This window comes from Mycobacterium sp. GA-1199 (assembly GCF_001500045.1).
GTDB lineage: Bacteria > Actinomycetota > Actinomycetes > Mycobacteriales > Mycobacteriaceae > Mycobacterium.
The window spans coordinates 114715-226131 of the sequence record NZ_LQIX01000054.1 but is presented as its reverse complement, the minus strand read 5'-3'; the positions used below and the strand labels follow the sequence as shown (position 1 = coordinate 226131).

General features: G+C 66.5%; 113 protein-coding genes, 4 tRNA genes and 1 pseudogene (2 of these 118 cut by a window edge). 62 read left to right on the top strand and 56 right to left on the bottom strand.

Annotated features, from left to right (window positions below):
* The 4 genes in view from AU198_RS23325 to AU198_RS23310 are tightly spaced (at most 27 nt apart) and all read right to left on the bottom strand, a layout consistent with a single transcriptional unit that may run on beyond the window.
* On the bottom strand, positions 1-767 hold the 5' portion of the coding sequence (locus AU198_RS23325; protein WP_064350939.1) for an amino acid ABC transporter permease. The gene continues 115 nt to the left of window position 1, outside the view; the window shows 767 of its 882 coding nt (coding positions 1-767); it begins with the start codon at positions 765-767; its stop codon lies off the left edge, out of view.
* Positions 764-1447, bottom strand: coding sequence for an amino acid ABC transporter permease (locus AU198_RS23320; protein WP_064350938.1), 684 nt, complete (start codon positions 1445-1447; stop codon positions 764-766). Before AU198_RS23320 ends, AU198_RS23325 begins: the two co-directional genes overlap by 4 nt.
* Positions 1448-1474: 27 nt before the next feature.
* A complete protein-coding gene (locus AU198_RS23315; protein WP_064350937.1) occupies positions 1475-2287 on the bottom strand; it encodes a glutamate ABC transporter substrate-binding protein in 813 nt (270 codons plus the stop codon).
* Positions 2288-2303: 16 nt separating this feature from the next.
* On the bottom strand, positions 2304-3032 hold the full coding sequence (locus tag AU198_RS23310; protein ID WP_064350992.1) for an amino acid ABC transporter ATP-binding protein: 729 nt from the start codon (positions 3030-3032) through the stop codon (positions 2304-2306).
* A gap of 157 nt (positions 3033-3189) precedes the next feature.
* Here AU198_RS23310 and miaB point away from each other — a divergent pair, with 157 nt between their 5' ends.
* Complete coding sequence (miaB, locus tag AU198_RS23305; RefSeq protein ID WP_064350991.1) at positions 3190-4743, top strand: tRNA (N6-isopentenyl adenosine(37)-C2)-methylthiotransferase MiaB; 1554 nt, start codon at positions 3190-3192, stop codon at positions 4741-4743.
* Positions 4731-5348: an Rv2732c family membrane protein gene (locus AU198_RS23300; protein ID WP_064350936.1), complete on the top strand. Its 618-nt coding sequence runs from the start codon at positions 4731-4733 to the stop codon at positions 5346-5348. Before miaB ends, AU198_RS23300 begins: the two co-directional genes overlap by 13 nt.
* Positions 5349-5450: 102 nt before the next feature.
* Here the strand turns inward: AU198_RS23300 and AU198_RS23295 are convergent, their stop codons facing one another.
* Complete coding sequence (locus AU198_RS23295) at positions 5451-6779, bottom strand: DUF349 domain-containing protein (RefSeq protein WP_064350935.1); 1329 nt, start codon at positions 6777-6779, stop codon at positions 5451-5453.
* A gap of 172 nt (positions 6780-6951) precedes the next feature.
* Here AU198_RS23295 and AU198_RS23290 point away from each other — a divergent pair, with 172 nt between their 5' ends.
* The 5 genes from AU198_RS23290 to hflX are packed head-to-tail and all read left to right on the top strand — an operon-like array spanning position 6952 to position 11799.
* Positions 6952-7827 (top strand): DMT family transporter, encoded by an 876-nt coding sequence (locus AU198_RS23290; RefSeq protein ID WP_064350990.1) that lies wholly within the window; start codon positions 6952-6954, stop codon positions 7825-7827.
* 10 nt (positions 7828-7837) lie between these two features.
* Entirely contained in the window at positions 7838-8524 is a 687-nt protein-coding gene (locus tag AU198_RS23285; protein ID WP_064350989.1) for a class III extradiol ring-cleavage dioxygenase family protein, read from the top strand.
* Between the two features lie 16 nt (positions 8525-8540).
* Positions 8541-9461, top strand: a complete 921-nt coding sequence (gene miaA, locus AU198_RS23280; protein ID WP_064350934.1) for a tRNA (adenosine(37)-N6)-dimethylallyltransferase MiaA — start codon at positions 8541-8543, stop codon at positions 9459-9461.
* A 4-nt stretch (positions 9462-9465) separates the two neighbouring features.
* A complete protein-coding gene (gene dapF, locus AU198_RS23275) occupies positions 9466-10338 on the top strand; it encodes a diaminopimelate epimerase (RefSeq protein ID WP_064350933.1) in 873 nt (290 codons plus the stop codon).
* A gap of 45 nt (positions 10339-10383) precedes the next feature.
* Positions 10384-11799, top strand: a complete 1416-nt coding sequence (hflX, locus tag AU198_RS23270) for a GTPase HflX (RefSeq protein WP_064350932.1) — start codon at positions 10384-10386, stop codon at positions 11797-11799.
* A gap of 72 nt (positions 11800-11871) precedes the next feature.
* Here hflX and mbp1 read toward each other — a convergent pair whose 3' ends face one another.
* Both mbp1 and AU198_RS23260 read right to left on the bottom strand, forming a co-directional pair.
* Positions 11872-12129 (bottom strand): microaggregate-binding protein 1, encoded by a 258-nt coding sequence (gene mbp1, locus AU198_RS23265; RefSeq protein ID WP_064350931.1) that lies wholly within the window; start codon positions 12127-12129, stop codon positions 11872-11874.
* A gap of 93 nt (positions 12130-12222) precedes the next feature.
* On the bottom strand, positions 12223-14508 hold the full coding sequence (locus AU198_RS23260; RefSeq protein ID WP_064350930.1) for a molybdopterin guanine dinucleotide-containing S/N-oxide reductase: 2286 nt from the start codon (positions 14506-14508) through the stop codon (positions 12223-12225).
* Positions 14509-14914: 406 nt separating this feature from the next.
* On the opposite strand from AU198_RS23260, the gene AU198_RS23255 reads away from it, so the two are divergent.
* A complete protein-coding gene (locus AU198_RS23255; RefSeq protein ID WP_064350929.1) occupies positions 14915-17062 on the top strand; it encodes an LGFP repeat-containing protein in 2148 nt (715 codons plus the stop codon).
* Here the strand turns inward: AU198_RS23255 and lexA are convergent.
* Positions 17059-17754, bottom strand: coding sequence for a transcriptional repressor LexA (gene lexA / locus AU198_RS23250; RefSeq protein ID WP_064350928.1), 696 nt, complete (start codon positions 17752-17754; stop codon positions 17059-17061). The genes AU198_RS23255 and lexA overlap by 4 nt on opposite strands.
* A 208-nt stretch (positions 17755-17962) precedes the next feature.
* On the opposite strand from lexA, the gene AU198_RS23245 reads away from it, so the two are divergent.
* On the top strand, positions 17963-18418 hold the full coding sequence (locus AU198_RS23245; protein WP_064350927.1) for a LysM peptidoglycan-binding domain-containing protein: 456 nt from the start codon (positions 17963-17965) through the stop codon (positions 18416-18418).
* 158 nt (positions 18419-18576) lie between these two features.
* Complete coding sequence (gene nrdR, locus AU198_RS23240; RefSeq protein WP_064350988.1) at positions 18577-19047, top strand: transcriptional regulator NrdR; 471 nt, start codon at positions 18577-18579, stop codon at positions 19045-19047.
* A gap of 21 nt (positions 19048-19068) precedes the next feature.
* Here the strand turns inward: nrdR and AU198_RS23235 are convergent, their stop codons facing one another.
* The 4 genes from AU198_RS23235 to sthA all read right to left on the bottom strand — a co-directional run bounded on the left by AU198_RS23235 (position 19069) and on the right by sthA (position 23432).
* The gene (locus AU198_RS23235) at positions 19069-19755 is read right to left on the bottom strand and encodes a PhzF family phenazine biosynthesis protein (RefSeq protein ID WP_064350926.1); all 687 of its coding nucleotides are present in this window, start codon (positions 19753-19755) and stop codon (positions 19069-19071) included.
* A gap of 55 nt (positions 19756-19810) precedes the next feature.
* Positions 19811-20833 (bottom strand): alpha/beta fold hydrolase, encoded by a 1023-nt coding sequence (locus tag AU198_RS23230; protein ID WP_064350925.1) that lies wholly within the window; start codon positions 20831-20833, stop codon positions 19811-19813.
* A 67-nt stretch (positions 20834-20900) separates the two neighbouring features.
* Positions 20901-21890 carry a proteasome assembly chaperone family protein gene (locus AU198_RS23225; RefSeq protein WP_064350924.1) on the bottom strand — a complete coding sequence of 330 codons (990 nt, stop codon included), beginning with the start codon at positions 21888-21890 and terminating at the stop codon, positions 20901-20903.
* A gap of 135 nt (positions 21891-22025) precedes the next feature.
* Positions 22026-23432 carry a Si-specific NAD(P)(+) transhydrogenase gene (sthA, locus tag AU198_RS23220; protein WP_156431731.1) on the bottom strand — a complete coding sequence of 469 codons (1407 nt, stop codon included), beginning with the start codon at positions 23430-23432 and terminating at the stop codon, positions 22026-22028.
* 162 nt (positions 23433-23594) lie between these two features.
* On the opposite strand from sthA, the gene AU198_RS23215 reads away from it, so the two are divergent.
* Positions 23595-24635 carry a DUF4192 domain-containing protein gene (locus AU198_RS23215; RefSeq protein ID WP_064350922.1) on the top strand — a complete coding sequence of 347 codons (1041 nt, stop codon included), beginning with the start codon at positions 23595-23597 and terminating at the stop codon, positions 24633-24635.
* Between the two features lie 23 nt (positions 24636-24658).
* Here the strand turns inward: AU198_RS23215 and AU198_RS23210 are convergent, their stop codons facing one another.
* From AU198_RS23210 to AU198_RS23200, 3 genes are all read right to left on the bottom strand, one after another.
* A complete protein-coding gene (locus AU198_RS23210) occupies positions 24659-25354 on the bottom strand; it encodes an iron-dependent transcriptional repressor DtxR (protein ID WP_064350921.1) in 696 nt (231 codons plus the stop codon).
* A gap of 135 nt (positions 25355-25489) precedes the next feature.
* A complete protein-coding gene (sigB, locus tag AU198_RS23205; protein ID WP_064350920.1) occupies positions 25490-26449 on the bottom strand; it encodes a sigma-70 family RNA polymerase sigma factor SigB in 960 nt (319 codons plus the stop codon).
* A 147-nt stretch (positions 26450-26596) separates the two neighbouring features.
* Positions 26597-26998 carry a DUF3099 domain-containing protein gene (locus tag AU198_RS23200; RefSeq protein ID WP_197416201.1) on the bottom strand — a complete coding sequence of 134 codons (402 nt, stop codon included), beginning with the start codon at positions 26996-26998 and terminating at the stop codon, positions 26597-26599.
* A gap of 66 nt (positions 26999-27064) precedes the next feature.
* Between AU198_RS23200 and AU198_RS23195 the strand changes: the two genes are divergently transcribed.
* Positions 27065-27301 (top strand): DUF3039 domain-containing protein, encoded by a 237-nt coding sequence (locus tag AU198_RS23195; protein WP_064350987.1) that lies wholly within the window; start codon positions 27065-27067, stop codon positions 27299-27301.
* Here the strand turns inward: AU198_RS23195 and AU198_RS23190 are convergent.
* On the bottom strand, positions 27291-28298 hold the full coding sequence (locus tag AU198_RS23190) for a YihY/virulence factor BrkB family protein (protein ID WP_064350918.1): 1008 nt from the start codon (positions 28296-28298) through the stop codon (positions 27291-27293). The two genes, AU198_RS23195 and AU198_RS23190, sit on opposite strands and share 11 nt — an antisense overlap.
* A gap of 64 nt (positions 28299-28362) precedes the next feature.
* Entirely contained in the window at positions 28363-28557 is a 195-nt protein-coding gene (locus AU198_RS23185) for a DUF7455 domain-containing protein (RefSeq protein ID WP_064350917.1), read from the bottom strand.
* 130 nt (positions 28558-28687) lie between these two features.
* Here AU198_RS23185 and AU198_RS23180 point away from each other — a divergent pair, with 130 nt between their 5' ends.
* Together AU198_RS23180 and AU198_RS23175 are read left to right on the top strand one after the other, a co-directional pair.
* Positions 28688-29047: a DUF952 domain-containing protein gene (locus AU198_RS23180; protein ID WP_064350916.1), complete on the top strand. Its 360-nt coding sequence runs from the start codon at positions 28688-28690 to the stop codon at positions 29045-29047.
* 93 nt (positions 29048-29140) lie between these two features.
* A complete protein-coding gene (locus tag AU198_RS23175) occupies positions 29141-29923 on the top strand; it encodes a hypothetical protein (RefSeq protein WP_064350915.1) in 783 nt (260 codons plus the stop codon).
* Positions 29924-29933: 10 nt separating this feature from the next.
* Here AU198_RS23175 and AU198_RS23170 read toward each other — a convergent pair whose 3' ends face one another.
* Positions 29934-31040, bottom strand: a complete 1107-nt coding sequence (locus AU198_RS23170) for a methyltransferase (protein ID WP_064350914.1) — start codon at positions 31038-31040, stop codon at positions 29934-29936.
* 194 nt (positions 31041-31234) lie between these two features.
* On the opposite strand from AU198_RS23170, the gene AU198_RS23165 reads away from it, so the two are divergent.
* Positions 31235-31717, top strand: coding sequence for a hypothetical protein (locus tag AU198_RS23165; RefSeq protein WP_156431726.1), 483 nt, complete (start codon positions 31235-31237; stop codon positions 31715-31717).
* Between the two features lie 290 nt (positions 31718-32007).
* Complete coding sequence (locus tag AU198_RS23160; RefSeq protein WP_064350912.1) at positions 32008-32673, top strand: hypothetical protein; 666 nt, start codon at positions 32008-32010, stop codon at positions 32671-32673.
* Between the two features lie 176 nt (positions 32674-32849).
* Here AU198_RS23160 and AU198_RS23155 read toward each other — a convergent pair whose 3' ends face one another.
* Positions 32850-34328: an RNA polymerase sigma factor gene (locus tag AU198_RS23155; RefSeq protein WP_082691176.1), complete on the bottom strand. Its 1479-nt coding sequence runs from the start codon at positions 34326-34328 to the stop codon at positions 32850-32852.
* A gap of 171 nt (positions 34329-34499) precedes the next feature.
* Positions 34500-35306 carry a polyphosphate--glucose phosphotransferase gene (ppgK, locus tag AU198_RS23150; protein WP_064350910.1) on the bottom strand — a complete coding sequence of 269 codons (807 nt, stop codon included), beginning with the start codon at positions 35304-35306 and terminating at the stop codon, positions 34500-34502.
* Between the two features lie 135 nt (positions 35307-35441).
* Here ppgK and AU198_RS23145 point away from each other — a divergent pair, with 135 nt between their 5' ends.
* The gene (locus AU198_RS23145) at positions 35442-36290 is read left to right on the top strand and encodes an inositol monophosphatase family protein (protein WP_064350909.1); all 849 of its coding nucleotides are present in this window, start codon (positions 35442-35444) and stop codon (positions 36288-36290) included.
* 36 nt (positions 36291-36326) lie between these two features.
* Here AU198_RS23145 and cei read toward each other — a convergent pair whose 3' ends face one another.
* Complete coding sequence (gene cei / locus AU198_RS23140; protein ID WP_064350908.1) at positions 36327-36983, bottom strand: envelope integrity protein Cei; 657 nt, start codon at positions 36981-36983, stop codon at positions 36327-36329.
* Positions 36984-37149: 166 nt separating this feature from the next.
* On the opposite strand from cei, the gene AU198_RS23135 reads away from it, so the two are divergent.
* Entirely contained in the window at positions 37150-37452 is a 303-nt protein-coding gene (locus tag AU198_RS23135; protein WP_064350907.1) for a DUF4193 domain-containing protein, read from the top strand.
* Between the two features lie 82 nt (positions 37453-37534).
* Here the strand turns inward: AU198_RS23135 and AU198_RS23130 are convergent, their stop codons facing one another.
* A complete protein-coding gene (locus tag AU198_RS23130; RefSeq protein WP_064350906.1) occupies positions 37535-38011 on the bottom strand; it encodes a DUF3093 domain-containing protein in 477 nt (158 codons plus the stop codon).
* A gap of 25 nt (positions 38012-38036) precedes the next feature.
* Between AU198_RS23130 and dut the strand changes: the two genes are divergently transcribed.
* Both dut and AU198_RS23120 read left to right on the top strand, forming a co-directional pair.
* Complete coding sequence (gene dut, locus AU198_RS23125; RefSeq protein WP_064350905.1) at positions 38037-38501, top strand: dUTP diphosphatase; 465 nt, start codon at positions 38037-38039, stop codon at positions 38499-38501.
* 1 nt (position 38502) lies between these two features.
* Complete coding sequence (locus AU198_RS23120; protein WP_064350904.1) at positions 38503-39282, top strand: DUF3710 domain-containing protein; 780 nt, start codon at positions 38503-38505, stop codon at positions 39280-39282.
* A gap of 87 nt (positions 39283-39369) precedes the next feature.
* Here the strand turns inward: AU198_RS23120 and AU198_RS23115 are convergent, their stop codons facing one another.
* Complete coding sequence (locus tag AU198_RS23115) at positions 39370-40068, bottom strand: hypothetical protein (RefSeq protein WP_064350903.1); 699 nt, start codon at positions 40066-40068, stop codon at positions 39370-39372.
* Between the two features lie 135 nt (positions 40069-40203).
* On the opposite strand from AU198_RS23115, the gene AU198_RS23110 reads away from it, so the two are divergent.
* Positions 40204-40575 carry an OB-fold nucleic acid binding domain-containing protein gene (locus tag AU198_RS23110; protein WP_064350902.1) on the top strand — a complete coding sequence of 124 codons (372 nt, stop codon included), beginning with the start codon at positions 40204-40206 and terminating at the stop codon, positions 40573-40575.
* Positions 40572-41255, top strand: a complete 684-nt coding sequence (locus AU198_RS23105; RefSeq protein ID WP_064350901.1) for a DUF3159 domain-containing protein — start codon at positions 40572-40574, stop codon at positions 41253-41255. Before AU198_RS23110 ends, AU198_RS23105 begins: the two co-directional genes overlap by 4 nt.
* Before the next feature lie 2 nt (positions 41256-41257).
* On the opposite strand, the gene AU198_RS23100 is transcribed toward AU198_RS23105, so the two are convergent.
* Entirely contained in the window at positions 41258-41923 is a 666-nt protein-coding gene (locus tag AU198_RS23100) for a potassium channel family protein (protein WP_064350900.1), read from the bottom strand.
* Positions 41920-42591, bottom strand: coding sequence for a potassium channel family protein (locus AU198_RS23095; RefSeq protein WP_082691170.1), 672 nt, complete (start codon positions 42589-42591; stop codon positions 41920-41922). Before AU198_RS23095 ends, AU198_RS23100 begins: the two co-directional genes overlap by 4 nt.
* Before the next feature lie 85 nt (positions 42592-42676).
* Between AU198_RS23095 and AU198_RS23090 the strand changes: the two genes are divergently transcribed.
* The 5 genes from AU198_RS23090 to dxs all read left to right on the top strand — a co-directional run bounded on the left by AU198_RS23090 (position 42677) and on the right by dxs (position 49777).
* Positions 42677-44671, top strand: a complete 1995-nt coding sequence (locus AU198_RS23090; RefSeq protein WP_064350985.1) for an APC family permease — start codon at positions 42677-42679, stop codon at positions 44669-44671.
* A complete protein-coding gene (locus AU198_RS23085) occupies positions 44668-45888 on the top strand; it encodes a class I SAM-dependent RNA methyltransferase (protein WP_064350899.1) in 1221 nt (406 codons plus the stop codon). The genes AU198_RS23090 and AU198_RS23085 overlap by 4 nt, the downstream gene beginning before the upstream one ends.
* A gap of 18 nt (positions 45889-45906) precedes the next feature.
* On the top strand, positions 45907-46386 hold the full coding sequence (locus AU198_RS23080; protein ID WP_064350898.1) for an MSMEG_6728 family protein: 480 nt from the start codon (positions 45907-45909) through the stop codon (positions 46384-46386).
* A 120-nt stretch (positions 46387-46506) separates the two neighbouring features.
* The gene (nhaA, locus tag AU198_RS23075; protein WP_064350897.1) at positions 46507-47835 is read left to right on the top strand and encodes a Na+/H+ antiporter NhaA; all 1329 of its coding nucleotides are present in this window, start codon (positions 46507-46509) and stop codon (positions 47833-47835) included.
* Between the two features lie 28 nt (positions 47836-47863).
* Positions 47864-49777, top strand: a complete 1914-nt coding sequence (gene dxs, locus AU198_RS23070; RefSeq protein WP_064350896.1) for a 1-deoxy-D-xylulose-5-phosphate synthase — start codon at positions 47864-47866, stop codon at positions 49775-49777.
* A gap of 92 nt (positions 49778-49869) precedes the next feature.
* Here the strand turns inward: dxs and AU198_RS23065 are convergent, their stop codons facing one another.
* Positions 49870-50376 carry a phosphate-starvation-inducible PsiE family protein gene (locus tag AU198_RS23065; RefSeq protein WP_064350895.1) on the bottom strand — a complete coding sequence of 169 codons (507 nt, stop codon included), beginning with the start codon at positions 50374-50376 and terminating at the stop codon, positions 49870-49872.
* A 65-nt stretch (positions 50377-50441) separates the two neighbouring features.
* On the opposite strand from AU198_RS23065, the gene AU198_RS23060 reads away from it, so the two are divergent.
* A complete protein-coding gene (locus tag AU198_RS23060) occupies positions 50442-51356 on the top strand; it encodes an alpha/beta fold hydrolase (RefSeq protein ID WP_064350894.1) in 915 nt (304 codons plus the stop codon).
* Here the strand turns inward: AU198_RS23060 and AU198_RS23055 are convergent.
* On the bottom strand, positions 51353-52651 hold the full coding sequence (locus AU198_RS23055; RefSeq protein ID WP_064350893.1) for an HRDC domain-containing protein: 1299 nt from the start codon (positions 52649-52651) through the stop codon (positions 51353-51355). The two genes, AU198_RS23060 and AU198_RS23055, sit on opposite strands and share 4 nt — an antisense overlap.
* 2 nt (positions 52652-52653) lie before the next feature.
* Entirely contained in the window at positions 52654-53190 is a 537-nt protein-coding gene (locus AU198_RS23050; protein ID WP_231744765.1) for a DUF3000 domain-containing protein, read from the bottom strand.
* Positions 53191-53351: 161 nt separating this feature from the next.
* Between AU198_RS23050 and hemE the strand changes: the two genes are divergently transcribed.
* The 4 genes from hemE to AU198_RS23030 are packed head-to-tail and all read left to right on the top strand — an operon-like array spanning position 53352 to position 56804.
* Complete coding sequence (hemE, locus tag AU198_RS23045; RefSeq protein WP_064350891.1) at positions 53352-54416, top strand: uroporphyrinogen decarboxylase; 1065 nt, start codon at positions 53352-53354, stop codon at positions 54414-54416.
* Positions 54413-55768: a protoporphyrinogen oxidase gene (locus AU198_RS23040; RefSeq protein ID WP_064350890.1), complete on the top strand. Its 1356-nt coding sequence runs from the start codon at positions 54413-54415 to the stop codon at positions 55766-55768. The genes hemE and AU198_RS23040 overlap by 4 nt, the downstream gene beginning before the upstream one ends.
* Before the next feature lie 4 nt (positions 55769-55772).
* A complete protein-coding gene (gene hemQ / locus AU198_RS23035) occupies positions 55773-56468 on the top strand; it encodes a hydrogen peroxide-dependent heme synthase (RefSeq protein ID WP_064350889.1) in 696 nt (231 codons plus the stop codon).
* A 27-nt stretch (positions 56469-56495) separates the two neighbouring features.
* Positions 56496-56804: a hypothetical protein gene (locus AU198_RS23030; protein ID WP_231744760.1), complete on the top strand. Its 309-nt coding sequence runs from the start codon at positions 56496-56498 to the stop codon at positions 56802-56804.
* Positions 56805-56882: 78 nt separating this feature from the next.
* On the opposite strand, the gene msrB is transcribed toward AU198_RS23030, so the two are convergent.
* From msrB to AU198_RS23000, 6 genes are all read right to left on the bottom strand, one after another.
* Positions 56883-57296, bottom strand: a complete 414-nt coding sequence (gene msrB / locus AU198_RS23025) for a peptide-methionine (R)-S-oxide reductase MsrB (RefSeq protein WP_064350888.1) — start codon at positions 57294-57296, stop codon at positions 56883-56885.
* Positions 57293-66292 (bottom strand): adenylate/guanylate cyclase domain-containing protein, encoded by a 9000-nt coding sequence (locus tag AU198_RS23020; protein WP_064350887.1) that lies wholly within the window; start codon positions 66290-66292, stop codon positions 57293-57295. Before AU198_RS23020 ends, msrB begins: the two co-directional genes overlap by 4 nt.
* A 2-nt stretch (positions 66293-66294) precedes the next feature.
* Complete coding sequence (locus tag AU198_RS23015) at positions 66295-67362, bottom strand: phosphotransferase (RefSeq protein WP_064350886.1); 1068 nt, start codon at positions 67360-67362, stop codon at positions 66295-66297.
* Between the two features lie 133 nt (positions 67363-67495).
* Positions 67496-68803: an arabinofuranan 3-O-arabinosyltransferase gene (gene aftC, locus AU198_RS23010; protein ID WP_082691169.1), complete on the bottom strand. Its 1308-nt coding sequence runs from the start codon at positions 68801-68803 to the stop codon at positions 67496-67498.
* A 36-nt stretch (positions 68804-68839) separates the two neighbouring features.
* Positions 68840-70405: an alpha/beta fold hydrolase gene (locus AU198_RS23005; RefSeq protein ID WP_064350885.1), complete on the bottom strand. Its 1566-nt coding sequence runs from the start codon at positions 70403-70405 to the stop codon at positions 68840-68842.
* Positions 70406-70430: 25 nt separating this feature from the next.
* Entirely contained in the window at positions 70431-71213 is a 783-nt protein-coding gene (locus AU198_RS23000) for a pyrimidine reductase family protein (protein ID WP_064350982.1), read from the bottom strand.
* 34 nt (positions 71214-71247) lie between these two features.
* On the opposite strand from AU198_RS23000, the gene zapE reads away from it, so the two are divergent.
* Positions 71248-72267 carry a cell division protein ZapE gene (gene zapE / locus AU198_RS22995; RefSeq protein ID WP_064350884.1) on the top strand — a complete coding sequence of 340 codons (1020 nt, stop codon included), beginning with the start codon at positions 71248-71250 and terminating at the stop codon, positions 72265-72267.
* 68 nt (positions 72268-72335) lie between these two features.
* Here the strand turns inward: zapE and AU198_RS22990 are convergent, their stop codons facing one another.
* The 6 genes from AU198_RS22990 to AU198_RS22965 all read right to left on the bottom strand — a co-directional run bounded on the left by AU198_RS22990 (position 72336) and on the right by AU198_RS22965 (position 75796).
* A complete protein-coding gene (locus tag AU198_RS22990) occupies positions 72336-72866 on the bottom strand; it encodes a GNAT family N-acetyltransferase (protein WP_064350883.1) in 531 nt (176 codons plus the stop codon).
* A gap of 6 nt (positions 72867-72872) precedes the next feature.
* A complete protein-coding gene (locus tag AU198_RS22985; RefSeq protein WP_064350882.1) occupies positions 72873-73364 on the bottom strand; it encodes a hypothetical protein in 492 nt (163 codons plus the stop codon).
* Positions 73365-73441: 77 nt separating this feature from the next.
* Complete coding sequence (locus tag AU198_RS22980; RefSeq protein WP_064350881.1) at positions 73442-74035, bottom strand: methylated-DNA--[protein]-cysteine S-methyltransferase; 594 nt, start codon at positions 74033-74035, stop codon at positions 73442-73444.
* On the bottom strand, positions 74032-74508 hold the full coding sequence (locus AU198_RS22975; protein WP_064350880.1) for an RNA polymerase sigma factor: 477 nt from the start codon (positions 74506-74508) through the stop codon (positions 74032-74034). Before AU198_RS22975 ends, AU198_RS22980 begins: the two co-directional genes overlap by 4 nt.
* 41 nt (positions 74509-74549) lie before the next feature.
* Positions 74550-75218 (bottom strand): Clp protease N-terminal domain-containing protein, encoded by a 669-nt coding sequence (locus AU198_RS22970; RefSeq protein ID WP_231744764.1) that lies wholly within the window; start codon positions 75216-75218, stop codon positions 74550-74552.
* A gap of 89 nt (positions 75219-75307) precedes the next feature.
* Positions 75308-75796, bottom strand: coding sequence for an SRPBCC family protein (locus AU198_RS22965; protein ID WP_064350878.1), 489 nt, complete (start codon positions 75794-75796; stop codon positions 75308-75310).
* Positions 75797-75872: 76 nt separating this feature from the next.
* Here AU198_RS22965 and AU198_RS22960 point away from each other — a divergent pair, with 76 nt between their 5' ends.
* Positions 75873-76226 (top strand): helix-turn-helix transcriptional regulator, encoded by a 354-nt coding sequence (locus tag AU198_RS22960; protein WP_064350877.1) that lies wholly within the window; start codon positions 75873-75875, stop codon positions 76224-76226.
* A 19-nt stretch (positions 76227-76245) separates the two neighbouring features.
* On the opposite strand, the gene AU198_RS22955 is transcribed toward AU198_RS22960, so the two are convergent.
* Positions 76246-76671 carry a hypothetical protein gene (locus tag AU198_RS22955; RefSeq protein ID WP_064350876.1) on the bottom strand — a complete coding sequence of 142 codons (426 nt, stop codon included), beginning with the start codon at positions 76669-76671 and terminating at the stop codon, positions 76246-76248.
* Positions 76672-76993: 322 nt separating this feature from the next.
* On the opposite strand from AU198_RS22955, the gene AU198_RS22945 reads away from it, so the two are divergent.
* The gene (locus AU198_RS22945; protein WP_064350874.1) at positions 76994-77302 is read left to right on the top strand and encodes a hypothetical protein; all 309 of its coding nucleotides are present in this window, start codon (positions 76994-76996) and stop codon (positions 77300-77302) included.
* Positions 77303-77457: 155 nt separating this feature from the next.
* Positions 77458-78120, top strand: coding sequence for a hypothetical protein (locus AU198_RS22940; protein WP_064350873.1), 663 nt, complete (start codon positions 77458-77460; stop codon positions 78118-78120).
* A gap of 135 nt (positions 78121-78255) precedes the next feature.
* Here the strand turns inward: AU198_RS22940 and AU198_RS22935 are convergent, their stop codons facing one another.
* Both AU198_RS22935 and AU198_RS22930 read right to left on the bottom strand, forming a co-directional pair.
* Positions 78256-78528: a WGxxGxxG family protein gene (locus AU198_RS22935; protein WP_064350872.1), complete on the bottom strand. Its 273-nt coding sequence runs from the start codon at positions 78526-78528 to the stop codon at positions 78256-78258.
* Positions 78529-79901: 1373 nt separating this feature from the next.
* The gene (locus AU198_RS22930) at positions 79902-80372 is read right to left on the bottom strand and encodes a DUF6197 family protein (RefSeq protein ID WP_064350871.1); all 471 of its coding nucleotides are present in this window, start codon (positions 80370-80372) and stop codon (positions 79902-79904) included.
* Between the two features lie 1255 nt (positions 80373-81627).
* Here AU198_RS22930 and AU198_RS26340 point away from each other — a divergent pair.
* From AU198_RS26340 to AU198_RS26335, 3 genes are all read left to right on the top strand, one after another.
* Entirely contained in the window at positions 81628-81792 is a 165-nt protein-coding gene (locus AU198_RS26340) for a hypothetical protein (RefSeq protein WP_156431725.1), read from the top strand.
* Positions 81793-81940: 148 nt separating this feature from the next.
* Entirely contained in the window at positions 81941-82222 is a 282-nt protein-coding gene (locus AU198_RS22920) for a hypothetical protein (protein WP_064350869.1), read from the top strand.
* A gap of 119 nt (positions 82223-82341) precedes the next feature.
* A complete protein-coding gene (locus AU198_RS26335) occupies positions 82342-82701 on the top strand; it encodes a hypothetical protein (protein WP_156431724.1) in 360 nt (119 codons plus the stop codon).
* Positions 82702-82977: 276 nt separating this feature from the next.
* Here AU198_RS26335 and AU198_RS26330 read toward each other — a convergent pair whose 3' ends face one another.
* The 4 genes from AU198_RS26330 to AU198_RS22900 form a co-directional block, all read right to left on the bottom strand.
* On the bottom strand, positions 82978-83481 hold the full coding sequence (locus AU198_RS26330; protein ID WP_156431723.1) for a hypothetical protein: 504 nt from the start codon (positions 83479-83481) through the stop codon (positions 82978-82980).
* Between the two features lie 869 nt (positions 83482-84350).
* Positions 84351-84425, bottom strand: a tRNA-Val gene (locus AU198_RS22910).
* A gap of 14 nt (positions 84426-84439) precedes the next feature.
* Positions 84440-84510: transfer RNA gene (locus tag AU198_RS22905), tRNA-Cys, on the bottom strand.
* 27 nt (positions 84511-84537) lie between these two features.
* Positions 84538-84610: transfer RNA gene (locus tag AU198_RS22900), tRNA-Gly, on the bottom strand.
* 303 nt (positions 84611-84913) lie between these two features.
* Between AU198_RS22900 and AU198_RS22895 the strand changes: the two genes are divergently transcribed.
* Positions 84914-84988: transfer RNA gene (locus AU198_RS22895), tRNA-Val, on the top strand.
* A 245-nt stretch (positions 84989-85233) separates the two neighbouring features.
* The gene (locus AU198_RS22890) at positions 85234-87963 is read left to right on the top strand and encodes a helix-turn-helix transcriptional regulator (RefSeq protein WP_064350867.1); all 2730 of its coding nucleotides are present in this window, start codon (positions 85234-85236) and stop codon (positions 87961-87963) included.
* A 53-nt stretch (positions 87964-88016) separates the two neighbouring features.
* On the opposite strand, the gene AU198_RS22885 is transcribed toward AU198_RS22890, so the two are convergent.
* Complete coding sequence (locus AU198_RS22885) at positions 88017-88310, bottom strand: hypothetical protein (RefSeq protein ID WP_064350866.1); 294 nt, start codon at positions 88308-88310, stop codon at positions 88017-88019.
* A gap of 177 nt (positions 88311-88487) precedes the next feature.
* Here AU198_RS22885 and AU198_RS22880 point away from each other — a divergent pair, with 177 nt between their 5' ends.
* The gene (locus tag AU198_RS22880) at positions 88488-88895 is read left to right on the top strand and encodes a pyridoxamine 5'-phosphate oxidase family protein (protein ID WP_064350865.1); all 408 of its coding nucleotides are present in this window, start codon (positions 88488-88490) and stop codon (positions 88893-88895) included.
* Between the two features lie 12 nt (positions 88896-88907).
* On the opposite strand, the gene AU198_RS22875 is transcribed toward AU198_RS22880, so the two are convergent.
* Both AU198_RS22875 and AU198_RS22870 read right to left on the bottom strand, forming a co-directional pair.
* Positions 88908-89237, bottom strand: coding sequence for a DUF3618 domain-containing protein (locus tag AU198_RS22875; protein ID WP_064350864.1), 330 nt, complete (start codon positions 89235-89237; stop codon positions 88908-88910).
* Complete coding sequence (locus AU198_RS22870; RefSeq protein WP_197416200.1) at positions 89234-89635, bottom strand: phage holin family protein; 402 nt, start codon at positions 89633-89635, stop codon at positions 89234-89236. The genes AU198_RS22875 and AU198_RS22870 overlap by 4 nt, the downstream gene beginning before the upstream one ends.
* 352 nt (positions 89636-89987) lie before the next feature.
* On the opposite strand from AU198_RS22870, the gene AU198_RS25970 reads away from it, so the two are divergent.
* Positions 89988-90479, top strand: a complete 492-nt coding sequence (locus tag AU198_RS25970; RefSeq protein WP_082691166.1) for a hypothetical protein — start codon at positions 89988-89990, stop codon at positions 90477-90479.
* 228 nt (positions 90480-90707) lie between these two features.
* Complete coding sequence (locus AU198_RS22865) at positions 90708-91574, top strand: L,D-transpeptidase (protein ID WP_064350862.1); 867 nt, start codon at positions 90708-90710, stop codon at positions 91572-91574.
* Between the two features lie 12 nt (positions 91575-91586).
* On the opposite strand, the gene AU198_RS22860 is transcribed toward AU198_RS22865, so the two are convergent.
* Together AU198_RS22860 and AU198_RS22855 are read right to left on the bottom strand one after the other, a co-directional pair.
* A complete protein-coding gene (locus AU198_RS22860) occupies positions 91587-92288 on the bottom strand; it encodes a GAF and ANTAR domain-containing protein (protein WP_064350861.1) in 702 nt (233 codons plus the stop codon).
* Positions 92289-92416: 128 nt separating this feature from the next.
* The gene (locus AU198_RS22855; protein WP_064350860.1) at positions 92417-92914 is read right to left on the bottom strand and encodes a DUF1990 domain-containing protein; all 498 of its coding nucleotides are present in this window, start codon (positions 92912-92914) and stop codon (positions 92417-92419) included.
* Positions 92915-92952: 38 nt separating this feature from the next.
* Between AU198_RS22855 and AU198_RS22850 the strand changes: the two genes are divergently transcribed.
* The 9 genes and pseudogenes from AU198_RS22850 (at position 92953) to AU198_RS22810 (ending at position 101392) form a co-directional block, all read left to right on the top strand.
* A complete protein-coding gene (locus AU198_RS22850) occupies positions 92953-93819 on the top strand; it encodes an aldo/keto reductase (protein ID WP_064350859.1) in 867 nt (288 codons plus the stop codon).
* A gap of 21 nt (positions 93820-93840) precedes the next feature.
* Positions 93841-94458: a PaaI family thioesterase gene (locus AU198_RS26325; protein ID WP_064350858.1), complete on the top strand. Its 618-nt coding sequence runs from the start codon at positions 93841-93843 to the stop codon at positions 94456-94458.
* A complete protein-coding gene (locus tag AU198_RS26320) occupies positions 94455-94874 on the top strand; it encodes a TIGR02611 family protein (RefSeq protein WP_064350857.1) in 420 nt (139 codons plus the stop codon). The genes AU198_RS26325 and AU198_RS26320 overlap by 4 nt, the downstream gene beginning before the upstream one ends.
* 77 nt (positions 94875-94951) lie before the next feature.
* On the top strand, positions 94952-97006 hold the full coding sequence (thrS, locus tag AU198_RS22835) for a threonine--tRNA ligase (RefSeq protein WP_064350856.1): 2055 nt from the start codon (positions 94952-94954) through the stop codon (positions 97004-97006).
* On the top strand, positions 97003-97593 hold the full coding sequence (locus AU198_RS22830) for an ATP adenylyltransferase (protein WP_064350855.1): 591 nt from the start codon (positions 97003-97005) through the stop codon (positions 97591-97593). Before thrS ends, AU198_RS22830 begins: the two co-directional genes overlap by 4 nt.
* Positions 97590-98267 (top strand): phosphatidylinositol phosphate synthase, encoded by a 678-nt coding sequence (gene pgsA / locus AU198_RS22825; RefSeq protein ID WP_064350854.1) that lies wholly within the window; start codon positions 97590-97592, stop codon positions 98265-98267. Before AU198_RS22830 ends, pgsA begins: the two co-directional genes overlap by 4 nt.
* The gene (locus AU198_RS22820) at positions 98264-99202 is read left to right on the top strand and encodes a phosphatidylinositol mannoside acyltransferase (RefSeq protein WP_064350853.1); all 939 of its coding nucleotides are present in this window, start codon (positions 98264-98266) and stop codon (positions 99200-99202) included. Before pgsA ends, AU198_RS22820 begins: the two co-directional genes overlap by 4 nt.
* A complete protein-coding gene (locus tag AU198_RS22815) occupies positions 99199-100368 on the top strand; it encodes a glycosyltransferase family 4 protein (protein ID WP_064350852.1) in 1170 nt (389 codons plus the stop codon). Before AU198_RS22820 ends, AU198_RS22815 begins: the two co-directional genes overlap by 4 nt.
* Positions 100365-101392 (top strand): annotated as a pseudogene (locus AU198_RS22810) (NUDIX hydrolase). The gene AU198_RS22815 and the pseudogene AU198_RS22810 overlap by 4 nt, the downstream one beginning before the upstream one ends.
* A gap of 7 nt (positions 101393-101399) precedes the next feature.
* Here AU198_RS22810 and AU198_RS22805 read toward each other — a convergent pair.
* Positions 101400-102119, bottom strand: a complete 720-nt coding sequence (locus tag AU198_RS22805; RefSeq protein WP_064350851.1) for a C39 family peptidase — start codon at positions 102117-102119, stop codon at positions 101400-101402.
* A gap of 334 nt (positions 102120-102453) precedes the next feature.
* On the opposite strand from AU198_RS22805, the gene pdxS reads away from it, so the two are divergent.
* Genes pdxS through pdxT form a run of 3 tightly spaced genes read left to right on the top strand, consistent with a single transcriptional unit; the run spans position 102454 to position 104800 of the window.
* Positions 102454-103374 carry a pyridoxal 5'-phosphate synthase lyase subunit PdxS gene (gene pdxS / locus AU198_RS22800; protein ID WP_064350850.1) on the top strand — a complete coding sequence of 307 codons (921 nt, stop codon included), beginning with the start codon at positions 102454-102456 and terminating at the stop codon, positions 103372-103374.
* Between the two features lie 8 nt (positions 103375-103382).
* Positions 103383-104219, top strand: a complete 837-nt coding sequence (gene tesB / locus AU198_RS22795; protein WP_064350849.1) for an acyl-CoA thioesterase II — start codon at positions 103383-103385, stop codon at positions 104217-104219.
* Positions 104216-104800, top strand: a complete 585-nt coding sequence (gene pdxT / locus AU198_RS22790; RefSeq protein ID WP_064350848.1) for a pyridoxal 5'-phosphate synthase glutaminase subunit PdxT — start codon at positions 104216-104218, stop codon at positions 104798-104800. The genes tesB and pdxT overlap by 4 nt, the downstream gene beginning before the upstream one ends.
* Before the next feature lie 69 nt (positions 104801-104869).
* Here pdxT and AU198_RS22785 read toward each other — a convergent pair whose 3' ends face one another.
* The gene (locus AU198_RS22785) at positions 104870-106081 is read right to left on the bottom strand and encodes an acyl-CoA dehydrogenase family protein (RefSeq protein ID WP_064350847.1); all 1212 of its coding nucleotides are present in this window, start codon (positions 106079-106081) and stop codon (positions 104870-104872) included.
* A gap of 79 nt (positions 106082-106160) precedes the next feature.
* On the opposite strand from AU198_RS22785, the gene AU198_RS22780 reads away from it, so the two are divergent.
* Positions 106161-106595 (top strand): hypothetical protein, encoded by a 435-nt coding sequence (locus AU198_RS22780; RefSeq protein WP_064350846.1) that lies wholly within the window; start codon positions 106161-106163, stop codon positions 106593-106595.
* An 84-nt stretch (positions 106596-106679) separates the two neighbouring features.
* Positions 106680-107438: a YebC/PmpR family DNA-binding transcriptional regulator gene (locus AU198_RS22775; protein ID WP_064350845.1), complete on the top strand. Its 759-nt coding sequence runs from the start codon at positions 106680-106682 to the stop codon at positions 107436-107438.
* 3 nt (positions 107439-107441) lie between these two features.
* On the opposite strand, the gene AU198_RS22770 is transcribed toward AU198_RS22775, so the two are convergent.
* Positions 107442-107843, bottom strand: a complete 402-nt coding sequence (locus AU198_RS22770) for a YybH family protein (protein ID WP_064350844.1) — start codon at positions 107841-107843, stop codon at positions 107442-107444.
* 44 nt (positions 107844-107887) lie between these two features.
* Between AU198_RS22770 and AU198_RS22765 the strand changes: the two genes are divergently transcribed.
* Positions 107888-108220: a hypothetical protein gene (locus AU198_RS22765; RefSeq protein ID WP_064350843.1), complete on the top strand. Its 333-nt coding sequence runs from the start codon at positions 107888-107890 to the stop codon at positions 108218-108220.
* A 6-nt stretch (positions 108221-108226) separates the two neighbouring features.
* Here AU198_RS22765 and AU198_RS22760 read toward each other — a convergent pair whose 3' ends face one another.
* Positions 108227-109456 (bottom strand): mechanosensitive ion channel family protein, encoded by a 1230-nt coding sequence (locus AU198_RS22760; RefSeq protein ID WP_064350842.1) that lies wholly within the window; start codon positions 109454-109456, stop codon positions 108227-108229.
* Positions 109457-109800: 344 nt separating this feature from the next.
* Here AU198_RS22760 and ruvC point away from each other — a divergent pair, with 344 nt between their 5' ends.
* The 3 genes in view from ruvC to ruvB are tightly spaced (each overlapping or abutting the next) and all read left to right on the top strand, a layout consistent with a single transcriptional unit that may run on beyond the window.
* The gene (gene ruvC / locus AU198_RS22755; RefSeq protein ID WP_064350981.1) at positions 109801-110367 is read left to right on the top strand and encodes a crossover junction endodeoxyribonuclease RuvC; all 567 of its coding nucleotides are present in this window, start codon (positions 109801-109803) and stop codon (positions 110365-110367) included.
* Entirely contained in the window at positions 110364-110951 is a 588-nt protein-coding gene (ruvA, locus tag AU198_RS22750) for a Holliday junction branch migration protein RuvA (RefSeq protein ID WP_064350841.1), read from the top strand. The genes ruvC and ruvA overlap by 4 nt, the downstream gene beginning before the upstream one ends.
* Positions 110948-111417, top strand: partial view of a Holliday junction branch migration DNA helicase RuvB gene (gene ruvB / locus AU198_RS22745; RefSeq protein WP_064350840.1) — the 5' portion only. 595 nt of this gene lie beyond the right edge of the window; the window shows 470 of its 1065 coding nt (coding positions 1-470); it begins with the start codon at positions 110948-110950; its stop codon lies off the right edge, out of view. Before ruvA ends, ruvB begins: the two co-directional genes overlap by 4 nt.

Genomic DNA, 111417 nt, shown 5'->3' with positions numbered 1-111417 from the left:
AGCGTGAAGTTCACGGTGATGATCAACAACGCGACCACGATCAGCGCGGGCAGCAGATTGCTGTAGGCGGTACCCATCTGCACGCCCTGGCGCACGAGTTCGAGGAACGTGATGATGTAGCCGATCGCTGTGTCTTTGAGGACGACGACGAGTTGCGAGATCAGCACCGGCAGCATCGACGTGATCGCTTGCGGCAACAGGATTGAGCGCATCGTCTGGCCCCACGTCATACCGAGGGCGTAGGCCGCCTCCGACTGGCCGCGGGGCAGGGCGTGAACGCCGGCGCGCACGATCTCGGCGATGACTGCCCCGTTGTAGAGCGTCAGCCCGGTGATGACCGCGGCGAGCGCCAGATGCCTGGACGGGAACATGTCGTAGGCGGCGTACAGCGCGAACGCGAACAGCATCATGATCAGAACCGGTACGGCACGGAAGAATTCGACGACCACCGCGCACGGCCACCGAAGCAGGCCGTGTGTCGAGAGTCGGCCCACACCGAGCAGCAGACCGAGTATCAGCGCCAGCACGATCGACACCGCGGCGGCGGTCAACGTGCCTTGCACGCCGGGCAGGACGTAGGTCCTCCACAGGTCGGCCGTCAGAAACGGCTCCCATTTGGCGGCCGTGAGCTGATCCTTGGCCGCCATCTGCACTAAAACCGCGAGCAGGACGAGCGCGGTGACCACGATGACGATCGCCGACACGATCCAGTTACGGACCCGCGCCCGCGGTCCCGGCGCGTCGAAGAGGACAGAAGCCGAACTCATCGGTTGACCGCCAATCGCTTGCCGAGCCAGCCGAAGAACAGCCCCGTCGGCAGTGTGAGGACGACGAAGCCGGCCGCGAAGATCGCGCCGATGGTGAGGATCGCCGCGGTGTTCTCGATCATCTCCTTCATCAGCAACGCGGCCTCGGCCACGCCGATCGCCGAGGCGATCGTGGTGTTCTTGGTCAAGGCGATCAACACCGACCCGAGCGGGATGATCACGGCTCGAAATGCCTGTGGCATCAGGATGAGTCGCAGATTCTGCCCGAACGTCAACCCCAGCGACCGGGCCGCCTCGGCCTGGCCCAGCGGCACGGTGTTCACCCCGGAGCGCACCGTCTCACATACGAACGCCGCGGTGTACAGCGCCAAGCCGAGCACGGCCAGACGAAAGTTGCTGTCCTCGATGGACGTTGGCGAGTTCGGGTCGACCAGCGTAATCCCCATGGTCCCGGCCAGCCCGAACGAGCAGAACAGGATGATCAGCGTCAGGGGCGTATTGCGCACCACGTTGACGTATGTCGTTCCGAGCCAACGAAGCACGGGCACCGGTGCCAGCCGCATCGCGGCCAGCACCGTGCCGAGCACCAGCGCGCCGATGCCGGAGTAGACCGTCAGCTGAATCGTCGTCCAGAACGCCTCGACGATCTGGCCGACGGTGTAGCCGGGGAGAACCTCCACATGACCTCCTAGCGCGGGGGAGGTCCGTCAGCTCTGGTTGATCTGCGGGGGCTCGGGCGCGGGAATCCCCGCCGCCCCGAGGTTGTCGTCCCAGGCCTTCTTCCACGCGCCTTCCTGAATCATCTTCGCGAGCGCGTCGTTGATCTTCGTCAGGAGCTCGGAATCGCCCTTCTTCAGACCGATCCCGTAGCGCTCCTCGGAGAAGGTGCCGCCGACGACCTTGAACGCACCGGGGTTCTGCGCGGCATAGCCGGCAAGGATCACCTCGTCGGTCGTCACCGCGTCGATGCCGCCGTTCTTCAGCGCCTCGACGCACGCCGAGTACGTGTCGTACTGCTGCAGCTGTACGCGGGGGTACTTGTCCTTGATGCGTTGCGCGGGTGTAGATCCCGAGACCGAACATAGCTTCTTGTTGTTCTCCAGCGATGCCTCGCCGGTGATGTCGGTGTTGTCGGCGCGCACCAACAAGCTCTGGCCGGTGATCAGATACGGTCCGGCGAAATCGACCTTCTTCTCCCGCGCCTCGGTGATCGAGTACGTCGCGACGATGTACTTCACCTGCCCGTTCTGGATCAGCGTCTCGCGCTGACCGGACGGCGCTTCCTTCCACTCGATCTTGTCCTCGGGATAGCCGAGCTGATGGGCGACATACTTCGCCACGTCGACGTCGAAGCCGCTCATGCTGCCGTTGGGATTCTTCATTCCGAGTCCGGGCTGGTCGAACTTGGTGCCGATGACGATCGTGTCGCCGTCGCTCCCACCACCGCAGGCGGTGGCGGACAGAGGCAGCGCGACGGCGAGCGCGAGCGCTCCCAGAACGCGTCTGGAGATCGATGGCATTGGAGATTCCTTTCGACTAGTGGTGAAGGATCTTGCCGAGAAAGTCTTTGGCGCGGTCGCTTTGGGGGTTGGTGAAGAACTGATCGGGTTCGGCCGCCTCGACTATCGCGCCGTCGGCCATGAACACCACCCGGTTGGCGGCGCCGCGGGCAAAGCCCATCTCGTGCGTCACGACCAACATCGTCATCCCGTCTTTAGCCAGCGACGTCATGACGTTGAGCACTTCGTTGATCATTTCGGGGTCCAGTGCGCTGGTCGGTTCGTCGAAAAGCATTACCTTCGGGTTCATCGCCAAAGATCGCGCGATCGCCACCCGCTGCTGCTGGCCACCGGACAACTGCGCCGGGTATTTGTCGGCCTGATTCGCAATGCCCACCCGCTCGAGCAGCTGCATCGCCTTCTCGCGGGCCTCGTTCTTCGATTTCTTGCGCACCTTCATCGGAGCCAGGGTGACGTTGTCGAGGATCGTCTTGTGGGCGAACAGGTTGAAGGACTGGAACACCATGCCCACGTCGGATCGCAACTCGGCGAGCTTGCGTCCCTCCTCGGGAAGCACTTCACCGTCGATCGTGATGGTGCCCGAATCGATCGGTTCGAGCCGATTGATGGTGCGGCACAACGTCGACTTGCCCGAGCCTGACGGACCGAGCACCACGATCACCTCGCCGCGCTCCACGTCGAGGTTGATGTCCTTGAGCACATGCAGGCTGCCGAAGTGTTTGTTGACATCCGAGATCGAGATCATGGGCACGCTTGACTGAGTCGGATCGACCTCTTTTCCGTCCGACTCGCTGGTCTTCATGGGTGCAGACCTTACCGAGGGAAGGGCATGCGTGCCCGGGACTCGTCAATCCGCCCGGGTCGGCGCACCGCCGGGTCCGTACCATGGGGCCGTGACTTCGATGGTGACGCGACAGGGAGCGGCCGACGTGGCCGTTCGCCCGCACGCGACCGACGAATCCTCACATGCGCCGGCGACGATCCGCACGTACCAGGTCCGCACCTATGGCTGCCAGATGAACGTGCACGACTCCGAGCGACTCGCGGGATTGCTCGAAGGCGCCGGGTACCAACGCGCCGCCGAGGACGAGGACGCCGACGTCGTCGTGTTCAACACCTGCGCCGTGCGCGAGAACGCCGACAACAAGCTCTACGGCAACATCAGCCACCTCGCGCCGCGCAAGCAGGCCAATCCCGATATGCAGATCGCCGTCGGCGGCTGCCTGGCGCAGAAGGACCGGGCCGCCGTGCTGCGCCGGGCACCATGGGTGGACGTGGTGTTCGGCACACACAACATCGGGTCCCTGCCCACGCTGCTCGAACGGACCAGGCACAACAAGGCGGCCCAGGTCGAGATCGTCGAGGCGCTGCAGGAGTTCCCGTCCGCGCTGCCCGCCGCCCGCGAATCCGCATATGCCGCTTGGGTGTCGGTGTCGGTGGGTTGCAACAACACCTGCACGTTCTGCATCGTGCCCGCGCTGCGCGGCAAGGAGGTCGACCGCCGGCCCGGCGACGTGCTCGCCGAGGTGCAGACGCTCGTCGAACAAGGCGTGCTCGAGATCACGCTGCTCGGCCAGAACGTCAACGCCTACGGCGTCTCCTTCGTCGACCCCGAAGAACCGCGGGACCGCGGCGCGTTCGCCAAACTCTTGCGCGCCTGCGGCCGCATCGACGGACTGGAACGGGTGCGGTTCACCTCACCGCACCCTGCGGAGTTCACCGACGACGTCATCGCCGCGATGGCCGAGACGCCGAATGTGTGCCCGACTCTGCACATGCCGCTGCAGTCGGGGTCCGACCGCATCCTGCGCGCGATGCGGCGGTCCTACCGCGCCGAGCGCTACCTCGGCATCATCAACCGGGTCCGCGCCGCGATACCGCATGCGGCGATCACGACCGACCTCATCGTCGGCTTTCCGGGTGAGACCGAGGAGGACTTCCAGGCGACGCTCGACGTCGTCGAGCAGGCGAGGTTTGCCAGCGCGTTCACCTTCCAGTACTCCAAGCGGCCCGGCACCCCCGCCGCCGAGTTGCCCGATCAGATTCCCAAAGCCGTTGTGAGCGAACGCTATCAGCGTTTGATCGACCTCCAGGAGAGAATCTCGCTCGAGGAGAACCGCGCGCTGGTCGGCCGCACCGTCGAAGTCCTGGTGGCCGCCGGCGAAGGCCGCAAGGACGCCTCAACGGCCAGAATGTCGGGCCGGGCCCGAGACGGCCGCCTGGTGCACTTCAACCCGGACCGACTCGACATCCGCCCCGGCGACGTCGTGACCACGACCGTGACCGGCGCCGCACCGCATCACCTGATCGCCGATTCGGCCGTGCACAGCCATCGGCGCACCCCGGCGGGCGACGCCCACGCCGAAGGCCGGCGCCCACGCACCGGGGTGGGCCTGGGTATGCCGGGCATCGGCGCACCGACGACACCCGCTACCGCGACGGGATGCACACGGTGACGACGCCCGACGACAACGGTTTCGAGGAGTTCAAGGGCGACATCGAGGCCGCCGAGCGGCGCGTCGCGGGCGAGATCGACCCCGGCGCACGAGCCCTGGTGATCGCCGTCGGGGTGTTCGTACTGCTGGTGTCGTTCATCCTGCCGCACACCGGCGACGCGCGCGGTCTGGATGTGCTCGTCGGCGGCGAAACCGCGCTCCGCGAGGGAATCACCCTGCCGTTACGTGTATTCGCTTGGCTGGTACTGGTATTCGGCGTCGGTTTCTCGATGCTCGCGCTGCTCACCCGGCGCTGGGCGTTGGCGTGGATCGCGCTGGCGGGTTCGACCGTGGCGACGCTTCTCGGTTTGTTGGCGGTGTGGTCGCGCCAGACCGCGCCCGACCGCTACCCGGGCCCCGGGATCGGACTCATCATCGCCTGGATCGCGGTCGCGGTGGTGACCTTCCACTGGGCCAGGGCAGTGTGGGCGCGCACCGCGCTGCAGCTGGCCGCCGAGGAGGAACGGCGCAGGGCCGCCGCGGAACAACAGAAAAAGGGTCTGCTCGACAACCTCGGGAATCCCGACGACCTCGAGAACCCCGACGACCCGGACAAGCCGAGCTGAGCCGGTCCGCACCTGCTCTGCAGTTCGCGAGATGTACACCAGGGTCGTGATCTCGGTGATTTCACAGCCCTGGTGTAGATCTCGCGAAATAACAGCCGGACGCTAGCGGGTTTTGCCGAGCGCCTCGGCGGCCGCGTCCGCCCACTGCCGCCACTGCTCGGCGCTGGCGCGCGCCTCCGCGGCGTCCTTGTCCCGACCGGCGGCCGCGGCCTTCTCCGCTTGACGCTCGTATTGCTCTGCGCGGACCCGGAATTGGTCGGCCCGCGCCTGGGCCTCGGGATCGACACCGTGCGTCGGCGCCTCGCGGACCTTCTTCTCGATCGCGCGCAGGCGCCGTTCCAAATCGGCACCACGCTCGCGGGGCACCTTGCCGATGGCATCCCACTTATCGCCGATCACCCGCAGCGCAGCGCGCGCCGCGTCCAGATCGGAGGTGTCGATCTTCTCCGCCTCGGCCAGCAGCGCCTCCTTGGCCTCCGCGTTGGCACGAAACTCCGCGTCGCGCTCGGCGGTGGCCGCATTGCGCGCCCCGAAGAACTTGTCCTGCGCCGCCTTGAATCGCTGCCACAACGCGTCGTCGACATCCTTGGCCGCGCGGCCCGCGGCCTTCCACTCGTTCAGCAGTTCGCGGAACGCCGCGCTGGTGGGACCCCAGTCCGTCGAGTCGGCCAACCCCTCGGCGCGCTCGCACAGTGCCTCCTTGGCCTGCCGGGCGCCGGCGCGTTCACGGTCGAGTTCGGCGAAATGCGATCCGCGCCTGCGGTTGAACTGTTCGCGCGCCGCCGAATACCGCTTCCACAGGGCGTCGTCGGTTTTGCGGTCCAGCCCGGTGATCGTGCGCCACTCGTCGAGGATTTCTCGCAGCCGGTCGCCTGCGGCCTTCCACTGGGTGGAGTTGGCGGCGATGTCCTCCGCCTCGGCGGCCAGGGTCTCCTTGCGGGCGGTCTGCGCGGCGCGCAACTCCTCGCGCCGGGCCTTTTCGGCCTGAGCGGTCTCGTCGGCGTGGTCGATAATCGCCTGCAGGCGCTCGGCGATCGCGTCGACGTCGCCGAGCACGTGCGCGGTCGGCAGGGTCTCGGCCAGCGACTGCGCGGCCGCTTTGATCTTGCGGGCGTCGCCGGTACCGGACTCGAGCCGGCTCTCCATCAGCACGACCTCGGTCTGGAGGTCATCGAAGCGCCTGCCGAAGTGCGCGTAGGCGGCCTCGGTGTCGCCGGCCTGCCACGAGCCGATGATCCGTTCGCCCGAGCCGGTGATCAGCCACACGGTGCCGTCGGGGTCGACGCGGCCGAAACGGTGCGGATCGCTCGTCGGGGGCGCGACCACCGTCGGTGCTGGTCGGCCCGGCCGGGGCGCGGGTCCGGGACGCGGTCCGGGCCGGGGAGCGGGTTTCGGCGAGGAGGACTGGCCCCCTGGCTGGCTGGTCGTCATGTCGGTAATCCTCGTGCCCTCCGCGGCGTACCGCGTACCTGCCGCGCAACGCGGCGCCTGATCGCTGTCCGAACGCTATTCAAACAGGTCGTCGGGGCGCGTGCGCACGGCTTTCCCCGATGGCCTATCTAGGCTCGTCGCGACAACCTACGAAAGGACGGCGATGGCGGGCATGAGCGCGCAGGTGGATCTGGCCGTCGTCCTGGCCCTCGGCGCCGCTGTGTTCGTGGCGATCGGCGATGTGATCCACCAGCGGCAGGCCCACGAGGTCGCCGACGAGCCGGTCGGGCATCTGGAGCTGTTCACCCGGCTGCTGCGCGACCGGCAGTGGTGGCTGGGCAGCTTCGTGGCCGCCGCCGGGTTCGCGTTGCAGGCCGCGGCGCTCGGCGTCGGGTCGGTGCTCCTTGTCCAGGCGATTCTGGTGACATCGCTGCTGTTCGCCCTGCCGATCCACGCCCGGCTCTCGCATCAGCGGGTGACGCCGTGGCAGTGGACGTGGGCCGCGCTGTTGGCGGCGTCGGTCGCGGTGATCGTGACGGTCGGAAACCCGACCGAGGGCGACTCGCGGGCCTCGTGGGAGACCTGGACGGCGGTGCTGATGGTGCTGGTTCCGGCGCTGGTGTTGTGCGTGATCGGTGCCAACATCTGGAAGGGACCCGTCAGCGCCGTGCTTCTGGCGCTGGTGTCCGGGGCGTTGTGGGGGCTGTTCGCGGTGTTGACCAAGGGTGTGGTCGACCGTCTCGGCGACGGGCTCGAGGCCCTGTTGCGCACACCCGAGCTGTACGTCTGGGCGGTCGTGGCGGTCGCGGGCACGGCGTGGCAGCAGGCCTCGTTCCGCGCCGGGGCGCTGACCGCGTCGCTGCCGACGATGACTGTGACCGAACCGGTGGTCGCCTCGATATTAGGCGTCGTCGTGCTGGGGGAGACGCTGCGGCCCGGTGAGGAGGGCTGGCTGACGCTGATCGTCGCGGTGACGGTGATGGTGGTGTCGACGGCCGCGCTGGCCCGTGGCGAAGCCGCCACCGCCGATCAAGCCGCATCGCATTAGCGTGGACGACGTGCTCAGCGCCATCGCGATCGTCCCGTCGGCACCGGTGATGGTGCCCGAACTCGCCGCAGGTGCCGCGCCGGAGCTGGCCGACCTGCGCGAGGCGGTGTTCACCGCGGTGGCCGGACTTCCCTCGCACTGGGTCGCGGTCGGGGTGGGGGAATGCGATCAGGTCGTCGGCCACCATCAGGCCGGCACGTTCGCCGGCTACGGCGTCGACGTCAGGGTCGCGTTGTCCCCGGGTGTCGACAGCGATCCGGTCGCGCTGCCGCTGTGCGCCCTGATCACCGGCTGGTTGCGCGGAGCGGCCCGCGCCGACGCCTCCGCCGAGGTGCGGGTCTACGCGCACGGCTACGGCGTCGACGCGGCGCTGGCTCACGGCGAGCGGTTGCGCACCGAGATCGACGAGGCCGGCGACCCGATCGGCGTGCTCGTGGTCGCCGACGGTGCCAACACGCTGACGCCTTCGGCGCCGGGTGGTTTTGCCCCCGACTCGATCGCCGCGCAAGCCGCGTTGGACGATGCGCTGGCCGGCGGCGAGACCGCCCCGCTGACCCGGTCGCCCGAGGCGGTGGTGGGGCGGGTCGCCTTCGGGGTGCTGGCCGGGCTGGTCGGCGCCGGACCCCGCTCGGCCAAGGAGCTGTACCGCGGCGCCCCGTACGGCGTCGGCTATTTCGCCGGATTGTGGCAGCCGTGATGAGCGCTCCGACACGATGACGCGGCCGATCGCGATCATCGGCCCGACGGGCACCGGTAAGTCGGCGCTGGCGTTGGATGTGGCCGAGAGATTGAGCGGCGAGATCGACGTCGAGATTGTGAATGCCGATGCGATGCAGATGTACCGCGGCATGGACATCGGGACCGCGAAGCTGACGGTTCACGAGCGTCGCGGGATCCCGCACCATCAGCTCGATGTGCTCGAGGTGACGCAGACCGCGAGCGTGGCCCGCTACCAGCAGTCGGCCGCCGCCGATGTCGAGGCCATTCTCGAACGCGGCGCGGTGCCCGTCATCGTGGGCGGGTCGATGATGTACATCCAGTCGCTGCTCGACAACTGGACGTTCCCGGCCACCGACCCGGCGGTGCGCGCACGCTGGGAGCAGCGGCTCGCCGATATCGGGGCGGCCGCCCTGCACCAGGAACTGGCCGGCGTCGACGCCGACGCCGCGGCGTCCATTCAGCCCACTGACGGGCGGCGCATCGTGCGTGCGCTCGAGGTGGTGGAACTGACCGGCCGGCCGTTCGCCGCGTCGTTCCCCGCGATAGGTACACCGCGCTGGGATACCGTCATCATCGGACTTGATTGGCCCACAACGCTTCTCGACGATCGGTTGGCTCAGCGGACCGACAAGATGTTCGCCGACGGACTCATAGACGAGGTGCGCGCGCTACTGAAGTGCGGGCTGCGCGAGGGTGTCACCGCGTCGCGGGCCTTGGGTTACGCACAGGTCCTCACCGACCTCGATGCCGGCGGCGACGGCTCGGCGGCACGTGAGCCGACCTTCGTCGGCACCCGCCGCTACGTACGTCGGCAGCGGTCCTGGTTCCGTCGCGACCACCGCATCGTCTGGCTGGACGGCGCCGGCCCGGACCTCGCGCAGGAGACGCTGCGGGTGTGGCGGGACGTACCCTGAACACGTGAGGTTCGCCAAGGGACACGGCACGCAGAACGATTTCGTGCTGCTGCCCGACCTCGATTTCGAGCTGACGTTGTCGCCGGCGGCGGTGGCGGCGCTGTGCGACCGTCGTCGCGGGCTGGGCGCTGACGGTGTGCTGCGGGTGACCACCGCGCACGCGGCACAGCGCGCCGGATTGTTCGAACAGTTGCCGGAGGGCGTCGCCGGCGAGAACTGGTACATGGACTACCGCAACGCCGACGGGTCGATCGCGCAGATGTGCGGCAACGGGGTGCGGGTGTTCGCGCACTATCTGCGCGCCAGCGGCCTGGAGACCCGCGACGAGTTCGTGGTGGGGTCGCTGGCGGGTCCGCGTCCGGTGGTGTTGCACCACTGGGACGGCACGAACGCCGACGTCACCGTCGAGATGGGCAAGGTGAACCAGTTGGGCACCGCGGAGGCGGTCGTCGGGGGCAGGCCCTTCGCCGGCCTCGCCGTCGACGTCGGCAACCCCCACCTGGCCTGCGTCGACCCCGACCTGACATCCGAGGAGCTGTCCGCGCTCGACGTGGGGGCGCCGGTGTCCTTCGACACCGCGCTGTTTCCCGAGGGCGTCAACGTCGAGGTGCTGACCGCACCTGTGGATGGGGCCGTGACGATGCGTGTGCACGAACGAGGTGTCGGCGAGACGCGGTCGTGCGGAACCGGGACCGTCGCCGCCGCCGTCGCCGCGTTGGCGTACTCCGGCGCTGTCACCGGCAGCCTCGAGGTCCGCATTCCGGGCGGCGAAGTCTCGGTCACCGTCACCGAGGCCAGCAGTTTTCTGCGCGGCCCGTCGGTTCTGGTGGCGCACGGGGAACTGTCCGAGGAATGGTGGGACGTTGCGCAACGTTAATTGGGGTGCATGAAAAGTGATCTCCGTGCGAATCTCTATTCGCCTATGACGTATCCCGATCCTTCTACTCACAGCGCCCCGAGCGCGGGCGAGCTGGCGCTCGAAGACCGCACGGCGCTGCGCCGCGTGGCCGGTCTGTCCACCGAACTGACCGACGTCTCCGAGGTCGAGTACCGCCAGCTCCGCCTGGAACGGGTGGTGCTGGTCGGTGTCTGGACCGAAGGCAGTGCCGCCGACGCCGAGGCCAGCCTGGCCGAACTGGCCGCGCTCGCCGAAACCGCGGGTTCGGAAGTGCTCGAGGGTGTCATCCAGCGCCGCGACAAGCCGGACGCCTCCACCTACATCGGCTCGGGCAAGGCCGCCGAACTACGCGAGATCGTGCTCGCGACGGGTGCCGACACCGTCATCTGCGACGGCGAACTCAGCCCCGCCCAGCTGACAGCCCTGGAGAAGGCGGTCAAGGTCAAGGTCATCGACCGCACGGCCCTCATCCTCGACATCTTCGCCCAGCACGCGACCAGTCGGGAGGGCAAGGCGCAGGTCACCCTGGCGCAGATGGAGTACATGCTGCCCAGGTTGCGCGGTTGGGGCGAGTCGATGTCCCGCCAGGCCGGCGGCCGTGCCGGCGGCGCGGGTGGCGGTGTGGGCCTGCGCGGTCCGGGTGAAACCAAAATCGAGACCGACCGCCGGCGGATCCGCGAGCGGATGGCCAAGCTGCGCCGCGACATCAAGGACATGAAGAAGATCCGCGACACCCAGCGCAGCGGCAGGCGGCGCAGCGAGGTGCCGTCGGTCGCGATCGTGGGCTACACGAACGCCGGAAAATCCAGTCTGCTCAACGCGCTCACCGGTGCGGGCGTGCTGGTGGAGAACGCGTTGTTCGCGACCCTCGAACCGACAACGCGCCGAGGCGAATTCGCCGACGGCAGGCCATTTGTGCTGACCGACACTGTCGGGTTCGTTCGCCACCTGCCCACCCAGCTGGTGGAGGCCTTCCGCTCCACGCTGGAGGAGGTCGTCGACGCCGACCTGCTGGTGCACGTCGTCGACGGATCGGATGCGAACCCGCTCGCTCAGATCAACGCCGTGCGCACGGTGGTCAACGAGGTCATTGCCGACCACGATGGGGCCAGGGCACCGGAACTGTTGGTGGTCAACAAAATCGACGCCGCCGACGCTTTGACGTTGGCGCAGCTGCGTCGTGCCCTGCCCGATGCGGTGTTCGTCTCAGCGCGCACCGGTGACGGGTTGCAGCGCTTGCAGCAGCGGATGGCCGAGCTGATCACACCCACCGACGCGGTGGTCGACGTGACCATCCCCTATGAGCGTGGCGATCTGGTCAACCGCGTGCACGCCGAGGGGCGTGTCGATGCCACCGAGCACACCGCAGACGGAACGAGGATCAAGGCCCGGGTACCGGTTCCACTGGCGGCGGCGCTACGCGAGTACGCGACGTTCTGACAGGTCCGGAGGCCTGGGCGCACAGCAAAGAGGCGCAGGGGGTTGGATCCCTCCGCGCCTCTCGCTGAATGACTACCGGTCGTCGGAGGGCCGCTGCTCGGACTCCTGCCGCTTCTCGGCGGTCTTGGCCGCCGCACGCGCGCTTTCGGCCTCGGCTTCCTTCTGCGCGGCGTCGCGCTGAGCGTCGGCCTTGTCCTGCTGCGCCTTACCCTCGCGGTACAGGTCGTCGCGACCGGCGACGGCGCCTAGCACCTCTTTGGCCTTGCCCTTGGCGCCCTCGACGACACCCTTGATGGCCTCTTCGGGCCCACTGTTCTTGTTGTCGGACACTTGCGGCTTCCTCCTTGCCGATCGGGTCGGTGTGACCGTCCAATACCCGAAACGCGGTTTCGCTAATCGGACAACTTCTGGCGGTGAGGAGGCTCACAGCCGCTCGATCACCGGCGGCTCATGTGCGCGCACCGGGGGCAGGTCGCCGGTGTACTTCTGAACCTGCACCAGCACGTGCGCACCGGTGCAACCGCGCGCGAGCGAGGAGGTACCCACGTCGTCGGTCAGCACGTTCGGATTTCCGTGCGCGCACATCGAATCCGGATCGGCTGGATCGACGGGGTCGAACCAGGCGCCGGTCGACAATTGCACGACGTCGGGTCGCAGGCGATCGTCGATCACCAGTCCGGCCAGACACGCCCCGCGGTCGTTGAACACCCGCACCACGTCACCGTCGACGAGGCCGCGGTCGGCGGCGTCCCGCGGATGCATCCGGATGGGCTCGCGCCCTTGGACTTTCGACTTCTGGCTGACCGCTCCACCGTCCAGTTGACCGTGCAGCCGAGACGCCGGCTGGTTGGCCAGCAGGTGCAGCGGATAGTCGACCGCCCGTGGGCCGCCCAGCCATTCGGAGGGCTCATACCATTTCGGGTGCCCGGCACAGTCGGCGTAGTCGAAGCCGTCGATGTCGGTGGAAAGGATCTCGATCAAGCCACTCGGAGTGCCGAGTCGGTGGGTCACGGGATCGGCGCGGAAGTCGGCCAGCAGGGTGAGGCCGTCCTCGACAGGTAATCGCAGTCGCCCACGCCGCCAGAACTCGTCGAATGTGGGAACGGTGAAATCCAGTTCGGCTGCCCACTTGTCGTACAGATGGGCCAGCCACTGTCGCGGCGTACGATCCTCGGTGAACTGGTCGCCGAAGCCCAGCCGGTCGGCCAGCGCGGTGAAAGTCGCGTAGTCGTCGCGCGATTGGGCGAACGGTTCGGCGAGTTTGGGCATCGCCATCAGCATCGGGTCGTTGCGGGACCCTGAGTAGTCGTCGCGTTCGAACGACGTCGTCGACGGCACGACGATATCGGCGTGTTTGGCCATTGCGGTCCAATAGGGTTCGTGCACGACCAGGGTGTCGACACGACCGAGCGCCCGCCGCAACCGGGGGATGTTCTGGTGGTGGTGAAACGCGTTACCGCCCGCCCAGTACACCAATCTGATGTCGGGGAAGACAAGCCGTTGGCCGTTGTAGTCGAACGGGTCGCCGGGCCGCAACAGCAGATCGCTGATGGCGGCCACCGGAATGAATGTCCGCACCGGGTTGATCCCCTGTGGCAGCCTTGGCAATCCGCACTTCAGCGGTGCCAGGCCGGGTTCGTTCATCGAGCCGTAGCCGTGCCCGAATCCACCGCCCGCAACGCCGATCTGCCCGAGCATGGCGGCCAGCGTCAAGCCCATCCACGGCGCCTGTTCACCGTGTCGCGTTCGTTGCAACGACCAGCTGACCGTGACGATCGTGCGGTGCTGCGACATTCGCCGGGCCAAGCCGATCAGGTCGTCGGCGGGTATGCCGGAGATCGCCGACGCCCACCGAGGGTTTTTCGGCACCCCGTCCTCGGCTCCGAGGAGATAGCGCTCGAAGCGTTCAAAGCCGGTGCAGTATGTGCTCAGGAAGTTTCGGTCGGCGAGTCCCTCTGTGGCGAGCACATAGGCGAGCGCGAGCATGATCGCCACATCGGTGCCGGGCACCGGCGCGAACCATTCGCAGTCACCGTCGACGTCGTCGCGCAGAGGGGAGAACGACACGATCTGTCCGCCGCGCGCTCGATAACGGCGCAGCGCATCTCGGGCCGGATGCGCGGTGGTCCCACCGTGATTGATCGCGGTGTTCTTCAGCGCCAGCCCACCGAAGCACACGAGAAGTTCGGTGTGCTCGACGATGACCTCCCATGAGGTGGACCGCTTGAACAGGTCGTCGTGGGTTCCGACGACGCGCGGCATGATCACTCCCGTTGCGCCGAGGCTGTAGGAGTGACGGGAAAAGGTGTAGCCGCCAAGGAGATTCAGAAAGCGGTGCACCTGGCTCTGGGCGTGATGGAAACGCCCTGCGCTCGACCAGCCGTAGGAACCGCCGAAAATGGCCGAGTTACCGTGCGCGTCGACGACACGACGCAGCTCGTCGGCGAGCAGGTCGGTCAACTGGTCCCATGTCACGGCAATGAATTCGTCGTTACCGCGCCGGGTGGTCGGCCCCGGCCCGTCGCGCAACCAGCCGCGGCGTACGACGGGCGTCGCTATCCGTGACCGGTGTCGAAGGGATCCCGGCAGATTGCCGAGCAGCGGTGACGGGTCCGCGTCGCCTTCGAACGGGCTGACCGCGACGATGTCACCGTCTTGCATGTCGGCGGCGAAAGCCCCCCAGTGCGTCAGGCTGACCGGGCCGGGCATGGCGTCAGTCTAGGTGTGGACGCAGCCGGCCCGGTCGGGCCAACCGCCCCGGCCGCCCTCGGATAGCGAATGGCAATTCGGCCACATTCGCGAGCACGGGCCGTTGATCACACAAGACATTGCCTGGTAGCTACCAATATTTGTGCAAATGCGTCGTGTATGGCCGCCATTCCCCACTCACGCGTGCAAACTCATTGCTGTGCTGCCAACGGGACCGCGATGGCAAATAGCGGGGAGGCGGTCACGATTAATCGAGCGGCACGGCGGGGTTATCCACAGCGAATGGAGTATCGGAAGGTATTTTCATCCGAAGATCGGCGTGTTCGTTGGTTATTGGCGTCTGACGACAGATAGAGGACGGGTGCGAAAAACTCGAGCGAAATTTCGTACCGACCCGGGAGGTCGAATGATCGGGCAGAACAGCCGGGGCACCACGGTGTTGGGCCGGATGGCGATCGGCCTGCTCGTGGGCGCCGTCGCCCTACTACTACCGCCGGTGGCCAGCGCCTCCCCGGAATCCGATGCCGCCAATGCCGCGATCAGCGCGGCCTGGGACGGCAGCGGCGGTGACGGCGGCCCATTGGGCCCCAGGCAGGGCGATGTGTACCCGGTGGGGGACGGCTTCGCGCAGAACTTCGCCGGCGGCAAGATCTTCTTCACGCCCGATACCGGGGCTCACATCATGCGGGGCGCGATCCTGGAGAAGTACGAATCGCTCGGTGGCCCGGCCGACAGTGACCTCGGATTCCCGACCATGGACGACGGACCCGGGCGGGCGCCGGGCAGCTTCAACGTCACGTTCAGCGCCAACGACAAGCCGGTGATCTTCTGGACGCAGGACACCGGCGCGCGCGTGGTCCGGGGAGCGATCAACGCGGCATGGGACAAGTTGGGCGGCTCCACCGGATCCCTCGGTGTGCCCTCCGACGACGAAACCTACCGCGGCGATCTGATCACGCAGAAGTTCACCGGCGGCGAGATCACCTACAACACCCGCGACAAGCAGTTCACCACCGTGCCGCCCGATCTGGCCGGGCAGTTGGCGGACTTGCAGATCCCTGGCGATGCGACCTCGGCGATCAACGGGGCGCGCCGCGCCGCCGGAGGCCCGCTGGGTCCCCTCGGCGCCGCCGAAGGGCCGCCGTACCCGATAGGAAAAGACGGCCTCGCCCAGAACTTCGCCGGAGGCAAGATCTTCTACAGCCCCGCCACAGGCGCGCGGGTGGTCACCGGTCAGGTCTTGGCCAAGTACGAAAGTCTCGGCGGGCCCGAGGGCGATCTCGGGTTCCCGATTGCCAGCGAGACGGACGGCGGGCTGCCCACCGCGAGCCGGATGTCGCGCTTTGCCGCCGACGACAAACCGGTGATCTTCTGGACGCCGGACCACGGCGCGGTGCTGGTTCGCGGCGCGATGAGCGCGGCGTGGGACAAGCTCGACGGCGCCGAGGGCACGCTCGGCGCACCGATGGCCGACCAGTCCGAAAAGGGTGACGTCACCACGCAGCGATTCACCGGCGGCGTGGTCAACTGGAATCGGTCAACCGGTGAGTTCAGCACCGAGCCGCCCAATCTCGCGACCGAGTTGGCCGGTCTTGAGGTGCCTGCCGAGCAGAGCCCCGATACGCCCGGCACCCCGGGCGCCTCGGACTCGGGTGGTGACGGCAGCTGGTTCACCTTCAGCTGGTGGTGGTTGCTCGCGATCGTGCCGGTGCTCATCCTGGTGGGTCTGGTGGCGTTCGCGGCCCTGCGCAACCGGCGTCGGAGCGACGTCGATCGTCCCGGCCCCGTCGATGACCATTACGACGACTCGTACGGCGCCGAGGCCGAACAGGCCTACAGCACCCTCGGTTCGGGTGCACAGGCATCGAGCGGCGGCGATCCCTCAGCGGCGATGTTCGGCGACCGGTACGCCACTGAGGGTTTGGGCGCGCTGTCTACGACGGGGGAGCCGGGGTCGACGTCATCGGCCAATCCGTGGGAGGCGCCTTCATCGGGCTTCGCCGACGCCTCCGACACATCGGCATTCGGTGTGGCCGAGGAGAATCCGGACAATGTCGACACCGCACCGACACGGATACCGAGCTCTACAGAGGCCGGGATCGCCGCGGGGCGTCTGGCCGCCGGCGCCGGTGAGACGGCCGACGAGCAAGACAGCGCGCTCGAGGAGCACGACGCGCTGCTCGAGGAGCGTGACGCCGACGAGCCCTGGACGCCCGACGAGCGCGACGCGACGTTCGAGGAACCTGACGCGGCGTTCGAGGAACGCCACGTACCCGCCGAGCCGGCGGAACACGAACCCCCGCAACGGGATCCGCTGACCGACACGGGCCGGCACGCCAAGATCGTCATCGACGAGCCGGAAGTGCCCAGCCCCGCATTCCGCCTACCGTTCGGCGACTCCGCGCAGGCACCCGAGGGCTACCCGATCAAGGCCGACACCCAGTCAGGCCTCTATTGGCTTCCCACCTCGGCCGACTACCACGAGGTGCAAGCCGAAATCTGGTTCTCCAGTGAGGAATTCGCTCGAACGAACGGATTCGTCCGGGCCGATTAGATCTTCCGTATGACGGTGACGACCTTGCCCAGCACTGCGGCGTCGTTACCGGGGATCGGATCGAAGGCCGGGTTGTGCGGCATCAACCACACCTGTCCGCGCGTCCGTTTGAACGTTTTCACTGTGGCTTCGCCATCGATCATCGCGGCCACGATGTCACCGTTGTCGGCGACGTTCTGCTGACGCACGACCACCCAGTCGCCATCGCAGATCGCGGCGTCGACCATCGAGTCACCGACGACCTTGAGCAGGAACAGCGAGCCCTCGCCGACCAGTTCGCGCGGCAGCGGGAAGACGTCCTCGACGGCCTCCTCGGCAAGGATCGGCCCGCCGGCGGCGATGCGCCCGAGCACGGGCACGAATGTCGGCTCCGGTAGGGCATCGGAGCCGGCTACATCGGTGGCGACGATGGGAGTCACGTGGTCGTCGGCGCCGCGTACGTCCACCGCGCGCGGCCGGTTGGGGTCACGCCGCAGGTAGCCCTTGCGCTCCAGCGTGCGCAGTTGGTGCGCGACCGAGGAGGTGGAGGTCAAACCGACCGCATCGCCGATCTCCCTGATGCTCGGCGGATAGCCACGATTGGTGACCGATGCGCGGATCACGTCGAGGATGGTGCGCTGACGTTCGGTGAGACCGGAGTCCACGGATCTGGCCCCGCCTGTGCTGTCTGGAATGTCGCTGCTGGAGTCCATGCCGCCGAATGTAACCCGCGGCACACGATTAATCAAACATGTGTTCGAGGGCGTGTCGTGGCGAGCTGCTCCGAAATCGCGCATCGATTTTCTGTCGGTGCCCTGTCCTATCGTTTCACAACAGTTCGATCACACGTTCTATCTTTCGAACACCTGATCGACTATCTTCGAACACAAGAGCGAAAGCAGCGGATCGGAAGGCAGGCAGATGACCGTTCTCGACACCCACGAATTCCAGGCCTCGCGCGTGGTCAGGACCGATATCCGGCCTGCGGCCACCCGCCGGCGGCACCCCGCGGCGACCCGTCCGGGCGGGGCGGCGGTGCGTTACCGCGGAAGCGGGGTGCTGATGTCGCGCGCATCGCACCGGCGGCGACCGATCACACCCGCCACCACTGTGCTCCTGTCCTTGGTCGCGGCGGGAATCACGATGTGGCTCGGCCTGGTCGCGCAGTTCGGCGGCGTCGTGGGCACCACCTCCACCGCGGTGCCGGACCGCCTCGCGGTGGTCCAGGTTCAGTCCGGCGAAAGCCTGCAACAGGTGGCCATGCGGGTGGCCCCCGATGCGCCCGTGGGCCAGGTGATGGATCGAATCAGCGAGCTCAACCAGCTGGACTCGGCGGCCCTGGACGCCGGGCAGACGCTGATCGCGCCGGTCGGCTGACGCCCACCAGCGACCAAACAGATTGCTACGCAGAGATGTTCACCGACAGGTCTGCGGACTATGTGCCGTTCAGCCCGGTGCTGGGCTTTCGCAACCCGCCGCGGGTACGCTCGGAGGGGTTCGAGTTGGTCATCTGTTGGCGCGGCAAAGGAGCGGTGATGCATTGTCCGTTCTGCCGTCACCCGGATTCGCGTGTGGTCGACTCGCGTGAGACCGACGAGGGCCAGGCGATCCGGCGACGGCGTTCATGCCCGGAGTGTGGGCGTCGGTTCACCACGGTCGAGACCGCCATCCTGGCCGTCGTCAAGCGCAGCGGTGTCACCGAGCCGTTCAGCCGCGAAAAGGTCATCAAGGGAGTGCGGCGGGCGTGCCAAGGCAGCCAGGTCGACGAGGATGCGCTGAACCTGCTGGCCCAGCAGGTCGAGGACACCGTCCGCGCCGCCGGATCGCCCGAGATCCCCAGCCACGAAGTGGGACTCGCTATCCTGGGGCCGCTACGCGATCTCGACGAGGTGGCCTACCTGCGCTTCGCCTCGGTGTATCGCGGATTCACCTCCGCCGAGGATTTCGAGCGGGAGATCGAGGCGCTGCGGGCGCATCGGAATTCGCCGCAACCGACCGCCAGCTGACCGGCCGGTTGAAGGTCTCATTCAGTCGATCTGCTTGATGCCGTCGTTGACGACGCGGCCGGCGACACGCACCCAGCCCTCGGCGCTCCACTCGGTGTAGATGTGCGAGCCCTTGCCCTGCACGATTGTCAGGTCCCGGCTGAGGTAGTCGGTGATCCGCACGGCGGCGGCGCCGGTGGCCTCGTCTTCGGGCACACCGAGATCGGTGGCGAACATCCGTGACCGCACTTCGCCCTTGTCCCGGTCGATCCACGTCCACAGGTAGTGATTGATGTCGTCGGGGTAATCCGACGGGTCGAGCGCCAGGAGTTCGTCGACGGAGCCGATGTCGTGGATGGCGAATTCGGGTGCCCACTCCGCGCGGGCCCGAACGGAGGTCAGGCCGTCGTCGTGGCCGATCTGCACGATGCCTGCGGGAACCCGCAACGTGTGGACGGGAGCGCCCTGCTCGCGAAGCCACCACGCGGCGCCGACGGTGGGGTGTCCCGCGAAGGGCAGCTCGACGACCGGAGTATGGATACGCGCCAGCGCCGTGCTCGTACCGGGGGCGGGGAGATCGACGAAAATGGTTTCGCTGTAACCCAATTGGGCGGCTATCCGTTGGCGATCGTCGGGGTCCACGGTGCTGGCGTCGACAACACCGAGGGGGTTTCCGTGATTGCCGTCAGGGTCGGCGAAGACTCGCAACACCGTCACATCGATGGCCATGGGCCCGATGCTACTTCGTATTCGCGTGCCGTTGGCCGGGTCGCGTGCCCTAAACTCAGGTGGCGCTGCGCTCGTCGGTTCCCATCGCGTCGAGCACTGCAACCCGGGTGTCGGCCGATCCGGAGATCGTGCCTTCGGTGATCCCCGCCCGCAGCAGTCCGCGCAGGTATTCCTGGTCGTAGACCGCCGGTTCGGTGCTGTCGATGAACTTCTCCACCACTTCGACGAAACGCTCCGGGTCGTCGTGGAACGGGAAATGACCGGAGCCGTCGAAGATTTCCAACTGCGATCCCGGCATCGCGGCGTGGGCCATCCGGGCGTGGCTGGCGGGGATCACGGCGTCGCAGCTACCCCAGATCAGCTGAACCGGAACCGACTGCGTCAGATAGCAGCGGTCCAGCATGGTGACCACCTGACCGCGCCAATCGACGACAGCGCGCAGCGTACGGGCGAACGCCGACGACGCGGTCGGTTCGGGCAGGTCGTTGAGGATGCGCAACACCTGTGGCAGGTCGCGACCGAGGCCGGTCGAGCCGAACACGCCGCCGGCGACACGTCCCACCGCCTGCACCGTCGGCAGCACGAACGGCAACCGCAGCAGCACCAGCGCCTCACTGCCCATCGGCAGGGAGGCGAAGCGCAGCGCGATGTTGACGTCCTTGGTGACCCCGCCGGCGCCGACCAGGATGAGCCGGTCGACCAACTGCGGGAATTGATACGCGAACTGCATGGCCACCCCGCCGCCGAGCGAATGACCGATCACCGTGACGTGGTCGATGTCCAGGACGCTGAGCAGATCGCGCATGCCATTGGCATAGGCGGCGACCGAATAGTCGGCACGGGGTTTGTCGGATTTGCCGTGGCCCAACAGGTCCGGTGCGATCACGGTGAATCGCTGCGCGAGTTTCGACTGAACTGTTTCCCACGTGGTGGAGTTGTCGCCGATTCCGTGGATCAGCAGGATCGCAGGACCCGAGCCGGCCACCCGGTATGCGCGCCGGTAACCGTGGATGGTGCGGAACTGCAGGACGGGTGTCAGGTCCCGTACGGGGCGAAGGTTCGGCTTTCGCGGCGGCATTGCGTCAACTTAGCGGCCCGTCGGGCACCGCGCCCCTCGAGTCGCCCGCTGACCGGGCGACTCACCGTCATCCGGCGTCGTCGCCGTCGTCGAATCGGTCCTTCGACTTCTTCTCGGCCTGCTGGGCCAGGAACCGCTCGAACTCGGCGCCGAGTTCCTCGCCGCTGGGCAGGTCCTCGTCGCTGGCGAGTAGGGACCGGTTCTCCTGGGCCGCCATGTAGGCGTCGTACTGGCGTTCCAGCGCCGCGACCACCTGCGCCACCTCGGGGCTCTGCTCGACCTGCTCGTTGATCTTGGTCAACACCTCGGCACCGGCCGTGACCAGCGCCTCGAGCGGGATCTCCAGAGAAGCGTTCCGGGCCACCTCGGCCAACAACGCCTCAGCCGCCGCGGGATAGTCGGTTTGGGCCAGATAGTGCGGGACGTGGACGGTGAAGCCGACCACCTCGTGTCCGTGCTGCGACATCCGGAACTCCAGCAGGTTCGACGCGCTTGCGGGAACCTGAACCTCGCCGATCCACGGTTGGTGTTCGGCGATGAGTTCCTTGTCGCTCGAGTGCGCAGTCATCGTGATGGGCCGCGTGTGCGGCACCGCCATGGGGATGGTGCCCAGCCCCACCACGCGGCGTACGTCGAGCCGTTCGGCCAGAAGCCGGACCGCGGTGATGAACCGCTCCCAGCGCAGATCTGGTTCCAGGCCCGCGAGAAGCAGGAACGGGGTGCCGACACTGTCGCGCATCGCGTACAGGCTGAGCTCTGGATCCTCGTAGTGGGTGAAATGGTCGGTCTTGAACGTCATCAACGGGCGCCGGGACCGGTAGTCCAGCAGCTCGTCGATCGCGAACGACGCCACCAACTCGGTGTCCAGCGTGTCCTTCAGATGCTGGGCGGCCAACCGAATCGCGTGGCCGGCGTCGGAGAAGCCTTGGAGGGCGTGGATCAGCACCGGACCCCGGCCGTCCTTGGACGACAGTTGGGGCGCGGGGAACTCCAACTCGTACATGCCTGAGTGTTCCGGCTGGTAGTGCTGTTCCGGATTACCGGCGTTGTCAGCCATGAGCCTCGCCTCCTTGCGGTGGTGCCAGACCGTTAACGTCTTCGTACAGTGACAACTAGTCTCGCGCACGTTGCGTTCCCGCTGGCGGGCATCCCATGCGCAACGCCTTGATAACGCTTGCCGGGGCCCGGTCGGCTAGGCGCGAAACTGGTTGAGCGCCCGCAGCTTGTTCATCACGTCCAGCGCCGCGACCTTGTAGGCCTCCGAGAAGGTGGGGTAGTTGAACACGGCGTCGACAAGGTAGTCGATCGTTCCCCCGCAGCCCATCACGGCCTGGCCGATGTGCACCATCTCGGTCGCGCTGGTGCCGAAGATGTGCACGCCCAGCAAGCGCAGATCGTCGGTCGACACCAGCAGTTTGAGCATGCCGTACGAGTCCCCGGCGATCTGGCCCCTGGCCAACTCGCGATAGCGCGAGACCCCGACCTCGTAGGGGACCGCGTCGCGGGTCAACTCGACCTCCGTGGCGCCGACGTAGGACACCTCCGGGATCGAGTAGATGCCGATCGGCTGAATCTCGGTGATGCCCTGGGTCGGCTCCCCGAAGGCGTAGTAGGCCGCCAGCCGGCCCTGTTCCATCGAGGTGGCCGCCAGTGCCGGAAATCCGATCACGTCGCCGACGGCGTAGATGTGGTCGACCTTGGTCTGGAACTGGTCGTCAACGAAGATGCGGCCACGGCTGTCGGTCTCCAGCCCCGCGTTCGCCAAATCGAGGTGGTCGGTCTGTCCCTGCCGCCCGGCGGAGTACATGACCGTCTCGGCGGGGATCTGCTTACCGCTGGCCAGTGTGGTCACCGTGCCTGCGGACCCGACGTCGACCGCGGTCACCTCCTCGCCGAACCGGAACGTCACGGCAAGGTCGCGCAGGTGGAACTTCAACGACTCGACGATCTCCGGATCGCAAAAGTCCAACATCGTGTCGCGCTTCTCGACGACGGTGACCTTCGTGCCGAGTGCCGCGAACATCGAGGCATATTCGATCCCGATCACCCCAGCGCCCACCACGACCATCGACGAGGGCAGCGACTTGAGATCGAGGATCCCGTCGGAGTCGAGCACGCGCTCCTCGTCGAACTCGACACCCGCGGGGCGGGCCGGTTTGGTGCCCGTGGCGATCACGATGTAGTCGCCGCTGACCATGGTGCGCTCACCCCGGGTGGGCTCCTCGACCAGCACGGTGTGCGCGTCGATGAACCTGCCGTGGCCCTGGATGAGGTCGATGCGGTTGCGCATCAACTGAGAGCGGACGACGTCCTGCTCCTTGCCGATGACGTGGCTCGTGCGCGCCAGCAGGTCGGCGGGCGTGATTTTTTCCTTGACCCGGTAGCTGGCGCCGTAAAGCTCGCGCTGGCTCATGCCGGTGAGGTAGACGACCGCCTCCCGCAGCGTCTTGGAGGGGATGGTCCCGGTGTTCACGCAAACGCCACCGAGCATGCGTCCCCGCTCGACGACCGCGACCGTCTTCCCGAGCTTCGCCGCGGCGATCGCCGCTTTCTGCCCGCCTGGTCCCGAACCGATGACCACGAGGTCGTACTCGAGCATGGAAGCCATGGCAACAAGATGTACGCCGGTTGGGCGAGTTCCGCACGCCGACTGGCTTATCCGAAGCTGAATTCATCCCCAAGCCGGAATTCATCCACAGCGGCGGGGGTCGCGACCGACGACAGGCGACCGCCGTCCGAGTCGACGGGAAGGGTCGGCCCCATGACGACCTCACCTTCACCCGATTTCCGCCTCGACCGTCCGGCGGTGCTGATCGCCGCCCTGCCCGCCGTTCTGGGCTTCGTTCCGGAGAAATCCCTCGTGCTCGTGACTGTGGACCGCGGCGCGATGGGATGCGTTATGCGGGTGGACCTCTCCGACGAGCTGACCGACTCGGTCGAGCACGTCGCCGACGTCGCCGCGGCGGCGCGACCGGACTCGGCGATCGCCGTCGTCGTCGACGAGGACGGTGCGGGCTGTCGTCTGTGCAACGACGAATACCGCGAGCTGGCCGCCATGCTGGCGTCGGCCCTGGCCGACCGGGGGATCGAACTGCTTGCCGCCCATGTCGTCGACCGGATCGTGGCCGGCGGGCGGTGGCATTGCGCCGATGGGTGCGGCGCCTCGGGGACCGTGGACGACCCGTCGGCGTCGCCGCTCGCGATGGCCGCCGTGCTGGACGGGCGCCGGCTCTATGCCCGGCGCACCGAACTCCAGGACGTCATCGCGGTCACCGATCCCGTCCGCGCGCAAGCGTTGGCCGGCCTCATTGAGGACGCGCAGGCAGGTCGCTCGGAGGCCGAGGCGCGCAGTGAGATCGAGGCCGTGATCGCGGCGGCCGCGCGGGCGTCTGCGGGTGAGGACCTGCCCGATGAGACGGTGACCGGGATCGCGGCGGCACTGACCGATCTGCAGGTGCGCGACACGCTGTACGCGCTCGCGGTGGGTGAGTGCGCGGCAGACGCCGAGTCGTTGTGGGCGGAGTTGTCGCGGCGGCTCCCGGAGCCGTGGCGGGCCGAAGCGCTGGTGTTGTTGGCGTTCTCGGCCTATGCCCGCGGCGACGGTCCGCTGGCCGGGGTGTCACTGGAAGCAGCGCTGCGCTGCGACGCTACCCATCGGATGGCCCGCATGCTCGACACCGCGCTGCAGTCGGGTCTGCGGCCGGAGCAGATTCGGGAGCTGGCCGCGACGGGCTACCGGTTGGCCGACCAGTTGGGAGTCCGGCTACCGCCCAGGCAGGCCTTCGGACGGCGGGCCGGTTGAGGGCCCCGCACCGGCTCGGGCGGTCATACCTTCTCGACCTTCACGGCGTGCGCCATCTGGTGGGGCAGTTCGACCTGTTCGTGGCCGGGGATCACGATCATCACCCCGCCGTGGTCGTTGATCTGCACGGTCACACGGGCGTTGGGCACCACACCAGCATCCTTGAGCCTGCTGATCAGGTCGGCGTCACCCTGCACGTGCTCGGTCAGCTGCCGCACCACCACGGCGACGGGCATTCCGGCGGGTAGTTCGGTCAGCCGAACGAGGTTCAACCGGTCGCCTTCCGACGACGTGCTGATCAGGCCCAGCTCCGAGAGGCCGGGGATCGGGTTCCCGAACGGCGAGGTGGTCGGGTTGTTCAGCACCTGGACAAGCCGGCGCTCGACGTCCTCGCTCATCACGTGTTCCCAGCGGCAGGCCTCGGCGTGCACTTCCTCCCAGGGCAGGCCGATGACGTCGACGAGCAGCCTTTCGGCGAGGCGGTGCTTGCGCATGACGGCGACGGCGAGGGCGCGGCCCTTCTCGGTCAGCTCGAGGTGGCGATCGCCTGCGACATGGAGCAGGCCGTCGCGCTCCATCCGGGACACCGTCTGGCTGACGGTGGGACCGCTTTGATCGAGACGCTCTGCGATGCGGGCACGCAAGGGCACCACGCCCTCTTCCTCGAGGTCGTAGATCGTCCGCAGGTACATCTCCGTGGTGTCGACCAGATCATTCATTGCGCTAACCCTCCGTCAAAGGCCGAGTCTACCGGCTGAAGGGCCTGAACTGCGTTGTTACGTCTGCGACACCGGCACACCGTGATACGACACGATCCCCGCCGGTCGAAGCGGCGGGGATCGTCGTCGGGGCAATCAGCTGGCGTACGAGCGGAGGCGATCGGCACGTTCGCCGTTGCGGAGCTTGGCCATGACCTCGCGCTCGATCTGGCGCACCCGCTCGCGGGAGAGCCCGAACAGCTTGCCGATCTGGTCGAGGGTGCGGGGCTGACCGTCGTCGAGGCCGAACCGCAACCGGATCACCTGCTGTTCGCGCTCGTCGAGCGTGGCGAGCACGTGCCGGATGTCGGTGTGCAGCAGTTCGGAGATCACCGCGTTCTCGGCCGACATCGCCTCGGCGTCCTCGATGAAGTCGCCCAGCGGCGCTTCCTCGTCGCTACCCACCGGCATGTCGAGGCTCACCGGGTCGCGGCTGTGCTCGAGCAGATCGGTGATCTTCTCCACCGGGATTCCGGACTCGGCCGCCAGTTCATCATCGGTGGCTTCACGGCCGAGGTTCTGGTGCATCTCACGCTTGATCCGAGCCAGCTTGTTGACCTGCTCGACGAGGTGCACCGGAAGCCGGATCGTGCGGCTCTGGTCGGCCATGCCGCGGGTGATCGCCTGGCGGATCCACCACGTGGCGTACGTCGAGAACTTGAATCCCTTGGCGTAGTCGAACTTTTCCATCGCCCGGATCAGGCCGAGGTTGCCTTCCTGGATCAGGTCGAGCAGTGGCATCCCGCGGCCGGTGTAGCGCTTCGCCAGCGAGACGACCAGGCGCAGGTTGGCTTCGAGAAGGTGGCGCCGCGCGGCTTCACCGTCGCGGACCACGGCGGCAAGATCACGTTTGCGGTTCTCGCCCAAGCGCTTCCGCGTCTCGAGCAGGTGCTTGGCGTATAGCCCGGCCTCGATGCGCTTTGCGAGTTCCACCTCATCGGCGGCGTTGAGCAAGGCAGTCTTGCCAATACCATTGAGATACACGCGTACGAGGTCAGCCGCTGGACTCTGGGCGTCCAGGTCCTGGTCGACGCGGATGGTGCTGGCATTTGCCATGACGGCCTCCTGATCAAGTCGAACTGTCATGAGCTACAACGCCCACGAGGTCCAAAGAGTTCCCAGCCATTGACTGGTTCACACCTTCTGATCAGCGGTTTCTCGGAGCCGACCTGAGAATGTCCTTAGAAAAGGGATAGAAGCGTCTCAGCTGGGAACATCACCGTTCGAGCCTCGCTCTCCGGGTTGCGGCGGTGCCACCGTGCGGCGCTCGAGCGCCGGCCGTTCGGCGGTCGGGACCTCGGAGGAGTGACGGCGGTTGTCGTAGCGACGCGGCTCTTCCGGACGCCGCGGCGGGCGGTCGTTGGCGATGAGCACGGCGATCCACGGCAACGGAATCGAGCCGACGAGAATCGCCAATGAGATCAGGCCGTTGTGCCAGATGCCGTAAGCGATCGCGGCCAGTACGAGGGCCGGAATACGAAACGACATGAGCGTCAAGTACTTGCGAACCCGTTGGCGGTGCTGTTCCTCGTAGGCGGGGGCGGCGCGAGTGATCAGGACGGGCCGGCCGTCGTCGTCGAAACTCAGCTCGGGGCTTTGTTTCATACTTTCACTGTCCCACATTGTGGCTCCGCTGTACGGGTCGGTTTTCTTACGGGCAAAATGGGTGTCATGCAAACCCAGACGATCGAGCGCACCGACACCGACGAACGCGTCGACGACGGGACTGACAGCGATACCCCGAAGTTCTTCCACTATGTCAAGAAGGACAAGATTGCCGAGAGCGCGGTGATGGGCACCCACGTCGTCGCGCTGTGCGGCGAGGTGTTCCCGGTGACGAAGTCGGCCAAGCCCGGATCGCCGGTGTGCCCGGAGTGCAAGCGCATCTACGAGAAGCTCAAGAAGTAGCCCGGTCGGTCGCCGCTCCCGCCGGGGACGCCGGAGCGGCTGCCGGTGCTCCCTCGGCAACGACGCCGTTGATTGAGTCGGCTTTTCCCCTCAACCACCACTGGAAACGCTTGGCGTGTGTGTCGGCCGCCGGCCATTCCTCCTGAATCGCGGCGTTGAGTTCGGCGCCGATCATGATCGCGAAGCCGAGGAAGAACGCGAACAGCAAGAAGGCGATCGGCGTCGCCAACGCGCCGTAGGTGTAGCCGGTTGCGGTGATCCACGTCAGGTAGAAGCGCAGCCCGAACGTCGCCAACAGGAACACCAGAGTGGCCAGGATCGAGCCCAGCAGCAACCGGTGCGACGGCAATGGCTTGGGCAGCGAGACCCGGTAGAGCAGGTTGACGGACACGATCAGCGCCAGAATCAGCACCGGGTAGTAGCCGAACCGCAGAACGTGGTCCCAGCTGTCCGGTATGTACGTCGCGATCTTTCGCGGCCCCAACGCGATGAACGGCGCCGCGAGGATCGCACCGATCAACATCACCACGTAGAGGCCGAGCGCGTAGAACCGCTGACGGACCGGGTGGCGCAGCGGGGTCTGGCCGTGCGCCTCGGTGATCGAATCCACGAACGCCGAGATGGCCGATGACCCGGCCCACAGCGAGATCACGAACCCCAGCGAGACGACTTCACCGCGGGCGCCCTTGACGATGTCGCGGACCGTCGGCTCGATGATCTCGCTCACCACGTTCGTGGAGAAGAACCTCGCGGCGGTGTCGATGATCTGGTTCTCGATCATCGGAAGCGTGTCGGGGCCGAACAGCGGCGCGATGTAGGCCAGGCTGCCGAGCATCCCCAACAGCAGGGGCGGAAGCGACAACGCCGACCAGAACGCCGCCTGCGCGGACTCCGAGAAGATCGAGTCGTCCCAGCTCTTGGACAACGTGCGCCCCACGATGTGGCGAATGTGGTGGCGCGACGGCTTCGTCGGCAGCGGCCGGGGCTGGTCACTCATGACCAGTCCAGCATTACTGACGCAAGGTGCTCGTGCCCAGAGCGGCTGTCCGCCGTGTCGGGTGCTATGCCTCCACCGGGCTCACTTCGAGCACGGCCGCCAGCTCGATCAGCTTGGCCTCGTGCTCATTGGCGTGGTGCTGGCAGAAGAGCAACTCCGCTCCCGACGGGAGCTTCGCGCGAACTCGTGCCGCGGCGCCGCAACGATCGCAGCGGTCAGCCCGGGTCAATGGGGGACTGGTGAGCGTTGCGTTCGTCATTGCGGACCTCCGTACTGTCGCGTGCATCTACTGTCTCAGACGTTTTGGGTTTCGGCGTTGTTCCCAAAGGCTCTACCGGTGTGTCGTGTCTCACCGTTACCTCGAGTTGCCGGCGCGGCAGGCTGGCTATATGAGCCCGCCGCCCACCGTACTGGTCCACCTGTGTAGCAAAGACGATTGGAAGTCTGCTCAAGCACGCGGCGAGCATCGCCCCGCTTCGTTGATCGCGAGCGGCTTCGTGCATCTGTCGACACCCGAGCAGGTGCACCTACCGGCCAACCGGCTGTACGCCGGTCGTACCGACCTGGTACTGCTCCACATCGACGCCGCACGACTGTCCTCTCCGGTTCGCTGGGAACCCGGGCTGCCCGCTGATCCCGTGGGGATGGAGTTCCCACATCTCTACGGCCCTTTGCCAGTCGAAGCTGTGATCCGCGTCACGTCTTACCGGCCGGGCTCCGAGGGTCGGTTCGCTCCGTTGGCGCCCTGACCCTCGCCTCGGAGGCCACGTTGCGCCGCTCTCGCATCGCATCAAACTAGATCGCTTCCACCGGCCGGAGGGGCCTACGTACACTTACAAATCGTGGGCATTTTGTTAGGTCTCGCACCGTGGATCGTCTACTGGGTGCTCGTCGGCAACGTTGCGTTCACCATCGCGGCGCTGATCGCTCTTGCGGTCGCGCTTGCCGCATTCGCACTGGGGCAGGTTCGCGGCGGGCCCGGGCGCATACTCGAAATAGGCGCGCTGGCAACGTTTCTGGTTTTGGCGGTGCTCACATTCGCGCTTGACGAAACGTTCTCGGCACGGTGGATGCTGCCACTGAGCAACGCAGGCATCTTCCTCGTTGCACTCGCCGGCGCGATGATCGGCAAGCCGTTCGTGCGGGAGTTCGCCGAAGCCGGCCAGCAACCCCACGTCGTCAAGAGCGATCTGTTCGCGCGCGTCACCTCACAGCTGACGTGGATCTGGGTGGCGGTGTTCGGCGGTACGACGCTGTCGTCGGTGATCCCGCCGATCGTCGACCGCGACGCGACGATTCGTGACACCGAGTCGCCACTGTCGTTCATCTGCTACTGGGTCATCCCGTCCGTGTTGTTGGCGGGCGCGGCGTTCGCCACGCGGGTGCTGCCGGACCGCATCGCAGCCGGAGCGGATGACATCGTGCGCAAGACGTCGTTCGTCGCATTCGCCGAAGCCGAGATCGACCAGTTGATGTACCTGGCCACCGAGCACGCCAACCGAGAGGTCGGCCCGGGCAAGGAGGCCTACGACATCAAGATCGGAAGCAAGGGCATTCCGTTGACCGGCGACGAGACGCGCGAATCGTGGCCTTCGACGTACAAGGTGCGCGACAAGAAGCGGTGACCTGCCCGGCCTAGATTGGCGAGGCTTCCACGATCGAGATCGGGGTGACGGTGTCGATGACGCGGTCGAGGCGGAAGCCCGCGTTGCGCAGCAGTTTCGTGTAATCGGCGCGGGTACGTTCCCTGCCGCCCACCGTGACGAGCATCTCCAGGTCGAGCTGGAAGCCGATGAACTGCGTAGCCCGTTGCGGCAGAACCATTTCCAACAGGAGCAGCTTGCCGTGAGGTGCGATCGCGGTGCGGATGTTGCGCAGAATCGTCAACGACGTGGCGTCGTCCCAGTCGTGAATGATGTTCTTCATCACATAGGCGTCACCGCCTTCGGGCACCCTGTCCAGGAATGAACCGCCTTCGGCCGTGCAGCGTTCTGCCACTCCCGCGGCCGTGGACGTGAACGCGGCGTCCGTGATGACCGACGGCAGGTCGTAGACGATGCCACGGGCATCCGGCGCGCGCTTCAGAATCGTCGAGAGCAGCAGGCCGTGCCCGCCTCCGACGTCGACGATCAGCTTGAAGGTGCTGAAATCGTATTGACTGAGCGCGATTTCGTTGGTGATACCACTCGTCGCGGTCATCGCTTTGTTGAACACCTGGGCCAGCTCGGGGTCGGTCTCCAGGTAGTCGAAGTACGGCATGCCGCGCAGCTTGATGACCGACGGTTCACCGGTCTGCACCGAGTGCAGCAGGTTGCCCCAGTCCTCCCAGCGGGCCGGGTGCCCGATGAACAGCACCATGTCGCGCATCGACTCCGGGTGGTCGGCGCGCAAGGTTTGGCCGACCTTCGTCAGGCTGAAGGTGTCGTCGCGCTGATGCTCGAGAAGGCCCTTGGACGTCAGTGCCCGCATCAGCCGGTACAGGGCGTCCGCGTCGGCCCCTACCCGGTCGGCGATGTCGGCGGCGCACGCCGGTCCCTTCGCGAGTTCGTCGGCGACGCCGAGTTTCGCGGCGACGTACATCGTCTGCGTCGTCCATGCGCCGGTGGCCGTCTCGAGAATCGCGACGCTTGGGGGCACCGTCGAGCGAAGGACATGTTGCAGGGCCGCGCGCAGTCGGTCGAGAACGCGGACCACGGGCATCGGCGGCACCTTCGCGGGCTTGTTCGGCACGGCGCGGAACATTACAGGCGATATCGCCTGTTTGCCGCCCAGCGGCTGGACGGCGGCGCGGCGTGTCTCCGACAGTCGTCTTTGTACACGCTCGCCGCGAATCACGCCGGACAGCACGACGCGCGGCGTTGCTTGAAAATCGAGTCGGCAGTGGTCCCTCGCGAGGCATACTGCCTAAGACGCGAGCCGGACACGAAGGAGCGCCAATGGGAAGCAGGGGGGTGACCGCGGCGGCGTCTGTCCTCGCGGCAGGCATGGTCGCGGTGGGATTCGCGGCTCCCGCGAAAGGCACGGATCAAATCACGGCGAATGCGCTCGGCACCTACGAAGCCGCCTACGAATGGGGCCCGACGACGTGGGTCGTCACGCCTTGTGAAGGCGATGCGTTTCAGTGCGTGCGCGTCACCGAATACGGCGCGGGTGACGCCGAGCGAAAGTCGCCAGGATGGAGCGCGAACGCCTATTGGCAGGTCGGCTGGTGGATCATGCGGGACGTCCCAACACCCGATGCGATCACGTGCGAGGACGGCTCGCAGCACGATCTGCCCATGAATTACGCCTGGGATGCCGCAAACGGCAAGGGCGTGCGCTCCTACTACGAACCAGGGATATGCGGTGACGTCTACAACGGCGCCAACGAGTTCGAGCTGAGCAGGGTTGGGCCGCCGCCGCCACCGCCACCGCTGTAGGCGCTTATCGGGACAGCCGCGCACCAGAGGGCGGTAAGCGCTGTGCCCATGGTGGGGTCAACGCACATCGCCGTGAGCATCGGATGCTCTGATTTCCCTGACTGACAAGATGTTTCGCCACCGCCGCGTCCTGCCCGGTGTTTGGTCCGTCACCATGTGCCGGTGACGGGCCGAACCCGTCTTCGTGCGGTCGCGACACATCTGCGGGCGCATTGAGAATCCGTTGAGTACGTCGACCGATTCTCTATCTCGACCACAGACACGCTGTGGCTCCGAGAGAAGGAAGTCCAATGACCAATACCCTGTCCACCAAGCCCGCCACGACCATCACCACCGTCGGCGCGATCAAGAAGCTCGCCACCGCTGCCGTCATCGCGGGGGCCCTGGGTCTTGCCGCGCTCGGCGTGGCAGGTGCCGCGTCCGCAGCACCTGCCGATCACTCTGGGTCGACGAACTCCACATCGGCCTCTGAGCAGCACGCCGAGTCGACACCGTCGGCGCAGCACGCCGAGACCGTGCCTTCGGCGCAGCACGCCGAGACCGTGCCGCCGGTGCAGCACGCGGAGACATCAGCCCCTGAGCAGAACGGCGTACCGGCTCCTTCGAGTGGCGACGCCGAGGTTCATGCCCACTTGATTCCGGGTGTGACGTTGGTACCGCCGGCCGCTGATAACACCGAGGTCCACGGTCACCTCATTCCCGGTGTCGAGCTGGAGCCGCCGCTCGCTGATGACTCCCAGGTCGTCAACGCTCACTTGATTCCCGGTGTCAAGCTCGAGCCGCCGGCCGCTGGCGACAACCATGTCCAGGGCAACATGGTTCCGGAGTTGCTGCAGAGTCCGTCCCAAACCGCCACGTCCCACCCGGCTCTGGGCGAGTACGTCCCCTTCCCCGGTCCTTCCCCCGATATGGACCCCAACTGCGGCCCGGGCTGCCAGGAGGTGATTCACGAATGACGGTTGGCGTTTAGGAAGTTGGTTGGGTGAGGGCAGGTGTTCCACAGGGAACACCTGCCCTTTCCTTGATCTCAGCTCGGACACCGAGGCCGCATGGATTACCGCGGGCAGTCGGCTCCGACTGCTGATTCCGAAGTTCCCCAACGCGATGACCGCAAGGCCAATCGGCGTGTTGCCTAGTCCAGGTAGTCGCGCAGAACTTGAGAACGGCTTGGGTGGCGCAACTTTGACATGGTCTTCGATTCGATCTGGCGGATGCGCTCGCGCGTCACTCCGTACACCTGACCGATCTCGTCGAGCGTGCGCGGCTGACCATCGGTGAGCCCGAACCGCAGCCGCACCACGCCGGCTTCACGCTCGGACAGCGTTTCCAGTACCGACTGCAGCTGATCCTGCAGCAGCGTGAACGACACCGCGTCCACGGCCACCACGGCCTCGGAATCCTCGATGAAGTCGCCCAGCTGCGAATCGCCCTCGTCGCCGATGGTCTGGTCCAGCGAGATCGGTTCGCGCGCGTACTGCTGGATCTCCAGCACCTTCTCCGGCGTGATGTCCATCTCCTTGGCCAGCTCCTCCGGAGTGGGCTCGCGACCCAAGTCCTGGAGCAGCTCACGCTGGATACGGCCGAGCTTGTTGATCACCTCGACCATGTGCACGGGGATGCGGATGGTGCGGGCCTGGTCGGCCATCGCGCGGGTGATCGCCTGGCGGATCCACCAGGTGGCATAGGTGGAGAACTTGTAGCCCTTGGTGTAATCGAACTTCTCGACGGCGCGGATCAGACCCAGGTTGCCTTCCTGGATGAGGTCCAAAAACGCCATGCCGCGACCCGTGTAGCGCTTGGCCAGCGACACCACCAGACGCAAGTTCGCTTCCAGCAGATGGTTTTTCGCACGGTCGCCGTCACGACAGATCCACATCATGTCGCGGCGTTGCGCGGCGGGCAGCTTCTCGCCCTTCTCGGCGAGCTCGGCCATCAACTGGGTCGCGTACAACCCGGCCTCGATGCGCTTGGCGAGCTCGACCTCTTCTTCGGCGTTGAGCAGGGCTACCTTGCCGATCTGCTTGAGGTAGGCACGCACCGAGTCGGCCGACGCGGTCAGTTCGGCGTCCTTGCGGGCCTGTCGAAGCGCCTCGGATTCCTCTTCGTCCCAGACGAAGTCGCCGGATGCCTTGTCCTTCTCCGACGGCTCGGCGATCTCGTCGTCCTCCGTGGCGGCGTCGGCTTCCGCGGCGGGCGCGTCGCCTTCGGCGGCTTCCGCACTGTCCTCGGTGGCTTCGTCGTCGACCTCGAGATCCTCCAGGTCGATGTCGGCTTCCTCTACCGCGAGATCCTCGCCGGGCTCGGCTTCGATGTCGTCGCTCTCGAGGTCGTCGGCCTCGGCGTCGACCTTGGTGGTTTCGGGCTCAGCCGCGGTGGCCTTCTTGGCGCGACCGCGGGGCGCGGCGGTCTTGGCGGCCTTCGACGCCTTCGCTGGTGCCTTGCCTGCGGTGCTCGCCTTGGCGGCGGCCTTGGTGGTGCGGGACTTGGCCGCCTTCTTGGCCGGTGCCGTCCCGTTGGCCGACTTCGCCGCGGTCTTCTTGGCGGGGGCGGTCTTGGTAGCGGTGCGCTTCACCGGCTCATCGGTTGCCGGGCTTGCTTTTGTCGCTGCCACGTACACCCTTTCCTTGTGCTACCTCATCACGGGCAGGGTAAGCCCCATCGATGAGCGTCGGCTGTCGAATATTGGCGGTTGATAATCGTCGCTATCCAGGCTGCGGCCGCCGTCGACCATTGTAACGACAGTGTGGGATAACGCCGCCTCCAGCGGCAAATCCGGGCGTGGCTACTTGGCGGTAGCTGTGACGTCCACTTCAGCGGCCATCGCGGCGCCCACGATGCCCGCGGTGTTCTGCAGAGCCGCGGCCACCACCGGCGTACGGTTCTTGAGCAGGGGAATCCACTTCTCGGCCTTGCGGCTGATGCCGCCGCCGGCGATGAACAGGTCCGGCCAGATCGCGTTCTCCACCGCTACCAGCACCTTCGTGACTTCGACGGTCCAGCGCTCGTAGCTCCAGCCCTTGCGTTCCTTCACCGATGACGCGGCGCGGTGCTCGGCTTCCTTGCCGCCGACCTCGAGGTGGCCGAACTCGGTGTTGGGTAGGAGCGCCCCGTTGTGGATCACCGCCGAACCGATTCCGGTGCCGAAGGTCAACAGCACGATGACCCCGGTGTTGTCCCGGCCCGCGCCGAACTTTTCCTCGGCCAATCCGGCGGCGTCGGCGTCGTTCAGGACTGTGACCGGTTGTCCGTCGAGCGCATTGCTGTAGAACTCGGCGGCATTGCTGCCGATCCAACGCTTGTCGACGTTGGCCGCGGTGCGCACGATCCCGTCGGTGACCACGCCGGGGTAGGTGACACCCACCTTCTCGGTCCAGCCGAACTCACGGACGACGGCCGCGACCGTCTTGCTGACCGCCTCGGGGGTCGCGGGCTGCGGGGTCGCCAGCTTGAACCGCTCGCCGATCAGTTGGCCGGTGTTCAGGTCGACGATGCCGCCCTTGACGCCGCTGCCACCGACGTCGATCCCGAATCCGCGCCGCTGACTGCCGTTGACACTCTGGGCGACGGCGGGCGAATTGGTCGCTGTCATGAGCGCTCCTCTACTTCGGTCAGGCGTGCCGCAGCCACCTCGTGGGCCCCCACCTTAGTGGGTCGAAAGTGGCTGCGCGGGCCTGTCGGACAGACAGTCGGCGACAACGGCGACCGAACGTGCTGCGATGAATGTATGCCCGACAACGACGCCGATCCCGTTCTGCTGCGCTCGGTCGCCGAGCAACTAGCCACCGAAGCGGCCGCGTTCGTGCGGCAACGCCGCGCCGAGGTCTTCGGCGGCCCCGGCTCGTCGACGGACGATTCGGGGCTGCGGACCAAGAGCTCGCCCACCGACCCCGTCACGGTCGTCGACACCGAGACCGAGCGGCTGATCCGCGACAGGCTGGCAGAGCTGCGGCCCGGTGAGCATGTGCTCGGTGAAGAGGAGGGCGGGACCCCCGCGCACGGGGACGACCTCACCTGGGTGCTCGATCCGATCGACGGCACGGTCAACTTCGTCTACGGGCTGGAGGCTTACGCGGTGTCGGTGGCCGTGCGGCGCGGCGGGAGATCGGTAGCGGGTGCGGTCGCGAACGTGCCTGCCGGCGCGGTGTACTCGGCTGCGCTCGGCCACGGCGCCTATCTGCGCGACGGCGAAGCCACCGCACCACTGCACACCAGCGCCGCCGACGACCTGTCAATGTCGTTGCTGGGCACGGGATTCTCCTACGACCGCGAACAGCGGGCACGGCAGGCCGCGGTGTTGACGCGGGTCCTGCCCGAGGTGCGCGACGTACGTCGCATCGGATCGTGCGCGCTGGACCTGTGCATGGTGGCCGCGGGTCAACTCGACGCCTACTACGAGGACGGCGTCCACCTGTGGGACTGGGCCGCCGGAGCGCTGATCGCCGCGGAGGCCGGTGCCACGCTGCACTTGCCGCAGGGAAGCGGGGCGACCGGCGGGCCGGGGTTCATCACGGCCGCCGCACCGGGCATCGCGGCCGCCCTGGACGACGTGCTGCGCCGCGCAGGCGCGCCGTAGACCCCGAAACCCGCTGCCGAACGAGGTGATCGAGGCTCAGCAGGTTCCCGAGTGGATCTTCGACAGCAGCGACGAGTCGGCCGCCTGGGTGGCGTCGGGCCGCAGGCTGGCCAACACCGCCTCGATGTCATCGCTGCTGCTCAACTCGGTGAAATCGGTGCCGAGAGCCAGATCAACGCTGTCGTCGCCGCGCTCGTCCTGGAAGAGTTCGGTGCACGGGGCCACCAACCACACCGCGGCGGCCGCGGCCTGTCCGGCTTCGCCGAACCGGATTTGGCCCTGGCATTCCAGCCGCGAGGTCGAGTAGATCGGATCGTTTGCCGCGGTCGGCTCGGCGAATCCGAGATCTTTCAGCGCGCTGGCGACCTCGGCGGCCTGACCACCCTGACCGCTGGCGTTGAGCACCCTGATCTTCGTGTCGGCGAGGCGGGCGGGGCTCACGTCGACCATGTCGGCACTGGATACCTGTTCACCCAGCGTCGGGGCGGGCGCGTTGGGGTCGCTGGGCGCAGGCGGCGGATTGCAGATGGCTGCTTCCGGCACGTCGGCGGGGCGGTTCAGGGCGATGACCCACACCATCAACGTCACCACCGAGAGAGCGACGAACAACAGGATGCCCGGGAGGAAGTTCCGCCGCCGGAAGGGGCGACCGTGTTCGTCGAACGCGGTTCCCTCTGTGATTTGCGCGACCACGCATGCACTCTAAAGCCCCTGTTCCCGCCATCCCCGAACGGGAGGAGGTCGCATGTGACATAAATCACAGTGCAACGGGTACCCATACGGGCACGAATCGTTTGGCGGATGCGTTCGACGCTGGTACAAAGCTCTGCTGCACAAGGTTTATTCGGAGGGGACCACGATGGCTACCGATTACGACGCCCCACGGCGCACCGAGACCGATGATGTCTCGGAAGATTCGCTCGAAGAGTTGAAGGCGCGGCGTAACGAGGCCCAGTCCGCGGTTGTCGACGTCGACGAGTCGGAGTCCGCGGAGTCCTTCGAATTGCCCGGCGCCGACCTGTCCGGTGAAGAACTGTCGGTGCGGGTGGTCCCCAAGCAGGCCGACGAATTCACCTGCTCGAGCTGCTTTCTTGTGCATCACCGCAGCCGTCTGGCCAGCGAGAAGAACGGCATGATGATCTGTTCGGACTGCGCTGCCTAGCAGTTCAACTGCTCCAGCTTGATTCGCAGTTCAACTGCTCCAGTTCGATTCGCAGTTCAACTGCTCCAGTTCGATTCGCAGTTCAACTGCGGAGCGCCGCCAGCACCCTCTCCGGCTGACGGCAACTGACCAGCCAATACGGCGTCGGATCGTCCGGATCGTCGAGCACCACGAGAACCATCGGGCCCACCCATGCCCGATGAACGACGTAGGCGGCCGGATCCAGTTGGCGCCCCAGGGCCGCGGACTTGGCGGTGCGCGGCACCTCGGCTGACCTGGTGATCACATCGGCGGGCAGGTGCGCCGGACCCGCCCACAGCTCGGTTCCGCCGGGGCCGCCGACGACCCGCACCTCCGTGCGGCCCAGCCACAGCAGGACGACGACGGCGACAGGCAGCAGCAGTGCGTACGGCAACCATCCAGGTATGCCGGGAACGCCCATATCGATCTCGAGCGCGATGAGCGCCGCGAGGCCCAGGCCCGGGGGCCACCACCACCATGGCACCCAGAGCCGCTCGCGGTAGCGAACGGTTTGCGTCGTGGCGCGCGTGTCGGACACGCGGCCAAGAGTAATCTCTGACGTCGTGCCCACTTCTCTGGCGGTCGTGCGCCTCGATCCTGATCTGCCGATGCCCAGCCGCGCCCATGACGGCGATGCGGGCGTCGACCTTTTCAGCGCGATCGACGTCGAACTGACGCCCGGTGAACGTGCGCTGGTTCCGACGGGTATCGCGGTGGCGATCCCGTACGGGATGGTCGGACTGGTGCATCCCCGCTCGGGTTTGGCTGCCCGCGTGGGGCTTTCGATCGTCAACAGCCCGGGCACCATCGACGCCGGATACCGCGGCGAGATCAAGGTTTCGCTGATCAACCTCGATCCGCAGGTGCCGATCGTCGTCAACCGCGGGGACCGCATCGCTCAGTTGCTGGTCCAGCGGGTCGAACTGCCCGAGCTGGTGGAGGTCACGTCTTTCGACGAGGCTGGGCTCGGTGAAAGTACCCGTGGCGAAGGTGGCCACGGTTCCTCCGGCGGACATGCGAGTTTGTGAGATGGCATTCGGAAAACGCAAAGACAACGAGATCGGTGACGTCGAAGATGTCGCCGGGCAAGAGACAGGCGACGCGGCCGACGACGAGCTGGAAGGCCCGTTCGACATCGACGACTTCGACGATGCCGAGACGGCTGCCGCTGGCCGGCTGGATCTGGGCTCGGTCCTGATCCCCTTGCCCGCAGGCGGCCAGGTGCAGGTCGAGCTCACCCCGCAGGGAGTGCCGAGCGCGGTATGGGTCGTGACTCCGCACGGCCGGTTCACCGTCGCCGCGTACGCCGCCCCCAAGAGCAGCGGGCTGTGGCGCGAGATCGCCGGGGAACTCGCCGACTCGCTGCGCAAGGACGGCGCCCAGGTGTCGATAAAGGACGGGCCGTGGGGGCGCGAGGTCGTCGGCGTGGCCGCCGCACAGCAGGCCCAGGCGGGGCAGCAGGGGCAACCGGGCGTGGTGCGCTTCATCGGCGTCGACGGGTACCGGTGGATGATCCGCTGCGTCGTCAACGGTCCGCAGGAACACATAGACGCACTCGCGGCTGAAGCGCGAGAAGCGTTGGCCGACACCGTGGTTCGCCGCGGCGACACCCCGCTGCCGGTGCGCACGCCGCTGGCGGTCGAGCTGCCGGAGCCGATGGCAAACCAACTGCGTGAGGCCGCCGCGGCCCAGCAGGCCGCCACCGAGCAGGCGCAACACGCTCAGCAGGCCGGCCAGCAGGAACCCGCCGCGCGCCGCAGCGCCCAGGGATCGGCGATGCAGCAGTTGCGGACGATCACCGGCGGCTGACTCTCGAGAATCCGCCTTAACCGGTGGATCCCACGCACCGGGTGCGTGCGATCCACCCGTTAAGGCCCCGGACCGGCCGGCTGACCGTCACGCCTCCAGCAGGGCGGCCACGCATGCGGCCCCCAACACCGACGGGTCGGCGCCCAGTTCGTCCAGCGTGACCGTGCGCAACGCCGCCCGCGGTGCCGCCGTCGCCCACTCGACGGCCACCTCGATCGGATGCACGGGATCGTCGCCGGCGGCGGCCACGCCCAGCGGCACAGCCAACCGCTCCAACTCGGCGCGGGTGGGAGCGACGTAGTTCGCCGCCTCCTCCATCGCCTCCGGCAGGGACGGCCACTGGCCGAGCCAAGACCGGGTCAGCTCGTCGCCCAGCCATTGCGGGCTCGTGGCCCGCATCGCCGCGCTGGTGACCGCGAGCCCGTCGCGGCGCAGCAGTTCGGCGGAGTGACGCGCCGCGGCCGCCGCGGGCGCGTGCTGCGGGGAGCCGGTCCACGCCGGAAGTGCGGCGAGCACCGCCACCGTCCGGTCCGGACGGGCCAGCGCCCACGCCGTGGCGACGGCGGCGCCGATCGACACGCCCCCCACGGCGATGCGACCGCCGCGCGCCGCGTCGTCGAGTGCGTCGTGGTAGCCGGCGACGAGCCGGTGCGGCTGGGGCGCCGGCGTGACGAGCGTCGCACCCTGGGTGTGCAGCGCCGCCGAAAACGCCCGGTAGACGAAGTCGTCGTCGGAGCCGGTGCCCGGTAGCAGGACCGTCGTGACGCCGCGGAGAGTGACCGTCATGACTTGATCGTGCCTTGGCTGAAATGGGCTCGGCGTGGCGAGGTGACCCCGCGTGGCATGTCGTAACTCACAGGGTTAACGTGGCGATTACTTGGGTAGGTCCAAGGTGCATCTGCGGATAGGTCAGGAGAGGCCATGGCAACGGCCGAAGGGTATCTGCGCCGGCTCACGCGACGGTTGACGGAGGACCCCGAGCAACTCGACGTCGAAGAGCTCAGCGACGAAGCCGCCTCGACCGGCGCCCAGAAAGCGATCGACTGCGAACGCGGCCAGGAAGTGACGATGATCGGCACCCTGCGCAGCGTCGAATGCAACGGCAAGGCATGCGCCGGCGGCGTGAAGGCCGAGCTGTTCGACGGCACCGATTCGGTGATGCTGGTCTGGCTCGGCCAACGTCGCATCCCCGGCATCGAGTCGGGCCGCACCCTCAAGGTGCACGGCCGCGTCGGCAAGCTCGACAACGGAGCCAAGGCCATTTACAACCCGCACTACGAGATTCAGAAGTGAGCGACCCCGGAACCGAACCGGGGCAGCCGAGAACCCAGCAGCCGACGAAGGCCAACGCCGTCCTCGACCAGATGGGCGGGGTCAGCGGCCTGATCTACTCGACGTTGCCGGTCGTGGCGTTCGTTCCGATCTCGCAGACGCTCGGGCTCATCCCGGCCATCGTCGCCGCCCTCGGTGTGGCCGGCATCGTCCTCGCGTGGCGGCTCGCTCGGCGGGAGTCGGCGCAGCCTGCGATCTCCGGCTTCTTCGGTGTCGGCATCTGCGCATTGATCGCTTACGTGATGGGGGAGTCGAAAGGCTACTTCCTGCTTGGCATTTGGACGTCGTTGTTCTGGGCCGCGGTGTTCACCGTTTCAGTGGTGATCCGCCGACCCGTCGTCGGTTACGTCTGGGGCTGGGTCAACGGGCACGGCCGCGACTGGCGCCGGGTACGCAGAGCGGTGACGGCTTTCGACGTGGCGACGCTGTTCTGGGTGGCGGTATTCGCCTCGCGTTTCATCGTCCAGCGCCATCTCTACGACGCCGACCAGACGGGGTGGTTGGGTGTCGCACGGATCTCCATGGGCTGGCCGTTGACCGCGATCGCCGCGGTCGTGACCTATCTGGCGATCCGGGCCGCACAGAAGGCCATCAAGGCAAGCGAGTCCTCCGACGACGTCAGCGCCCCGACAGGAGGCTGACTTCAGCGTTGTTGCGGGTGCAGCAGCAGGTCCTGCAACTGTTCTTCGGCCTCGGCGACGGCCACGAACAACAATTCGTCGCCACCCTCGAGCGGTTCATCCGACTCGGGCACGATCACGCGTGGGCCACGCAGGATCGCCACCAGCGTGCAGTCGCGGGGCAGTTCGAGGCGCTTGACCGGCTTGCCGCCCCACGGAGTGTCGTCGGGCAGCGTGATCTCCACGAGGTTGGCCTGACCCTTGCGGAACTCCATCAGCCGCACCAGGTCGCCGACCGCGACCGCCTCCTCCACGAGCGAGGCCAACATCCGCGGCGTGGACACCGCCACGTCGACGCCCCAGCTCTCGTCGAACAACCACTCGTTGCGCGGGTCGTTGACACGCGCGACCACCCGCTGCACGGCGAACTCGGTCTTGGCCAGGAGGCTGACGACGACGTTGACCTTGTCGTCGCCGGTGGCCGCGATCACCACGTCGAACTGCTCGAGCTGGACGGATTCGAGCAGGGTCAACTCGCACGCGTCGCCCAGCCGCCACTGCGCCGACGGGATCGCGTCGACGTCGATGTGGTCGGGATTGCGTTCCAGCAGCGTCACCTCGTGGGTGTCGACGAGTTCACGGGCAATGGACCGGCCGACTGCGCCGGCCCCGGCGATGGCGACTTTCATCCCTCGAGGTCCTCGCTGGGCGGCAGGGCAGCGATGGCCAGGGCCTCGGCGATGTGGCCGGCGATCGCGGCTATGAACACCTGGTCGCTGGCCTGGATGACGGTCTTCGCATCGGGTAGCAAGCCGGCCCCGAATCGAATCAGGAACGCCACCCGGCCGCCGGTCGCCGTCTCCAGGTCGGTGATGCGACGGCCCACCCACGCCTCGTGCAGTGCCAGTTCGGTGACGCCGACATTGCCTGTGGGGTCACGCCACTTGGTGGTCTCGGTCTCGCGGGTCAGGACGTTGAGCAGACGGTCGGTCGTCCACGGCACAGTGGCCACCGTCGGGATGCCCAACCGTTCGTAGACCGCGGCGCGCTTGGCGTCGTAGATCCGGGCGACGACACGCTCGACACCGAAGGTCTCGCGGGCCACCCGCGCCGAGATGATGTTCGAGTTGTCACCCGAGGACACCGCGGCGAACGCTCCGGCTTCCTCGATGCCCGCCCGCAACAGCACGTCGCGGTCGAAGCCCATGCCGAGCACCCGCTCCCCGGAGAACTCCGGTGAGAGCCGGTGAAATGCCGTGCCGTCGCGATCGATGACCGCGACGTCGTGGCCGATCCGGGACAGGCTGTCGGAGAGCGACGCGCCGACCCGGCCGCAGCCCATCACCACTACACGCACTCCGCGGTCCTTCCTGTCGAACCCGTGCAGTCGAACGCTACAGCTTTCCGACGGGCAATTGCTGCTGGGCTTACTCTTGGCACTCGTGTCCAAGCTATCCAGGTTCGCGCGGCGGGTGGTCCTCGGCAGGCCGTTTCGCAGCGACAGGATTTCGCACACTCTGCTGCCGAAGCGGATAGCCCTTCCCGTCTTCGCCTCCGACGCCCTGTCGTCGGTGGCCTACGCGCCCGAAGAGATCTTTCTGGTGCTGTCGGTCGCCGGCCTGGCCGCGTATTCGATGGCGCCGTGGATCGGCCTGGCCGTGGCCGGGGTCATGGTGATCGTCATCGCCAGCTACCGCCAGAACGTGCATGCCTACCCGTCCGGGGGCGGGGATTACGAGGTGGTCACCACCAACCTCGGGCCCACGGCCGGCCTGACCGTGGCGAGCGCGCTGCTGGTCGACTACGTGCTCACGGTCGCGGTGTCGATGTCCTCGGCGATGTCGAACATCGGTTCGGCCATACCTTTCGTCAACCATCACAAGGTGCTGTTCGCGGTGATCGCGATTCTGTTGGTGGCGGCGATCAACCTGCGCGGCATCCGGGAGTCCGGAACCGCTTTCGCAATCCCGACGTACGCGTTCATGGTCGGGATGTTCGTCATGCTCGGCTGGGGCTTCTTCCAGATCTATGCGCTGGGCGAACCGTTACAGGCCGAATCGGCGGATTTCGAAATGCATTCCGAACACGGGGAAATTCTCGGCTTCGCCCTGGTATTCCTTGTCGCGCGGGCGTTCTCGTCGGGAAGCGCGGCGCTGACCGGTGTGGAGGCGGTCAGCAACGGGGTGCCGGCGTTCCGTAAACCGAAGTCGCGCAACGCCGCAACCACCTTGGCGTTACTCGGCCTGCTCGCAGTCACCCTGTTCATGGGCATCATCATGTTGGCCAAGGAAACGGGCGTGCAGATCGCCGAGCGACCGCACGAACAACTCGTCGGCGCCCCAGCGGACTACCACCAGAAGACGCTGATCGCGCAGTTGGCCGACGCGGTGTTCCACGACTTCAGCATCGGGCTCTTTCTCATCGCCGGTGTCACGGCGCTGATCCTGCTGCTGGCCGCCAACACCGCGTTCAACGGGTTTCCCGTACTCGGGGACATCCTGGCGCAGGACCGTTACCTACCGCGCCAACTACACACTCGCGGAGACAGGCTCGCGTTCTCCAACGGCATCTTGTTCCTGGCGTTCGCCGCGATCGCGTTCGTCGTGGCTTTCAGCGCCGAGGTCACCGCGCTGATCCAGCTCTACATCGTCGGGGTCTTCGTGGCGTTCACGCTCAGCCAGATCGGCATGGTGCGGCACTGGACGCGGCTGCTACGCACGGAAACCGAGCCGATGTTCCGGCGCAAGATGATGCGTTCTCGCGTGATCAACGCGATCGGTTGCGCCTGCACCGCCACGGTGTTGGTGATCGTCGTTGTGTCGAAATTCGTTGCCGGAGCCTGGATCGCGATTCTGGCGATGGCGCTGATCTTCGGGATGATGAAGCTGATCCATCGGCACTACGACACGGTGGCGCGTGAGCTCGAGGAACAGGCCGCTGCGGCCGGCGACATGGTGCTGCCCAGCCGCAACCACGCGATCGTGTTGGTGTCCAAACTGCATCTGCCCACGATGCGCGCGCTGGCCTATGCCAGGGCCATCCGCCCGGACACGCTCGAAGCCATCACGGTCAGCGTCGACGAGGGTGAAACGCGTGCCCTGATGGACAAGTGGGAGGACAGCGACATCAGCGTTCCGCTGAAGGTCATCGCCTCGCCGTACCGCGAGGTCACCCGGCCGGTCCTCGACTACGTCAAGCGGATCAGCAGGGAATCACCGCGCACCGTCGTCACCGTGTTCATCCCCGAGTACGTCGTGGGCCACTGGTGGGAACAGTTGTTACACAACCAGAGTGCGTTGCGGCTCAAAGGTCGCCTGCTGTTCGAGCCGAATGTGATGGTGACATCGGTGCCGTGGCAACTGAGTTCCTCGGAGCGGCTCAAGACGCTTCAGCCGCAGTCGGCCCCCGGCGACGCACGCAGGGGATTCCTGGAGTGACCGGCGTCGAGGCTGTTCCGGCGGAACTGACGGTGACCGCCGGGCCGCCCGCCAACGGCGGCAGCTGTGTGGCGCGCGATGACGGCCGGGTCGTGTTCGTCCGCTATGCGCTGCCCGGTGAGCGGGTCAGGGTCCGGGTGGTGGCGGATCGCGGGAAGTATCTGCACGCCGACACCGTCGAGGTCATCGAACCGTCCGCGGACCGCGTCGAATCGATCTGCCCCATCGCGGGTGCGGATGGTGCCGGCTGTTGTGACATGGCATTCGCCGAGCCGGCGGCGGTCCGCAGGCTCAAGGGCGCCGTCGTCGCCAACCAGTTGACGCGGTTGGGCGGTTACCAGTGGCGCGACGAAGCCGATGCCGCCGCGGACCCGGTCGGTGACGGGGGTGCGACCGGGTGGCGGACGCGGGTGCGCTTGGACACCACCGCCGCAGGGGAACCCGGGTTCCACCGGTTCCACAGTGCCGAACTGATCACCGACTTGAACTGCGCGCAGCTGCCCGACGGCATGGTCGACGGGCTGGCCGATAAGACCTGGCCGCCGGGCGCGCATCTGCACGTCGCCGTCGACGACGAGGGTGCGCGTCACGTCGTGCAGTCCGGACCCAGGTCGGGCCCCAAAGGCAAGGTCGCCACGCAGGTCATCGAGGGCGATTACGAGGCCGTTCAGCGGGTCGCTGGGCGGACGTGGCGGGTGCCCGTGACCGCCTTCTGGCAGTCGCACCGGGACGCGGCGCGGCTCTACAGCCAGTTGGTGGCGGGCTGGGCGCAGCTGAGCCCCGGGATGACCGCGTGGGATCTGTACGGCGGGGCAGGGGTATTCGCGGCCGTGCTCGCCGAAGCGGTCGGGGAGACCGGGAAGGTCGTCACGGTGGACACATCGCGAGGGGCATCGCGAGCCGCGCGGGCCGCCCTGGGCGACATGAGGTGGGTGTCGGTGGTCACCGACTCGGTGCGCCGCGCGCTCGCTGCGCAGCGCAAGCGCGCCGATGTCGCGGTGCTCGATCCGCCGCGCACCGGAGCCGGTCGCGAGGTGATCGACCTTCTGGCGGCCGCCGGGGTGCCGCGGGTCATCCACATCGGTTGCGAGGCAGCGTCGTTCGCGAGGGATGTCGGTCTCTACCGCGGGCACGGATACGCGGTCGAGGAGTTACGGGTCTTCGACTCGTTCCCGCTCACGCACCACGTGGAGTGTGTCGCGGTCCTGAGTCGCTAAACGGGGTATGCCGGGGAGGTGCAGACGTTCCTGCCCTGCCCGGGTTTCGGCGACACCGCCCGCGTCCTCGACACGAAGCGGCTCGGCAAGCAGCGGGTGGAGGCCATCCAGGTGGTTCGCGCGCTGACCGTGCCGGGTTATGGCTGGCGTCATCACCCCGCAGCGGCGATGTGGGCCGGTTACGAAGAAGCCCTGGTCCGCTATGGGCTCGACGTCTGCGCCGCATGGTGCCGGTTGGGCCACGCCGACACCTGCGCGACGACCATGGTCACCGACCTGACCCGCACGACCGGCATCGGCACCCCGCGCAGCCAGGACGCGTTGGCCGCGGCGGGGGAGGTGCCGCCGTGGCTGGGCGATCCGGCGTTTCACCGCAGCCATCAGTCGGTGCTGGTGCGCAAAGACCCGCAGCACTATCGCAGATTCTTCCCCGACGTTCCCGACGACCTGGAGTACGTCTGGCCCGCCTCTGACCGTCCGCGACGGATCGCGATCTGACGTCAGCGGCTACGTCTGCCGGTGCGGTGTGTACATCGCGTTGATACGTTGAGCGACAGGGTGTGCCGGGAAGTCTGGTCGGCAATTCTCTTGTCGACCCCTAACAGATCGGGACCCACCGTGACCGCCAACCCGCTCGGCCGCTTCGCACGGCGGACGCTGTTCTCCCGCGGATCGTGGTCCGAGACGAGCCGGGTGTCCTCGATTCTGCGCAGGGAGACCGTCGGAGGTGCGATCCTGCTGGTGGCGGCTGCCGTCGCGCTCGTGTGGGCGAACTCGCCGTGGTCGGAAAGCTACTTCGCCCTGCGCGATATGAGGGTCGGCGGTGAGCCGTTCGGCCTGCACCTGGACCTCACGGTCGGCACCTGGGCGGCCGACGGGTTGTTGGCGCTGTTCTTCTTCGTGGTCGGGTTGGAGCTCAAACGCGAGTTCGTCGCCGGCGACCTGCGCGACCCCGCCCGCGCGGCGCTGCCCATCGCCGCCGCCGTCGGCGGAATGGTCGTGCCGGCCCTGATTTTCGTCGCGGTGACCGCACCCGTGGGCGACGGCGCCCTGCGCGGCTGGGCCATCCCCACTGCCACGGACATCGCGTTCGCCGTCGCGGTGCTCGCGGTCATCTCCACGCACCTGCCGTCCGCGCTGCGGATCTTTCTGCTGACTCTGGCCGTGGTCGACGATCTGCTCGCGGTGGCGGTTATCGCCGTCTTCTACACCGAGGACATCAACGTGGTCGCATTGGCGGCGACGTTGATTCCGCTGGCACTGTTCACGCTGTGCGTGCAGCGCCGGATCCGGTTTTGGTGGGTGCTGGTTCCGCTCGCGGTGGCCACCTGGGTGATGATGCACGAATCGGGCGTCCACGCGACGGTGGCGGGGGTCCTGCTCGGTTTCGCCGTGCCGGTGGTGCGTTCCCAGGCCGCAGGCGGGCCGGACGCCGGGCCCGGGCTGGCCGAGCACTTCGAACACCGCATACGCCCGCTGTCGGCGGGTGTCGCGATTCCGGTGTTCGCCTTCTTCGCCGCGGGGGTGAGCATCGGCGGCTACGCCGGGTTCGCCGAGGCGATGACCGATCCCATCACGCTCGGCATCGTCCTGGGTCTGGTGGTCGGCAAACCGGTCGGCATCTTTTTGACCACGCGGGTGCTCGCGGCGGTCACCCGAGCCGACCTCGACTCCGCGATCCGGTGGATCGACGTGCTCGGCATCGCGATGCTGGCCGGCATCGGGTTCACCGTGTCGCTGCTCATCGGCGATCTCGCCTACGGCATCGAATCCGAACGTGACGAATTCGTGAAGATCGGGGTGCTGACCGGATCGCTGACTTCGGCGGCCATGGCCGCGGTGCTGTTACGGCTGCGGAACAGGCATTATCGGGCGATTCACGAACAGGAGACCGCCGATTCCGACCACGACGGTGTGCCCGACATCTACCAAGCTCGACAGGACTGACTACGACGGCCGTGCGTAGACTGAGCGAATGCTTGAACAGATCCGCGGGCCCGCAGATCTGCAGCACCTGACGCAGTCGCAACTGGGCGATCTAGCACGTGAGATCCGCGAATTTCTGATCCACAAGGTGGCTGCCACCGGTGGGCATCTCGGCCCGAACCTCGGCGTCGTCGAGCTGACGCTCGCGCTGCATCGGGTGTTCGATTCGCCACACGATCCGATCATCTTCGACACCGGACACCAGTCCTACGTGCACAAGATGCTGACGGGCCGCTGCCACGAGTTCGACAGCCTGCGCAAGAAGGGCGGCCTGTCCGGCTATCCCTCGCGCGAGGAGAGCGAACACGACTGGGTGGAATCCAGCCACGCCAGTTCCGCGCTGTCCTACGCCGACGGGCTGGCCAAGGCGTTCGAGCTGTCCGGACACCGCAATCGCCACGTGGTGGCCGTGGTCGGCGATGGCGCGCTGACCGGCGGTATGTGCTGGGAGGCGCTCAACAACATCGCCGGGGCGCGACGGCCGGTGGTCATCGTCGTCAACGACAACGGCCGCAGCTACGCACCGACGATCGGCGGGTTCGCCGAACATCTGGCGGGCCTGCGGCTGCAGCCCGGCTACGAACGTGTCCTCGAGGAGGGCCGCAAGGCGGTGCGCGGCGTCCCGGTCATCGGTGAGGTGTGCTACCAGTGCATGCACTCCATCAAGGCCGGGATCAAGGACGCGTTGGCGCCGCAGGTGATGTTCACCGACCTGGGGCTGAAGTATGTCGGGCCCATCGACGGCCATGACGAGCACGCCGTTGAGGTCGCGCTGCGTCGGGCGCGCGGTTTCAACATGCCCGTGATCGTGCACGTCGTGACCCGCAAGGGCATGGGCTACGCGCCGGCGGAGAATGACGAGGCCGACCAGATGCATGCGTGCGGCGTCATCGACCCCGAGACCGGATTGGCGACGTCGGTTCCCGGTCCCGGGTGGACGTCGACGTTCTCCGAGGCGCTGATCGGCTATGCAGCCCGCCGACGCGACGTGGTCGCGATCACCGCGGCGATGCCCGGCCCGACGGGTTTGACCGCTTTCCGCCAGCGCTTCCCGGACCGGTTCTTCGATGTGGGCATCGCCGAACAGCATGCGATGACGTCGGCGGCCGGGCTGGCGATGGGCGGCCTGCATCCCGTCGTCGCGGTCTACTCGACCTTCCTGAACCGCGCGTTCGACCAGGTCATGATGGATGTGGCGTTGCACAAGCTGCCGGTGACGATGGTGTTGGACCGCTCGGGCATCACCGGCCCCGACGGCGCCAGCCACAACGGCATGTGGGACCTGTCGATGCTGGGCATCGTGCCCGGCATGCGGGTGGCCGCACCGCGGGACGGAGTCCGGCTACGCGAGGAACTCGGCGAAGCGCTCGACGTCAACGACGGTCCCACCGCGATCCGGTTCCCGAAAGGCGATGTCGGCGAGGACATTCCGGCTCTCGAACGGCGTGACGGCGTCGATGTGCTGGCCGTGCCGGCCGACGGGCTCACCGGCGACGTGCTGCTGGTCGCGGTCGGGCCGTTCGCGTCGATGGCGTTGGCGGTCGCCGAACTCCTGCGCAACCAGGGCATCGGTGTGACGGTCGTCGACCCGCGCTGGGTGCTGCCGGTGCCCGAGACGATCACCGCCCTGGCCCGCGAACACAAGCTCGTCGTCACGCTCGAGGACAACGGCGTCAACGGCGGCGTCGGGTCTGCGGTGTCGGCGGCGTTGCGCCGCGCCGAGATCGACGTACCGTGTCGCGATGTCGGGCTGCCGCAGGAGTTCTTCGCGCACGCCTCCCGCGGCGAGGTGTTCGCCGAGGTCGGCCTGACCGATCGCACGGTGGCCCGCCAGATCACCGGCTGGGTCGCGGCGCAGGGTGCCTCCGTCAGCGAAGCCGAGGTCAGCGAGCGACTCGACTAGCGGTCGCCCCCGCCTGCCCCGCCTCGCCGATCGTGCGGTTTCATCCGCGACGCGCCGGTCGGACGTATGAAACCGCACAGCCGCGGCGATAGCTAGTCCTTGTCGGCCAGCTCGGCGGCTTCGTCGGAGACGCCGTGGCGTTGCACCCGCAGCACGAAGATCGCCAGCGACAACACCAGCACCAAGCCGCCGAGCACGCCCACCTGGACGATCGCGCGGGCGAACTCGGGGCCGTTGGACAGCAGCTTCGCCGCCTCGACGGAGAGCACGACGATCTCCTTGATGCACGCCAGGATGCCGACGATCAGGAACGGCTCGGCGACGATCTCGTGCGAGCGCAGCGACGTCCGTACCGCATAGAGCAGTTCGACGAAGATGAAAATCAGCAACAGGCCGTCGAGCACCTCGAGCATGATCGTGCTGGCGGGTGTATTGCGCAGGCGCAGCAGCACATTGACCTGGGAGACCAACAGCGCCACCGACCCGGCGAGCAGGACGGTCGCGATGGCCCAGTAGACCGCGTCCTCGGCGAAGCTCAGCACCCGGTCGGCGAAACGCTGCCGGTCCTCTTCGTTCTCGGTCTCTTCCTGCTCCGCCATCCGCCAACGCTAAGCCGTCTCGAGCGCCACCGACGCAAAATGCTCGACACGCTTAGGCTTCGGTCATGGATGCCGAGCTGGAGCGCTGGAAGGCCGCGGGCCGCTACTTCGATTACCTGGGATTCGAGATCTTCTACCGGATCGACGGCCCGCCGCTGGGGGAGGCCCCGACGCTGCTGGCCATTCACGGCTATCCGTTCAACTCGTGGGACTGGTCGCTGATCTGGCCGACGCTGACCGATCGATTCACCGTCATAGCCCCGGACATGATCGGAATGGGCTTCTCGGCGAAACCGGTGGCTTACGAATACTCGGTGGGCGACCACGCTGACGTCCACGAGGCGCTACTGGAACACCTGAACGTCAAGCGGTGCCACGTGCTGGCGCACGACCTCGGTGACTCGGTCGGCCAGGAACTGTTGGCCCGCAGCGAATTCGGTCAGCAGTCGTACGGGTCGGTGCGCTATCAGTCGATCACCTGGCTGAACGGCGGGCTGTTCAACGAGGCCTACACGCCGCGCACCATGCAGAAGCTCATGTCGGGAACGCCGTTGGGCGACTTGATGAGTCCTCTGCAGGGGCGCAGTTCGCTGTCACGCAAGATGCTCGAGCGCACGCTCGACGAAATGTTCGGGCCGAACACGAAGCCCTCACGCGAGCTGATGGAACGCTTCCACGAGATTCTGGAATACAACGACGGTAAACGCGTGCTGCACAAGGTCGGTCGATTCCTGGGCGACCGGTACACGCACCGCAACCGATGGGTGCGCGCCATGCGCCGAACCGCGGTGCCCATGCGGCTGATCGACGGACCCGTCGATCCGAACTCCGGCGCACACATGGCGCGCCGCTACGCCGAAGTGATCCCCGATGCCGACGTGGTGATGCTCGCCGCCGACATCGGACACTGGCCGCAACTCGAGGCGCCCGAGGAAGTGCTGCGGCACTTCCTGGTTCACGTCGAGAAGGTGACCACCTAGCTCTCGGCGGACTGCCGCTCGGCAAGCTGAGCGTCGGCCTTGGTCAGCGCCTCGGCCAGCGCAGGCACCGTCAGCTCACGTTGCCATGGCCGCGCGCCCGCGTCGCGCAGAAACGCCTCGATCATGCCCGCCCTGTCGTCGACGGGCTCCCAATCCCAACACAACCGGCGCACGGTATCGGGGGAGAGCAGATTCTCGGTCGGCACGGAAATCCGTTGTGACACTTCGGTGAGCGCGGCGCGCACCGCATCGAGTCGGGCGGCGGCTTCGGGTTTGCGCCTGGCCCACCGGGACGCGGGCGGAGGGCCGTTCGCCGGCTCCTGCGAGGACGGCAGGTCCCGCGTGGTGCGGGCGCGGGCGAGCGCGTCGAGCCACACCTTGGCGCTGCGGCGCTGCCGGTTACCGCCGAAGATCGGCAGCGCCGTTAACTTCTCGACGGTGTCGGGATCGGCGGTGGCGGCGTTGATGATGGCCGAGTCCGGCAGGATCCGGCCGGGCGCGATGTCGCGGCGCTGGGCGATGTGGTCGCGGGTGGTCCACAGTTCGCGCACGGCGGCGAGGGTGCGGGCGTCGCGAATCTTGTGGATTCCCGATGTGCGTCGCCAGCGGTCCCGACGGGTCGGTGTCGCCTCGTACTTCCTGAGGTGCTCGAATTCCTGTGCCGCCCACTCGGTTTTACCTTGGTCCTCAAGGACCGCAGCGATGGCATCGCGGAGGTCGACGAGCACCTCGACATCGAGTGCGGCGTAGTTGAGCCACTCGTCGGGCAGCGGCCGCTTGGACCAGTCGGCTGCGCCGTGCCCCTTCATCAGCTGCAGACCGAGCAGCCGCTGCACCATCGCGGCGAGGTTGACCTTGTCGTAGCCGGCGAGTCGGCCCGCCAACTCGGTGTCGTACACGCTGACCGGCCGGATGCCTAGTTCGGCCAGACACGGCAGATCCTGGTCGGCGGCGTGCAGCACCCACTCGTCGGTGGCCAGCACCTCGGCCACTGGTGCCAGCGCCTCGACGGGGTCGGCGCCGTGACTTACCGGATCGATCAACACGGTGCCGGCGCCTTCGCGTCGAATCTGCACGAGGTAAGCACGGTTGGAGTAGCGAAACCCGGAGGCCCGTTCGGCGTCGACGGCGAAGGGGCCGTGGCCGGAGGCCAATAGCACGGCGGCCCTGCGAATTTCACTGACACTGGTCGACAGCGCGGGCACGCCGTCGCGGGGGGCCAGCAACGGCGTCGCCTCCGGCTCGGCCTGCTCGGGCGCGGCCGCCTCGGGGACGGCCTCGTCGGGGTCGGGCATCGTCAAGCGCGGGTACGGGAGCCGAGGTCGGTGACGCCCTGCGGCGGCAGCCCGGCGGCGTGCTCGAGCACCTCACAGAACGCCTCGACGTGGGGACCCAACTCGAGCGTCGTCGCCGTCCATGAGGCACGCAGCTCCAACTGGTGGGCCCGGGGCGGGCCGGAGATGTCGCCGTAGCGCACCGAGGTGGTGGCGGTGACGGTGCCGCCCAGGGCGGTGACGTGCTCGTCGCGTTCCCCAAGGGCGTCGACGAGCCAACTCCACGCGACCTCGGGCAGTAGCGGGTCGACGGCTTCGCTGGAGTCCAGATCGGCCTGAATGTAGGCGACCAGCCGCATGGTGCCGTCCCAGGCGTCGGCGCCCTCGGGGTCGTGCAGCAGGATCAGGCGGCCGAATGCGTCACCGTCGGAGCGTTCCGGCACGATCGCCGTCTCGGGATGGCGGACCTCGGCGCCCAGCGCATAGCTGAACGGCGCCAGCCGCTGCGGCGGGCGGATCGGGCCGAGCTCGATCTCCGGTCGGACGGTGGTGGCATTCATCGCCGCCACCGCTTCGCGGAACTGAGCCGGTTCGGCGGTGGTCACGACGTGACGCTAGCCCATTCGGGCAGGTCTGTGCGCGTGGCGCGCCGATCTTGGCGGGCGCCGGTCCGGTCGAGGCCAGGCGGGGGTCGCGCGGTCGCATGGCAGCATTGAGAGCGATGAACACGCGCCGTGAGCTGCCCGACTCGCCCTATTTGGCCGCCGCCAGCGGCCGCAAACCCGGCCGCGCGCCGGTGTGGTTCATGCGGCAGGCGGGCCGTTCGCTGCCCGAGTACCGCGCGTTGCGGGCGAAGAACACGATGATGCAGGCCTGCTTCGACGCCGAGCTGATCACCGAGATCACCCTGCAGCCGATCCGCAGGCACGGCGTCGACGCCGCGATCCTGTTCTCCGACATCGTGGTGCCGTTGCGGGCCTCGGGCATCGCCCTTGACATCGTTCCCGACGTCGGCCCGGTGATCGAACACCCGATTCGCACCGTCGCCGACGTCGCCGCCATGAGACCGCTCGAGCGTGGCCAGGTGGCGCCGGTCGCCGAGGCCGTCGGGTCGTTGGTGTCCGAGCTCGGCGACGTGCCGCTGATCGGCTTCGCGGGCGCGCCGTTCACGCTGGCGTCCTACTTGGTCGAGGGCGGGCCGAGCCGTAACCACGAGCGGACCAAGGCGATGATGCTCGGCGAGCCCAACACCTGGCACGCGTTGATGACCGCGCTGACCGACGTGACGATCGCGTTCCTGCAGGTTCAGGTGGACGCCGGTGTTGATGCGATTCAGGTGTTCGACTCGTGGGCCGGGACGCTGTCGCTGGCCGATTACCGCAGCTACGTACTGCCGCACAGCACCCGGGTGTTCGCGACGCTGGCCGCCGCCGGAGTGCCGATGACCCACTTCGGCGTCGGGACCGCCGAGTTGCTGGGCGCGATGTCACAGGCGGCGTCCGGGCATGGCGCCCCGGCCGTGGTCGGGGTCGACTGGCGCACGTCGCTGTCCGACGCCGCCGCCCGGGTGGTCCCGGGGACGGCGTTGCAGGGCAACCTGGACCCGGTGGTGTTGCTGGCCGGCCTGCCGGTGGCCGAACGCGCGGCGCGGGCGGTCGTCGACGACGGCAGGCGGGCTATAGACGCGGGTGCCGCCGGGCATGTGTTCAACCTCGGGCACGGCGTGCTCCCGGCCACCGATCCCGAGGTCATCACCGAAGTGGTGGCATTGGTGCATTCGCTGTGAGCGCATCGTATTGCGTTGTCGGCGGAGGGATTTCGGGTCTCGTCGCCGCGTATCGGCTGCGTGTCGCGGCGGGTCCCGACGCGACGATCACGCTGTTCGACCCCGCCGACCGGCTCGGTGGCGTGCTGCGCACCGAGCGGATCGGTGGCCAACCGATGGACGTCGGCGCCGAGGCGTTCGTCGCGCGACGACCCGAAGTCCCCGCGTTGCTGGCAGAGGTGGGCCTGGCGAACCGACAGATCGGCACGACCGGCGCGCGCCCGCTGATCTACAGCCAGGCCAGGCTGCATCCGCTTCCCGCGGGCACGCTGCAGGGGATACCGGCGCAGCCGTCGGCGCTGGCCGGGCTGGTGGACGACGCGACGATCGCCTGGATGCACGGCGAACCCAACCGCCCGTTCGCGTGGCGCCCGGGTGCTGACCCGTCCGTTGCCGAGCTGGTCGGCGACCGGTTCGGTGAGCAGGTGGTCACCCGCTCGGTCGAACCACTACTGGCCGGCGTCTACGCGGGCAACGCGGCGACGATCGGGGTCCGTTCGGCGGTGCCGACGCTGGCTGTCGCCCTCGACCGCGGCGCGAGAAACCTCACCGAGGCCGTCCGCGACGCCGCGCCGCCGCCGGTCACCGGGTCGGTGTTCGGCGCCGTAGACGGCGGCTACCGGGTGCTGGTCGACGAGGTCGTTCGGCGCGCCGGCGCGCAGTGGAGGCAGGTCACGATCGAAGGGCTGCACCGCGGCGCGCGAGGCTGGGAACTCGTCGACGACGAAGGTGTCCGCCACCACGCCGACGCGGCGGTGCTCGCGGTGCCGGCACCTCGGTTGGCGCGGCTGGTCGCGGAAGTGGCTCCCCGGAGCGCCGCCGCGGCCCGGCGGATCCCGGTGGCGTCGACGGCGTTGGTCGCGTTGGCGCTGCCGGGCGGTACGCCGCTGCCGCAGCAGTCCGGGGTGTTGGTGGCCGGCGGCGAACGCCTGTGGTCGAAAGCGGTCACGCTGACGTCGCGCAAGTGGGGTCAGCGCGGCAGCGTCGAGTTGGTCCGGCTCTCGTTCGGGAGGTTCGGCGACAACCTGGCCCGCAGCGTAGGCGACGATCAGCTGCTCGACTGGGCGGCCGAGGATCTCGCCACCCTCTTCGGGGTCAGGACGGAGCCGGTCGACTACCACGTGCAGCGGTGGATCGACGCGATGCCGCAATACGGACCCGGTCACGGCGCGCTAGTGGCCGAACTGCGCTCGGGGCTGCCGCCGACGATAGCGGTGGCGGGTGGGTTCCTCGACGGCATCGGTGTTCCGGCGTGTGTGTCGGCTGCCACCAGGGCGGTCGCGTCGCTGGTCACCACGCGCGTGGCACGATAGAGCCATGGCCAAGCTCGACTACGACGCGCTCAACTCCACCCTCCGCTACCTGATGTTCTCGGTGTTCGCCGTGCGGCCCGGGGAACTGGGAGAGGAGCGCGGCGCGGTCGTCGACGAGACCGCGACGTTCCTCAAGCAGCAGGAGGAGCGCGGCGTCGTGGTGCGCGGTCTGTACGACATCGCCGGGATGCGCGCCGATGCCGACTTCATGATCTGGACCCACGCCGACAACGTCGAGGCGCTGCAGGCCACCTACGCCGACTTCCGTCGCACCACCGCGCTGGGTCGCGCCAGCAATCCGGTGTGGAGCAACGTCGCGTTGCACCGCCCCGCGGAGTTCAACAAGAGCCACATCCCGGCGTTCCTGGCGGGCGAGGAGCCGGGGAACTACATCTGCGTGTATCCGTTCGTGCGGTCGCTGGACTGGTATCTGCTGCCCGACGAGGAGCGCCGTCGCATGCTCTCCGAACACGGCATGGCGGCGCGCGGCTACAAGGACGTGCGGGCCAACACCGTTCCGGCGTTCGCGCTGGGCGACTACGAGTGGATCCTGGCGTTCGAGGCGCCGGAACTGCACCGCATCGTCGACCTGATGCGGGACCTGCGCGCCACGGATGCGCGGCGGCATGTGCGCGAGGAGACGCCGTTCTTCACCGGCCCGCGTATCAGCGCGGAGCAGTTGATCGATCGCCTGCCGTAACCGGCGTCGCTCGGTCATCATTGACCGATGAGGACTGTACTGCTCGCTGCTGCTCTGTGGATCGGTGCTCTCGTCGCGGCTCCCCCCGGCTTCGCGCAGGCCCCGGACAGCGAGCGGTGCGCACCGCGCTTCGGTCAGGTCATCGAAATCACGGCCGGTGACATCGACTGCATCACGGCGTCTGACTACGCCGTCCAGTACAACCTGAACGGCGACAAGTACCAGGTCATCGGCCCGTTCACGTGTTACTCGGGTAACGCGATGACGGCGCCGCTGCTGTTCCAATGCGTCGCCGACACCGAAGACCGCGCCGAGTTCGCCGTCTACCCGGCATAGCTTCTCTGCGCCTGCGCGCCGAAATGGCATTCCAGCAGAACTTTTTCGAGTGAAGCCCTGCTGGAATGCAATTTCGCGTCAGGAGGTCGGCTTGAGCCGCAGCGAGATCGAGTTGATGCAGTAGCGCTGATCGGTCGGAGTGGGGTAGCCCTCGCCCTCGAACACGTGGCCGAGGTGGCTGTGGCAGTTGGCGCAGAGCACCTCGACACGATGCATACCCAGCGAGTCGTCAGACCGCAGGATGACGGCGTCGGAGTCGGCCGGATCGAAGAACGACGGCCAGCCGCAGTGCGACTCGAACTTCTCGGTGCTGCGGAACAGCTCGGCGCCGCAGGCGCGGCACTCGTAGATGCCCTCGGTTTTGGTGTCGGTGTACTCGCCGGTGAAGGGGCGCTCGGTGCCGGCCTCGCGCAGGACGTGGAACTCCTCCGGGGTCAGCTTCTTGCGCCACTCGTCATCGGTCAGCTGCAGTTTGGGAGCCGGTGTGGTCATGTCTCCACGCTACTAGTGCCTGGACGACGAACCAGCTGGTCTGCGTAGGCGAAGGCGGCGTCCTCGTCGTCGACGTCGAACTCGCACAGATGGGTGGTCCGACCGTCGCGTTGCTCGCCCACGATGATCCGGGTCCACGTATATCGCTCGCCGTCGCGCCCTGTGGCCTCGCGTTCGTGGCGGATAACCGCGATCGAAGGCGACAACCAATACTCCGCCGAGTGCCAAGAACGAACCCGATCGACCATCGCACACAGATCCTCGTAGCTGGCGCGCAACTCAGCGACCGAGCGGTCCGGGAAACCGGAACGTGATCGGCTCACGGCATACATATCCGGATCAGTGAACTCGTTGAAGGCCCGGTCCCAGGCACGTCGGTTGATGCTGATCAAAAACTCCGCGTTGTGCGCTGCCCCGTCAGCGACGGCCGCACCCTCGCCTGCACAGTACCGGCGCGTGAGTTCTCGGTAGGCGCTTTCGAAGTCGTCTTCGTCGAAGCGGCCCTCGTAGGTGAAATGTCCAGTGTGGTCGACCTCGTAGACATGTAGATAGGACGTTTCGTTGCCGGAGTCGTCCGACCAGACGCTGGAGTGCATGCTCAGCAGATTCCCCCGAACCGCAAGAGTGCGCCATTCGAAGTGGTTGTACTGGGCCAAGATCCGTTCACCCGCAAGCCGCAACCCTGCGGCACTCCGAACGCGATCTCCGCCGAGCCGGCGCCGATCGTCGTACTCACACGGGTATGCGTAGCAGCCGGTACCACCCTCAACATCTCGGGCGCACAGGGCGTTCTGCAGGGCGGTGACCGTGTCGCAAGATCTGTTGGTCAGCGCGAGTCGGCTGTGAACGGTATGAGCGCGCTCCTCCGCGTAGGCGAACGCGGCTTCCTCGTCGTCGACGTCGAACTCACACTCCGACGTCATGCGTCCGCCCCGGAACTCCACAACGCTGAGGCGGGACCACGCATACGGTTCGCCGTCGAGACCGACGGCCTCGCGCTCATTGCGGCAGACACAACACGTCGGTGAAACCCAGCACATCTGGGAGTGCCATGTACGCGATGAAGAGACGGATGCCGTGAAATCCTCGATCGCGGCGCGAGCGCTGGCGGTTGAAGGCTCCGGGAATGGTGAGCTGGAGCGCATCTCAAATCGCAAATCGGGTGCGGTCAATTCGCCGAACAACCGATCGAGATCGCCGCGATTCAGGGCGACCAGCCACTCCGTCTGAGTGTCACCCGCGTCTGCGAACGCCGCACCCTCGTTCGCGTAATAGCGCCGGTCGAGTTCGCGGTAGGCGCCTTGGAAGTCGTCCTCATCGAAGCGGCCGTGATAGATGATGCATCCAGCATGGTCGACCTCGTGGACCATTAGATAGCGAACCTCGAAACCCTCCTCATTCGACCAATGCAACAGGCCGAGATTCAAAGATTCACCGCGCACCGCCAGGGTGCGGCACTCGAATGACGAGTAATCCTCGAGGAGTCGTTCAAGCGCAGCACGGGTATCTCCGAGGGGATTTCCGCTCAGGCGCCGGTGATCATCGTAGACAAACGAATCCGCGAAAAGTGCGACAGCGGCGTCGATCTCCCGCGCATGCAATGCCCGCCAGAGACGCTCAGAGGTCCTGGCTGCCCGATTCGTCACCGCCAACCGACTGGCTGTCGCACGAACCAGCTCCTCTGCGTAGGCGAAGGCCGCCTCCTCGTCTTCGACCTCGAACATGCAAGCGGCCGCAATCCGCCCATCGCGGATCACGAAGACTTCGAGGTCGCTCCATGCATAGCGCTCACCGTCTCGTCCGATGGCCTCGCGCTCATTTCGGCCGACGGCACAGGTCGGGGACAGCCAGCACACCGCCGAATTCCACGTGCGCGCCGACTCGACCATCGTCATCAGCTGCTCGACACCGTCCCGAAACTCTGCTGCCGAACGATCAGTGAGGGCGGAGCGCGACCGGTTCTCGACGTGGAAGTCGGGCGTGATGAGGTCACCGAACAAGCGATCGAGATCGCCCTGGCTAACTGTGATCGCGAACTCTGTTGTCACGCGACCCGCACCGGCGAACGCCGAGCCCTCGCCAGCGTAAAACCGTCGCTCAAGTTCGCGGTAGGCGCCTTCGAAATCGTTCTCGCCGAAGCGACCGTAGTAACCGATGCGTCCGTCGTCGTCGACTTCGAGCACATGCAGATAGCGAGTTTCGTAGCCTGCATCGTTGGACCAACGAGTGCGCGAAAGCTGCAGTGAGTCGCCGCGCACCGCCAAGGTATTACCCTCAAAGGCCGTGTATTGCTGAAGGATTCGCTCGCATGCCGTGCGGACGCTGTCGGGCGGATCGCCTCCGATCGCCCATTGATCGTCGTAGATGTAGTCCTCAGTGAATAGACGTGCGGCGCACTCGGCGTCGCCTGCGCGCAATGCCTCTCCCAACGCGTAGCGCGTTCGGGTGGCCCTGTTGTCGACAGATAGCCGGCTCGCGGTGGCCCGCATCGTCTCCTCCGCGTAGGCGAATGCCGAGTCCTCGTCGTCAACGTCGAAAGTGCAGATCGATGACACTTGACCTTCGCGGATCTCGGTCACGCTCAGCCATGTCCAGGCATAGTACTCACCGTCTGGCCCTGCGGCGTCGCGATCGGTGCGGAGCACCAACAGCGTCGGCGACAGCCAGCACACAACGGAGACCAACAGGCGCACGGATGCGACCTCAGTGGTCAAACTCTCGAATGCCGCGCGAGCCTCCGCTGCTGAGCGGTTGGGAAATGGGGCCCGAGAACGATTTTCGATGTGCAGCCGCGGAGAGACCAGCTCGCCGAATGCGCGGTCGAATTCTTTGAGGTTCACCGCGGCAACCCAGTCGGTCAGGACCGACCCAGACTCAGCGAAGGCAGCGCCTTCGAAGGCGTAATATCGCCTTTCGAGCTCGAGGTATGCGTTCTCAAAATCGCCTTCATCGAAGCGGCCTTCGTAGGCTTGGCGGCCGTCATTGTCAATCTCCACCACGTGCAAGTAGGCCGTCTCATTTCCGGCGTTGTCGGACCAACGAGTCCAGTGGAGATTGAGGCGGTCGCCTCTGACCGCCAGAATACGCATCTCAAATATGCTGTATCGCGCGAGGATTCGTTCGAATGCGGTTCGGAATCCGGCAACACTACTAATGAGAGCACCGCTGAGTTGTCGACGGTCGTCGTACACGAGCGCATCAGACATCCACCGCATGATTCCGTCGACATCATGTATGCGCAGCGCCGCGTGGACGGCGTGCACTGTCTGACACGAACGATTCGTCACCGCGAGTCGGCTGGTAATCGCTCGCATCCGCTCCTCGGCATACGCGAATGCCGCGTTCTCGTCGTCGACATCGAACTCACACACATGCGCCATTCGGCCGTCGTGGATTTCGCAAACCATGAGCCGCGTCCACGCATAGCTTTCCCCGTCTCGCCCCACCGCCTCGCGCTCCTGGCGAAAGACGGTCAGAGTGGGCGCCAGCCAGCACATCGCGGAGTTCCACGTCCGAGCCGAGGCGACCAGTTCGTTCAATTCCTCGAGACTGGCGCGAAATTGCGTGATCGAACGATCAGGTAACGCGGAGCGAGATCGGTTCTCGAGTTGCATCCCGGGATCTGTGAGCTCGCTGAACAGCCGGTCGATGTTGCCCTGATTCAACGCCGCCACATATTCTGCTCCCAGGGAACCCGCCTCGGCGAACTCCGCGGCTTCTCCCGCGTAGTAGCGCCTTTCGAGCTCGCGGTAGGCGATCTCGAAGTCGTCCTCGTCAAAGCGGCCGTGATACTCGATCCGCCCGTCGTCACTGACCTCGATGACCGAGAGGTGCGTTGTCTCGAAACCCGCATCATTGGCCCATCGGCCCCAGCCCAGCACCAAGTTTTCGCCACGCACCGCCAGGGTGCCCGTCTCGAACTTCGTGTACTGCGCAAAGACCCGCTCGAAGGCTGCGCGGACGCCGGCACCTGCGTAGAGCGGGTCACCGGTGAGGTGCCGCCGGTCGTCGTACACGAACCGATCCGAATGCAGCGCAGCGGCGGCGTCGACATCGTGATCCTGCATCGCCCGCCGTACGGCTTCGCCGACTTCGCTGGCCCGGTTGCTGACCGCAAGCCGGCTTGTCGGCCGCACCCGTTCCTCGGCGTAGGCGAATGCTGGTTCTTCGTCGTCGAACTCGTACATCGACGTAATCCGCCCGTTGCGCACCTCGAGCACGATGACATAGGACCACGCGAAGTGCTCGCCGTCTCTTCCCAACGCATCCCGTTCACAGCGAAGTACGGCGTAAGTCGGCGACAACCACTGCACGGCCGCGACCCACGATCGTGCCGACTCCACCCTGGCAGCGAGTTCCTCCAGAGTGGTGCGATATTCACGCGCAGAACGATCTGGGAAGGCTGACCGCGATCGATTCACGACGCGGAGGTCTGGGGCGAGAATCTCGTCGAACAATGTGTCGAGATCGGCCCGGGTCAAGGCGAGCGCCCACTCGGTAACTGTGGTGCCCGCCTGAGCATATGCCGAGCCTTCGCCTGCGTAGTAGCGCCTTTCGAGCTCGCGGTACGCGCCCTCGAAGTCGTCCTCGTCGAAGCGGCCGTGATACGCGATCAGTTTCTGCTCATCGATTTGGAAGACGTGAAGGTGTGATGTCTCGTTCCCCGCCTCGTCCGAGACCCGACTCCAGCGCAACTCCAGCCGCTCACCTCGAACGGCCAGGGTGCGCCACACGACGTGGGGATACTGCTCGAGTAGGCGCACAGAAGCTGCCTGTAAGGCAGCCGCGCCCTCGATCGGGTCCCCGGTCAGCCGCCGGCGATCGTCATAGACGAACTGATCCGCGTAGGAGTTGGCGATGTTGTCGATATTTTGTGTTTGCAGTGCCCGCCAGCCGATTTCAACTCTCTCGCAGGCCTGGTTGGTGACCGCGAGTCGGCTGGTGGCCGCCCGCACGCGCTTGTCTGCGTAGGCGAACGCCGCGTCCTCGTCCTCAAGGTCGAACTCGCACATCGATGCAATTCGCCCGTCGCGGTGTGCGGCCACAATGACGCGTGTCCACGTATACAACTCGCCGTCTTGGCCGATCCCCTCGCGTTCCAGGCGGGTGATGCTCCAAGCCGGCGACAACCAGCACACCGCTGACATCCACGTGCGGGACGAGGCGAGCAGTGAATCCAATTCACCGAAGGTGGCGCGTAGGTCGCCCGCCGAACGATGAGGGAATGCAGAACGCGACCTGTTCTCGACCTGCATGTCCGCGACGCATAGCTCGCCGATCAACCGGTCAAAAGCGCCTTGGTTCAGGGCAATCGGTGCTTCGCTGGCTGCAAGACCATGTTCGGCGAATGCCGAGCCCTCTCCGGTGTAATAGCGGCGTTCGAGTTCGCGGTAGGCGCTTTCGAAGTCGTCTTCGTCGAAGCGGCCGTGGTACTCGATGCGTCCGTCGTCGTCGGTCTGGTTCACGTAGAGAGTGGTCGTCTCGTTTCCGTCGTGGTCAGACCAGCGACTCCACAAGAGGTTCAATCGCTGACCACGAACCGCTAGGACACGAAACTCGAATCGGTTGTACTGGCCGAAAATGCGCTCGATCGCACGACGCATCGCGTAGAGGCCGAGGATGGGGTCGCCGCCGAGCCGTCGACGATCGTCGTAGACGAACCGATCCGAGAATGCCGCGACCGCGCCGTCGACATCCTGGGCGTGCAGGGCACCGATGAATGCTGGTAGGAACTCGCACGACTGATTAGTGACCGCCAGCCGTGATGGTACCGGGGTTGACGCGGGATGACCCGGAGGTGCCGCGGAAGTCGGACCCGCCCGGACAGTTGCTCTTGCCACCTCTTTCGCGGCGTACAGCGACTCGGCGTCAGCCCGAGCAGCGTTCGCCCCGTTGATATCTCCAGAAGCATTAAGAACCCTGCTCAACGCAAGGCACGCCTCGGCGTGATCGAGTACGAGGTCCGTCTCGGCGGCAACTGCGACCGCGTCGCTTGCCATCGCGGCAGCCTCGGGATGCCGGCCCAGGGTTGACAGGATCTCGGCCCGCACCGCGCGCCAGGCGACGGCCGTCTTCAGATTGCGCCCGGCAAGCTGCTCACTCTCGCTGGCGTACCGATCGGCGTCATCGATCCGTCCCTGCGCGAGGACCGATCTCGTGAGCAACGCCGCTGCCTGCCCCGCGTCGGCACCGGCGCCGAGCGCGTCCAACCCCTCTACTGCGGTGCGGAAATGCGGCTCAGCAGCGACCGGGTCGCCTTCCATCAGTTCGATGAACCCAGCGAACAGCTCAGTCTCCATCAGCCCATGGCGCAAGCCGAGGTCTTCTACGATCTGGCGAGCGTCGGCAAGCATCGTGCGCGCTTTGTCAGGTCGTCCTCGCAGCAGTTCCAACACCGCCAAATGCCGAAGCGACGTCGCCTCCAGTGAGGGCGCGGCTGTCGTCATCCGCTGCATCCGGACCACATCGAGGCACCGGCCGCCGGCCTTGGGCACGGGGCTCGGCCCCCAGAGCGCTGCACCTGGCGCCGCGCCCAGCGCCGCGGTGATCTGCCGGTGGTCCCCGCTATGCCGTGCCGCGATGAGCGCCTCGAACAGGTCGACTTCACCGTCGCCGACTCGGCCGAGCCGGAACCTCGCGGATGCACGCACCCGGTGCGCCTTGGCCAGTCCTGCGGGATCTGCGCGGCGGGTAAATTCGTCGATGGCGTCCTGAAGCCGGGCCTCGATCTCCAGCAATCGCTCGGGGTCGGTGTAGATCACGAACTGACTCCGGTAGCAGGTCGCCCACGGCGCCAGCGTGTCGCCGGCGATGCGGTCGAGGTCGTCGACAAGTGGCGCACCGGCTGCGACGTCTCCCGCGGAGAGGAAGGCTTCGCAACCGATGAGCAGTAGCTCGGCGCGTACCGCTGCATCCGCAACCCCCAGCGCCGCGCCGCGAGCTGCCTGGGCACCTGCGGAGACCAGCTCATCACGGTCGAGCGCACGGCGGGCCGACGCTGCGTAGTGACGAGCCGCCTTCACCGCAAGGTCGCCCGTGCGCTCGTCGAGCAGACCTAGTTCTTGTCGATACATGTGTGCGGCTTCCAGATGCCGGGCAACCATCTCGTCCGGGTCGAACGCCACGCTCGAGCCGCCGGCTTGCATCCACTCCGCGAGACGCTCATGCAACTCGGCACGGTCGGACTTCAACAGGCGACGGTAAGCGACGTCCCGAATCAGCACGTGATGGAAACGCCAGACCGGCTCATCGCCGACATACGTGCCGCTCGGCTGCACGAGTTCGAGTCGACGAAGTCGATTGCAAGACAAGATGATTGCCTTATCTCCGTCGGCGAGTGCCTGTACAGCGCCGAGCGAAAAGTCGCCACCGATCACCGATGCGATTTCAAGGACACGCCGATCGGCAGGTTCCAGTCGTTCCAACCTCGAGGCGAGTAGCGCGTGAATCGTCGGCGGGATGGCGATGGCGTCGACATCGATCGTCAATCGCCACTCACCCGGCTGCTCAACCAGAACTCCGTCGTACGCAAGCATTCCGATCAGTTCCCGCACGAACAGGGGATTGCCTCCAGTGGACGCGGGCAGGCGCCGCAGAAGCTCGTTCGGCAGCGCGCTGGCGCCGAGCACCTTCGCGGCGAGCTCTGCCGTCGCTTCAGCGTCGAGACCATCGAGGTGGACCGCCTCAGATACCCACCGGCTGACGGTCACCAGGTCGGGCCTGATCTCCCGCAGCTCGGGCCGGGCGAGTGCCAGGATTACAACCGGCGCCTCCTGTGCCCACTCCACCATGTGCTCGATGAAATCCAGCAACAAGGTGTCGGCCCATTGAATGTCGTCGAGTACCAGGACAACTGGACCGTCCCACGCCAGCACTTCGACGAATCGGCGCAACGCCCAAAAGTTCTCTTCTACAGAGCCCGGGACGCCCGCCGTCAGGCCGTTGAGGTCACGAAGAAGGCGGTCCCGCTCCGCCACCCCTGCGGGAAGCTCAGTTTCGAGATCACGGGCGCGCAAGAGTTCAACGAGCGGTGCGAGAGCGACGGTCACCTCGACAGTGCATCGAGCGTAGAGAACTGGGGTATCCTCTTGGCTCGCCATAAATTCCGTCGCCAGCCGACTCTTGCCGACCCCAGGGTCGCCGATGACGGTCACCAGTCTTGCTGCTCGCGACGCCTGGGCCTCGTCAAGAACTGCCTGCAGCCGTCGGATCTCGTCAGACCGGCCGACGAACGGCGCGGAGTCTGCGGATTCCGACTCGCGACCCAGCCACTGGTACACCGCCACGGGAGCGGTTCGGCCCTTGACCTGAACCTGCCCCCGGGATTCGTAGGCGTACCGACCGCGCGTGGCCCGCCAGGTTTCCTCACCCACCACGACGCGTCCCCGTGGGCACTCGGATTCCAGGCGGGCACCGACGTTGAGCGCGTCGCCGACGATGTCTGCGTCATCGGCCCCGACGACCACCTCACCCGTGTTCACGGCGACTCGCAGGGCAAGCTCCACGCCGTGGGCTTCGGCGACCCCGGCGGCGAGTTCGACGAAGCGCTCCTGCAGCTCGACCGCGGTGTCGACGGCGTGTGCGGCGTCGTCGGCACCGATCTCGGGAACGCCCCATACGGCCATGAACCCGTCGCCGATGTACTTGGTGACGCCCGCCCGATGGCGCTCCACCGTCGAGCGCAGGAGGCCGTGATAGCGGCGGATCACCTCGCGTGCCGTTTCGGCGTCGACCCGCTCCTCGAAGGTGGTCGAGCCGGCTAGGTCGGCGAACATCACCGTTACCGTCTTGCGCACCGGAGCTGTGACCGGAATATCCTGCGCCACAGTGACATCGAGCGGCGTACCGCACCCGCGGCAGAACCGCGCGGTCGCGCTAGCCCCCAGTCCACAGGCCGCACAAACTCGGGTCAGTGAAGCGCCGCAGCCTTCGCAGAAGCGGGCGTCCTCCTCGTTCGCCGACCCGCAGGAAGCGCAGGTGCGGCCGCTCTCGGCCATGGTCAGTCGGGCCTCAGAGCCAAGCAGCCGTGGTCCTCGATCGCAGCGGCGGCACGGTTGAACATGGTGCGCGCCAGTTCCAGTTGGCGGTCGTTCGCAACGTTGACCCGTCCGGCGACCATGACGGGGTAGAGGAAACACCACGCGGTGGTGAGTCGGTAGTCGTACCAGAATTCGTCTGTGGAGTAGTCAATTCCGTGTGCCGCCAGTCGAGTGGCATACTTTTCGACCAACTGGTTCTCGCAACCGCGCCGAGTGTCTGGAGTCAAGCTCTGACTGAGGAAGTAAGCCACGTCGTAGGCGGCTCGGCCTTGCGACGCGACTTGCCAATCCAATGCCTTCAGTGGCGGATCATCGGGACCGACGGCGAAGAACAACTGGTCCAGTCGCAGGTCGCCGTGCAAGAAGGTGTGCGGCGGGCGCGAGATCTCGTGCGCAAACCAGGGGATCAGCGTCTGAAATCGGTCACCGTAAGCACGCATTACTGCGGAGACCTCCGCGCCTAAGTAATCGAGAAACTTCGGCCATGCGGCCTCGTAGTTGTCGGCAAGAACTGCGGGATACGGGGGAGTCGTGTAGGTCTTCAGCCAGGGCAGCGACCCAAGTCGAGCGCTCTCCCACCAATGCATGTGATGGCGGGCGATAGCTTCGACGACGATCTCGGCGTCCGCGGCGGTACACCCCACGGTCTGATCTGCGTTGCGGAGTCGACCCAGGTCTTCCAAGACGAGGACGAAATCGTGGGTCGACTCGTTGATGGCGGCATAGTACGGGTGCGCTGGCGGCAACGGATTGTCGACGCCGATCTCCTGGTAGAACCGGACTTCGCTCAGGTAGAGATCGAGATCTTCGCACAAGTTCGTCCGGGTCGTGCTGTCCAGCGTCGGGAGCTTCACGACTACAGATTCCGGGACGCCAGGTCCCCCGATGAGACGGGCACGGTACAGCCGGCCGAGCACCCCGTAGCCGATGCCAATCTGCTCGAGCTTGCAGACCCGCACGTCAGCGTCGAGAACCTCGCTCAACCATTCCGCCGTGATGGACTGCGGATCTACCGGGATTCTCGGCATTTTTGCCTCCCCTGTAGACCACCCCCGTGAGCGAATCAATCGTACGAGATCAGAGGCGCGTCAGCACTGGTATAGGGCCTCAAACCGGAGCCAGGACCTTGCGTTGGCAAATACTGTCGGAGCCGTAAACGCGTCAGCTGATCGGCGGCGCGACAGGCCGCGCCGGTTCCGTCGAAGCGTCCGGGTCCGACGGCTTCTTCAGCCACGTCGGGTCGATCCCGTCATCGAGTCGGCCCTCCGCCTTGGCGTCCAGATAGCGGAAGTACAGCACGGAGAAGACGACCACGAGCATCAGACCCCACCCGTAGGTGAACTTCATGTACTCGAGGAACCGCCCCGTCGTCGGCCAGTGTCCGAGCAGCCAGCGGTCGGCGCTCATGAATCCGTAGATCGCCAGCCACGCAGGCCAATTGCGCAGCACCGAGTTCGGCAGCACCACCGTCATCAGGAACGGGAACAACATCATCGAGTAGTAGCCCTGCCCCAGCGACAGCACCAGGAACGAGGTGATCAGCAGCACGCCCGAGGACGTCGCCATCCAGAACAGCGGGTCGCGGGTCCGGTAGTACTTGTACAGCAGCCACAGCGAAATCACCGCGATCACCGCAAAGGCGATGCGCAACAACAGAATCAGCCACGTCGGCAGACCGTAGTAGATGCCGTTACCGGCGATCGAGCTGTTGAAGTAGTCGCGTGTGGTGAGGATGTAGGGCACCGTCCGGGTGACGAAGTTCATCGGGTCGCTGATCAACGGCCATGCGGCGGCGTTGAAAACCACCGGCACCGCGATCGCGGCCACCACCGCGCGCCACTGGCGATTCAGCAGCGGCAGCAACAACAGTGGCGCCAGAAGCGGTTTGACCACCAACGTCAACCCGATCGCGACACCCGCCAACCATTGATGGTTGCGCTTACCGTCAAGCAGCCAGCGGAAGAACAGCACCTCCGCCAGCAGGATGCAGCCGTTGATGTTGCCGAAAACCAGTGTGTTGATCACGCTTTCGGTGCAGAACATCGCTGCCAGCAGGGCGGGCAGTGCGACCGAGCGGAAGCCGTAACCGAAGAGCCGCACCAGAAAATAGGCGGCCAACACGATCGCCACCGTGTTGAAGAAGATGAACCAGTACCGCGATGCGTCGACGGGAAGGTAGCCGAACGGCGCCATCAACAACGTCCCGCCCGGCGGATACAGATAGTGCGGGTCGACGTGGTTGAAGTGCTCGTTGTAGATGTCCCAGCCCATCTTGAAATTGACGACCGCCCGGTAGACGGGTCCGTAGTCGTCGGTGATGTAGCCGTTGGTCGCCAGCACGTAGCTGCGATGAATGATGAACAGGATCGCCAGCGGCCACAGGATCACCTTCAACACCGACGCAACGCTGGGCGGGGAGGTTCGGGGCCGGAAGGGCGTCGTCAACGAACTGGCCACAAGATCGCGCACGACCGCACGGTACCCGACCGCAGTCGAGGTCAGGCGTCAGGCAGGGCAGAACGTATCGGTGTCCGGCAGGTCGCCGCTGTCGAGGTAACCCAGGACCGGCGGCAGCGCACACGGTGAGTAGATCGAGGCCCCGTGCCCGATGCCCTGCCACATCACCCGCCTGTTGGCCGACCCGGCGTTGATCACCGTGGCCGCGACCGCGGCCACGCCCTCGTTGCCGACGATCGGATCGTTCTGGGTGCCCAACAGCAGCACGGGGATCTTGAGGTTCTCCGGCTGCTGGGGGGTCGAACCGCTCGGCCAGTTCAGACAGTCGACCAGGTTCAGCGCGCCCACCGTGCCGAACTGCGGATACAGCTTGTTCCAGGCGACGACCAGTTCGCGCACCCGGTCGGGGGTGGGCCGGTTCAGCGAGTCGCTGCAACCGTTGACGAACTGGCCGTCGGTGTTACGCAGGCTCTCGGCCCGCGTGATCAGCTCGGTGAACGGCGCGGGGTCCCCCGATTGCGCGGCCGCGATCGCGGCTGCCAGCGCATTACTCGAGTCGATGCGGTCGCCGCGGGGGTAGGCCAGCGCGGTCGAGATCGCGTTGGCCACGGTCGCGACGGCAGCGCCGTTGGGTCCGCGACCCTGACGTGCGGCCGACAGCAGCGCGTCGACCGCTCCCTTCGGATCCGGGCCCAACGCGCAGTTGGTCGCGGCGCACTGCGCGGCCCAGGCGTCCAAGGCGGCCTGCTCGCCCTTGACCCGTTGCTCCATCGCCGCTTCGGCGGCGATACCCAGCGGCAGCGGGGAATCGAGCACCAGGCGCGCGACCTTGTTGGGGTGCGACCCGGCGTACGCGAGTGCCACCTGCGCGCCGTTGCCGACGCCCAGCAGTGCGAGGGTGGGCACGTCCCAGGTGCTGCGCAGCCGCTCGAGGTCCTCCGCGGCGTGAGAGTTGTCGTAAGCCGAATCGCCGGGGGCGATGGTGTCTGTGCAGCTGGTTGTCGCGGTCTGCACGATGGCCCCCAGGTTCGCCACCGGGTCGTCGCCGGACTGGAACTGTGCCTGGTCGAGCATCTCCTGGCGGTCGAACAGGTCGCGGCAGTCCAGTGCGCCGGACATGCCCATGCCGCGGCGGTCGACGGCGACGATCGGGTGACTGTTGAGCACGTCGGTGCCCGCGCGCGACAACCACACCGGCAACTGCAGTGACGACGGCAGGTCCGAACCGGTGGTCATCACCAGGGGCCCGGCGTCCTGAGGAGTCTGTGAGCCGCGGGCGCGCACCACGCCGATGCTGAGCGAACCCGATGCGCCGTTGATCGGGTCGAGGTCGGCGTCGTAGGTGGCGCAGTCCAGCGTCACACCCGCGACGGCGGGCACGGCGGCGTCGCTGAACACCCGCGAGGTGCAGTCCCGCCAAGCCAGGTCGTTCTTCGGTGCCTCGATGGCCGGCGGGCCCTCGGCGGGGTTGGTCGTTTGGGGCTCGCCCTGAGGACCCGCCCCGGAGTCGGTGGCGAAGCGGGGATTGGCGGCAAGGCCCGGTGAACACGCCGCGACGAACGCCACGACGGTCGCCAGACTGACAAGCCGAACCAGCTGACCACGCCGATGCATGCCGACCACAGTACTGATGTGTGACTCAGCTCAGCCGCACGTAGCGGGTGTAGAGATAGCCGTCGTCGTCGGTCAGCACATGCGCCGGGCGCATGCGCGTCAGCACCTCGCCGGGACCGGATGCGATGCGCGGCGCCTTGCCGCCGACCAGGAACGGAGCCACCGTCAGACACAGCTCGTCGAGTAGATCGCTCTCGATCAGGAGGCTCAGGATCAGCGGGCCGCCCTCGGTGAGAACCCGCAACAGCTTGCGTTCGGCCAGCGCGTGCAGCGCGGTCACCGCATCGACCTCGTCGGGCCGAGGTCCCGACGCGTCGATCACCTCAGCCACCCCGCCGAGGCGTTTGCGGGTGGCGTCGCAGGCGGCGGTGCAGGTCAGAATCAGCGGCGGCACGTCGGTGCGGGTGAAGAACCGGGCCTCGGGGTCGAGGTCGCCGGATCGGGTGACGACGGCGATCGGCGGCACCTCCGCCTGCCCGCGCGCTTGCCGGGCGCCGCGCTGCGGGACGGGCACCTGCGCGCCGGAGTAGTTCTCGGTGCGCACGGTTTCGGCGCCGACGAGAATAACGTCGGCGGCGTAGCGCATCTGCTCGAAGACGCTGCGGTCGCCGGCCCCTCCGAGCGCCGCGGTCTTGCCGCCGGCCGTCGCACCGCCGTCGACGCTGGCAATCATGTTGCCGCGCACCCAACACCTGCCCAGGTCGGCGGGGTAGGCGTAGAAGTCGGCCAGCCGCCCGTCGGTGCCGTCGATCCGTGCGCCGTCGGGTCCGAGCACTGTGAAGTGCGCCGCAGCGGCGGTATCGGACATGAAGATGATTGCAGCACGTCGATAGGGTGCGTGCATGGACGGGTCCGGCACGGTGCAGCATCTGGTCGACCGCCACCCCGACGTCACTCCGGACCGGCTGATCGCCCAACTCGTGCCGCCGCCCACGTTCTCCGACGTCAGCTTCGACACCTACATCCCCGATCCCGCCGAACCTTCGCAGGCCGCGGCCGTCGACAAGTGTTCGCGGTTCTGCGATCAGGCTCAGCAGCGTCGCGCGGGCAAGAAGAAGTTGTTCGGTCGCCGCGAGGCGCTGCCCGGTGTCGGCCTGTATCTCGACGGGGGCTTCGGCGTCGGCAAGACACACTTGCTGGCCTCGTCGTACTACCGGCTGCCGGAACCGAAGGCGTTCGCCACTTTCGGCGAATTGACCCAGCTGGCAAGCGTTTTCGGGTTCGTCGAGTGCATCGAATTGCTGGCCGACTACGTGGTGGTGTGCATCGACGAGTTCGAGCTCGACGACCCGGGCAACACGACGCTGATCTCGCGGCTGCTCTCGCAGCTTGTCGAGCGCGGGGTGTCGGTGGCCGCCACGTCGAACACATTGCCCGAGCAACTGGGGGAGGGCCGGTTCGCAGCGCAGGACTTCTTGCGTGAGATCCACACTCTGGCAGCGATTTTCGAGACGGTGCGCATCGACGGGCCGGACTATCGCCACCGTGACCTTCCGCCGGCTCCCGAGCCGCTGCCGGACACCGAGGTCCGCGAGCGTGCCGCGCGATCGCCGGGCGCGACGCTCGACGATTTCGACGCGCTGTGCGCGCATCTGGCCACCATGCACCCTTCGCGCTACCTCACGTTGATCGAAGGTGTCGCGGCGGTCTACCTCACCGGGGTGCACACGGTCGACGACCAGAATGTGGCGCTGCGGCTGGTGTCGCTGACCGACCGGCTGTATGACGCGGGGATCCCGGTCGTGGCGTCCGGCGCCAAGCTCGACACGCTCTTCAGCGACGAGATGCTGGCGGGCGGATTCCGCAAGAAGTACCTGCGCGCGACGTCCCGGTTGCTCGCGTTGTCGCGCCACCCCCTTTGATCGCGAACGTGGGTTACCCGCACGTATTTCGCGCCCGACACGTGCGTCGAGCCCACACTCGGCCCCCGCTAAGGCGTCCGCACCATTACGTAGTCGTTCTCGACAGCGGCGCCCAACCGGAACGTCTTCGTGCCGCTGACCGCGAATCCGTGCTTGGCATAGAACCGCTGCGCGCGCCGGTTCTGCTGGTTGACGCCCAGCCACACCACCGCCGCACCTGCTTCCTCGGCCTCCTGTAGCGCCGCGTGCATCAACGCCGCCGCCACACCGCTGCCGTGGTGCTCGGGCAGCACATAGATCTTCGACACCTCGATCGCCGGACGGGGCTCGACCGCGCGCTGGACGTCGGGATCATCAGGCACACCGTGAATCAGCATGGCGTAGCCGGTGATTGAAGCAGCGGTGCGCGCGACGAGCACCACGCGCTCGGGGTCGACGAGGTAGTCGCGGAAGCGCGATTCCGACAGGTTCTCTTCGATGAACGCCGCGACGTTGTCGGGGGTCACCGCCGGGGGACAGGCGAGCGGAAACGTGCGGGCGGCGACGTCGGCGAGTTCGGGCAGGTCGGCTTCGACAGCCGCGGTGACCTCAATGCCCAACGGCGACTACACGTTCCACTGCGCCAGGTGCTCGCCGGTGATCTTGTCGAGCAGCACCACATTGGACACCAGGTCGCGGTAGCAGTCCCAGAACACTGCACCGCTGACCGTGGAGCCGGCGGGTGCGTTGGTCAGCTGAGCCTGCAGCGCGTCGGGAGCGTCGGTGTTTCGCGGTTCGTAGCTGTCGCCCGTCGGCGTCACGCCGCGGAAGCTGTAGGTGATCGACTGGGCGTACGGCGTGGGCACCTGGACGGAATGCACGGTCACCCAGGCCCGCCAGACCTGCTGACGCGGGGGGCGCGGGGCATAGCCGAAGCCGGGCGGGATCGGTGACGGATCGACGCTGTGCACGGTGATGTCGGCGACCAAGCCCTTGAACTTCACCTGCAACGTCTCGCCGAGCCTGCCGATCGGGGCGGTCACCGCCGACGCGGGCGCAGCGACGATCCCGGCGGCAGTCGCCATGGCGACCACGAGGAGCACGAACCAGCGACGCATCCCCGAATGATCGCACAAACTGAAACCTGTTACAGACGCTTCCAGGTCAGATGCCCAGAGCCCTGCGGCGCCGTCCCTCAGGCGGCCTCGAGGCTCAGCAGCGTCGACTTGGCCTGCGGGCCGCCGACGTACTGACCAGGCGAGCCGTCCGAGCGCACGACGCGATGGCAGGGAATCACCACGGGCAGGGGATTGTGAGCGCACGCGCTTCCCACCGCCCGCACCGCGTGGGGGTTGCCGACGGCGGCGGCGACGCTCGCGTAGCTCGCGCGCTGTCCATAGCCGATGTCGCGGAGGTGTTCGATCACGCTGCGCCGGAAACCCGCGGCCAGCCGTAGGTCGACTGGCACGTCGAACGCGGTGCGTTGCTTGGCGAAGTACTCGCCGAGTTGGCGTGCGACGGTGTCGAGTCGGGCGGGAGCTTCGAGGATGCGCGGACTGACGGCCTCCGCCAGGCGGGTGAGCACCGCGTCGTGGCCCTCGATGTTGAACGCGATGCGGACCAGCCCGACCGGCGTAGCGGCCAGCAGAAGAGGGCCGACGGGGCTGTCGATTCTGCGGTAGGCGATGTCGAGCACGCCCTGATCGTCGGCGGTGTGTTCCAGTCGTCGGTGCAACCGGGCCAGAGTTTCGCTGTCGGGGGTCAGTTCATCAAACATCTTGATGATCATCGGCTTTGGTCCTCACGGTAGATCTTGCGCAGGGTCTTGATGCCGTCGGCCGCGGCGCGGCGGGCAGCGTCGGGGGAGTTGCCGAGCAGCCCGGCGATCTCGGTGAACGGCAGGCCTGCGATGTGGTGGTAGGCGACGGCTTGGCGTTGCTTGGCGGGCAGTCGCGCCAGGGCGTCCCACAGGTCGGAGTCGCGCGACGCGGGGTCTGCCCGCGGTGACGGCCGGTCCGGCATCGAGTCGGTGGGCGTGGGTCTGCGGGAGCGGGCCCGGCCGACGTCGAGGGCGCGCCGGTGCGCGATCGTGACGAGCCACGCCTCGACATTGGCGTCGGCCGGCAACTGCGGATAGGCGCGCAGTGCGGACAGGAAGGTCTCCGACCAGGCGTCCTCGGCGTCGACGGGTCCGACGACCGCGCGGCAGACCCGCAGCACGGTCGGACCGTGCTCGGCTACCACCTCTTCGAACGGTCGCACCCTCACATCATGAAGACGTCGGAGGGCAGACGGGTGTGAGATCAGTCCGTGGTGAACGCCCGCAGCGCGTCGAGGAGTTCGGTTTCGAAGCGGTCCTTGTCGACACCGGCGCGGTGCAGGGGGCCGTCGTCGGACTCGGCCTCCCACAGCGCCAGCAGGATGTGCTCGGTCCCGACGTAGTTGTGCCCCAGGCGAAGTGCTTGACGAAACGTCAGCTCGAGCACCTTCTTCGCGGCGCCGTCGAACGGGATGAGCGCGGGAAGCTCCCCGTTGGCCCGCGGCGGCAGGGACACCACCTTCGACACCGCATCCGAGTCGACGCCCTGCCCGACGAGCAGCTTGGCGGCCAGGCCGTCGGGATCCTTGAACAGCGCCAGCAGCAGGTGATCGGATCCGATCTCGGAATTGCCGGCGGCGTGCGCGAGGTTCTGGGCCTCGACGACGACATTGCGGGCGCGGGGGGTGAACCGGCCGAAGCCCGCGTTGGGGTCGAGCAGGTCGGCGTCGGTGGGAGTCTTGGGGACAAAGCGCTTCTGCGCGGCCTGCTTGGTGACGCCCATGCACTTGCCGATGTCGGTCCACGATGCCCCCGAGCGGCGGGCTTGATCGACGAAGTGGCCGATCAGGTGGTCGGCGATCTCGCCGAGTGACTCCGCCGCCAGCACCGCGTCGGTGAGCTGGTCGAGGGGTTCGGAGTGCACGGTCCTGATGACGTCGATGAGGTCGTCGAGCCGGACCGGGTTGGTGATCTTGGCGGGCTGCGTCCTGCGTCAACCCTAGGTTGACGAAACCAAAGACGTCAACTGGTGGTTGACGCTCGTGGATATCCACGTTTCACGGTGCGGTCGAGGATGCCCAGTGTCGCGCGCAGCGCGCTCTCGGAAATGACGGGGAAGATGCCCGCGTCGCGCCAGTGCTGGTCGATGTCCGACCAGTCGTAGAACGACGTCACCAGCGTGCCGTCGGCGGCGGGTTCGAGGCGATAGCCGTAGACGTGGCCGATCTGCGGGCGGATGCGGCCCAGAATCGTCCACGAGATCAAGGCGTCCTGCTCGAAGTCACGGATCGAGACGGTGACGTCGTACTTGCCCATGGGGAAGTCGTTGAGTGCTTCGCGATCCATGTGCACGACGAAGCTGTCCCCGGCGGCGCGAACCGGTTCCCCCTCGGCGTCCTGCAGCATCCCTGTCGCGTCGATCGCGACATGACCCTGGGGGTCGGTCAGCACGGCGAAGATGTCGGCTGCGGGTGCGGCGATGGTCCGCTGGACTTCGATGCGATCAGTCATCAGCAAATCATGCCCCGGGTGCGAAAGGTGTCGGAAGCAGTTTCGGTCATCACGGTCGGGGTATTCGCCAATTGCTATGCGCAACCATGTGGACCCGGCTCGTGTTCAGTCCGCCTTGCTGCGGCGCGCGATCACGTTCATCAACGAGAACGCCCACAGGGAAATAACACTCAGAGATATTGCCACTGCCGTCAATGTGACGCCGCGCTCGGTGCAGTACGCGTTTCGCCGGCATCTGGGCACCACCCCGTTGGAGTATCTCCGGGGCGTGCGACTCGATCGAGCCCACCGTGAGCTGCAAACAGCCGACCCGCGCAGCGACACCGTGATGGCGATCGCGGGGCGGTGGGGATTCACTCACGCCGGCCGATTCAGCGGTGTGTACAAGCGCACCTACGGCACCCCGCCGAGTGAGACGTTGCGGGCCTGACGATCTTTCCGGCGTGTGGCTATCTCGGGAAGAAGCCTTCACGAGTGAAGAAGCCGGGCTGCCATCCGCGCGCGCCGAGGCACAGCATGGGGCGGCCGTCGGGCGATTGGGCGGCGGCTTGAGGCTTGGGGCAGGGCGCGCCGACGTCCTGGACGCCGAACAGTTCGTACGAGGCTTGCCAGAAGCCCTGATTGGTCGGGATGGGTGGCCACTGGTTCTCGATCCAGCGGCACTGCAGGACTTCGCCGCCGGGGCCGCGTCCGAAGGTGAACCGCTCGAGGTTGAAGCACGGCCCGGTGAGGTGGGCGTCGTAGTTCATGCCCGGTACGTCGGAGGCGTAGCGGCCCGGAGTGTCGGGGTAGTCGGTGTCATCAGCTGAAGCCAGCGGGGCCGCGCAGATGGCGGCGCCGGCGATCGCGGCGGCGGCGAGTAGTTGGCGAATCATGTCCCACCCTCGATGTCAGGACCGGTCGGTCTTCGCAAAGCGTAGTAGGTGCGACAAGCTCGCCGAGCCTTTTCCCGTCACCGGACGGCAGAGCGCCCCCGGACTCGTAACCCAGCGGCGGGCGGACGTCGGCTTCATGCTGGCCTTGATCGCGGCGGGCGCGGATGTTCCCCGCCGGGACAGTGCGGTGCAGGGCGTGAGGTCGCGGATTCAACTTCGCGATCACCGGGAAGCCTTACTCATAACCGACCACAGGTGACTTCGCGTCACGGCACGTGTCGGCGCGGATGAGAGATTTTCGATTCAGTGAGGAACGCGGCAATTGATTGCGATCGCGGTGGTGCTTCTGATGTCGGCGGCTGTTTTCATCGTGTTCGGCCTGGTGCTTTACGGCAACGGCGTCGGCGCGGTTCCCGACGAGCCTGGTCGCGAGCCGGCGGCCACTCGAGAGGGCCTGGGGCGTATCTCATGGAGAGACCTGTTCGCGCGGATGAAAACGTCAGTCAGAGACATCCTGAACGATGACGCAGAGCGGCCCGAGAAGTTGACCGCGACCGGCGCGTTCTGCGTCCTGGTCGGAATAATCATCCTGCTACTCGCGCTGCTGTCATTCGTTGCCGCCATGGTGTAGTCAGGCCGCTGAGCTGCTGTCCGGATAGCAGCGATAGGTCGAAAACTTGCTTGTGCTCAAGCGAAGTCGGGCAGACTGACCGGCGTGGGAAATCGCCACTTCGACGTGCACACCTGGGGCGCCTCTGTGCAGGTTCGACGACGACGCTCGATGCGATGAGTTGGGCGACCACGGTGACGAGCACACTGGTGCCGTTCGCGTCTGTCACATCGACTGCGGCCGTAGCGATCTGGACCAAGCGCATCGACGCGAGAACCAAGAAAGAGGAACGAGATCACGCTCTGGTCCTGGACTACGAGAAGCGGGCTGGTGAGGACAAGAAGGCGGCGTTGAAGCGGCTGATCTCAGCGACTCTGCACCTCAAGCGCGGGGCCGAGCAGCTCGCTGGAGCCGAACAAAGCGTCAGCCAACGGCGGGCCGAGGCCATCCGACAACTGTATGAATTTCGTGTTCGGCTGGGCATGGACGACGGAATAGCTGAGCTGATGATCTATGCCGCGGAGCCGGTCCGCGACCTCACGGAGTTGATGCTCGACGAGTGGGACCGCCAGTTCCGGGAGCACGGCTACTCGCTGGCACAACTGGATGCATGTAAGAGGCGCCTCATCCAGACCGCAGGCGACCTCGCGCCGACCGACGAACAAGCGATCTATGCGGAGCGCCAGTGGGATGAGCTCAAACAAGAAGAAGGGTCATGGCTCAAGAGGCTCGGCGATGAGTCGGAACTTGACGTCGAGGCGTTGGTGGAACTCTGCAAGCAACTCTTGAAAGCCGCACACAAGGATCTCCGTGGTGGCTACGGCGTCGAAACGGACTAACGCTGCGGTCGTGGCGGAACCCACGGCGGTCTGCGCGTTCTGGGTCGTGTTCATGCAAGGTGATTCGCATATTCCTGAAAAGGAGGAGACCCCGTCAGTTTGGTGCTGACGGGGTCCTCTCTGCGTGTGTCTGGGCTATGCGCGCGGATTGTTCGTGATGGTTCCGCCACCGCGGTTGGCCGGATAATCGGCGTCCTTGCGGCGCTTCAGACCGGCCAAGCCAAGCAGACCAAGCAGCCCGGCCAGACCCCAAAGGCCGTGGTCGCCGCTGTCGTCGTCGGCTTGCTGCTCTTGGGCGAGAGTGGTCGTGGTTGTCGCCGGGGCTTCAACCGTGTCCGCGCTGGCGATACCACCTCCGCCAAGCAGGAGCGTCAAGGTCGTAGCTCCGATGACAAGTGGCTTCTGCATCTGTCTCTCCTAAGTAGGTGGTCGGCCCCGGGAGACCGCCACGTGCGAAATGGGACCAGGGTGCTCTAGTCACCGGTCAGCAGGTTTGCTGACGTGCTCATTGCGGAGGCTTGTTTTGCCAAAACCCAGAAGTGAAACCTCTTTGAGCAGCTAAGTGATGGGTGTGGCTCTGATTTGCCGAGTTCACGGTATGTGTGTGATGTACGGCACTAGCGTTCTGCTCTCGTGTGGTCCGTTTCTGCACCGGCCACGAAGGGCACAGGATTCCGCAGTGGGCGACGGCGGAGAGGATGACTCTTTCCTCTCCTGCAAGGCGGCCAGCGGGGTTCATCCCCTTTCGTTAAGACGCTAGCGTTGCTTCGCTGACCGTCGCCTGACCCGAGTGGTCATTGCACTGGCTGGGCGGAACAACGTCGGCGCTATCAGTCCGATCCATGCCTCGCGCGGAAGCCTCCCGTCCGATCTGAACTTTCGCCGGCGAGGCCAGGAAGGACGGCCGAGGCGGCATCGGCTTGCTCGGCTCCTGAGTCTTAGCGACGATGGCAATACCGCTCAGTCACGGAGTGCCCCAAATGACTACGATTGGTGTGCGTTGGCTGTCGACATGTCTCACGCGCCGGCACTGTCGGTGCATGGGTGCTGCATACGGGACGGTTCGGCGCACATCGAAGTGTGGGTCAGGAACCGGTGTCGCAGCAGCGGTTGAGTCGATCGCGGCGGTCGCCGACCGCACCGACGTGCTTATCGATGATCTGTCACCGGCGGCGCAGATGATTCCCGAACTAAAGGTGCGTGGGGTGAAAGTCGTCCGGTCGACAGCGCTGGATATGGCGAACGGCTGTGGCCTGTTTGAAATGCGGTTAGACGCGGGGTCTTTGGCGCATCGTGGGCAGGCTTCCTTGACTGACACTGTGGTGGGGCGCGGGAGCGGGCTATCGGTGATGTGGCGGTTGGGAGTGGGACCGTCGCGACTCAAGCGTGTCGACTCATCCGGTCGTCGCGGACACCCTGGCATTGCTCGGCGCCACAGAGGCTGGCGAGAAGGCCACAGGGCAGGCGTTCTTCTCTGAACGGCTACACCGTCGGGGACAACTAGTTTGAAGAGGCGGCGGCGCTACTAACATGGCAGGCGCAAGTGCCAGCCGAAGTCCGCTACAGCACCTGCTGGGAGTAGTAGGCCACGACGGGGTTACGGCGAATCATCGGTCAGCGTGCCGCCGCGAGTTTTCGCGTCCTAGCGACATGCAGTTCGCACTCGTCTCCCAGTAGGACGGCCCGCGTTTCACGGTCATCGGCCTCTTCTGGGCGACTTGCTAGTACTCGGTTTTCGCCGCAACCGTGGCGACTTCGCGAAACTTGTTGCGAAGCCGTGCTTATGGCCGAAGGAGGGTTGTCGGCAGGTCGACTAACTGAGCGGCGGCGTGCTTTAGCAACAGCACTGCGTCGGCCGCGGTGGTGTGCACGTCATCGTTGAAGGCGTCTAGGTCCGGCCAGTCCATTACGTCGGCGGAATTGGCCAGCCGCAACAGTAGTAGTTCCAGCCGATCGACCTGCTGTTGCACCGCGTAAGGCTGCCCTGTGTGCCAGTAATCTGCCGCAATACGTAGCGCCCCTCCCAGGCAGAAGCTGCTTGGGGCGGCCACCGGCTCGGTGCGTGTCCGGTAGGTTCCCGCGCCGACGTGCTCGGTGCGCACCCGCACCCAGTTGCCCGGCGAGTCGGCTGCCGGGTGTATCTGAGTGCCATCGGCGTCGCGGTAGTAGGCGCCTTGGGTCCACCCACCGTCAGCCTCGATGAGCGCCAGGGCGCCCTCGATTACCTCCCGGTCGGTATTCATGTCAGCCATGCCTTCAAAGTACGAAGTGGCGCCGCGCGACAACACGAGGTTGGCCTCCCGAGTTTTGGGGGTTAACCCCCCCGGAACACGAGCATGTGTACGACGACCCCCGCCGCTAGGGTGCGAGCCGCTGCCGGGCAGTATTGGCGTTTGCTCGATGCGACGCGCAACGGTGGAGCAGATGGATATCGCCGGACACAGGGTGTATTCACCGCGTCAGAAGACGGGGGAAAACCCCCTTACTCAAGCCAGGGCAGAACCGGCAGAGTGGTTAACAGGTCCGCCGGGCCGACCCCCCGCGGCCCGGCAGACCTTCCGCCGCAACGGCATCAAGTCTCGAGCCCGACGCTCACGTATATTTTCGCTCTCTGCCGCTGGTCCGGGTGTGGCAAGGCCGGCCGACGGCGAGCGCCGGAGAAGGGTGTAGCCCTTCAGACGCCCAAAGATTAGGTACAGCCGTACCATCTTTCGGTACTCCCGTACCAGCGAGGCGGTGCGGACGCCCGCCAAACCGTCAAAGATGCCCCCAAAGCCCAGCGCAGAGACGATTACTCCGTGGTGTGATTTTCCCCGGCGAATTCCCATATCCACTCGCTGGCGATTCGGCGGATGGGACGGTCTTCACTAATCTCGCCGGTCGACCGGCCAGCGCATTTGTTTGCCTTCAAAAAGAACGCTGGAATGGGCAAGATGGCGCAAGTAGCATTAGACAGCAAACGTTCGTAAGTTTCCTGGGGCCGCGACATAGGAGCCGCGCCGCATCCACGGCACATCAAGGGGGCGGGTTGACTGAGAGGTACCAGGAGGCTTTCGAGATTTGTCACCGGGAGCTCATCGGCGGATGGAGTTTCGCCGAGATCGCACGCGCTAAGGAGTTCGCGCACTGGTTCACGTATTCCGACTGGGACGATCCAAAGGCTGCGTGGGACCACTACATCAGGATTGAGGAGGCGGAAGGACCGCCCCTAGCTCGTCGGCATTTGTTTGAAATTTTGTCTGCCCAGCTTCGACGTCGGCTCTTTGGGAGAAACCTCTTGTAGATCGGTAGCAGCAAGGATGTCCTGAACTTACGGGCCGCGTCCGTGCGATTTCGTGGTTCATGACTGGGAGTTGCATTCGAAAGCAAGATCGAAACAGGCGATTGACGAAACGCTTCAGTCTCCAACCTCGAGTTTCTTGCGGATGATGCGCTTCTCTATCTCTCGTAGTAGAGCTCACGGGATGGCGTCTCCCACGGGTCACGATCTAGCTGCTTCTCGGCGATGTGCGCGAGGCGTACGTCTGGCGCAAGGTCGCTCCGCTGACCGTGGTGGTCAACCCTTACACCCGAATGAATAACGGCCAGGTCGAGTTTGTGCCCTGGGAGCGCGCAGACGGCATCATCCAGAACCGCAAGGCGTACGTCCTTCTGGACAACATCATCACCTGATGACGACGAAGCGGACCATCGCAGAGCTGGCCAAACGTCAGGCCGAGCTGATCGCTGAACTTGCCGAGGTGCGGGCGGAAATCTCCGCCCGCGCCGGGCAGGTCGACCCACCGAACCCGTTGCGCGGCGTACATCTAAAGGGAAGTAAATGGCTTACCCCAAGACCGACGACCTTGAACAGTGGTCCGACCTTGAGCAAGCCGACGAAAACACGGCATGGGCCACCCATGCCGCTGCGGCTGCGATTGAGCAAGCATATGGCAGCGCGTTCACGCAGACCGGCGCCGAACAGCGCACCTTTCAAGCTCAGTATTGCCGGGGCCGCACGCTAGTCGACATAGCCGACGTAATGTCCACCGAAGACCTTGTAGTCGAGGTCGACGGCGTAGAGGTCGAGGATTACACCCTGTTGAGAACCTGGAGGGACTGATCGACGGAGAGTTCCCATTCCGACTGGGCGTCCAGCTTGGCGTGCTCACTAACGCCACTGTCACACAGACGATTTGGGAGCGTTCGAACCGCAAGCGGTCTAGCGAAGAAGTCAGACTGGTGCGACTCATCAAGCGGTTCGAGGACAAGGGCCTCCCGCCGCCGAAGGTATTCGGCGTGCCCGAAGAGGATCTACTGTTCGCGCTTCCTGCTGCAGCTATACGCGACTACGTGAGGGGGCCTTTCCCCGGTTGGCATGAGCTAGTCGCTGAGTGTCGCACGGCCACAGGTAAGGGACCGTCTGACTCAGTGGACTGGAAAGCATATGCCGAAGAGCATTACGGCCTAACCCTCACGACCGCAGACGGCGTACGAAGCGTCGTCCACGAACTCGACCTGGCCGGTGTGGACCTTCCATCCATCCGGGCCGTCGTCGATGAGGTCATCATTTGGGCCAAACAACCGCACGACGCAGACTAAGCGCATGTCTCAAATCAGAGCACATATGAGACCTCTGTCGAGAAGCATCCCGCAAGGCGTTCCCCCAGGCCAGGTTGTCTCAGAAGTTCGTCTCACGAGTGCTTGTCTCGCGGACTACGCCAAATCGCTTCTGAGACAGTGACAAGCCAGCGCCAGTCGTCTCCCGTTAGCTCTCACTCTGGTGCTGGCTGGGGTCGGTGCCGCCGTTAGAGGCGGGCAGGTTTCGGTCGCCGGGCCAGCGACCCGCCAACTGGCCGAAGCGGGCGCGGGCGGCCTTTACGTGCCGCTGCCGGGGTCGGTGCCGCCGCCGTTCTTGGCGGCCTTGCGGTCCTCCTTGGCAGCGTCCTTGGCGGCCTTGCGGTCCTCCTTGGCAGCGTCCTTGGCGGCCTTGCGGTCCTCCTTGACGGCTTTGCGGGCGTCTTTGACGGTCTGACGGGCGTCCTTAATGGCCTCGCGGTCTCTGGGTTTGGCCTGCCGGAGGTCGCTGAGGTTCTCGCGGGCGGTATCTAAGGCGGCCTTGGGGCCTGGGTCGGTACCGCCGCCCGGGGGATTGCCGCCGGGGCCTTCGGTGCCGCCGGAACAGCTGCCGTTGCCGCCAACGCCGCCAGGACCGTCACCGCCGCCACCGCAGCTGCCGGGGTCGGTGCCGCCGCCGTCGTCACCTGGAGTAGCCAAGGGAATGGTGATCGACGGGAAGGCCGAAGCTGTCGGCGCGAGCGGCAGCACTCCCACCCCAGCTATTGAAACCACCGCCAGCAGACCGAGTGCAGTCTTCTTCATTTCATCCCCCTCGACCACATGAAGAAATTCCCAACGGTGGCAGCATCGCCGTCTGAACTGCCGACACCAAGACGAATTTACGTCACCGACAAGAGCTCTCACAGCAAATAAACAGGTATCTCTGAGCGTTCCTTGCGTACCGCAGCAAATAATTGTCATTGACCTGGGAGAAGGCTGTCACCCAGCGGCAAACCGTGTCAGCGATGCGGCGGGCCGGTCCTCTGCATCCCCGAACACCCGGAAACAATCGATCCGGAGGAGCTGTGCGATTGCGCGTGTCGGGGCAGGTGCCACCGCCGCTGCGCCCGCACAGCGCGTCGTCGCCGGGAACGGCTCGGACCTCGCGTTGCGACGCCTCGCACGCGGCGGGCCCACATCATTGGCGACGCGATCCGCACACTAGGCGAGCCAGGCTCCGCCTCAATTCAAATTCGGGTGTCACTCGGGTGGTGGCTGAATGTCGGTGACGCCGTCATTGTCGTTGCCGAGCCCCGCCGGGGCTGGGTAGTGCTGTTGTCAACACTGTTTGTGGCAGCGAGCCGTTTGAGCCCGCGCTGATCCTTCGGAACTTCCATCGTTTGTACCGTAATAGTTCGGCCCGCTACCCAGGAGAGCAAGTGACGGAACGAAGAGCGGAGCAGTTTGAGGCTAAGCCGGGTTGAGTAAGAACGCTCGCACTATCCGTCCGGGTCTTGACTTCCTCTAGCTCTGCGCCAATTCGCCGACGCCGTCAGATCGTGCAGGTCACCTGGGTGGTGTGCGCGACAGCGACGCCGCGACGTTCCGGCAACCCGTGAGTGTCGATTGGGCACATTTGGGCATGTAGCCCGCTCTGACAATTAAGGATGACTTTGAACTGCGGAAAATGTTGGTGCGCGATACTGGGATTGAACCAGTGACCTCTTCCGTGTCAGGGAAGCGCTCTCCCGCTGAGCTAATCGCGCCGAAACCTTCGTAGAGGTGGAGACGGGAATCGAACCCGTGTGCACGGCTTTGCAGGCCGTTGCCTCACCACTCGGCCACTCCACCGCTGGGGTTGATGCCACTGCACCTTCGAGCGGATGACGGGATTCGAACCCGCGACCCTCACCTTGGCAAGGTGATGCGCTACCAACTGCGCTACATCCGCGCGCCACGAACGACTCGTCGCCCGTCGCGAAGGACGACGATAGTCCACCAAAGTGTAGCTGCACAAATCCCGACGTTCGCCCGTGCGTCGCTGGCCGTTCACATCTCAAAACAGCTGGTACGGCTCGCGTGAGACGAAGAATCTGCGCCCTCGAGCCGTCATCGCGCGACCATCGGCCGGCAACCCTGCGGGGCCGACCGAAATCACCAAGCCGACGTGGCTGATTCCCGCCGGTGGATTCGGGCCGCGATGCTGTTCGTGCTAGTGTTCGACGTCGTTCGACCGTTCGGTCGTCGACTCTCCGGTCTCGTAGCTCAGTGGGAGAGCGTCCGCCTCACACGCGGAAGGTCGCTGGTTCGAACCCAGCCGGGACCACCAAGAGCAAAGTGCACTCGTTGTTTCACAGCTCGACACGGCGGTTGCCCTTCAGTGCTGCCCTCCGAGGGCGTTGCCGCACATCACCGGTAGGTCGCGCCCTGAGCTGGTCTTGATTCGTCGGTTGACTGGGAAGGGCTCGGTCTCGTGCGCGGCGATTCGAGCTGTCCTCCGTTCGAGGTTTGGCCTGCGCGAACAGCAACGATGCTGCGATTATGTGGCCTATGGCGGCTGGGGGAAGTCCCGCGATGCAGCAGGCTGCTGAACGGCTTCTCACAGCGGCTCAGATCGAGCCAGCGGGACTCCTCGTCGAGGGTGAAGCGGGTATCGGTAAGACCACCGCCTGGCTGAATGTCCTGGATGCCGCATCGCGACGGGGCTTTCGGGTCTTCTCCGCACGCGGGCATCAGACCGAGTCGGTGCTGGCCTACGCCGCTGTGGCAGATCTGCTCGCCGACATCGACACCGCGACCATCGACGAATTGCCAAGGCTCCAGCAACTTGCCGTGAACCGGGTCCTCTTGCGTGCAGACGGCGACGGTCCACCCATCGATCACCGCGTCGTAGCCGCCGCCGTGGGCACGCTTCTCGAACACCTCGCGGGGGCCGCACCGCTGCTGGTCGCGATCGATGACGTGCAGTGGCTGGATGCATCCAGCCGCGTGGTGCTCGGCTTCGTCATCCGCCGTCTACGCGGCCGCATCGGTGTGCTATTCACCGAACGCTGCGATCCTGGGCAGGGCCGTGCGGAGGAGTGGCTGACCTTGGGTAGCGCCGAGCAGATGGCACGAATCCGACTGCAGCCGTTGAGTCTTGGTGCCCTACATCAGTTGTTGTTGCAGAGAATCGGGCATTCCTTCAGCCGCGTGGTGCTCGTGCGAATTACAGAAATATCGGGCGGCAATCCGTTCTATGCTCTCGAACTCGCTCGTGTGATGGACGGGAGCGAGCCGCCCGCCGGCCGGGGTCTACCCGCCACCCTGGCCGAGTTGGTACGCATGCGCGTCGGGCGACTCGACGGGGACCTGATGCGGGTCTTGCTAGCCGCGGCGTCTGTCGCGACGCCCACTGTCGATCTCTTGGCCCGGGTCACCGACTCGACCGTCGAACACGTTGTGGAGGTACTCGAAGCCGTCGAATCCGATGGCGTCGTCGAAATAGAGGGCAGCCGGGTGCGCTTCACGCATCCCTTGCTCGCCTACGGGGTGTACAGCGAGGCTTCTGCGGCCAGTCGCCGAGCCATGCATCGTGCCTTGGCGGCCGTGGAAGTCCATCCTGAACTCAAAGCGCGCCATCTCGCACTTGCCGCCACGACTGCCGACGAGGCGACTTTCGCGACTCTGGACTCAGCAGCCGAGGCGACTCGGCATCGCGGCGCACCTGCGGCCGCGGCCGAACTGCTTGAACTTGTGATCAACCTGGGCGGCGGCACACCGATGCGCCGAATGCGGGCGGCCGAACATCACCTGCGTGCCGGGAACACCCAACGGGCCGCAGAGGTGCTGCGGCCTGCGTTGGTTGAGTTGGAGGACGGACCGCTACGAGCCCTCGCACTGATCCTGCATGGCGGCATTCTCGTCTACGAGAACACGTTCGATGAAGCGGCCGTACAACTTGAGCAAGCCCTGGACAATGCCGCGGACCATCCCGCTATCAGGGTGCGCGCTCTGCTGATGCTTTCCTTCGCACAGGCCACCGCCACTCACTACGAGGCTGCCCTGCGCACCGCCGCAGAGGGAACCGCGATCGCCGACTCTCTCGAGGAACCCGGTCTGATCAGTCAAGCACTGGCGACATATGTGACCGTGAACGCCTTGTACGGCAATGGAATTGACTTCACTGCACTTGAGCGGGCACTGCAGCTGGACGATGAGAGCAGCGACGCGCCGGTGCCATTGTGTGCACGAGCTGCCGCACTCCAGGTGCTGTCGTGGGCCGGGGAATTCGACGCCGCCCGTGCCTATGCCGAGTCGTTGCGGGGCTCCTGCGAAGAGCGTGGTTCCGATAGCGAGATCCTGTTCATCGCCATCCACGCGACCCTGATGGAGATCTGGCAGAGCCGCTTTGCGGAGGCGACACGAATCGCCGAGGATTCGATGCAACGCGCCCAACAACTCGGCGGGGACCACCCCTTGGCCATTGCGGGCACCGTCACTGCCGCCGTGTCGGCCTTCACCGGTCGCGAGCAAGAAACCCGCGATGCCGCGCACTCCGCTCTGGTCGCTGCACGGCGATGCGGAGCGCCGGGGGTTGAGAATTGGCCGCACATGATCTTGGGGTTTCTCGAGGTGTCGCTTGGCAACCATGCCGAGGCCATGCGTCATTTCGAACCGGCTCTGGCGTGCCTGGGCTCGACACCGCCGGGTACAGAACTGATAACGGCCTGGTGGGCGCCCTACGCCGCCGAGGCGATGATCAACCTGGGCAACGTCACAGACGCTGCAGCAGTAATCGATCTGTTGGAGAGCAATGGACGCCGTCTGGACCGCGCTTGGATGATTGCGGCCGCCCTGCGCTGTCGAGCAATGCTCGCTGCGACGAAGGGTGCTCTGACCGAGGCAGAAAAACATGCTCGTGAGGCGCTTGCGGAATATGAACGGACTTCGATGCCATTTGAACTTGCGCGCACTCGGTTACTGCTCGGTCAGCTGCAGCGGCGCCAGCGTCTGAAAGAGGCAGCGGCAGATACCCTCCGAGAAGCGCTGGAGACTTTCGAAGACACGGGCGCGTCGATATGGGCCGAGCGCACGCGTGCCGAATTGTCCCGCGCCAAGAGCAGCCGCGCCGGCGAATCGGTACTCACCTCAACCGAACAGCGAGTCGCCGAACTGGCCGCTACCGGAATGACCAACCGTGACATCGCATCGACCTTGTTCATCAGCGCGAAAACGGTGGAACACCACCTGAGTAGGGTCTACCGCAAGCTGGGTATCCGCACCCGCGCTGAACTGGGCAGGCGTATGGCCCCCCATAGCTAGCACCGGCGCGGACTCGAGGTCGACAGACGAAGTGCGCGCGCCGATCCTCTGCATCAAGCCGACGCAAACCACGCTCCCACACTGGCCGTGAGCCGTCCCGGCGGCATCCCAATACGCCCGCACACCTCGGTGACAATCTCCGGCGACGCCGCCGCGAACACGCCGTAGAAGACCTCGTCCTCGGGTACTGCCACCGCACCCACGAGGCGCACGACACTGATCTCGCCGTCGCTGGTCTCCAATGCCGCCTGCAGCCTCGTAACCAGGCGCTCCACCGCGTCCTGAGACAAGTTCGCCAGATACCACTCTGCGAAATAGCACGAAGCGCAACCCACCGAAGCATCCATGTCCCGCACGCTATGCGGAACCGGATGACAAGGAATCGGGAGATACCCCTAGTTCGAGGGTTCAGAGCGCGCGGCCCGACCGACCACGCCGCACCTCCCTCGGCACGCGCTACGGCCCCTCACCTCCCTAGACTCGCACCATGCCTGTAGCCATCGGCGCGAAGCGAGCGAGTCGTCATGTCTGAAGAGAAGCCGCCCGGCGAGATCCTTGCCGAAAGCGAATGCTGGAGCCTGTTGGGCAGCGTGTCGTTGGGGCGCCTCGTCACCAGCGCTGACGGGATTCCCGAAATTTTTCCGGTGAACTTCGTCGTCCAGCGCAAGACGCTGCTGTTTCGCACGGCGCAGGGCACCAAGTTGGTCAGCACGGCGGTCAACCGCGAAGTGCTCTTTGAGGCCGATGATCACAACGTCGCCGAGGGTTGGAGTGTGATCGTCCGGGGTGTCGCCCGCACGGTTCGCGATGACGACGACCTCGAGGAAGCCGAGCGGGCGCAACTTTTACCGTGGACCGCCTACACGAAAGACCACTACGTCCGCGTGCTTCCGCGACGTGTCACCGGGCGTCGGTTCCGTTTCGGTTCGTAGCGGAGAGCTGGTCTAGCGCCTGCGTCGCCACACGATGATCCCGACCACCGCGACGATGGCGACGACCGCCGCGACCGGCACCGCTTTCTTCGGGTTGTCGGTGGCCGTATGCCGCAGCGTGTCCGCCTTCTCGACGACGCGCTCCTTGGTCTCGACCGCCCTGTCTTTGGCGTGCTCCTTGGTCTCCTCGACCTTTTCTTTAGCGCGCGTCTTCACATCCAACTTGGCCTGCAGCGCCTCGACCGTCTCGCCGAGTTCGTGGCGGGTCTGCTCGATGTCGGCCTGGATGTCGTCGACCCCGGCATCGGGTCCTGGCTCGGGGCGTGGAGTCGGTGCGGTCATGACCGTGCGTCCTTTAATTCCTGGATGTCGGCTTTGACGGTCTCGACGGTCTTCGGCACCGCTGGGGTGACCTCTTGCGCCTGTTTGCGTCCCAGCAGTGCCGCGATACCTGCGATCGCGAACAGCACTGCCGCGACGATCAGCGCCGCGGCCCACACCGGCAGCACAAGAGATAGCGCCGCCACGCCCGCGGCGATCAACGTCGCCGCGCCGAAGAAGGCCAACAGCCCAGCCGCGCTGAACAAGCCCGCGCCGATTCCGGCGTGCTTGGCCGATTCCTGAAATTCCTTCTGCGCCAAGCGCATTTCATCGCGGATCAACCGCGACGTCTGCGTCGACAACTGGCTCATCAACTCGCCGACCGACGCGTCGGCGGTAGGTTTCGATTCCACCGTCATCACATACCAACCTCTGCCTTGTCCTGCCCTGTCGCGACAGTGATGCCCGTGGTCAATGGGGCCGAAACCCTGAGCTTGCTATGAATGCATCTCGCGATCGTGATCTGTGCGGGCCTGTGATACGCAGCAGAACCGCAGGTGAGAACGAGATTGAAGCCGCCGCCGACTTACAACGCGGCTCTACCATGCCGAACCGGTCACCATTTGGAAACGGCGCGGTGCGGCGTGGCGTGTCTCTGGCGACTGCCTGCTGATATTAACGCGGTCGTATGGACACGACCTCGGTACGGCATGCAAGGTCTGCTGCCTCGGTTGAACGAAAGTGTGAGCGTGAGTGGAGGGATCAACGTCGATGACGACCTTTAGAGGAGTCAACATCGCGGCAGCTGTGGGGGCTGGATTGATCGGTGCGGCCATCGGAGTGGCGATCGCACTGAGTCCGGCCGCGCTAGCCGGCGGATACGAATGCGTGGACTCGGCGAAGGGGGCTGCGCCTGCCGGTGCGCCGGGGGCGCCGGTTTGTGCTCCACTGACCGACATGGCCGGCGTGCCCATGGCACTTCCCGGCCCGCCGCCTGTCGCACCGCCTCTGGTGCCACCCGTCGTGCCGCCGCCACTGGTGCCGCCTCTGGTGCCGCCGCCCCTGGTGCCACCGCTCGTGCCCCCGCCGCTGGTGCCGCCAGTGGCCGGGGCTCCGATCGTGGGCGGCGCTCCCGCGGTGGTCGGCGCTCCGCTCACGGAGATGGGCGGGCTGGCCGGAAAGGGTAAGGGAGACCCATCCCGTCCGCCGGCGCCCGGAGCGCCCGTGCCGGGTCAGCCCACTCCGCCTGGGCCGGTGACCTGACGGTCCACCGAGGATAGTCCCTCCGGTTTGGCCCGGCGGCGAGTAAGTCTCGCTGCCGGGCCAAATCTATTGACCAGCAAGGGATTCAGGGTAGGCACCGACACGGTAGACGTCGTGGCCTAACCGTGATGGAGACTTAATCGAATTGCCTACGCGCTCTTGGTCATAAAGCGCGCCAGCTGACCTACCATTATTGACATCGTTGTAATTTCAAGGGAGGCACCAAGATTGCGTGCTGTACTTCGGTGTGTTCTTGCCACCGTCGTCATCGCTACCAGTGTGGTGGCGGGGCCGGCCGGAGAAGGTTCGGCGGCCGCTAGTCAGGCGGTGAGAAGCTCCATTGCCTCCATCTTGCCTGCCGAGGGTCAGGTCGTCGGGATCGCCCACCCCGTCGTGGTGACGTTCAAGCATTCCGTCGTCGACAGGGATGCGGCCGAGCGGCTACTCGATATCACCTCGACGCCACCGATGACGGGCACATTCGACTGGCTCGACGCCAAGACCGTCTATTGGTCCCCCGACGAGTTCTGGCCCGCCCACAGCACTATCGCGTTGTCTGTCGGAGGCTTCAAGACGAATATCGCGACCGGTGCCGCGGTTATCGGCGTCGCCAATATCGCCGATCACACCTTCACAGTCACCATCGACGGCGTCCCACCCGACAAACTCCCTTCGCCGCACCACCGGCCCTTCTTCGGTGAGCCCGGGGTGTTCCCGGCGTCCATGGGCCGGCCTGAGTACCCGACGCCCGTGGGGACCTTCCCCGTGTTGGCCAAAGACCGCGACGTCAAAATGGATTCGAGCAGCGTGGGCATACCCGTGACCGCCGACGACGGTTACCTGCTCGACGTGGAATGGGCGGTTCGGCTCACCAGGCGCGGCATCTTCGTGCATTCGGCACCGTGGGCGATCAACTCACTGGGGTACGAGAACGTCAGCCACGGGTGCATCAGCCTCAGCCCCGAAGATGCCGAGTGGTACTTCGAACACGTCAAGGTCGGAGATCCGGTTCTGGTGCAGGAGAACAACATCGAGGTGCCACGGCCGCGGGTGGAGCCGGCGAACCCGGAGGTTCCGCGAGTGATCTCTCGTTGACACGGTGCGCGCTCAGGGGCGCGGCTGGTCGACGATCTCCTTCGCGATCTTGATCAGCGGCACGTTGGAATCCTGAGAAAGCTTGCGCAGCAGGTCGAAAGCCTGCACCGCGTCGACGCCGTAGCGTTCCATCATCATGCCCTTGGCCTGTCCGATGGTGTCGCGGCTGGCCAGGGCGCGCTTGAACTGCTCGTCGCGGCGAGCGGCATTCCAGGCCACCGACGAATGCGCGGCGAATACCAAACCCAGGCTCCGGGCCTGGTCACCGAAGGCGTCGGGTTCCTCTGAATAGACGTTGAGCGCGCCCATCGTCTCGTCCTCGATGAACAACTGAAACGCCATGATCGAGCGAATCGGCGTCTCTGCCAACGCGTCTTGGCGATAGCGCGGGAATCGGTCGTCGGTTTGCAGATCGGCGACGTAGACGACCTTCTTGTCCCACGCCGCGGTCAGGCATGGACCCTCCTGGTGACGCTGCTGGATCTTGTCCAGCAGCATGGGGTACATATGCGTGGCCGCTGGGGTCTCGACGCTGTTGGACTTGCGGGTGACGGTGATGCCGGCGTACTGGGCTCCAGGAATCTCCACGGCCGCGTGTTCGGCCAACTCCGCGATCACGGTGTCGGCATCGGGTCGGCTGTAGAGCTCCCGGACCAGCTCTGCGAGGCGCAGATGCGTGTCCTCGCGTTCGTCGGGTTCCTTCGCCATCACCATTCGAGGTCCTTCACAGGTCGTTACAGACTACGCGCCCAGGCCCACTGTGGGCGTTGCGGACGATCGTAATTATCGGCGACGAAAAAATCGCCGACAGTTCATTCTCGCCTGCGCCGCAAGTCCGCGGGCTATAACGCCCGTAGATACCGGTCGGTGACCACTCGCTGAACCAACGATGTCACCGGTGCCCCGAGGCGACTCCACCAGGTGGCATGCCGAGAGAACGCCGTGACCACGGCGGACACCTCGTCGGTAGCCGGGTCGTGGCGGACCAGGAACAGCTCCTCGCCCGACTCCGCGTGACCGGGCAGGGTGCCGTAGGCGAACCCGCGCGCATGGTGTTCGCCGACGACGTAGACCACGCGACACGGCGCCACGATCGGACCCAGGTGTACGAGGACCTCCGAGCCGACCTCCGCGACCTCCGTCGTCGCCTCGACTCGCACCCCCGCACCGCGCAGCATTCCCCACCGCAAGCCGGTCGCCGCGGCTTGCTCGAAGCGGTCGCGACCATGACCGATGACGGCCGTCTTGTGCACGTGTCGGTAACCGGCCGGCAGCTCGCCGGCGGTGGCGCCCACCTCGGGATACGTCAGCGGTAGCGCGGCGAGATCGCTGAGCCTCACCCGCGCTACCCTGCCATCCTCGGCGTACGGTCGGTGACATGGCCACCCCCGTCGCACAGGCATCCGGCACCTTCACCATCGGCGACCTGACGGTCAACCGGCTCGGCTTCGGCGCAATGCGCTTGACCGGCAAGGGAGTTTGGGGTCCTCCCCAGGACCGCGACGAATGCCTGCGGGTCCTTCGTCGCGCCGTCGACCTCGGGGTCCACTTCATCGACACCGCCAACTCCTATGGCCCCTACGTCTCCGAGGAGCTGATCCGCGAGGCGCTGCACCCCTACGACGGTGTTGTCGTCGCGACCAAGGCCGGCTTGCTGCGCACCGGGCCCGACGTGTGGCCGGTGCTCGGCTACCCGGAGTACCTGCGTCAGGAGTGCGAGATGAGCCTGCGCCGCCTCGGCGTCGACACCATCGACCTGTTCCAGCTGCACCGCATCGACACGAAGTTCCCCGCTGAGGACCAGGTCGGCGAGCTGCTCGAGCTGCAGCAGGAGGGCAAGATCCGCCACATCGGACTGTCTGAGGTCACCGTCGAACAACTCGAGGCCGCGCAGAAAGTGGCTCCGATCGTCACCGTGCAGAACATGTACAACATCAGCGTCCGGTCCGCCGAACCGGTGCTCGACGCCTGCGAAGCCCAAGACATCGGGTTCATCCCGTGGTTCCCGCTGGCCGCCGGCCCGTTGGCCGCGCCCGACGGGCCACTGCAGCGCCTCGCCGCCGACCATCACGCCACCGCCTCGCAGCTGGCGCTGGCGTGGCTGCTCAAGCGTTCGCCGGTGATGCTGCCGATCCCCGGCACCTCCAAGGTGGCCCACTTGGAGGAGAACGTGGCCGCCGCCGAGATCGAGTTGACCGACGACGAGTTCGAGACACTGAGCAAAGCCGGAGCCACCGGCGACTGAGCGAGGCAATACGGTGGACGGGTGAGCTCTGAGCGGCCGCCCGGTGGTGGCTTCAACCCGCCCGTCGCCACCGACCGCGGCGGACCCGACTACGGGCGCTTCATCGAAGCCGTCCGCACGCTGCAGGACCACGCCCGCGCCGCCGATGCGCCCGACGACGTGATCAGCGAAGCCGCCGACCAGATCGAGAAGGTGTCACAACTACTCGCCCCCTACTACGCCGACGAATGGTCCTCACCATCCGGTCGGCGGATGGACCTGCCCAGCCGCGGCAACCTCCTGGCGATCCCGCTCGACGTACACATCACAGAAGACCAGCGCATCGAAGGCACCGCCCAGTTCCGCCGCTTCCACCTCGGCCGCAACGGCGCGGCGCACGGCGGCAGCATCGCGCAGCTGTTCGACGCGCTGCTGGGTTTCACCGCGTTCAAGCTCAGCGGCAGCAAGGCCCAGCGCACGGCCTTTCTGCACATCGACTACCGGCAGATCGCGCACGTCGAGAAACCGTTCCAGGTCGAGGCGCGGATCGACCGGATCGAGGGACGCAAGATCTTCGTCTCCGGGCGTCTGCTCGACGGCGACGCCGTGCTGGCCGAGGCACACGCCTTGTTCGTCAAACTCAAACCGGGCCAGCCGTGAACGCCGCCGCGGTCAAACGGCGCCTCGGCCGGTGGCGCGACCGGGTCCGGCAACGACGCACGATCAACTTCGCCTACCGCATCGGGGTCGGGGTCGTCGGTGCCGTGGTCCTGGGGCTGGGCATCCTGGCCATCCCGTACCCGGGCCCGGGCTGGGCGATCGTCTTCGTCGGCCTGGGCATCCTGGCCACGGAGTTCGCGTGGGCGCAACGGCTGTTGGCCTACGCCAAGGAGCGCTACGACAAGGCGATGGAGTGGTTTCACCGTCAACACAGCGTGGTGCAGATCCTCGGCGGGCTGTTCACCGCGCTGGTGGTGTTCGTGACCCTGTGGCTGTTGGGCGCGGTCCACTTCTTCGGCGACCTCGTCGGCCTGGAGCACAAGCTGCTTCAGAGCCCTCTCGGCATCGGGTCCTGACGAGGCCGACCGCAGGTGGGCACGGATAGCATGGTCGCGTCCTCGAGTCTGTTGACAACGAAACCGGAGAGTCACCGATGAGCGCCGTCACCAACCGCACCCCAGCAGCCCTGATCCGGGTCGCTGCCGGGACGACTGCGGGGGAGGCGGTACGCGAGGCGGGCCTGCCGAGCCGGGGCGCACCCGACGCGATCGTCGTCGTCCGCGACGCCGAGGGCCGACTACGCGACCTGTCGTGGGTGCCCGACACCGATGTCGAGGTGACGCCCGTGGCCGCCGACACCGACGACGGCCGCAGCGTTCTGCGGCACTCCACCGCGCACGTGCTGGCCCAAGCCGTACAGGACCTCTTCCCGCAGGCCAAGCTCGGCATCGGGCCGCCGATCACCGACGGGTTCTACTACGACTTCGACGTGGAGCGCGCGTTCACGCCCGAAGACCTCGCCGCGCTGGAGAAGCGCATGCGTCAGATCGTCAAGGAGGGCCAGCTGTTCTCCCGGCGCGTCTATGAGTCGAAAGACCAAGCGCGCGAAGAGCTCGCCAACGAGCCCTACAAGCTCGAGCTGGTCGACGACAAGTCCGGCGACCCCGACGTGATGGAGGTCGGTGGCGACGAGCTGACCGCCTACGACAACCTCAATCCCCGTACCCGCGAACGGGAATGGGGCGATCTGTGCCGCGGTCCGCACATTCCGACGACGAAATACATCCCGGCGTTCAAGCTCACCCGCAGCTCGGCGGCCTATTGGCGCGGTAACCAGAACAACGCCAGCCTGCAACGTATCTACGGCACGGCCTGGGAATCGCAGGAAGCGCTCGACAAGCATCTCGAGTTCATCGAGGAGGCGCAGCGCCGCGACCACCGCAAGCTCGGCGCCGAGCTCGACCTATTCAGCTTTCCCGACGAAATCGGTTCGGGCCTGGCCGTTTTCCACCCCAAAGGTGGGATCATCCGGCGCGAGCTCGAGGACTACTCGAGGCGTAAGCACACCGAGGCCGGCTACCAGTTCGTCAACACCCCGCACATCACTAAGGCCGAGCTGTTCAAGATCTCCGGGCACCTCGACTGGTACGCCGACGGCATGTTTCCGCCCATGCACCTCGACGCGGAACTCAACCCCGACGGCACGGTGCGCAAACCCGGCCAGGATTACTACCTCAAGCCGATGAACTGCCCCATGCACTGCCTGATCTTCGGCTCGCGTGGACGTTCGTACCGGGAACTTCCGTTGCGGCTCTTCGAATTCGGCACCGTGTACCGCTACGAGCTCTCCGGTGTCGTGCACGGGTTGACGCGGGTGCGCGGGCTGACGATGGACGACGCGCACATCTACTGCACCCGCGAACAGATGCGCGACGAGCTGACCTCGCTGCTGCGTTTCATCCTCGATCTCCTCGCCGACTACGGCCTGACCGACTTCTATCTCGAGCTGTCGACCAAGGACCCCGAGAAGTTCGTCGGCTCCGACGAGCTGTGGGAGGAGGCCACCAACGTGCTGGCCGAAGTCGGGGCCGCGTCGGGGCTCGACCTGGTGCCCGATCCTGGTGGTGCGGCGTTCTACGGTCCGAAGATCTCGGTACAGGTCAAAGACGCGCTGGGCCGCAGCTGGCAGATGTCGACCATCCAGCTGGACTTCAACTTCCCGGAGCGCTTCGAGCTGGAGTACACCGCGGCGGACGGATCGCGGCAGCGGCCCGTGATGATCCACCGCGCGCTCTTCGGGTCGATTGAGCGGTTCTTCGGCATCCTCACCGAGCATTACGCCGGAGCGTTCCCTGCGTGGCTGGCGCCGGTGCAGGTGGTCGGCATCCCCGTCGCCGACGACCACGTGCCCTACCTGAACGGCCTTGCGACGCAACTGAAGATGCAAGGTGTCCGCGCCGAGGTGGACGCCAGCGACGACCGGATGGCCAAGAAGATCGTCAACCACACCAACCAGAAGGTGCCGTTCATGTTGGTGGCGGGGGACCGCGACGTCGAGGCCGACGCGGTCAGCTTCCGCTTCGGCGACCGCACCCAGATCAACGGCGTCCCACGGGATGAGGCCGTCGCCGCGATCACCGACTGGATCGCCAGCCGTCACAACGCCACTCCCACAGCCGAGTTGCTCGAGGTGGACACAGCCAAGTGAGCGCCGAAGAACGGGCCGACAGCGGCATCGACAACGAGCACACGGTGATCGACCGCGGGGCCGGCGACCCCGACCACCTACAGCGGCTGTGGACCCCGCACCGAATGAGCTACATCGCCGAAGCGCCCATGAAGGGCGGGTCGGCGGGCTCGGGCAAATCGCGCCAGCCGTTCACCGACATCCCCACGATGCCCGACGAGGAGGGGCTGGTCGTCGCGCGCGGCGAGTCCGTCTACATCGTGCTCAACCTCTACCCGTACAATCCGGGGCATTCGATGGTGGTGCCCTATCGGCGGGTGTCCGAATTGGAAGACCTCACTGCAGACGAGAGCTTCGAGCTGATCTCGTTCACGCAGAAGCTGATTCGCGTGATCAAGTCGGTGTCTCATCCGCACGGCTTCAACGTCGGGCTCAATCTGGGCCAGTCGGCGGGCGGCTCGCTGGCCGACCACCTGCACATGCACGTGGTGCCACGCTGGAGCGGCGACGCGAACTTCATCACGATCATCGGCGGCTCGAAAGCGGTGCCGCAGTTGCTGCGTGAGACCCGTGAACTGCTAGCCACCGAATGGGCGAGACAGCAGTGAGCAACTTCTACCTGATGACCCGGGCGGCGTACGAGAAGATCAGCACGCCGATCGCCAAGGGTGCGCTGCGTGCGGGGTTCACCCCGGACAGCATCACGATCCTGGGCACTGCGGGGTCCGTGCTGGGAGCGCTGACGCTGTACCCGATCGGTCATCTGTGGTGGGGCTCGGTCGCCGTGTGGGTCTTCGTGCTCGCCGACATGCTCGACGGCGCGATGGCCCGCCAGCGCGGCGGCGGTACCCGCTTCGGGTCGGTGCTGGACGCGACGTGCGACCGCATCAGCGACGGCGCGATCTTCTGCGGGCTGCTGTGGTGGGCGGCGTTCGGGCTGCAGAGCACCTCGCTGGTGGTCGCGACGATGATCTGCCTGGTGACCTCGCAGGTCATCTCCTACATCAAGGCCAGGGCCGAAGCCAGCGGACTGTCGGCCGAGGGTGGTCTGATCGAGCGCCCGGAACGGTTGATCATCGTGCTGGTCGGTGCGGGGTTGTCCGGTTTGTTCGGTGTGGTGTGGCTGCTGCACATCGCGATGTGGGTGCTCGCGGTGACCAGTCTGGTGACGCTGGGGCAGCGTGTGCACAGCGTACGGACGTCACCGGGGGCGATGGATCGGATCGTCAAACCCGACGCCACCGAGGCGGGCGGGGACGAACCGGAGGCGGGGGAGCCGTGACGACCACGCCCTCTGGGCCGACGGCCAGTGCCAACCCGTTGGGTGGCCGGTTGTCGGACTGGGGGTATGCGGCCGGCTGGCGGCTGGTGCGTGCGATGCCGGAGTTCTTCGCCCGCAACACTTTCGATGCCGGTGCTCACTTCGCGGCCCGCGGAGGCGGACCCGAACAGCTGCGCAAGAACCTGGCGCGTGTCCTCGGCGTCCCGCCCGAGCAGGTGCCCGACGGCTTGATTCGTGCTTCGCTTGCCTCCTACGCCCGATACTGGCGGGAGGCTTTCCGGCTGCCGACGATGGATCATGAGGCACTCGGCCGGGAACTGGTCGTGGACGACGTCGACCTGCTGTGGGCGGCGTTGGAGGCCGGGCGTGGCGCGGTGTTGTCCTTGCCGCACAGCGGCAACTGGGACATGGCCGGCGTCTGGCTGGTCCAGAATTACGGCACGTTCACCACGGTTGCCGAACGGCTCAAGCCCGAGTCGCTGTACAACCGCTTCGTCGCGTACCGGGAGGGTCTGGGTTTCGAGGTCGTCCCACTGACCGGCGGTGAGCGGCCGCCGTTCGAGGTCCTCGCCGAGCGGTTGCGCGACAACCGCCCGGTTTGCCTGATGGCCGAGCGTGACCTCAGCCGCAGCGGGGTCGAGGTCGATTTCTTCGGCGAACCCACGCGCATGCCCGCGGGCTCGGCCAAACTCGCGATCGAAACCGGGGCGGCGCTGTTCCCGGTGCACTGCTGGTTCGAGGGCGATGGGTGGGGCATGCGGGTGTATCCCGAGATCGACACGTCGTCCGGTGACGTCACCGTCATCACCCAGGCGTTGGCCGACCGGTTCGCCCGCAACATCGCCGCCCATCCGGCCGACTGGCACATGATGCAACCGCAGTGGCTGGCCGACCTGTCCGCGGAGCGACGGGCGAGGCTGGAGGCCCGCCCGTGAGGATCGGAATGGTCTGCCCCTATTCGTTCGACGTGCCCGGCGGCGTGCAGTCACACGTGCTGCAGCTGGCGGAGGTGATGCACGGCCTGGGCCACCACGTCAGCGTCCTCGCCCCCTCCTCGCCCGGCGCGCAGCTGCCCGACTACGTCGTCTCCGGCGGCAAGGCCGTGCCGATTCCCTACAACGGATCGGTCGCGCGTCTGCGGTTCGGACCCGCCACACACCGCCTGGTGAAGCGCTGGCTGGCCGACGGCGACTTCGACGTGCTGCACCTGCACGAGCCCAACGCCCCCAGCCTGTCGATGCTGGCACTCAACATCGCCGAGGGACCGATCATCGCGACGTTCCACACGTCGACCACAAAATCGTTGACGCTCACCGTGTTCGAGCCCATCCTGCGACCGATGCACGAGAAGATCGTCGGGCGTATCGCGGTGTCGGACCTGGCCCGCCGCTGGCAGATGGAGGCGCTGGGCAGCGACGCCGTCGTGATCCCCAACGGGGTGGACGTGGCCGCGTTCGCGTCCGCGCCGCTGCTCGACGGCTATCCGCGCCCGGGGAGGTCGGTGTTGTTCCTGGGCCGTTTCGACGAACCCCGCAAGGGCATGGCGGTGCTGCTGCGTGCGCTGCCGACGCTGGTGGAACGGTTCCCCGATGTCGAGATCCTTGTCGTCGGCCGCGGTGACGAAGACGAACTGCGTGACGACGCCGGTGATCTCGCGTCGCATCTGCGCTTTCTCGGTCAGGTCGACGATGCGGCCAAGGCGTCGGCGATGCGCAGCGCCGACGTGTACTGCGCGCCCCACACGGGCGGCGAGAGCTTCGGCATCGTGCTCGTCGAGGCGATGGCGGCAGGCACCGCGGTGGTCGCCAGCGACCTCGACGCGTTCCGCCAGGTGCTCGACGACGGGAAGGCCGGCCGCCTCGTTCCGGTCGACGACGCGACGGCGCTGGCCGACGGGTTGATCGAGGTGCTCGCCGACGACGCGGTGCGCGAGCACTACGTCGCCGCGGCGGCCCGGGCCGTCCGGCACTACGACTGGTCGGTGGTAGCCCGACAGATCATGCGGGTGTACGAGACCGTCTCCGGGTCGGGCGCCACGGTGACGGTTTCCGGTGGTGACAGTGCCGCCAGGACCAGGAAGGCGACCGGAGGCGTCCGGTGATCACCTGGGTCGTGGTGATCACGCTGGCGGTGCTGGTGGTGGTCATCCTGGCGGTCGGCGCGTGGGCGCTGCAGACGGCCAACCGACTCGACCGGCTGCATGTGCGATATGACCTGTCCTGGCAGGCGCTCGACGGAGCATTGGCCCGCCGCGCCGTCGTCGCCCGTGCGGTCGCCGTCGATGCCTACGGCGACGCGCCGGAAGCCACGCGGCTGGCCGCGTTGGCCGACGCCGCCGAACGGGCACCCAGGTCTGCCCGCGAGGGCGCCGAGAACGACCTGTCCGCGGCGCTGGCCCAGGTGGATCCAGCGTCGCTGCCGCAGGCTCTGGTCGCCGAACTGGCCGACGCCGAAGCGCGGGTGGTACTCGCCCGTCGCTTCCACAATGACGCGGTGCGCGACACCCTCGCGCTGCGCGAACGCCCAGCGGTGCGCATGCTGCGGCTCGGCGGAACCGCGGCGCTGCCAACGTATTTCGAGATCGTCGAGCGGCCCGAGACGGTACCGGAGGGCGGTCGCAGGTGAGTTGGCGCACGTCGGCGAGGGTGGTTCTGCTCGACGAGGCCGGCGCTGTGCTGCTGTTTCGCGGTTCGGATCCGGCGCTGACGGATGCGCCTCGATGGTGGTTCACCGTCGGTGGCGCCGTGGAGGCGGGGGAGGAGCTCACGGCGGCCGCGGCGCGGGAGGTCGAGGAGGAGACGGGCCTGCAGGTGGACGCCGCCGATCTCGTCGGCCCGCTGTGGCGGCGGCAGGCGGTGTTCGAGTTCGACGGTTTGGTCATCCGCAGCCAAGAGCTGTTTTTCGTGCACCGCACGACGCGGTTCGAACCTTCGATGGGCGGTCACACGGCGCTCGAACGGCGCACGATTCACGGCTACCGCTGGTGCGACGAGGCGACGATCCATGAGCTGGTGGCCAGCGGTGAAACCGTCTACCCGCTGCAACTCGCCGAACTGCTCGGCCAGGCCGCCGTGCTGGCCGACGCGCCGACCCGCCCCACCGTGCCGACGGTGCAGATCCGCTGAGGGACGGTCAGCCGGCCACGATCAGATCGTGCGCACCGGGCGCCCACGCCTTCTCGAAGACGTCGATGGGAACCTGCTCGCCGTCGCCGTCCTCGCTGCCGCTGTCGGAGAGGTAGACGATTCCCGCCTCCGGATCAACACCGCTGACGACGACGGAGTGGTCGTCGTCGGTGTGGCTGCCGTCCTCCGCCCAGATCGTCTCGGAGTTGACGCCCGCGATCAGCCGACGTCCGCTGTCGAGGTAGGTGATGAGCGCGGGGATGCCGGTGGCCAACCCGGTCTGGGCGGCAAGGTCATCGTCGGTGGCGGTGGCGTTGACGCCGTAGTGCTTCAGAAGAAGTACCTGGTCGTCGGAGTCGGTTCCGTTGTCCGAGTTCGGATCGTTGGGATTGGGCGGTGTGTAGATCGGCCGGTCGCTGCCGGGACTCTTGAGGTTCGACGCCACCGCGACGATCTCCTGCTCGGTGGGCGCCTTCCCGGTCGTCAGACCCACGACCGTGGCGACCGCCATCAGGCCGCAATCCTGGAAGTTCTGTTGGCTCCAGTAGTTGCTCGCTTCGTCGGGATCACCGTGCATCTCCGTGGGCAGCATCGGAGTCTGTGCGACGCCGTGGGATCCCACTGAGGCGAATGCGACGCCCGGGCCGATGGGGCCGGCGCTCCAGACTCCCAACGCCAGGACGGCCGCGGCCGATGCGGACGCGATACGGCTGGCACTTCTCGTCATCTGCAAGCTCCTGTCGTCCGCGTGGGCTCGGCGCCGGTGGTGCGCGCGCAGCTTATCGCCCGGGAATCGCCGGCGTCGGCGCATCGGAGATGTTGCAAGCGGACCGTCGAGCGGTGACGTGCGCACTCGGCACGCCGCGGCGACGAGCGCGTCGTGCCGCAGCGCTGCTGGATTGTCGGCAACCGCGGGTGTGATGAGACAATGGCGTCTGGACTGATCCCCGGTGGCTAAGCCGTACCGGCAATCGTTCGCAGATCACAGCCCGCAGGCTGCGGATTCAATTGATTTGCCGACGTCACTACACTGGATCAGTAGCAATTCGGAGGAGATAGCAGTGGAAAGCGCAGCGAACGGCTCGCGTCACAACGGCTCGGGTCAGACCGGAACAGCCCGGGTGAAGCGCGGCATGGCCGAGATGCTCAAGGGCGGCGTCATCATGGACGTCGTCACGCCCGAGCAGGCCAAGATCGCCGAAGGCGCCGGTGCGGTGGCGGTCATGGCGCTCGAACGGGTGCCCGCCGACATCCGCTCGCAGGGTGGCGTCGCGCGCATGAGCGATCCCGACCTCATCGAAGGGATCATCTCGGCGGTCACCATCCCGGTGATGGCCAAGGTCCGCATCGGCCACTTCGTGGAGGCGCAGATTCTGCAGAGCCTCGGCGTCGACTACATCGACGAGTCCGAGGTGCTGACCCCGGCCGACTACACCCACCACGTCGACAAGTGGAGGTTCACCGTGCCGTTCGTGTGCGGTGCGACCAACCTCGGCGAGGCGCTGCGCCGCATCACCGAGGGCGCGGCGATGATCCGCTCGAAGGGTGAGGCCGGCACCGGCGACGTGTCCAACGCGACCACCCACATGCGTCAGATCGGCGGCGAGATCCGTCGGCTGACCTCGCTGTCGGAGGACGAGTTGTACGTTGCGGCCAAGGAACTGCAGGCCCCCTACGACCTCGTCGTCGAGGTGGCTCGGGCCGGCAAACTGCCGGTGACGTTGTTCACCGCCGGCGGCATCGCGACTCCCGCGGACGCGGCGATGATGATGCAACTCGGCGCCGAGGGCGTGTTCGTCGGCTCGGGCATCTTCAAGTCCGGCGACCCCGCAGCGCGCGCAGCGGCGATCGTCAAGGCCACCACGTTCTACGACGACCCCGACGTGCTGGCGAAGGTGTCGCGCGGGCTGGGTGAGCCGATGGTCGGCATCAACGTGGAGGGCGTCGCAGCGCCGCACCGGCTCGCCGAACGCGGCTGGTAACCGACCGTATGGCGATCGAACAGATCCTCGATCTCGAACAGCTCGAGGTCAACATCTACCGGGGAAGCGTGTTCAGCCCCGAATCCGGTTTCCTGCAGCGCACTTTCGGCGGACACGTGGCGGGTCAGTCGCTGGTGTCGGCGGTGCGCACGGTCGACCCGCAATTTCAGGTGCATTCGCTGCACGGCTACTTCCTTCGTCCCGGGGATGCCAAGGCGCCGACGGTCTACATCGTCGAGCGGTTGCGTGACGGCGGCTCGTTCATCACTCGTCGGGTCAATGCGATCCAGCACGGCGAGACCATCTTCTCGATGTCGGCCTCCTTCCAGACCGACCAGAGCGGAATCGAGCACCAGGACGCGATGCCGGTGGCGCCACCGCCCGATGACTGCCCGGGACTGACCGAGATCAAGGCGTTCGACGACGCGGGCTTCAACCAGTTCGCCGAGTGGGATGTCCGCATCGTGCCGCAGGGGAAGCTGACCCGGTTGCCCGGCAAGGCTTCTCAGCAGCAGGTGTGGTTTCGTCATCGCGATCCGCTGCCCGACGACTATGTGCTGCACATCTGCGCGCTGGCGTATATGAGCGATCTGACGCTGCTCGGGTCGGCGCAGGTCCACCACGCCGGGGAGCGCAAACATCTGCAGGTGGCCTCGCTCGATCACGCGATGTGGTTCATGCGTTCGTTCCGCGCCGACGAGTGGCTGCTCTACGACCAGTCCTCGCCGTCGGCCTCCGGTGGCCGGTCGTTGTGTCAGGGCAAGATCTTCAACCGGTACGGCGAGATGGTGGCGGCGGTCATGCAGGAGGGGCTGACCCGCTTCAAACGCGACTACACCCCGTGAGCACTGCGCACGTCGGGGTCCTTGCGCTACAAGGCGACACCCGCGAACACCTGGCGGCGCTGCGCGAGGCCGGGGCGGAAGCCTCGACCGTGCGGCGGGTCCGCGAACTGGAGGCCGTCGACGCGCTGGTGATCCCGGGCGGGGAGTCCACCGCGATGAGTCACCTGCTGCGCGAACTCGATCTGCTCGAACCCCTCCGGTCGCGGCTGGCCGACGGTATGCCGGCCTACGGTTCGTGTGCCGGGATGATCCTGCTGGCCTCGGAGATCCTGGATGCCGGGTCGACGGGCCGCGAGGCCGCGCCGCTGAAGGGCATCGATATGACGGTGCGGCGCAATGCTTTTGGTCGCCAGGTCGACTCGTTCGAAGACGACATCGCCTTCCGCGGTGTCGACGGGCCGGTGCACGCGGTTTTCATCCGCGCGCCGTGGGTCGAACGCGTCGGGCCGGAGGTCGAGGTGCTCGCCGAGGCCGCCGGTCACATCGTCGCGGTGCGACAGGGCAAGCGACTCGCGACGGCCTTCCACCCGGAGATGACCGGCGACCGCCGCATCCACAAACTGTTCGTCTCGATGCTCTAGTCACCGCGCGACTTGTGAGTGATTTCGATCGCTGACCGAACGTTTTCACTCACAAATCGCCGGGAAGGGTCAGCGGATCTCGAGGCCGGTGACCGCGCGGCCGATCACCAGGCGCTGGATTTCGCTGGTGCCCTCGAAAATCGTGAAGATCTTGGCGTCGCGGTGCATCCGCTCGACCGGGTACTCGCGGGTGTAGCCGTTGCCGCCGAGGATCTGGATCGCCTCATCGGTGACGTAGACCGCGGTCTCACTGGCCACCAGCTTGGCCATCGAACCCTCGGCGTTCTCGAACGCCTTGCCGTTGCGCGCCATCCAACCGGCCCGCCAGACCAGCATCCGGGCGGCGTCGATGCGGGCCTTCATATCGGCCAACTTGAACGCGATGGCCTGGAATTCGCCGATCTTGCGGCCGAACTGCTCGCGCTGACGGGCGTAGTCGAGTGCGTACTCATAGGCCGCGCGCGCCACGCCGACCGCCATCGCGCCGACCGTGGGCCGCGTGCGCTCGAACGTCGCCAACGCCGCCTGACTCTTGGACCTCTTGCCCTCGCGCACCCGGGCGATGCGCTCCTCGAACTTGTCCCTGCCGCCGACGATCAGGTTGCCGGGGATGCGCACGTCCTCGAGCACCACCTCGGCGGTGTGCGAGGCGCGGATGCCGTGCTTGAGGAACTTCTGACCCTGCCGGAAGCCGGGGGTGTTCGGCGGGATGATGAACGTGGCCTGCCCGCGGGTGCCGAGTTCGGGGTACACCGATGCGACGACGATGTGCACCTCGGCGATGCCGCCGTTGGTCGCCCAGGTCTTGGTGCCGTTGAGCACCCACTCGTCTTTGGCCTCGTCGTAGCGGGCGCGGGTGAGGATGGCGCCGACGTCGGAACCGGCACCGGGTTCCGACGAGCAGAACGACGCGACCTTCGGTTCGTTGACGCTGCCGAACATCTGCGGCAGCCATTCGCCCATCTGCTCGGGGGTGCCGTTGGCGGCCAGCGACGCCGCCGCCAGGCCGGTGCCCAGGATCGACAGCGCGATACCCGCGTCGCCCCAGAACATCTCCTCGAACGCGACGAGCATGCCCAGACCGGACGGCTCGCCGGCCTGCTCGGCGAAGAACTCCATCGAGTACAAGCCGACCTTCGCGGCCTCCTGGATGATCGGCCACGGAGTCTCCTCGCGTTCGTCCCACTCCGCGGCGGCGGGGCGGACGACGTCGGCGGCGAATTCGTGCACCCAGTCCCGGACGTGGACGAGATCCGGCGAGAGTTCAAGCGAGAAGGACATGACGCTATCTTACTGCGGAGTAAGATAGCGGCGAAGTAATGTGTCGGACCTAACAGCGCCGCAGGACGGGAACGCCGCGATGACGATGGTCGAAGTCGAGCCGCAACCGCGCATCGACACTCTGGTCACGCTGACCAATGGCGCCGACGCGCGGCGCACCGAGTACAGCGGCACCGCCTGGTTCGACGGCAAACCGCAAGTGTCCGGTCTGGCGTTGCGCAGAGCACCGAACGCGCCCAAAGGCATCCGCACGCCGAACTTCTCGGCGTCGTTCTTCCTCCCCGACAGCCTCCCGTACAACCGGGTCTCGCTGGCCGACGCGACGCTGTCCGTATCGGTGGTTCTGCAGGCCTCCGGTGAGACCGGCGCGATCGTCGACGCGGCCGTGACGTTCACCGACGACCCGTCCGGCGCGCCGACATGGCTGCAGCTGCACGTGCACGGCCACATCGGCTGGCCGGCCGCCGTCGGCTACCGCGTCATCGCGCTGACGTCGCCAGACGCGGTTCGGTAGGGCACAAACGTCCACGTAGACTCGTCGGGCGGACTCAGCGCACGAAACTTGGCGCACGAAAGCGCACGGAGAGGTACTACCTGCATGAGCGGCCATTCCAAGTGGGCCACCACCAAGCACAAGAAAGCCGTCATCGACGCCCGCCGGGGCAAGATGTTCGCCAAATTGATCAAGAACGTCGAGGTCGCAGCGCGTGTGGGCGGCGGCGACCCGGCGGGCAACCCCACGCTGTACGACGCGATCCAGAAGGCCAAGAAGTCGTCGGTGCCCAACGACAACATCGAACGCGCCCGCAAGCGCGGCAGCGGTGAGGAAGCCGGCGGCGCCGAGTACCAGAACATCACCTACGAGGGCTACGGCCCCAACGGCGTCGCGGTGCTGATCGAATGCCTCACCGACAACCGCAACCGGGCCGCGGGCGAGGTGCGCGTGGCGATGACGCGCAACGGCGGCAGCATGGCCGACCCCGGTTCGGTGTCCTACCTCTTTTCGCGCAAGGGTGTCATCGCCCTCGACAAGAACGACCTCACCGAGGACGACGTGTTGATGGCGGTGCTCGACGCCGGCGCCGAGGATGTCAACGATCTCGGTGATTCTTTCGAGATCATCTGCGAGCCAACAGATCTCGTTGCGGTGCGCACGGCGCTTCAGGATGCGGGTATCGACTACGAGTCGGCCGAGGCCGGATTCGTACCCTCGGTGACGGTGCCGCTGGACGTCGACGGCGCGCGCAAGATCATGAAGTTGGTCGACGCGCTCGAAGACCTCGACGACGTCCAGGACGTCTACACCAACATCGACATTCCCGACGAGGTCGCCGCCGAACTCGACGCCGAGGACTGAAGGCTAGACCGTCAGGGCCACGCGGTAGTGGCGGTGGGCGAATAGCCAGGTCCCGTCGACGCGCACCAGTTCGTCGACATACTCGCCGACCAACTGGCGGACCGGTTGGTCGCGCAGCTTCATGAATTCCAGGCAGTACGACCGTGCCTCGGCCCGGTCACCACGCACCGCGAGCGACGCCATCTGGGTGAGGAACGCCATCTGCTCGATGGCTCCGAAGATGCCGTCCCAATGGTCGCGCAGTTCGCTCTTGCCATGGCACTCCCCGCCCGAACCGGTCCTGCGCCCGTCCTCTGTCCAGCAGGCCAGATACGTGTCACGGTCCTTGCGGGTGACTGCGTCACTGTAGATTTCGAGGCGCTCTCGAATGAGTTGTCTGTCTTCGGCCGGCCCGCTGAACGTCATTGGCTCATTATCGGGATGACACTTCAACGAGCGGAGGCCGCTGCATGGCCAGGGTGACGGTGACCGACCCGGACGGCGAAACAGTGACGGTGCGGCGCTGGTGGTGGCGCACCCTGCCGTGGCAGACCGGATTCGACACCTTGGACACGTTCTTCTTCCTGCTCATGCTGCCGTTCATGGTGATGTGGCCAATCTGGCTGGCACTGAAGTGGCTCGGCCTCTCGTGGAAGATCGTCATCGAACGTGACGGCTTGCGGGTCGGCAGCGAACGCGTGCGCGGCTGGCGCCGGTCCGGCGAGCGTATTCACGAGATCGCGGCGTCCGTGCAGGCGGGCACATACCCGCTCGATCCGGTCGAGCAGCCCGCGGCGTCCTGAGGCGCGTCAGCCCCTGCCGTTGGACCGCACGAGCTCGTCGTCGTCGCAGTCGATGGTGTGATCGAACGCCTTGGCGCGCTCCTCGGCCTCGGGGCTGCCGGAGAACATCCCCGCCGCCACGCGCTTGGTCTCGCCGGCGACCTCGCCACCCGTCTGAGGTTCGGGAGCCGCTTCGGCGGGCTGAATGCGGTGGATCGGCACGACGCCGCCGGTGCGCTGCACCCAGTCGACAAGTCCTTCGCGGACTGCGCACTGCAGGTCGTACAGTGCACCGGCGTTGTGCGCACTGACCACCACTCGCACGCGGACCACACCGCCGACCGCGTCGGTCACCTGCAGGACGCCGCGCCGGCCGTCCCAGAGGTCGCTTTCGGCCAGCAGCCGGTCCAGCTCGGCGCGCATGTCGTTGAACGGGACGTTGAAATCGACGTCGAACTCGACGGTGCCCATGATCTCGGTGGCGCTGCGGGTCCAGTTCTCGAACGGCTCGGTGGTGAAGTAGGTGGACGGCAACACGAGCCGGCGCTCATCCCAGATGCGCACGACGACATAGGTCAGCGTGATCTCCTCGATCCGGCCCCACCACTGCCCGTTCTCGAGCTGGACGATGTCACCCACGCGAATCGCCCCGGAGAACGCGATCTGCATCCCGGCGAAGACCGCGCCCAGCGACGTCTGCGCGGCCAGGCCGGCGACCACCGACAACACACCGGCGGAGGCGAAGACCGTGGTGCCGATGTCGGAGAACGACGGGAACGTCATCAGGATCGCCGCACCGCCGAGGATGACGACGATCGCGATCGCGAGCCTGCGCAGCACCGTCACCTGCGTCCGAACCCGGCGCCACAGCCGGTCGGCGTCCGAGATCTCCTCACCACCCCCGCCGTAACGAGCGATCATGCGCCTCTCGGCGACGCGGACAAAGCCGGTGGCCAGCCAGGTGATCGAGACGATCATCAGAATCAGCAGCCAGTGGTCCACCCACCCGCGCCACGAATCCGCGGCGTCCGACGTCCGTCGCACCGCGACCGTCGCCGCGATCACCATCAGCAGCATGCGGACGGGCTTGCGGGTGAGCACCTCGATGTCCTTGATCAGCGCACTGCGGCGGCTGACGCGTGCCATCAGCCACGTCAGCACCACCCCGAACACGTACACGGCGGCGATCGCTCCAGCCGCCCACGCGAGGGTGACGGCGAGGTTGCTTGCGGTCTGCAGTTCGGTCTCGTCGGGCATGGGAATGAGGTCAACTCCACGAATCGGGATCAGGTCCTCTGACGCGTAACCGTGTTGCCGCGCAAAGAAACATCTGCTTCGGGGCGCCGCACGCGGATTCGGCCTTCTCACAAGCACAATTGGCGGGTGGCAGTGGTACGCGACACACGCGGCACCGAGTGGCAGATCAGCAGGCGGTGGTGGCCGGGTGGAACAGGTCGAACGGCCGCATGAGCGAGATCGCGCTGGAGATCACTGTGGGCGGTCGCGGCGGCCAGTTCGTGATGTGAGCGGGCGTGTCCCTGCCGAGCACCGCGCATCCGGGCGGCTAAGCTCTCGAACAAGTGTTCACAGAAGGGCCGGACGTGCGGGTGATGGGAGTCGACCCCGGGTTGACGCGCTGCGGGCTGTCCGTCATCGAGGGCGGTACAGGCCGACAGGTCACCGCGCTCGACGTGGACGTTGTCCGCACCCCGTCGGGCGATCCGCTGCACCGGCGGCTGCTGGCGATCAGCGAGGCCGTGGAGTACTGGATGGACACCCACAAACCCGACGTGATCGCGATCGAGCGGGTTTTCTCCCAGCAGAATGTCTCGACCGTGATGGGCACCGCCCAGGCCGGCGGCGTGATCGCGCTCGCCGCCGCCCGCCGCGACATCGACGTGCACTTCCACACGCCCAGCGAGGTCAAGGCGGCGGTCACCGGCAACGGCAACGCCGACAAGGCCCAGGTGACCGCGATGGTCACCAGAATCCTTGCACTGCAGGCCAAACCGACTCCGGCCGACGCCGCCGACGCGTTGGCCCTCGCGATCTGCCACTGTTGGCGGGCCCCGATGATCGCCCGGATGTCGGCGGCCGAGGCGCTGGCCGCCGAACAACAACGCAAGTACAAGGCCACGCTCAAGGCCAAAGCGAAGGCGGCACGATGATCGCATCCGTTCGCGGTGAGGTTCTCGACATCGCACTCGACCACGTCGTGATCGAGGCCGGCGGAGTCGGCTACAAGGTGATGGCCACCCCGTCGACGCTGGCCACCCTGCGCCGCGGCACCGAGGCCCGGCTGATCACCGCGATGATCGTGCGCGAGGACTCCCAGACGCTCTACGGCTTCGCCGACGGCGACGCGCGCGACCTGTTCCTGACCCTGCTCGGGGTGTCCGGAATCGGTCCCAGCATCGCGCTCGGCGCGCTGGCGATGTACGACGGGCCGACCTTGCGCCAGGCCATCGGTGACGCCGACATCACCGCGCTGACCCGGATTCCCAAGGTGGGCAAGAAGACCGCCGAGTTGATGGCGTTGAGCCTGCGCGACAAGGTGGGCGCCGTCTCCCCGTCGGGCGCGGCGACGGCAACGGGCAATGTGGTGCGCGGCCCGGTGGTGGAGGCGCTGGTCGGGCTCGGGTTCGCGGCCAAACAGGCGGAGGAGGCCACCGACAAGGTGCTGGCCAACGACCCCGAAGCCAATCAGTCGACCGCGTTGCGGGCGGCGCTGTCGATGCTGGGTAACAAATGAGCCGATTCACCGACGACGACGCCGACGCCGACGAGCGCGAGGTCTCCCCGGCACTGACGGTCGGCGAGGGCGACATCGACGCGAGCCTGCGCCCGCGCTCGCTCCAGGAGTTCATCGGGCAACCGCGCGTCCGCGAGCAGCTGCAGTTGGTCATCGAGGGCGCCAAGAACCGCGGCGGCACACCGGATCACATCCTGCTGTCGGGTCCGCCCGGGTTGGGTAAGACGTCGTTGGCGATGATCATCGCGGCCGAACTCGGCTCCTCGCTGCGGGTCACCTCCGGGCCGGCGCTCGAGCGCGCCGGCGATCTCGCCGCCATGCTGTCCAACCTCGTCGAGCACGACGTGTTGTTCATCGACGAGATTCACCGCATCGCCCGGCCCGCCGAGGAGATGTTGTACCTGGCGATGGAGGACTTCCGCGTCGACGTCGTGGTCGGGAAGGGTCCCGGTGCGACGTCGATTCC

Excerpts from the sequence above, each read along its gene's own strand:
- AU198_RS23315 (WP_064350937.1), bottom strand. The coding sequence starts at position 2,287 with ATGCCATCGATCTCCAGACGCGTTCTGGGAGCGCTCGCGCTCGCCGTC.
- AU198_RS23310 (WP_064350992.1), bottom strand. The coding sequence starts at position 3,032 with ATGATCTCGATCTCGGATGTCAACAAACACTTCGGCAGCCTGCATGTG.
- miaB (WP_064350991.1), top strand. The coding sequence starts at position 3,190 with ATGGTGACGCGACAGGGAGCGGCCGACGTGGCCGTTCGCCCGCACGCG.
- AU198_RS23300 (WP_064350936.1), top strand. The coding sequence starts at position 4,731 with ATGCACACGGTGACGACGCCCGACGACAACGGTTTCGAGGAGTTCAAG.
- AU198_RS23295 (WP_064350935.1), bottom strand. The coding sequence starts at position 6,779 with ATGACGACCAGCCAGCCAGGGGGCCAGTCCTCCTCGCCGAAACCCGCT.
- AU198_RS23290 (WP_064350990.1), top strand. The coding sequence starts at position 6,952 with ATGAGCGCGCAGGTGGATCTGGCCGTCGTCCTGGCCCTCGGCGCCGCT.
- miaA (WP_064350934.1), top strand. The coding sequence starts at position 8,541 with ATGACGCGGCCGATCGCGATCATCGGCCCGACGGGCACCGGTAAGTCG.
- hflX (WP_064350932.1), top strand. The coding sequence starts at position 10,384 with ATGACGTATCCCGATCCTTCTACTCACAGCGCCCCGAGCGCGGGCGAG.
- AU198_RS23260 (WP_064350930.1), bottom strand. The coding sequence starts at position 14,508 with ATGCCCGGCCCGGTCAGCCTGACGCACTGGGGGGCTTTCGCCGCCGAC.
- AU198_RS23255 (WP_064350929.1), top strand. The coding sequence starts at position 14,915 with ATGATCGGGCAGAACAGCCGGGGCACCACGGTGTTGGGCCGGATGGCG.
- lexA (WP_064350928.1), bottom strand. The coding sequence starts at position 17,754 with ATGGACTCCAGCAGCGACATTCCAGACAGCACAGGCGGGGCCAGATCC.
- AU198_RS23245 (WP_064350927.1), top strand. The coding sequence starts at position 17,963 with ATGACCGTTCTCGACACCCACGAATTCCAGGCCTCGCGCGTGGTCAGG.
- nrdR (WP_064350988.1), top strand. The coding sequence starts at position 18,577 with ATGCATTGTCCGTTCTGCCGTCACCCGGATTCGCGTGTGGTCGACTCG.
- AU198_RS23235 (WP_064350926.1), bottom strand. The coding sequence starts at position 19,755 with ATGGCCATCGATGTGACGGTGTTGCGAGTCTTCGCCGACCCTGACGGC.
- AU198_RS23230 (WP_064350925.1), bottom strand. The coding sequence starts at position 20,833 with ATGCCGCCGCGAAAGCCGAACCTTCGCCCCGTACGGGACCTGACACCC.
- AU198_RS23225 (WP_064350924.1), bottom strand. The coding sequence starts at position 21,890 with ATGGCTGACAACGCCGGTAATCCGGAACAGCACTACCAGCCGGAACAC.
- sthA (WP_156431731.1), bottom strand. The coding sequence starts at position 23,432 with ATGCTCGAGTACGACCTCGTGGTCATCGGTTCGGGACCAGGCGGGCAG.
- AU198_RS23215 (WP_064350922.1), top strand. The coding sequence starts at position 23,595 with ATGACGACCTCACCTTCACCCGATTTCCGCCTCGACCGTCCGGCGGTG.
- AU198_RS23210 (WP_064350921.1), bottom strand. The coding sequence starts at position 25,354 with ATGAATGATCTGGTCGACACCACGGAGATGTACCTGCGGACGATCTAC.
- sigB (WP_064350920.1), bottom strand. The coding sequence starts at position 26,449 with ATGGCAAATGCCAGCACCATCCGCGTCGACCAGGACCTGGACGCCCAG.
- AU198_RS23200 (WP_197416201.1), bottom strand. The coding sequence starts at position 26,998 with ATGAAACAAAGCCCCGAGCTGAGTTTCGACGACGACGGCCGGCCCGTC.
- AU198_RS23195 (WP_064350987.1), top strand. The coding sequence starts at position 27,065 with ATGCAAACCCAGACGATCGAGCGCACCGACACCGACGAACGCGTCGAC.
- AU198_RS23190 (WP_064350918.1), bottom strand. The coding sequence starts at position 28,298 with ATGAGTGACCAGCCCCGGCCGCTGCCGACGAAGCCGTCGCGCCACCAC.
- AU198_RS23185 (WP_064350917.1), bottom strand. The coding sequence starts at position 28,557 with ATGACGAACGCAACGCTCACCAGTCCCCCATTGACCCGGGCTGACCGC.
- AU198_RS23180 (WP_064350916.1), top strand. The coding sequence starts at position 28,688 with ATGAGCCCGCCGCCCACCGTACTGGTCCACCTGTGTAGCAAAGACGAT.
- AU198_RS23170 (WP_064350914.1), bottom strand. The coding sequence starts at position 31,040 with ATGTTCCGCGCCGTGCCGAACAAGCCCGCGAAGGTGCCGCCGATGCCC.
- AU198_RS23165 (WP_156431726.1), top strand. The coding sequence starts at position 31,235 with ATGGGAAGCAGGGGGGTGACCGCGGCGGCGTCTGTCCTCGCGGCAGGC.
- AU198_RS23160 (WP_064350912.1), top strand. The coding sequence starts at position 32,008 with ATGACCAATACCCTGTCCACCAAGCCCGCCACGACCATCACCACCGTC.
- ppgK (WP_064350910.1), bottom strand. The coding sequence starts at position 35,306 with ATGACAGCGACCAATTCGCCCGCCGTCGCCCAGAGTGTCAACGGCAGT.
- AU198_RS23145 (WP_064350909.1), top strand. The coding sequence starts at position 35,442 with ATGCCCGACAACGACGCCGATCCCGTTCTGCTGCGCTCGGTCGCCGAG.
- AU198_RS23135 (WP_064350907.1), top strand. The coding sequence starts at position 37,150 with ATGGCTACCGATTACGACGCCCCACGGCGCACCGAGACCGATGATGTC.
- AU198_RS23120 (WP_064350904.1), top strand. The coding sequence starts at position 38,503 with ATGGCATTCGGAAAACGCAAAGACAACGAGATCGGTGACGTCGAAGAT.
- AU198_RS23115 (WP_064350903.1), bottom strand. The coding sequence starts at position 40,068 with ATGACGGTCACTCTCCGCGGCGTCACGACGGTCCTGCTACCGGGCACC.
- AU198_RS23110 (WP_064350902.1), top strand. The coding sequence starts at position 40,204 with ATGGCAACGGCCGAAGGGTATCTGCGCCGGCTCACGCGACGGTTGACG.
- AU198_RS23100 (WP_064350900.1), bottom strand. The coding sequence starts at position 41,923 with ATGAAAGTCGCCATCGCCGGGGCCGGCGCAGTCGGCCGGTCCATTGCC.
- dxs (WP_064350896.1), top strand. The coding sequence starts at position 47,864 with ATGCTTGAACAGATCCGCGGGCCCGCAGATCTGCAGCACCTGACGCAG.
- AU198_RS23065 (WP_064350895.1), bottom strand. The coding sequence starts at position 50,376 with ATGGCGGAGCAGGAAGAGACCGAGAACGAAGAGGACCGGCAGCGTTTC.
- AU198_RS23060 (WP_064350894.1), top strand. The coding sequence starts at position 50,442 with ATGGATGCCGAGCTGGAGCGCTGGAAGGCCGCGGGCCGCTACTTCGAT.
- AU198_RS23055 (WP_064350893.1), bottom strand. The coding sequence starts at position 52,651 with ATGCCCGACCCCGACGAGGCCGTCCCCGAGGCGGCCGCGCCCGAGCAG.
- AU198_RS23050 (WP_231744765.1), bottom strand. The coding sequence starts at position 53,190 with ATGAATGCCACCACCGTCCGACCGGAGATCGAGCTCGGCCCGATCCGC.
- hemE (WP_064350891.1), top strand. The coding sequence starts at position 53,352 with ATGAACACGCGCCGTGAGCTGCCCGACTCGCCCTATTTGGCCGCCGCC.
- hemQ (WP_064350889.1), top strand. The coding sequence starts at position 55,773 with ATGGCCAAGCTCGACTACGACGCGCTCAACTCCACCCTCCGCTACCTG.
- AU198_RS23030 (WP_231744760.1), top strand. The coding sequence starts at position 56,496 with ATGAGGACTGTACTGCTCGCTGCTGCTCTGTGGATCGGTGCTCTCGTC.
- msrB (WP_064350888.1), bottom strand. The coding sequence starts at position 57,296 with ATGACCACACCGGCTCCCAAACTGCAGCTGACCGATGACGAGTGGCGC.
- AU198_RS23020 (WP_064350887.1), bottom strand. The coding sequence starts at position 66,292 with ATGGCCGAGAGCGGCCGCACCTGCGCTTCCTGCGGGTCGGCGAACGAG.
- AU198_RS23015 (WP_064350886.1), bottom strand. The coding sequence starts at position 67,362 with ATGCCGAGAATCCCGGTAGATCCGCAGTCCATCACGGCGGAATGGTTG.
- AU198_RS23005 (WP_064350885.1), bottom strand. The coding sequence starts at position 70,405 with ATGCATCGGCGTGGTCAGCTGGTTCGGCTTGTCAGTCTGGCGACCGTC.
- AU198_RS23000 (WP_064350982.1), bottom strand. The coding sequence starts at position 71,213 with ATGTCCGATACCGCCGCTGCGGCGCACTTCACAGTGCTCGGACCCGAC.
- zapE (WP_064350884.1), top strand. The coding sequence starts at position 71,248 with ATGGACGGGTCCGGCACGGTGCAGCATCTGGTCGACCGCCACCCCGAC.
- AU198_RS22985 (WP_064350882.1), bottom strand. The coding sequence starts at position 73,364 with ATGCGTCGCTGGTTCGTGCTCCTCGTGGTCGCCATGGCGACTGCCGCC.
- AU198_RS22980 (WP_064350881.1), bottom strand. The coding sequence starts at position 74,035 with ATGATCATCAAGATGTTTGATGAACTGACCCCCGACAGCGAAACTCTG.
- AU198_RS22965 (WP_064350878.1), bottom strand. The coding sequence starts at position 75,796 with ATGACTGATCGCATCGAAGTCCAGCGGACCATCGCCGCACCCGCAGCC.
- AU198_RS22960 (WP_064350877.1), top strand. The coding sequence starts at position 75,873 with ATGCGCAACCATGTGGACCCGGCTCGTGTTCAGTCCGCCTTGCTGCGG.
- AU198_RS22955 (WP_064350876.1), bottom strand. The coding sequence starts at position 76,671 with ATGATTCGCCAACTACTCGCCGCCGCCGCGATCGCCGGCGCCGCCATC.
- AU198_RS22940 (WP_064350873.1), top strand. The coding sequence starts at position 77,458 with ATGAGTTGGGCGACCACGGTGACGAGCACACTGGTGCCGTTCGCGTCT.
- AU198_RS22935 (WP_064350872.1), bottom strand. The coding sequence starts at position 78,528 with ATGCAGAAGCCACTTGTCATCGGAGCTACGACCTTGACGCTCCTGCTT.
- AU198_RS22930 (WP_064350871.1), bottom strand. The coding sequence starts at position 80,372 with ATGGCTGACATGAATACCGACCGGGAGGTAATCGAGGGCGCCCTGGCG.
- AU198_RS22920 (WP_064350869.1), top strand. The coding sequence starts at position 81,941 with ATGGCTTACCCCAAGACCGACGACCTTGAACAGTGGTCCGACCTTGAG.
- AU198_RS26330 (WP_156431723.1), bottom strand. The coding sequence starts at position 83,481 with ATGAAGAAGACTGCACTCGGTCTGCTGGCGGTGGTTTCAATAGCTGGG.
- AU198_RS22890 (WP_064350867.1), top strand. The coding sequence starts at position 85,234 with ATGCAGCAGGCTGCTGAACGGCTTCTCACAGCGGCTCAGATCGAGCCA.
- AU198_RS22885 (WP_064350866.1), bottom strand. The coding sequence starts at position 88,310 with ATGGATGCTTCGGTGGGTTGCGCTTCGTGCTATTTCGCAGAGTGGTAT.
- AU198_RS22880 (WP_064350865.1), top strand. The coding sequence starts at position 88,488 with ATGTCTGAAGAGAAGCCGCCCGGCGAGATCCTTGCCGAAAGCGAATGC.
- AU198_RS22875 (WP_064350864.1), bottom strand. The coding sequence starts at position 89,237 with ATGACCGCACCGACTCCACGCCCCGAGCCAGGACCCGATGCCGGGGTC.
- AU198_RS22870 (WP_197416200.1), bottom strand. The coding sequence starts at position 89,635 with ATGACGGTGGAATCGAAACCTACCGCCGACGCGTCGGTCGGCGAGTTG.
- AU198_RS25970 (WP_082691166.1), top strand. The coding sequence starts at position 89,988 with ATGACGACCTTTAGAGGAGTCAACATCGCGGCAGCTGTGGGGGCTGGA.
- AU198_RS22860 (WP_064350861.1), bottom strand. The coding sequence starts at position 92,288 with ATGGTGATGGCGAAGGAACCCGACGAACGCGAGGACACGCATCTGCGC.
- AU198_RS22850 (WP_064350859.1), top strand. The coding sequence starts at position 92,953 with ATGGCCACCCCCGTCGCACAGGCATCCGGCACCTTCACCATCGGCGAC.
- thrS (WP_064350856.1), top strand. The coding sequence starts at position 94,952 with ATGAGCGCCGTCACCAACCGCACCCCAGCAGCCCTGATCCGGGTCGCT.
- AU198_RS22805 (WP_064350851.1), bottom strand. The coding sequence starts at position 102,119 with ATGACGAGAAGTGCCAGCCGTATCGCGTCCGCATCGGCCGCGGCCGTC.
- tesB (WP_064350849.1), top strand. The coding sequence starts at position 103,383 with ATGGCGATCGAACAGATCCTCGATCTCGAACAGCTCGAGGTCAACATC.
- AU198_RS22785 (WP_064350847.1), bottom strand. The coding sequence starts at position 106,081 with ATGTCCTTCTCGCTTGAACTCTCGCCGGATCTCGTCCACGTCCGGGAC.
- AU198_RS22780 (WP_064350846.1), top strand. The coding sequence starts at position 106,161 with ATGACGATGGTCGAAGTCGAGCCGCAACCGCGCATCGACACTCTGGTC.
- AU198_RS22775 (WP_064350845.1), top strand. The coding sequence starts at position 106,680 with ATGAGCGGCCATTCCAAGTGGGCCACCACCAAGCACAAGAAAGCCGTC.
- AU198_RS22770 (WP_064350844.1), bottom strand. The coding sequence starts at position 107,843 with ATGACGTTCAGCGGGCCGGCCGAAGACAGACAACTCATTCGAGAGCGC.
- AU198_RS22765 (WP_064350843.1), top strand. The coding sequence starts at position 107,888 with ATGGCCAGGGTGACGGTGACCGACCCGGACGGCGAAACAGTGACGGTG.
- AU198_RS22760 (WP_064350842.1), bottom strand. The coding sequence starts at position 109,456 with ATGCCCGACGAGACCGAACTGCAGACCGCAAGCAACCTCGCCGTCACC.
- ruvA (WP_064350841.1), top strand. The coding sequence starts at position 110,364 with ATGATCGCATCCGTTCGCGGTGAGGTTCTCGACATCGCACTCGACCAC.